Annotated in this window: 99 protein-coding genes and 15 tRNA genes (2 of these 114 running past the window's edge); 71 read left to right on the forward strand and 43 right to left on the reverse strand. The window is 41.2% G+C overall.

Features of this window, described 5'->3' with window-relative positions:
- Positions 1 to 110: the start of an RNase RNM gene (rnm, locus tag AC2IOM_RS12620; protein ID WP_486358569.1), read on the reverse strand. It extends 745 nt beyond the left edge of the window; the window shows 110 of its 855 coding nt (coding positions 1-110); its start codon is at positions 108 to 110; its stop codon lies beyond the left edge, outside the window.
- A gap of 156 nt (positions 111 to 266) precedes the next feature.
- Between rnm and AC2IOM_RS12625 the strand changes: the two genes are divergently transcribed.
- The 9 genes from AC2IOM_RS12625 (at position 267) to AC2IOM_RS12665 (ending at position 9,395) form a co-directional block, all read left to right on the forward strand.
- The gene (locus tag AC2IOM_RS12625) at positions 267 to 1,112 is read left to right on the forward strand and encodes a DMT family transporter (protein WP_486358570.1); all 846 of its coding nucleotides are present in this window, start codon (positions 267 to 269) and stop codon (positions 1,110 to 1,112) included.
- A gap of 393 nt (positions 1,113 to 1,505) precedes the next feature.
- Positions 1,506 to 3,089, forward strand: a complete 1,584-nt coding sequence (locus tag AC2IOM_RS12630) for an anthranilate synthase component 1 (protein WP_486358571.1) — start codon at positions 1,506 to 1,508, stop codon at positions 3,087 to 3,089.
- Positions 3,089 to 3,688, forward strand: coding sequence for an aminodeoxychorismate/anthranilate synthase component II (locus AC2IOM_RS12635; protein WP_274761525.1), 600 nt, complete (start codon positions 3,089 to 3,091; stop codon positions 3,686 to 3,688). Before AC2IOM_RS12630 ends, AC2IOM_RS12635 begins: the two co-directional genes overlap by 1 nt.
- A complete protein-coding gene (trpD, locus tag AC2IOM_RS12640; RefSeq protein WP_486358572.1) occupies positions 3,688 to 4,695 on the forward strand; it encodes an anthranilate phosphoribosyltransferase in 1,008 nt (335 codons plus the stop codon). Before AC2IOM_RS12635 ends, trpD begins: the two co-directional genes overlap by 1 nt.
- Entirely contained in the window at positions 4,688 to 6,049 is a 1,362-nt protein-coding gene (gene trpCF / locus AC2IOM_RS12645; RefSeq protein WP_486358573.1) for a bifunctional indole-3-glycerol-phosphate synthase TrpC/phosphoribosylanthranilate isomerase TrpF, read from the forward strand. Before trpD ends, trpCF begins: the two co-directional genes overlap by 8 nt.
- Before the next feature lies 1 nt (position 6,050).
- Positions 6,051 to 7,241 carry a tryptophan synthase subunit beta gene (gene trpB, locus AC2IOM_RS12650; protein WP_486358574.1) on the forward strand — a complete coding sequence of 397 codons (1,191 nt, stop codon included), beginning with the start codon at positions 6,051 to 6,053 and terminating at the stop codon, positions 7,239 to 7,241.
- Entirely contained in the window at positions 7,238 to 8,044 is an 807-nt protein-coding gene (gene trpA, locus AC2IOM_RS12655) for a tryptophan synthase subunit alpha (protein ID WP_486358575.1), read from the forward strand. Before trpB ends, trpA begins: the two co-directional genes overlap by 4 nt.
- A 114-nt stretch (positions 8,045 to 8,158) precedes the next feature.
- Entirely contained in the window at positions 8,159 to 8,737 is a 579-nt protein-coding gene (locus AC2IOM_RS12660; RefSeq protein ID WP_486358576.1) for an inner membrane-spanning protein YciB, read from the forward strand.
- 418 nt (positions 8,738 to 9,155) lie between these two features.
- On the forward strand, positions 9,156 to 9,395 hold the full coding sequence (locus AC2IOM_RS12665) for a hypothetical protein (RefSeq protein ID WP_100913188.1): 240 nt from the start codon (positions 9,156 to 9,158) through the stop codon (positions 9,393 to 9,395).
- A gap of 227 nt (positions 9,396 to 9,622) precedes the next feature.
- Here the strand turns inward: AC2IOM_RS12665 and AC2IOM_RS12670 are convergent, their stop codons facing one another.
- Both AC2IOM_RS12670 and AC2IOM_RS12675 read right to left on the reverse strand, forming a co-directional pair.
- The gene (locus tag AC2IOM_RS12670; protein ID WP_486358577.1) at positions 9,623 to 10,180 is read right to left on the reverse strand and encodes a hypothetical protein; all 558 of its coding nucleotides are present in this window, start codon (positions 10,178 to 10,180) and stop codon (positions 9,623 to 9,625) included.
- Positions 10,181 to 10,330: 150 nt separating this feature from the next.
- A complete protein-coding gene (locus AC2IOM_RS12675) occupies positions 10,331 to 11,767 on the reverse strand; it encodes a sodium-dependent transporter (protein ID WP_486358578.1) in 1,437 nt (478 codons plus the stop codon).
- Between the two features lie 149 nt (positions 11,768 to 11,916).
- Between AC2IOM_RS12675 and AC2IOM_RS12680 the strand changes: the two genes are divergently transcribed.
- The 5 genes from AC2IOM_RS12680 (at position 11,917) to AC2IOM_RS12700 (ending at position 14,971) form a co-directional block, all read left to right on the forward strand.
- Complete coding sequence (locus tag AC2IOM_RS12680; RefSeq protein WP_054979493.1) at positions 11,917 to 12,216, forward strand: YciI family protein; 300 nt, start codon at positions 11,917 to 11,919, stop codon at positions 12,214 to 12,216.
- A gap of 68 nt (positions 12,217 to 12,284) precedes the next feature.
- Complete coding sequence (locus AC2IOM_RS12685) at positions 12,285 to 12,593, forward strand: PepSY domain-containing protein (RefSeq protein WP_100913182.1); 309 nt, start codon at positions 12,285 to 12,287, stop codon at positions 12,591 to 12,593.
- Between the two features lie 2 nt (positions 12,594 to 12,595).
- On the forward strand, positions 12,596 to 13,270 hold the full coding sequence (locus AC2IOM_RS12690; protein ID WP_010560353.1) for a response regulator transcription factor: 675 nt from the start codon (positions 12,596 to 12,598) through the stop codon (positions 13,268 to 13,270).
- Positions 13,271 to 13,317: 47 nt separating this feature from the next.
- Complete coding sequence (locus AC2IOM_RS12695; protein ID WP_394226505.1) at positions 13,318 to 14,589, forward strand: ATP-binding protein; 1,272 nt, start codon at positions 13,318 to 13,320, stop codon at positions 14,587 to 14,589.
- Complete coding sequence (locus tag AC2IOM_RS12700; protein WP_138628589.1) at positions 14,582 to 14,971, forward strand: hypothetical protein; 390 nt, start codon at positions 14,582 to 14,584, stop codon at positions 14,969 to 14,971. The genes AC2IOM_RS12695 and AC2IOM_RS12700 overlap by 8 nt, the downstream gene beginning before the upstream one ends.
- Before the next feature lie 89 nt (positions 14,972 to 15,060).
- On the opposite strand, the gene AC2IOM_RS12705 is transcribed toward AC2IOM_RS12700, so the two are convergent.
- Entirely contained in the window at positions 15,061 to 15,816 is a 756-nt protein-coding gene (locus AC2IOM_RS12705) for a Nif3-like dinuclear metal center hexameric protein (protein ID WP_486358579.1), read from the reverse strand.
- Positions 15,817 to 15,968: 152 nt separating this feature from the next.
- Between AC2IOM_RS12705 and AC2IOM_RS12710 the strand changes: the two genes are divergently transcribed.
- A complete protein-coding gene (locus AC2IOM_RS12710; protein ID WP_010560357.1) occupies positions 15,969 to 16,361 on the forward strand; it encodes a hypothetical protein in 393 nt (130 codons plus the stop codon).
- 76 nt (positions 16,362 to 16,437) lie between these two features.
- On the opposite strand, the gene AC2IOM_RS12715 is transcribed toward AC2IOM_RS12710, so the two are convergent.
- Genes AC2IOM_RS12715 through AC2IOM_RS12725 form a run of 3 tightly spaced genes read right to left on the reverse strand, consistent with a single transcriptional unit; the run spans position 16,438 to position 18,593 of the window.
- Complete coding sequence (locus AC2IOM_RS12715; RefSeq protein ID WP_486358580.1) at positions 16,438 to 17,415, reverse strand: glutathione S-transferase family protein; 978 nt, start codon at positions 17,413 to 17,415, stop codon at positions 16,438 to 16,440.
- Positions 17,416 to 17,425: 10 nt separating this feature from the next.
- Positions 17,426 to 18,124, reverse strand: a complete 699-nt coding sequence (locus tag AC2IOM_RS12720) for a pirin family protein (RefSeq protein WP_486358581.1) — start codon at positions 18,122 to 18,124, stop codon at positions 17,426 to 17,428.
- Between the two features lie 16 nt (positions 18,125 to 18,140).
- The gene (locus tag AC2IOM_RS12725; protein ID WP_100913177.1) at positions 18,141 to 18,593 is read right to left on the reverse strand and encodes a DoxX family protein; all 453 of its coding nucleotides are present in this window, start codon (positions 18,591 to 18,593) and stop codon (positions 18,141 to 18,143) included.
- 142 nt (positions 18,594 to 18,735) lie between these two features.
- On the opposite strand from AC2IOM_RS12725, the gene AC2IOM_RS12730 reads away from it, so the two are divergent.
- Positions 18,736 to 19,647 carry a LysR family transcriptional regulator gene (locus tag AC2IOM_RS12730; RefSeq protein ID WP_486359564.1) on the forward strand — a complete coding sequence of 304 codons (912 nt, stop codon included), beginning with the start codon at positions 18,736 to 18,738 and terminating at the stop codon, positions 19,645 to 19,647.
- A gap of 141 nt (positions 19,648 to 19,788) precedes the next feature.
- On the opposite strand, the gene AC2IOM_RS12735 is transcribed toward AC2IOM_RS12730, so the two are convergent.
- Entirely contained in the window at positions 19,789 to 20,610 is an 822-nt protein-coding gene (locus tag AC2IOM_RS12735; RefSeq protein ID WP_486358582.1) for a M90 family metallopeptidase, read from the reverse strand.
- Between the two features lie 74 nt (positions 20,611 to 20,684).
- Positions 20,685 to 21,632, reverse strand: a complete 948-nt coding sequence (locus AC2IOM_RS12740) for a TRM11 family SAM-dependent methyltransferase (protein ID WP_486358583.1) — start codon at positions 21,630 to 21,632, stop codon at positions 20,685 to 20,687.
- A gap of 65 nt (positions 21,633 to 21,697) precedes the next feature.
- Between AC2IOM_RS12740 and AC2IOM_RS12745 the strand changes: the two genes are divergently transcribed.
- Positions 21,698 to 24,064, forward strand: coding sequence for a helicase-related protein (locus AC2IOM_RS12745; protein WP_486358584.1), 2,367 nt, complete (start codon positions 21,698 to 21,700; stop codon positions 24,062 to 24,064).
- Positions 24,065 to 24,085: 21 nt separating this feature from the next.
- Here AC2IOM_RS12745 and AC2IOM_RS12750 read toward each other — a convergent pair whose 3' ends face one another.
- From AC2IOM_RS12750 to AC2IOM_RS12760, 3 genes are all read right to left on the reverse strand, one after another.
- Positions 24,086 to 24,733 (reverse strand): CatA-like O-acetyltransferase, encoded by a 648-nt coding sequence (locus tag AC2IOM_RS12750; RefSeq protein ID WP_486358585.1) that lies wholly within the window; start codon positions 24,731 to 24,733, stop codon positions 24,086 to 24,088.
- 106 nt (positions 24,734 to 24,839) lie between these two features.
- Entirely contained in the window at positions 24,840 to 25,880 is a 1,041-nt protein-coding gene (locus AC2IOM_RS12755) for a Leu/Phe/Val dehydrogenase (protein ID WP_010560366.1), read from the reverse strand.
- A gap of 554 nt (positions 25,881 to 26,434) precedes the next feature.
- Positions 26,435 to 27,961, reverse strand: a complete 1,527-nt coding sequence (locus AC2IOM_RS12760; protein WP_105171578.1) for a fumarate hydratase — start codon at positions 27,959 to 27,961, stop codon at positions 26,435 to 26,437.
- Between the two features lie 156 nt (positions 27,962 to 28,117).
- On the opposite strand from AC2IOM_RS12760, the gene pabB reads away from it, so the two are divergent.
- The 3 genes from pabB to AC2IOM_RS12775 all read left to right on the forward strand — a co-directional run bounded on the left by pabB (position 28,118) and on the right by AC2IOM_RS12775 (position 31,538).
- Entirely contained in the window at positions 28,118 to 29,473 is a 1,356-nt protein-coding gene (gene pabB / locus AC2IOM_RS12765) for an aminodeoxychorismate synthase component I (protein ID WP_486358586.1), read from the forward strand.
- Between the two features lie 20 nt (positions 29,474 to 29,493).
- Positions 29,494 to 30,066: an NUDIX hydrolase gene (locus tag AC2IOM_RS12770; RefSeq protein ID WP_010560369.1), complete on the forward strand. Its 573-nt coding sequence runs from the start codon at positions 29,494 to 29,496 to the stop codon at positions 30,064 to 30,066.
- A gap of 95 nt (positions 30,067 to 30,161) precedes the next feature.
- Complete coding sequence (locus AC2IOM_RS12775) at positions 30,162 to 31,538, forward strand: L-serine ammonia-lyase (protein ID WP_010560370.1); 1,377 nt, start codon at positions 30,162 to 30,164, stop codon at positions 31,536 to 31,538.
- Between the two features lie 63 nt (positions 31,539 to 31,601).
- Here AC2IOM_RS12775 and cysB read toward each other — a convergent pair whose 3' ends face one another.
- Complete coding sequence (cysB, locus tag AC2IOM_RS12780; protein WP_100913165.1) at positions 31,602 to 32,579, reverse strand: HTH-type transcriptional regulator CysB; 978 nt, start codon at positions 32,577 to 32,579, stop codon at positions 31,602 to 31,604.
- Positions 32,580 to 32,756: 177 nt separating this feature from the next.
- Between cysB and AC2IOM_RS12785 the strand changes: the two genes are divergently transcribed.
- From AC2IOM_RS12785 to AC2IOM_RS12795, 3 genes are all read left to right on the forward strand, one after another.
- On the forward strand, positions 32,757 to 34,346 hold the full coding sequence (locus AC2IOM_RS12785; RefSeq protein ID WP_486358587.1) for a response regulator: 1,590 nt from the start codon (positions 32,757 to 32,759) through the stop codon (positions 34,344 to 34,346).
- Between the two features lie 2 nt (positions 34,347 to 34,348).
- Positions 34,349 to 35,032: a sensor histidine kinase gene (locus AC2IOM_RS12790; RefSeq protein WP_100913163.1), complete on the forward strand. Its 684-nt coding sequence runs from the start codon at positions 34,349 to 34,351 to the stop codon at positions 35,030 to 35,032.
- 109 nt (positions 35,033 to 35,141) lie between these two features.
- Positions 35,142 to 35,903 (forward strand): hypothetical protein, encoded by a 762-nt coding sequence (locus AC2IOM_RS12795; protein ID WP_100913162.1) that lies wholly within the window; start codon positions 35,142 to 35,144, stop codon positions 35,901 to 35,903.
- A gap of 48 nt (positions 35,904 to 35,951) precedes the next feature.
- Here AC2IOM_RS12795 and AC2IOM_RS12800 read toward each other — a convergent pair whose 3' ends face one another.
- The 3 genes from AC2IOM_RS12800 to AC2IOM_RS12810 all read right to left on the reverse strand — a co-directional run bounded on the left by AC2IOM_RS12800 (position 35,952) and on the right by AC2IOM_RS12810 (position 39,811).
- Positions 35,952 to 36,548 (reverse strand): CBS domain-containing protein, encoded by a 597-nt coding sequence (locus tag AC2IOM_RS12800; RefSeq protein ID WP_100913161.1) that lies wholly within the window; start codon positions 36,546 to 36,548, stop codon positions 35,952 to 35,954.
- Between the two features lie 88 nt (positions 36,549 to 36,636).
- A complete protein-coding gene (locus tag AC2IOM_RS12805; RefSeq protein ID WP_486358588.1) occupies positions 36,637 to 38,886 on the reverse strand; it encodes a response regulator in 2,250 nt (749 codons plus the stop codon).
- 124 nt (positions 38,887 to 39,010) lie between these two features.
- A complete protein-coding gene (locus AC2IOM_RS12810) occupies positions 39,011 to 39,811 on the reverse strand; it encodes a M48 family metallopeptidase (RefSeq protein WP_010560376.1) in 801 nt (266 codons plus the stop codon).
- A 203-nt stretch (positions 39,812 to 40,014) separates the two neighbouring features.
- Here AC2IOM_RS12810 and AC2IOM_RS12815 point away from each other — a divergent pair, with 203 nt between their 5' ends.
- Complete coding sequence (locus AC2IOM_RS12815; protein ID WP_486358589.1) at positions 40,015 to 41,193, forward strand: multidrug effflux MFS transporter; 1,179 nt, start codon at positions 40,015 to 40,017, stop codon at positions 41,191 to 41,193.
- Positions 41,194 to 41,269: 76 nt separating this feature from the next.
- Here AC2IOM_RS12815 and grpE read toward each other — a convergent pair whose 3' ends face one another.
- Both grpE and AC2IOM_RS12825 read right to left on the reverse strand, forming a co-directional pair.
- Positions 41,270 to 41,851 carry a nucleotide exchange factor GrpE gene (gene grpE / locus AC2IOM_RS12820; protein ID WP_010560378.1) on the reverse strand — a complete coding sequence of 194 codons (582 nt, stop codon included), beginning with the start codon at positions 41,849 to 41,851 and terminating at the stop codon, positions 41,270 to 41,272.
- A 56-nt stretch (positions 41,852 to 41,907) separates the two neighbouring features.
- Entirely contained in the window at positions 41,908 to 42,852 is a 945-nt protein-coding gene (locus AC2IOM_RS12825; RefSeq protein WP_105171588.1) for an HrcA family transcriptional regulator, read from the reverse strand.
- 71 nt (positions 42,853 to 42,923) lie between these two features.
- Here AC2IOM_RS12825 and nadK point away from each other — a divergent pair, with 71 nt between their 5' ends.
- The 3 genes from nadK to recN all read left to right on the forward strand — a co-directional run bounded on the left by nadK (position 42,924) and on the right by recN (position 46,360).
- A complete protein-coding gene (nadK, locus tag AC2IOM_RS12830; protein ID WP_010560380.1) occupies positions 42,924 to 43,802 on the forward strand; it encodes an NAD(+) kinase in 879 nt (292 codons plus the stop codon).
- Positions 43,803 to 44,012: 210 nt separating this feature from the next.
- A complete protein-coding gene (locus AC2IOM_RS12835) occupies positions 44,013 to 44,531 on the forward strand; it encodes a hypothetical protein (protein WP_105171589.1) in 519 nt (172 codons plus the stop codon).
- Positions 44,532 to 44,695: 164 nt separating this feature from the next.
- Positions 44,696 to 46,360: a DNA repair protein RecN gene (gene recN, locus AC2IOM_RS12840; RefSeq protein ID WP_486358590.1), complete on the forward strand. Its 1,665-nt coding sequence runs from the start codon at positions 44,696 to 44,698 to the stop codon at positions 46,358 to 46,360.
- Positions 46,361 to 46,457: 97 nt separating this feature from the next.
- Here the strand turns inward: recN and AC2IOM_RS12845 are convergent, their stop codons facing one another.
- The 4 genes from AC2IOM_RS12845 to AC2IOM_RS12860 form a co-directional block, all read right to left on the reverse strand.
- On the reverse strand, positions 46,458 to 47,873 hold the full coding sequence (locus AC2IOM_RS12845; RefSeq protein ID WP_054980965.1) for an FAD-dependent oxidoreductase: 1,416 nt from the start codon (positions 47,871 to 47,873) through the stop codon (positions 46,458 to 46,460).
- Between the two features lie 10 nt (positions 47,874 to 47,883).
- Complete coding sequence (gene gltB / locus AC2IOM_RS12850) at positions 47,884 to 52,341, reverse strand: glutamate synthase large subunit (protein WP_486358591.1); 4,458 nt, start codon at positions 52,339 to 52,341, stop codon at positions 47,884 to 47,886.
- A gap of 479 nt (positions 52,342 to 52,820) precedes the next feature.
- Positions 52,821 to 53,720, reverse strand: a complete 900-nt coding sequence (locus AC2IOM_RS12855; RefSeq protein ID WP_486358592.1) for a substrate-binding periplasmic protein — start codon at positions 53,718 to 53,720, stop codon at positions 52,821 to 52,823.
- Positions 53,721 to 53,796: 76 nt separating this feature from the next.
- Positions 53,797 to 54,129 carry a Grx4 family monothiol glutaredoxin gene (locus AC2IOM_RS12860; RefSeq protein WP_010560386.1) on the reverse strand — a complete coding sequence of 111 codons (333 nt, stop codon included), beginning with the start codon at positions 54,127 to 54,129 and terminating at the stop codon, positions 53,797 to 53,799.
- A 494-nt stretch (positions 54,130 to 54,623) separates the two neighbouring features.
- On the opposite strand from AC2IOM_RS12860, the gene AC2IOM_RS12865 reads away from it, so the two are divergent.
- From AC2IOM_RS12865 to AC2IOM_RS12880, 4 genes are all read left to right on the forward strand, one after another.
- Positions 54,624 to 55,205, forward strand: coding sequence for a Fe-Mn family superoxide dismutase (locus AC2IOM_RS12865; RefSeq protein WP_010560387.1), 582 nt, complete (start codon positions 54,624 to 54,626; stop codon positions 55,203 to 55,205).
- A 223-nt stretch (positions 55,206 to 55,428) separates the two neighbouring features.
- Complete coding sequence (locus tag AC2IOM_RS12870; protein ID WP_010560388.1) at positions 55,429 to 57,351, forward strand: PrkA family serine protein kinase; 1,923 nt, start codon at positions 55,429 to 55,431, stop codon at positions 57,349 to 57,351.
- Between the two features lie 38 nt (positions 57,352 to 57,389).
- Positions 57,390 to 58,670, forward strand: coding sequence for a YeaH/YhbH family protein (locus AC2IOM_RS12875; RefSeq protein WP_100913150.1), 1,281 nt, complete (start codon positions 57,390 to 57,392; stop codon positions 58,668 to 58,670).
- A gap of 16 nt (positions 58,671 to 58,686) precedes the next feature.
- The gene (locus AC2IOM_RS12880; RefSeq protein WP_486358593.1) at positions 58,687 to 60,195 is read left to right on the forward strand and encodes a SpoVR family protein; all 1,509 of its coding nucleotides are present in this window, start codon (positions 58,687 to 58,689) and stop codon (positions 60,193 to 60,195) included.
- A 272-nt stretch (positions 60,196 to 60,467) separates the two neighbouring features.
- Here AC2IOM_RS12880 and AC2IOM_RS12885 read toward each other — a convergent pair whose 3' ends face one another.
- A complete protein-coding gene (locus AC2IOM_RS12885; protein ID WP_486358594.1) occupies positions 60,468 to 63,614 on the reverse strand; it encodes an HD domain-containing phosphohydrolase in 3,147 nt (1,048 codons plus the stop codon).
- Positions 63,615 to 63,697: 83 nt separating this feature from the next.
- A complete protein-coding gene (radD, locus tag AC2IOM_RS12890; RefSeq protein WP_486358595.1) occupies positions 63,698 to 65,431 on the reverse strand; it encodes a DNA repair helicase RadD in 1,734 nt (577 codons plus the stop codon).
- 205 nt (positions 65,432 to 65,636) lie between these two features.
- Here radD and AC2IOM_RS12895 point away from each other — a divergent pair, with 205 nt between their 5' ends.
- The 12 genes from AC2IOM_RS12895 to AC2IOM_RS12950 all read left to right on the forward strand — a co-directional run bounded on the left by AC2IOM_RS12895 (position 65,637) and on the right by AC2IOM_RS12950 (position 69,833).
- On the forward strand, positions 65,637 to 66,251 hold the full coding sequence (locus AC2IOM_RS12895) for a 50S ribosomal protein L25/general stress protein Ctc (RefSeq protein WP_100913146.1): 615 nt from the start codon (positions 65,637 to 65,639) through the stop codon (positions 66,249 to 66,251).
- A 19-nt stretch (positions 66,252 to 66,270) separates the two neighbouring features.
- Positions 66,271 to 66,861, forward strand: a complete 591-nt coding sequence (pth, locus tag AC2IOM_RS12900; protein WP_010560394.1) for an aminoacyl-tRNA hydrolase — start codon at positions 66,271 to 66,273, stop codon at positions 66,859 to 66,861.
- 32 nt (positions 66,862 to 66,893) lie between these two features.
- Positions 66,894 to 67,985, forward strand: a complete 1,092-nt coding sequence (gene ychF, locus AC2IOM_RS12905) for a redox-regulated ATPase YchF (protein WP_010560395.1) — start codon at positions 66,894 to 66,896, stop codon at positions 67,983 to 67,985.
- A gap of 717 nt (positions 67,986 to 68,702) precedes the next feature.
- Positions 68,703 to 68,779, forward strand: a tRNA-Met gene (locus AC2IOM_RS12910).
- A 110-nt stretch (positions 68,780 to 68,889) separates the two neighbouring features.
- A tRNA-Leu gene (locus AC2IOM_RS12915) sits at positions 68,890 to 68,974 on the forward strand.
- A gap of 37 nt (positions 68,975 to 69,011) precedes the next feature.
- Positions 69,012 to 69,086: transfer RNA gene (locus AC2IOM_RS12920), tRNA-Gln, on the forward strand.
- Positions 69,087 to 69,107: 21 nt separating this feature from the next.
- Positions 69,108 to 69,192 (forward strand) — tRNA-Leu (locus AC2IOM_RS12925).
- A 48-nt stretch (positions 69,193 to 69,240) separates the two neighbouring features.
- A tRNA-Gln gene (locus AC2IOM_RS12930) sits at positions 69,241 to 69,315 on the forward strand.
- Positions 69,316 to 69,409: 94 nt separating this feature from the next.
- Positions 69,410 to 69,494, forward strand: a tRNA-Leu gene (locus tag AC2IOM_RS12935).
- Between the two features lie 48 nt (positions 69,495 to 69,542).
- A tRNA-Gln gene (locus AC2IOM_RS12940) sits at positions 69,543 to 69,617 on the forward strand.
- 2 nt (positions 69,618 to 69,619) lie between these two features.
- Positions 69,620 to 69,696: transfer RNA gene (locus tag AC2IOM_RS12945), tRNA-Met, on the forward strand.
- A 52-nt stretch (positions 69,697 to 69,748) separates the two neighbouring features.
- A tRNA-Leu gene (locus tag AC2IOM_RS12950) sits at positions 69,749 to 69,833 on the forward strand.
- Between the two features lie 500 nt (positions 69,834 to 70,333).
- On the opposite strand, the gene AC2IOM_RS12955 is transcribed toward AC2IOM_RS12950, so the two are convergent.
- Entirely contained in the window at positions 70,334 to 71,491 is a 1,158-nt protein-coding gene (locus AC2IOM_RS12955) for an FAD-dependent oxidoreductase (RefSeq protein WP_486358596.1), read from the reverse strand.
- 224 nt (positions 71,492 to 71,715) lie between these two features.
- Between AC2IOM_RS12955 and miaB the strand changes: the two genes are divergently transcribed.
- The 6 genes from miaB to AC2IOM_RS12985 all read left to right on the forward strand — a co-directional run bounded on the left by miaB (position 71,716) and on the right by AC2IOM_RS12985 (position 79,655).
- Entirely contained in the window at positions 71,716 to 73,146 is a 1,431-nt protein-coding gene (gene miaB / locus AC2IOM_RS12960; RefSeq protein WP_010560397.1) for a tRNA (N6-isopentenyl adenosine(37)-C2)-methylthiotransferase MiaB, read from the forward strand.
- A 46-nt stretch (positions 73,147 to 73,192) separates the two neighbouring features.
- Positions 73,193 to 74,248: a PhoH family protein gene (locus tag AC2IOM_RS12965; protein WP_105171599.1), complete on the forward strand. Its 1,056-nt coding sequence runs from the start codon at positions 73,193 to 73,195 to the stop codon at positions 74,246 to 74,248.
- Positions 74,245 to 74,694: an rRNA maturation RNase YbeY gene (gene ybeY, locus AC2IOM_RS12970; protein ID WP_486358597.1), complete on the forward strand. Its 450-nt coding sequence runs from the start codon at positions 74,245 to 74,247 to the stop codon at positions 74,692 to 74,694. Before AC2IOM_RS12965 ends, ybeY begins: the two co-directional genes overlap by 4 nt.
- A 97-nt stretch (positions 74,695 to 74,791) precedes the next feature.
- On the forward strand, positions 74,792 to 75,679 hold the full coding sequence (corC, locus tag AC2IOM_RS12975; protein ID WP_100913141.1) for a CNNM family magnesium/cobalt transport protein CorC: 888 nt from the start codon (positions 74,792 to 74,794) through the stop codon (positions 75,677 to 75,679).
- 29 nt (positions 75,680 to 75,708) lie between these two features.
- The gene (gene lnt / locus AC2IOM_RS12980; RefSeq protein ID WP_486359565.1) at positions 75,709 to 77,223 is read left to right on the forward strand and encodes an apolipoprotein N-acyltransferase; all 1,515 of its coding nucleotides are present in this window, start codon (positions 75,709 to 75,711) and stop codon (positions 77,221 to 77,223) included.
- Positions 77,224 to 77,300: 77 nt separating this feature from the next.
- Positions 77,301 to 79,655: an ATP-binding protein gene (locus AC2IOM_RS12985; protein ID WP_486358598.1), complete on the forward strand. Its 2,355-nt coding sequence runs from the start codon at positions 77,301 to 77,303 to the stop codon at positions 79,653 to 79,655.
- Positions 79,656 to 79,700: 45 nt separating this feature from the next.
- Here the strand turns inward: AC2IOM_RS12985 and AC2IOM_RS12990 are convergent, their stop codons facing one another.
- Entirely contained in the window at positions 79,701 to 82,091 is a 2,391-nt protein-coding gene (locus AC2IOM_RS12990) for a Lon protease family protein (RefSeq protein ID WP_486358599.1), read from the reverse strand.
- Positions 82,092 to 82,182: 91 nt separating this feature from the next.
- Positions 82,183 to 82,659: a zinc ribbon-containing protein gene (locus tag AC2IOM_RS12995; protein ID WP_010560404.1), complete on the reverse strand. Its 477-nt coding sequence runs from the start codon at positions 82,657 to 82,659 to the stop codon at positions 82,183 to 82,185.
- A gap of 238 nt (positions 82,660 to 82,897) precedes the next feature.
- On the opposite strand from AC2IOM_RS12995, the gene leuS reads away from it, so the two are divergent.
- The 13 genes from leuS to lipA all read left to right on the forward strand — a co-directional run bounded on the left by leuS (position 82,898) and on the right by lipA (position 95,509).
- A complete protein-coding gene (gene leuS, locus AC2IOM_RS13000; RefSeq protein ID WP_010560405.1) occupies positions 82,898 to 85,486 on the forward strand; it encodes a leucine--tRNA ligase in 2,589 nt (862 codons plus the stop codon).
- Positions 85,486 to 85,971, forward strand: a complete 486-nt coding sequence (locus tag AC2IOM_RS13005) for an LPS-assembly lipoprotein LptE (protein WP_054978456.1) — start codon at positions 85,486 to 85,488, stop codon at positions 85,969 to 85,971. The genes leuS and AC2IOM_RS13005 overlap by 1 nt, the downstream gene beginning before the upstream one ends.
- Positions 85,971 to 87,026: a DNA polymerase III subunit delta gene (holA, locus tag AC2IOM_RS13010; RefSeq protein WP_486358600.1), complete on the forward strand. Its 1,056-nt coding sequence runs from the start codon at positions 85,971 to 85,973 to the stop codon at positions 87,024 to 87,026. Before AC2IOM_RS13005 ends, holA begins: the two co-directional genes overlap by 1 nt.
- Positions 87,023 to 87,637, forward strand: coding sequence for a nicotinate-nucleotide adenylyltransferase (gene nadD / locus AC2IOM_RS13015; protein ID WP_486358601.1), 615 nt, complete (start codon positions 87,023 to 87,025; stop codon positions 87,635 to 87,637). Before holA ends, nadD begins: the two co-directional genes overlap by 4 nt.
- 62 nt (positions 87,638 to 87,699) lie before the next feature.
- Complete coding sequence (rsfS, locus tag AC2IOM_RS13020; RefSeq protein ID WP_010560409.1) at positions 87,700 to 88,017, forward strand: ribosome silencing factor; 318 nt, start codon at positions 87,700 to 87,702, stop codon at positions 88,015 to 88,017.
- Between the two features lie 4 nt (positions 88,018 to 88,021).
- Positions 88,022 to 88,492, forward strand: coding sequence for a 23S rRNA (pseudouridine(1915)-N(3))-methyltransferase RlmH (rlmH, locus tag AC2IOM_RS13025; protein WP_010560410.1), 471 nt, complete (start codon positions 88,022 to 88,024; stop codon positions 88,490 to 88,492).
- Between the two features lie 16 nt (positions 88,493 to 88,508).
- Positions 88,509 to 90,383, forward strand: a complete 1,875-nt coding sequence (gene mrdA, locus AC2IOM_RS13030) for a penicillin-binding protein 2 (RefSeq protein WP_138634754.1) — start codon at positions 88,509 to 88,511, stop codon at positions 90,381 to 90,383.
- Complete coding sequence (gene rodA, locus AC2IOM_RS13035; RefSeq protein WP_486358602.1) at positions 90,380 to 91,483, forward strand: rod shape-determining protein RodA; 1,104 nt, start codon at positions 90,380 to 90,382, stop codon at positions 91,481 to 91,483. Before mrdA ends, rodA begins: the two co-directional genes overlap by 4 nt.
- Before the next feature lie 4 nt (positions 91,484 to 91,487).
- Entirely contained in the window at positions 91,488 to 92,231 is a 744-nt protein-coding gene (locus tag AC2IOM_RS13040; protein ID WP_486358603.1) for a septal ring lytic transglycosylase RlpA family protein, read from the forward strand.
- Positions 92,232 to 92,290: 59 nt separating this feature from the next.
- Positions 92,291 to 93,442, forward strand: a complete 1,152-nt coding sequence (locus AC2IOM_RS13045; protein ID WP_054978450.1) for a serine hydrolase — start codon at positions 92,291 to 92,293, stop codon at positions 93,440 to 93,442.
- 169 nt (positions 93,443 to 93,611) lie between these two features.
- Positions 93,612 to 93,890 (forward strand): DUF493 family protein YbeD, encoded by a 279-nt coding sequence (ybeD, locus tag AC2IOM_RS13050; protein ID WP_010560415.1) that lies wholly within the window; start codon positions 93,612 to 93,614, stop codon positions 93,888 to 93,890.
- 5 nt (positions 93,891 to 93,895) lie between these two features.
- Positions 93,896 to 94,540: a lipoyl(octanoyl) transferase LipB gene (gene lipB / locus AC2IOM_RS13055; protein WP_486359566.1), complete on the forward strand. Its 645-nt coding sequence runs from the start codon at positions 93,896 to 93,898 to the stop codon at positions 94,538 to 94,540.
- Between the two features lie 3 nt (positions 94,541 to 94,543).
- A complete protein-coding gene (gene lipA, locus AC2IOM_RS13060) occupies positions 94,544 to 95,509 on the forward strand; it encodes a lipoyl synthase (RefSeq protein ID WP_054978448.1) in 966 nt (321 codons plus the stop codon).
- 67 nt (positions 95,510 to 95,576) lie between these two features.
- On the opposite strand, the gene AC2IOM_RS13065 is transcribed toward lipA, so the two are convergent.
- Entirely contained in the window at positions 95,577 to 96,098 is a 522-nt protein-coding gene (locus AC2IOM_RS13065) for a DUF2867 domain-containing protein (RefSeq protein ID WP_486358604.1), read from the reverse strand.
- Positions 96,064 to 96,261, reverse strand: coding sequence for a hypothetical protein (locus AC2IOM_RS13070; RefSeq protein WP_486358605.1), 198 nt, complete (start codon positions 96,259 to 96,261; stop codon positions 96,064 to 96,066). The genes AC2IOM_RS13065 and AC2IOM_RS13070 overlap by 35 nt, the downstream gene beginning before the upstream one ends.
- 121 nt (positions 96,262 to 96,382) lie before the next feature.
- Here AC2IOM_RS13070 and AC2IOM_RS13075 point away from each other — a divergent pair, with 121 nt between their 5' ends.
- Both AC2IOM_RS13075 and AC2IOM_RS13080 read left to right on the forward strand, forming a co-directional pair.
- Entirely contained in the window at positions 96,383 to 96,913 is a 531-nt protein-coding gene (locus AC2IOM_RS13075) for a TetR/AcrR family transcriptional regulator (RefSeq protein WP_486358606.1), read from the forward strand.
- A gap of 156 nt (positions 96,914 to 97,069) precedes the next feature.
- Positions 97,070 to 97,861 carry an META domain-containing protein gene (locus tag AC2IOM_RS13080; RefSeq protein WP_486358607.1) on the forward strand — a complete coding sequence of 264 codons (792 nt, stop codon included), beginning with the start codon at positions 97,070 to 97,072 and terminating at the stop codon, positions 97,859 to 97,861.
- Positions 97,862 to 97,909: 48 nt separating this feature from the next.
- Here the strand turns inward: AC2IOM_RS13080 and AC2IOM_RS13085 are convergent, their stop codons facing one another.
- Positions 97,910 to 98,758: a 23S rRNA (adenine(2030)-N(6))-methyltransferase RlmJ gene (locus AC2IOM_RS13085; RefSeq protein ID WP_486358608.1), complete on the reverse strand. Its 849-nt coding sequence runs from the start codon at positions 98,756 to 98,758 to the stop codon at positions 97,910 to 97,912.
- 181 nt (positions 98,759 to 98,939) lie between these two features.
- Here AC2IOM_RS13085 and AC2IOM_RS13090 point away from each other — a divergent pair, with 181 nt between their 5' ends.
- The 7 genes from AC2IOM_RS13090 to AC2IOM_RS13120 all read left to right on the forward strand — a co-directional run bounded on the left by AC2IOM_RS13090 (position 98,940) and on the right by AC2IOM_RS13120 (position 103,404).
- Positions 98,940 to 99,164, forward strand: coding sequence for a DUF904 domain-containing protein (locus AC2IOM_RS13090; protein WP_486358609.1), 225 nt, complete (start codon positions 98,940 to 98,942; stop codon positions 99,162 to 99,164).
- A 3-nt stretch (positions 99,165 to 99,167) separates the two neighbouring features.
- A complete protein-coding gene (locus AC2IOM_RS13095; RefSeq protein ID WP_010560424.1) occupies positions 99,168 to 99,443 on the forward strand; it encodes a cell division protein ZapA in 276 nt (91 codons plus the stop codon).
- A gap of 79 nt (positions 99,444 to 99,522) precedes the next feature.
- Positions 99,523 to 99,837 (forward strand): hypothetical protein, encoded by a 315-nt coding sequence (locus tag AC2IOM_RS13100; RefSeq protein ID WP_100913123.1) that lies wholly within the window; start codon positions 99,523 to 99,525, stop codon positions 99,835 to 99,837.
- Between the two features lie 95 nt (positions 99,838 to 99,932).
- On the forward strand, positions 99,933 to 101,288 hold the full coding sequence (locus tag AC2IOM_RS13105; protein WP_486358610.1) for a LysM peptidoglycan-binding domain-containing protein: 1,356 nt from the start codon (positions 99,933 to 99,935) through the stop codon (positions 101,286 to 101,288).
- Between the two features lie 60 nt (positions 101,289 to 101,348).
- A complete protein-coding gene (locus AC2IOM_RS13110) occupies positions 101,349 to 101,828 on the forward strand; it encodes an FKBP-type peptidyl-prolyl cis-trans isomerase (RefSeq protein ID WP_010560427.1) in 480 nt (159 codons plus the stop codon).
- Positions 101,829 to 101,831: 3 nt separating this feature from the next.
- Positions 101,832 to 102,557: an SDR family NAD(P)-dependent oxidoreductase gene (locus tag AC2IOM_RS13115; RefSeq protein ID WP_486358611.1), complete on the forward strand. Its 726-nt coding sequence runs from the start codon at positions 101,832 to 101,834 to the stop codon at positions 102,555 to 102,557.
- Positions 102,538 to 103,404, forward strand: coding sequence for an amidohydrolase family protein (locus tag AC2IOM_RS13120; protein WP_486358612.1), 867 nt, complete (start codon positions 102,538 to 102,540; stop codon positions 103,402 to 103,404). The genes AC2IOM_RS13115 and AC2IOM_RS13120 overlap by 20 nt, the downstream gene beginning before the upstream one ends.
- Positions 103,405 to 103,433: 29 nt before the next feature.
- Here AC2IOM_RS13120 and AC2IOM_RS13125 read toward each other — a convergent pair whose 3' ends face one another.
- The 13 genes from AC2IOM_RS13125 to ybgF form a co-directional block, all read right to left on the reverse strand.
- Entirely contained in the window at positions 103,434 to 104,390 is a 957-nt protein-coding gene (locus AC2IOM_RS13125; RefSeq protein WP_486358613.1) for a phosphotransferase, read from the reverse strand.
- Between the two features lie 90 nt (positions 104,391 to 104,480).
- Positions 104,481 to 107,084, reverse strand: a complete 2,604-nt coding sequence (locus AC2IOM_RS13130) for an ExeM/NucH family extracellular endonuclease (protein ID WP_486358614.1) — start codon at positions 107,082 to 107,084, stop codon at positions 104,481 to 104,483.
- A 716-nt stretch (positions 107,085 to 107,800) separates the two neighbouring features.
- Positions 107,801 to 110,167: an ATP-binding protein gene (locus AC2IOM_RS13135; RefSeq protein ID WP_486358615.1), complete on the reverse strand. Its 2,367-nt coding sequence runs from the start codon at positions 110,165 to 110,167 to the stop codon at positions 107,801 to 107,803.
- Entirely contained in the window at positions 110,160 to 110,831 is a 672-nt protein-coding gene (locus tag AC2IOM_RS13140; protein ID WP_486358616.1) for an ABC-three component system middle component 1, read from the reverse strand. The genes AC2IOM_RS13135 and AC2IOM_RS13140 overlap by 8 nt, the downstream gene beginning before the upstream one ends.
- A complete protein-coding gene (locus tag AC2IOM_RS13145) occupies positions 110,824 to 112,140 on the reverse strand; it encodes an ABC-three component system protein (protein WP_486358617.1) in 1,317 nt (438 codons plus the stop codon). Before AC2IOM_RS13145 ends, AC2IOM_RS13140 begins: the two co-directional genes overlap by 8 nt.
- 495 nt (positions 112,141 to 112,635) lie before the next feature.
- A tRNA-Ser gene (locus AC2IOM_RS13150) sits at positions 112,636 to 112,725 on the reverse strand.
- A 103-nt stretch (positions 112,726 to 112,828) separates the two neighbouring features.
- The gene (nadA, locus tag AC2IOM_RS13155) at positions 112,829 to 113,887 is read right to left on the reverse strand and encodes a quinolinate synthase NadA (protein ID WP_486358618.1); all 1,059 of its coding nucleotides are present in this window, start codon (positions 113,885 to 113,887) and stop codon (positions 112,829 to 112,831) included.
- 126 nt (positions 113,888 to 114,013) lie between these two features.
- Positions 114,014 to 114,089: transfer RNA gene (locus AC2IOM_RS13160), tRNA-Lys, on the reverse strand.
- Between the two features lie 39 nt (positions 114,090 to 114,128).
- Positions 114,129 to 114,204, reverse strand: a tRNA-Lys gene (locus AC2IOM_RS13165).
- A gap of 23 nt (positions 114,205 to 114,227) precedes the next feature.
- Positions 114,228 to 114,303: transfer RNA gene (locus AC2IOM_RS13170), tRNA-Lys, on the reverse strand.
- A 23-nt stretch (positions 114,304 to 114,326) separates the two neighbouring features.
- Positions 114,327 to 114,402 (reverse strand) — tRNA-Lys (locus AC2IOM_RS13175).
- A 44-nt stretch (positions 114,403 to 114,446) separates the two neighbouring features.
- Positions 114,447 to 114,522, reverse strand: a tRNA-Lys gene (locus AC2IOM_RS13180).
- Between the two features lie 209 nt (positions 114,523 to 114,731).
- Positions 114,732 to 115,343, reverse strand: partial view of a tol-pal system protein YbgF gene (gene ybgF / locus AC2IOM_RS13185; protein ID WP_100914506.1) — the 3' portion only. It continues 147 nt past the right edge of the window; 612 of the gene's 759 nt are visible here — the last part of the coding sequence; its start codon lies beyond the right edge, outside the window; it ends in the stop codon at positions 114,732 to 114,734.

A 115,343-nucleotide genomic window follows, 5' to 3' on the forward strand; every position in this document is an offset into this window, starting at 1 on the left:
TCCGTAATCGCTAATATATCAACGCCCTTTTCAACGGCGCGTTCAACTAAGTCTTCTGGGGATAGCTTGCCATCAGAAAAATACGTATGGCTGTGTAGGTCAAATTTCATAAATATGGTTTTCGTTTGTACTGCGTGTAATCATACCAAATTAAGTGGCTAATTACTCTTGCTGATTTGTTTGCTTTCATTTGGGAAATTAAAATTTGCCAACAAAGGTCTTTATCTGTTTAAACTCGATTAATAATAAACAGCGCGCTTTACTTTATGAGAATACTGTTAGTAACCCTACTTTCACTTATCGCCTTTGCTGGGAACTCCATTCTTTGCCGTATAGCCCTTGGGCAAGGGCAAATTGACGCAGCAAGCTTCACTTCAATTCGTTTATTCTCAGGTGCGATAACGCTTTTTATTCTTTACGCTTTTTTTCATAAAAATAAACAAACAGCGAGCAAAGGTTCATGGCTTGGCGCCGTTTATTTGTTTATTTACGCCATAACCTTTTCCTATGCCTATATTTCACTTGAAACCGCTATTGGGGCACTTGTGCTCTTTTCATCGGTGCAATTTAGCATGCTTGCTTATACCTTTTTTTCTGGTACCAAAATTTACCCTATCGAATGGTGCGGCGCGCTAATTGCGTTTATTGGTTTTAGCTACTTAGTGCTGCCTGATATTTCATCACCTTCACTGATTGGTTTTGTACTTATGGTGGTTTCGGGTATGGCGTGGGCGGGCTATACCTTAGTTGGCAAAAAATCATCTAACCCCCTTGCCGACACAGCCTTTAATTTTATGCGCACCTTACCTTTTATAACGTTACTCAGCCTGATGACACTCAACTCAACTAATGCCTCAACCACAGGGATTTTAGTCGCTGTGATAGCTGGCAGTGTGACATCAGGTATTGGTTACGCCATTTGGTATGTTGCACTAAAACACTTAACCTCAGTGCAAGCAGCTGTATCGCAGCTCTCGGTACCCATTATTGCCGGTATTGGTGGATTTTTGTTTTTATCCGAACCTATCAGTGAACGACTAGCGATTTCTGGAGCTATTATTCTAATCGGGATTTTGCTGGTTGTACTTGGTAAAAAGCCACTAAAGCCCTGATTTTATAACTGTTTAAACACTGCTTATAACCAATAAACACTAACAAATCCGATTAGTTATAAAAAATGGCGGTTTTGTGTTGACTCATGTATACAATCTGGGGTTTACTATGGCTGAAACTTTTTAGGAATCGTTTAAATGCAATTAGTAACTTCACAAATCAAAACAGTATGGTGGTGGCACTCGTAATCGCGGGTGGGAATAATTGTATCTAAACTATTCTTAAAACCCGCACAATGTGCGGGTTTTTTTATGTCTAATTTGAGGTGAATAATGAGTAATAACAAACAACTAATCCAATGGTGGTGGTTCCAGTAATTAACGCGGGAGGATTTTGTTTGTCTATTATTCAGCCCGCCTTCTAAGCGGGCTTTTTTGTATAAGGAATGAGGCGTGATATTTAGTCATATATCAACCGAGGTCGGTAAAGTTACCAGCATTTCGCTGGCGCGGGACTACATTGAGAGTCCACTGGCACTTTACAGCGCGGTATGTAACAACCCGACTAACTTTAATAGCTTATTGTTAGAATCAGCGGAAATTGATTCAAAAGATAATGTAAAAAGTTTAATTTTAGCCGATGCTGCTATTCGTATTGAATGTAATGGTGACACGGTAACGTTTGATGCAAAAAGCAATAACGGCAAACAACTACTACCCCATTTAGCTGGCTTTTTTAAAGAGCACCAGGTTGAACTTGTAAACTCAAGGCTTAGCATTGTGTTTGAACGCGATACCAGTTTGATGGATGAAGCTAGTCGCTTAGTGGCAGACAATGCATTTACCGCATTAAGACAATGTATCAATAATATTGAAAGCACAACAGAGTCTCATTTTGCAGTATTTTTAGGCGGCACCTTTGCCTACGATATGGTTGCCAACTTTGAGTTACTGCCAGACGTACCAAACGGTGATAACACAACTCCTGATTTTGTTTTTTATCTTGCAGAAACACTGATTGTTATTGACCATCAAGCAAATACCACAGAACTTATTGGCAATGTATTTAGCGGCCCCGACGCACACGCCAACTGTTTTGAAGTAGGCCAAAAGCTTGAAGCACTTAATAAGCTGTGTGACGATTTACCAACTTACAATGCCCCAACCTTTCCAGGCGCTGTAAGCGAAAGTGTAGATATTGACGACACCACCTTTTGTCAGCAAGTCGAAACCCTTAAAAAGCACATTGTTGATGGCGACATTTTCCAAGTAGTGCCATCTCGCTGTTTTTCATTACCATGTGCTGACTCGCTTGCAGCATATCATCAACTTAAAACACAAAACCCAAGCCCTTACATGTTTTACATGAAAGACGAAAACTTTGTGTTATTTGGTGCATCACCAGAATCTGCGCTTAAATATTGCCAAAGCACAAATCAAGTAGAGGTGTACCCAATTGCCGGTACGCGTGCCCGTGGTAAAAATGCCGATGGCAGCATTAACTTTGACCTTGATAGCAAAATTGAACTAGATCTGCGCGATGATAAAAAAGAGCGCGCTGAGCACATTATGCTAGTTGATTTAGCGCGTAACGACATTGCCCGTATTTCAACGCCAGGTTCGCGCTATGTAAAAGAGTTATTAAAAGTTGACCGCTATTCACAAGTAATGCATTTAGTGTCGCGCGTGGTAGGTCAATTAAAACCTGAGCTGGATGCACTGCATGCCTACCAAGCGTGTATGAATATGGGCACTTTGGTTGGCTCACCAAAAGTTAAAGCGGCCGAGCTGGTGCGTATTACCGAAGGTAAACGCCGTGGCAGCTACGGTGGTGCTGTGGGTTATTTAACTGGTGATGGTGCAATGGACAGCTGCATTGTTATTCGTAGTGCCTTTGTTAAAGATAATATGGCTTACGTGCAAGCAGGTGCAGGCGTCGTATATGACTCAGTGCCGCAACTAGAAGCAAACGAAACTCGCCAAAAAGCACAAGCGGTTATTCGTGCAATTAAGTCTATCTACCAAGGAGAAGCCTAATGGCGCAGGCAAAAATTTATTTTATCGATAATTTTGATTCGTTTAGCTACAACTTGGTGGATGAATTTGAGCAATTAGGCTTTGAACTGGTGGTTTATCGTAATCATGTTCCGGCTGACACCATTTTAAGCAAAATGGCAGAGGAAACTTGCCCTGTAACGTTAGTGCTTTCACCTGGCCCTGGCACGCCAAAACAAGCGGGCAATTTAATTGAGCTAATCAATAAAGCGAAAGGCCACTACCCTATGCTGGGTATTTGTTTAGGCCACCAAGCAATTGTGGAGTGTTACGGTGGTGTGGTTGGTCACGCAGGTGAAACAGTGCATGGCAAATCATCGCTTATTGAACTTAAAGAGCACGCAGTATTTAGTGGCTTACATTCGCAAATACCAGTGGCGCGTTACCATTCACTCATGGCAACCGAAGTACCAGATAGCCTTGATGTCATTGCCAGCTACGACACAATTCCTATGGCAATTATTCAAGAGCAAGATAAAGTAATTGGGTTTCAGTTTCATCCAGAATCAATTTTAACGCCAAATGGCTCACAGCTGTTAAAGCAAAGCCTAGCGTATTTAGCCAATGTGGAGGGCGCATAATGCAACCACTTGTTAATCTCTTAATCGAACAACAAGATTTAACGTTTGAGCAAAGCAGCGAGTTTTTTAATCTTGTAATGACAGGCCAAGTAAGCGAAATCGAGCTTGCAGCAGCGTTAACTGCGCTTAAAATTAAAGGCGAAACCGACAACGAAATTGCAGGTGCTGCAAAAGCCATGCGCGATAATGCAGTGACATTTACTAACCCAAGTGCCATTAGCTTTGATTCATGTGGCACCGGTGGTGATGGCGCCAATTCAATTAACGTATCAACTACTGCTGCCATTGTTGCCGCGAGCATGGGCGTTAATATGGTAAAACACGGCAACCGCAGTGTTTCAAGTAAATCTGGCTCGTCTGATTTACTCAATGCCCTTGGTATCAATATTAATATGAGTGTGGCACAAGCAGAAAACTGCCTCGCAAAAACTCATTTTACCTTTTTATTTGCACCGCTTTACCATGCTGGTGTGAAATATGCGATGCCAGTGCGTACCGCACTTAAAACACGCACCTTATTTAATATTTTAGGGCCTTTAGCAAACCCTGCAAAACCAAGCCATCAGCTGCTTGGTGTTTATACCCCTGAATTACTTCGCCCAATGGCGCAAACGCTTAAACTACTTGGCTGTGAGCGTGTTATGGTAGTCCACGGCGCAGGTACCGATGAAATTGCCCTGCACGGTGAAACACAGGTTGCCGAGCTAAAAGACGGTGAAATTACAGAGTACACTCTACAACCGCAAGATTTTGGCCTTGATAACTATGCCCTTTCTGATATTGAAGGTGGCGAGCCTGAATATAACGCAGCGGCAAGCCTTGCGATTTTAAAAGGTGAAGGCAAGCCTGCACACAATGCAGCGATTGCCGCGAATGTTGCAGCCGTGCTGGTAATGCAAGGCGACTACAGCAACTTCAAAGACGCAACACAGGCGGTACAAAACCACTTGGCAAGTGGCGCAGCATTTTCACACTTATCACGCATTATCGAGGTGTCTCATGGCTAATGTATTAGAAAAAATTGTTGCCGATAAACGAATTGAGCTTGAATCGCGTAAAGCCAATAGGCCACTTGAAAGCTTTATTGATGAGGTGGTACCAACCGAGCGCGATTTTTACGGTGAGCTGGCAAAACCCGGCACTAACTTTATTTTAGAGTGTAAAAAAGCCTCGCCATCCAAAGGGCTTATTCGCGATGATTTTAATCTTGATGAAATTACCGGTGCTTACAAGCATTACGCTGCGTGCATTAGTGTACTGACTGACGAGAAATACTTTCAAGGCAGTTTTGATTACTTAACTAAAGTACGTTCATTGGTGAATCAACCGCTTATTTGTAAAGATTTCTTCATCGATGAATATCAAGTGTATTTAGCACGCCTGCACGGTGGAGATGCAATTTTACTGATGCTAAGTGTGCTTAATGATGATGAATACGCCGCGCTTGCAAAGGTGGCAAAATCGCTCAATATGGCAATTTTGACCGAAGTGAGTAACGAAGAAGAAGTACACCGCGCATTAGCACTCGACGCTGAGATTATTGGTATTAATAACCGTAATCTGCGTGATTTAAGTACCGACCTTGCCACTACAGAAACCCTTCGTGCGTTAATCCCTGCAAGGAAAGTGGTTATTTCAGAATCGGGCATTTACACTCACGCTGATGTAAAACGCTTAAAATCACTGTGTAACGGCTTTTTAGTTGGCAGCTCACTGATGGCTGAAAGCAATCTTGATTTAGCGTGTCGTAAGCTGATTTTAGGTGAAAATAAGATTTGCGGCTTAACGCGCTCGCAAGATGCGATTGCCGCATATAATGCCGGCGCCGTATTTGGTGGCCTAATTTTTTATGCCAAATCGCCACGGTACGTTGATATTGACTGCGCAAAACCAATTGCCGATAGCTGCGATTTAGGCTTTGTTGGCGTATTTGTAAACGAAACAATTGACACCATCGTACATATTGCCGTTGAGCTAAAACTGGTTGCAGTACAGTTACATGGCGATGAAGACGAAGTGTACATTACTGCGCTTAAAAAGGCGCTGCCAGCAGGCGTGCAAGTATGGAAAGCCGTTGCGGTAAGCGATGTGATTGAACATAAGAGCCAAGGGGCTGACCGCTATTTATTTGATACCAAAGTGGGCAATCAAAGCGGTGGTACGGGGCAAACCTTTAATTGGGATGTGCTGATTAACGAGCGCAACTACATGCTTGCAGGCGGTTTAAATAACGACAATATTCAAGACGCCCTTGCAACCCAAGCCATTGGCCTTGACTTAAATTCGGGCATTGAAACAAGCCCAGGTAAAAAATGTCATCAACAAATTAATTCTGTGTTTTCTAAGATAAAGGAATCTTGAGGTGGAAAATAAAAACCCAGCCTATTTCGGCGATTTTGGCGGCATGTACGTACCAGAACTTCTGGTACCCGCCTTAAAACAACTTGAAAGTGAATTTAATAAAGCAAAGAACGACCCAAGCTTTCATGCAGAGTTTGAAAAGCTGCTTAATGAATATGCCGGTCGTCCTACGCCATTGACGCTTACACGCAACTTAGTGAAAAACCCTAAGGTAAAACTTTACCTAAAACGTGAAGATTTATTGCACGGTGGCGCACATAAAACCAACCAAGTGTTAGGTCAGGCATTACTAACAAAACGTATGGGCAAAAAAGAAGTCATTGCTGAAACCGGAGCTGGTCAGCACGGTGTAGCAACCGCCCTAGCCTGCGCATTACTTGGCTTAAAATGCCGGGTTTATATGGGTGCAAAAGACGTAGAGCGTCAACAACCAAACGTATTTAGAATGAAATTAATGGGCGCAGAAGTGATTCCTGTTACAGCAGGCTCTGGCACATTAAAAGATGCGGTTAACGAAGCAATGCGTGACTGGTCAGCAAACTACGATACAGCACACTACTTACTTGGTACAGCAGCAGGCCCGCACCCATTCCCAACTCTTGTTCGCGACTTCCAAAAAATGATTGGTGAAGAAGCAAAACAACAAGTACTTGATACAGAAGGCCGCCTACCAGATTACGTGGTTGCGTGTGTTGGTGGTGGCTCTAATGCGATTGGTATGTTTAATGACTTCATTAAAGAAGAAAGTGTAAAGTTAGTTGGTGTAGAGCCGGCAGGTAAAGGCCTTGATACAGAAGAGCACGGTGCAGCAATTTGTAAAGGCACTAAAGGCATTTTACACGGTGCATACACCTTTATTATGCAAGACAACAATGGCCAAATCGAAGAGTCTTACTCTGTATCTGCAGGTCTTGATTACCCTGCGGTTGGCCCTCAGCATGCATACCTAGCTGAAACAGGTCGTGCACAATACGTTGGCATCACCGATGATGAAGCGTTAGAAGCATTCCAGCTACTTGCGAAAAACGAAGGGATTATTCCAGCGCTTGAATCAAGCCATGCCCTTGCTTACGCATTAAAGCTGGCTGAAGAGCAAAGTGAAGAAACCATTATTGTAGTGAATTTAAGTGGCCGTGGTGACAAAGATTTAGCACACGTGCATACGGTGTTAAATCAAGGAGGCAAACTATGAGCCGCTATCAACAAGCATTTCACGCATTAAATGAAGTTAACCAAGGTGCGTTTGTGCCATTCGTTACCATTGGCGACCCAAACAAAGAGTTAAGCTTTGAGATTATTAAACGCCTAATTGACGGTGGTGCTGATGCGCTCGAGCTAGGTATTGCATTCTCAGATCCAATCGCTGATGGTCCAGTGATTCAGGCGGCAAATATTCGCGCCCTTGAAAATCACATCACTACGGCTGAGAGCTTTGAAATCATTCGCAAAGTACGTGAGTACAACGCAGATATTCCAATTGGTTTACTGCTTTACTCAAACCTGGTGTTAGCACAAGGCATTGATAAATTTTATCGCACAGCAAAAGAAGTGGGCGTAGATTCAATTTTAGTTGCTGATGTGCCGCTGCATGAGTCAAAAATGTTTAGACAAGCGGCTATGCAAGCAGAGATAGAACCTATTTTTATTGCTACGCCAAATGCCGATGACGATACACTTCGCCAATGCGCATCTTACGGCCGTGGTTATACTTATTTGCTATCGCGCGCAGGTGTTACGGGTACCGAAACCAAAGCGCAAATGCCAGCAGATTCAATGATCAAAAAGTTATTAAACTTTAACGCAGCACCTGCGCTTCTGGGTTTTGGTATTTCAACACCTGAAGATGTAAAAGCAGCAATTGCCTCAGGTGCTGCAGGTGCCATTTCAGGCTCTGCTGTGGTTAAGATCATCGAGAATAATCTTGAATCACCTGAAACTATGCTAAGCGAGCTTGAAAGCTTTGTACGCAATATGAAAGCTGCAACGCAAAAATAATTGTATATAAACAATACAAAGGGCGCCAAGCGCCCTTTTTTTAAACCCAAACTCTGGTGTTTCATATTAACTCTGGTGTAAGGTAAATATTCAGCATAATTTAAGAGGTAAACAATGCTCGCATTATTTGAATATGCTCCCCTGATCTTATTTTTCATTCTTTATAAAACCATGGATATTTTTTGGGCAACGTCGGTACTTATTGGTGCGTCAGTTCTGCAAATAGCCTACTACTTCTTTATCGAGAAAAAAGTCGCTACCAAACATTGGGTACTCTTTGCTTTAGCGGTTGGTCTTGGCTCACTCACTATTCTTTTCCAAGATGAGCAGTTTATTAAATGGAAAGCAACCGTGGTTTATGCGGGCTTTGCCACCATTTTATTAGCATCACGTTATTTCTTTAACAAGAACCTAATGGCTAAAATGTTAGGCTCAATTTTGGCTTCAACTAATGATACAGGCCAGAAAATTGAAGTACCCGAGCCACTTTGGGACAAAATAAACTTATTTTGGAGCGCGTTTTTATACCTAATCGCAGCTGTAAATATTTATGTTGCCTATGCATTTTCACTGGATTTTTGGGTTAACTTCAAAGTGTTCGGTATTACCGCCGCCACCTTCGTTGCGCTAATTGTAACTATCGTTATGCTTTATCAATATTTGCCTGACGATGAAGAACAAAAAAGCGAATAACGGTAACAAGCCTTAACGTGATTTAAATATAAAAAGGAGCGATAGCCGCTCCTTTTTTAATGAACCCTGTGTTCGCTTAGCTAAGCAGTCAAAACGTGCGCGCTTGACCCTTCTTGATACACTCTCCCTCGCTCTTTTAATTTTATGGCGAAATACTCACAATTTACTTACCTATATTGTTGCGCAGACAAAGATTAATTGACGCCGTAGCCCCATATCTGACACACTGCAAAACCACAAATATAACTCTTTGAACTTTGATAATTAGGAAAATTTATTAAATCGATCTAGTATTAAATTGAACATTTAATGACCTGTTGCGTTTTTCTCAAGGAGCTATATCGAGATAAACAGGCCGAAGAAAACTAAAATCCAGCCACTTAAAGTGGTTACAACAATAATATTAGTCGAGGCTTAAATGGAAACAGATAACCAACAAGAACCAGAATACGAAATCAAAAACGAGAACCTATTTAAAACGCTGCTGTGTTTACCGATTGGTATTGGCTTTGCCGTATTTATGATGAGTGCATTTAATAATTCTGGCTTCAATGTAGGCACCTTCTTACTTTTTGTACTCACCATGTACTTCACCCTAAGCGGCATCGCCTATGCCGCTTTTTACACCAATGAAAAGTTTGATTGCACACCGCATTAAACGACTATAACTTTCTACAATATATTTAAAGGGCGCTTATAAGCGCCTTTTTTATAGCGAAAAAATTTCCCCAATCGACTATCCGTACATAACTAGTTTATTTATATTGCTATCTGATTCAAAATGAATTTTTACAAAACGAAATCAAAAGTTTAGAGCAGCTTTATATAGCTAAATACTTCTAACCTAACTCACTACTAAAACTGGTACAAATTCAGTAAACGCCCCTACAACATCCTTACTTTCGGATCTCGTACATTCAAACGATAGGTACGCTTCACTTCTTGCATATTCTCAACATAACTTATTGCTAAGTAACAACGTGTGCCTGAATGAAGTTTGATTTGTGTGGGTAGCGTAAAGCTAAAATTAAGCAAGGTGGTATCACCGTCAAAATCAAATGTTAATGGCAAAGTATCTGACCAAATTTCATTTAAAGCGCTTTCATAACCAGGCGCGAGTATTTGAAGTGTCGCTTGATTAAACTTCTTATAATGCGGCTGATTAATGACTATTTGCCCTTTTGTTTCAACGCCTAACATCACAATCTTACTATCGAGCATTAAAGGTGCTTTACCCAACACCAAAAAGCGATTATTTGCTGCTTGTGAAGCAATTAGAAAGCCAACAATACATAGCCCCACAATCACAATAAGCAGCCAATTGAGTGTATTGTTTAATGTAAATGCAAAAAGACAACCAGTAATTAAAACCACAGAAAGTGTGTAAGCAATAAACTTAAATTGCGCGCTGCGCTTACTTTGTTCACTATTTATTTTGACCATCTTCCAACCTAGTTTAACCATTTAATTCTATTAACTATTCTACCTTTTAAGATTATTAAAGTTCGCCCTTCCATCACCTTATTTTTCCATTAAACACAAAAAAGCGGAGCAATTGCTCCGCTTTTAAATTAAGTCTTTATTTTAATCGTATTAGAAGCCTAATAAATTGTATGCAAAGAACTTATTAGCAACTGTATTAATAAAAATCAGCGCCAAAATAAATGGAATAAAGGTTGATAGAGAGAAGTTTACATACTTCTCGGTAAAGCTACCCGCGTACTCAGGCGCGCCTTGGCTAAGCTCTTCTGTTAGCTTCGCTTTCTTCCAACGGTACATTACGAATAAACACACCATTAAGCCATTTAGCGGCAAGATGGTGTCGTAAAACACATCGTATATAAAATCAAACAGGCTCTTTTTAGTTGCAGGATCGTGATCACCATAGTTAAACAGAGTGCTTAACCACTCGCTCATACCAAACGACATGGTACATAAAATGGTTAAAATACCCATGCTACCTGCAAGTAATAGCAATGCTTTAAAACGCGAAACGCCCTTTTCCTCAATTAAGGTCGCTGTTGGTACTTCAATAATTGACACAAGTGATGTAATTGCTGCAAAAAATACCAGTAAGAAGAAGATTACTGCAATCGCGCTTGCGCCTACGTAGCCGATATCTTGCTGCATCGCGAGGAAGATTTTTGGTAAATAAACAAAAATCATCGAAACTGATGAGTCAGATAACTCCGCAGGGTTGGTATTAGGGTTAAAGCTGAAAATCGCTGGCAGAACCATTAAACCCGCAATAAATGCGACCAATGAGTCAGTTACTGCAACCATTTTTGCACTGCCTACAATATTTTCCTTCTTAGAAATATATGAGGCATAAGTCATTAAAATACCCATACCGAGCGACAGAGAGAAAAACGCTTGCGACAGTGCACCATTTAAAACGCTAGCATTCACTTTGCTAAAATCAGGCACAACGTAATAACGAAGGCCTGCAATCGCATTATCTAATGTCAGTACGTAAGCAACAAGGCCAACTAGTAGCACAAATAGCGCTGGCATAAGCAGTTTTGCTGCTTTTTCAATACCCTGCTTTACACCGCCAAGTAGAATTAGATTAACCAGCACACCAACGCCCACCATGTAATAAAACACACTGGTTTGGTTTATAAACTGACCAAAATTGCTGGGATTGGCAAGTGCATCTAAGTTGCCAATGGCTGCCTGAACAAGGTAACCAAAAATCCACACAGTGATCACCATGTAAAACACGCCAATCATAAATGGCGTAAGTACCGCTAAAAATCCAGGATATCGCCACTTACTGCTGTTACCCGATAATTTATTATACGCGCCAAGTGGGTCTTTTTGCGCGCTACGACCCATCGCCATTTCGGCCATCATTACTGGTAAGCAAACAAAAATTACAAACAATGCATAAACAACTAAAAATGCACCACCGCCATTTTTGGTTGCCGATACAGGGAAACCAACGAGGTTTCCAATGCCTACTGCACTGCCTGCAGCGGCCAAAATAAATCCGAGTTTGGAGCTAAAATGCTCTCGCGATGCACTCATGCTGAACCTTAGTATTATTGTTTTCAACCTTGGATGCTATCAGTGTTAAACCTACTGTTTCAAGTTTTCGCGAAAAATGATTTTTAGTTTTATCCTTTCTGTTGATAGAATTATTTTTATATTCAATAAAATAATCAAACAGGTGCTGTATGTGGTACATGATTTATTCAATAGATGTTGAAAACAGCTTAGCGATGCGAAAAGAAGCGCGTCCTGCTCACTTAGCACGCTTAGAAGCGTTAAAAGCAGAAGAACGTTTGTTATCTGCTGGGCCACTACCAGCAATCGACAGCGACGATCCAGGCGAAGCGGGATTCACTGGTTCATTAGTGATTGCTAAATTCGATTCGTTAGAAGATGCGCGCAGCTGGGCTGCAAACGATCCCTACATCGAAGCGGGTATTTACAAAGAATCAATTGTTAAACCGTTTAAACTAGTTTTACCGTAACTGATTCAGAGTAAGTTCAGTGAACTTTTTGTACATTTAACTTACTCCATAACGTGGCGAGCTAACGTATGAAATATTTGATTAGTCTGATCAGTTGCTTAGTGCTATTTAATGCCAATGCAAGTAATGAAAATGACTCAAACGTCAAAACATCTTCACAAAATGCGGCAGCGAATAAAGCGCTTAAAAATGTTAACACTCTGGGTTTAACTAAGCGCAGAGCGGCGAAAAAAGTGTCGCAATCCTACCCTGGTAAGATTTTAAGCGTAAAAGAGAACACCCATTACTACAAAGTAAGAATGTTACAACCAAAAGGTAAGGTTGTTGATTTTAAAGTAAATAAATCAAATGGCCAGGTTAAAAAAGGAAAGCAATAACAATGCGCATTCTAATAATAGAAGACGATCTGCAACTTGCAGATAATCTAAAACATGCACTTGAAAAAGCCCGTTACAGCGTTGATATGTGTCACGATGGCGAAGCTGGTTTATTTCACCTAACTGAATACCCGTTAGATTTAGCCGTTGTTGATTTAGGCCTACCTAAAATGGATGGCATTGACGTGATCAGCAATGCGCGAAAGCAAGGCATTGATATTCCGATTTTAATCTTAACTGCCCGCGATCGCTGGCAAGATAAAGTTGAAGGGTTAGATGCCGGTGCTGATGACTACTTAACCAAGCCATTTCATAACGAAGAATTAATTGCCCGTTGTAATGCGCTTATTAGACGCAGCGCCGGTAAAGCAGACCCAACAATTACTGCGGGTCCAATTCGCATTCATACCCGCTCTCAACAAGTATGGGTTAACGACAATGAATTAATGCTCACCGCATACGAGTACAAAGTACTTGAGTACTTAATGGTTAACCCAGAAAAGGTCGTGTCTAAATCGGAGCTAACAGAGCACATTTATGACCAAGACTTCGATTTAGACTCAAACGTAATTGAAGTATTTGTATTACGCCTGCGTAAAAAGCTCGACCCAGACGGTTCAATCGCACCAATTGAAACACTCCGTGGCCGCGGCTACCGTTTAAGCGGCAAACTGTGATCCACCGTATATCGTTAAAAATTAGACAAGGATTTATCCTTGTCTTTTTGCTTTTAGTACTTATGCCTGCCATGTTCTTTTCAATTGGTAAGGCACTTTACGCAAGCTTAGTCGACAACACCGAACGCACACTCGAAGCGCATTTGTACTCACTGATGGCAAAAGTGGAAATTGAGCAAGGCGAACTGGCGCCGATTACCCTAATAGCTCCTGAACTCACTCGTCCCGTTTCCGATACCTTTGCCTATATTTATCTTAACAAAGAAATTGCTTGGCAATCTGAATCAACGCTCGGCTATCAATATATTCCAAAACACGCAGCAACCGCGCCCGGTATTATGGACTTCTCGAAAATTGAAGAGCTTGATAAGTACTTTCGACAACTTAGCTTTGTGTTTTACATGGATGCCGATGGCATTGAGTATCAAGTAACCGTATTGGTATTAAAAGACGAAGAAGCCATTTTATCGCAAATGCAAGACTTCCAAGAAACCTTGAGGCACTGGCTGATTATTATCGCCATAGTGATGGGTTTACTGATTATGCTGGGCTTTTTATGGAGTAGTCACCCACTTAAACGCCTTGATAAAGAAATTGTCGCAATCGAAAGTGGCAATGCCGACCAAATTACTGGCGAATACCCAGAAGAGCTAGAAAAAATTCAGCAAGATCTTAATTTATTATTGGCTACGCAACAAAGGCAAAAAGATAAATATCGCGCATCATTAAGCGACCTTGCCCATGCTTTAAAAACCCCGTTGGCTGTTTTAAAATCAAGTGATCTAGCCAGTAATGGCGATAGTCAAGAACAGCTCGACCGCATTAGCAACATGATTGAACACCAGCTTAAAAAAGCGGCCTCGGGCGGTACTGATACATGGAAAAAACAAACTAAAGTTAAGCCAATACTCGATTCAATTATCAATGCAATGGGTAAAGTGTATCGCGACAAAGGCATTCAATTTATTCAAGCGGTTGATGAAAAAAGTACCTTTTTAGGTGATAAAACTGATTTAATGGAATTGTTAGGCAATATACTCGACAATGCCTGCAAAGCATGTGACGCTTTAATTGAAATAAAAGTGAAGCAGTTAGGACAACAACTCATTATCGAAGTTGGTGATGATGGTCCGGGCGTACCCGCAGATAAAATAGAAGAACTTACAATTCGCGGAAAACGCTTAGATACCTACGAACACGGCCACGGTGTTGGCATGGCGATTGTAGGCGACCTGATGGACGCCTATAACGGCAAAATGACCATTGCCACAAGCCAGCTCGGTGGTGCCCTATTTACCTTGGTTTTTAATTATGAATAAATACACTCTTTTTTACACCGTGTTAATGCTGCTGAGCATTAATGCATTTGCTCAAAACGATGAGAAGCCCTGTAGCAAAGGCAAAGTAGTATTGCAGCTACAATGCTTAGATCAAGCCATTATTGACCACAAACGTACACGCCAAACTTGGCTCACCAAATTAGAAAAAGAAGTGGAAATAAAGCAAAATAACACGGGCAATACCCAATTATTTTTAAGTTTTCAACGCAGTAAAAACAGTTTTGATAGCTATATTTCCGATAACTGCCAATGGCGTTATCTCAATGAGCTACCTAACTCTCAACAAGCCGCATTAAAATATAAGCGATGCGAACTCGCTGTGATTGACCAGCAAATTACCATTTTAAAAGGTGGTTACTAACCCATACACTGCATTCTCAGTAGTACATGGGGATCAGTAAATAGATCCAAATAAAAAAGCAGCGTAATCGCTGCTTTTTTATTTGTTGTTTAGACTGGATTATCTATATCAATAAACTCAACGTCTAGCCCAAATTGCTCAGCTAAATATTTACCCACGGCTTTTACACCATAGCGCTCAGTGGCATGATGCCCCGCAGCAAAAAAGTCGATATTTTGCTCGCGCGCACTGTGAATAGTTTGCTCTGACGCTTCACCGGTAAGGTAGGCATCGATACCTTGGCTTGCGGCTAAATCAATATAGCCTTGACCGCCGCCCGTGCACCAAGCAATGGTTTCTATTTTTTTGCCGCGCACACTTTCAACTAACGGTTTGCGATTAAGTACATGTTCTATTTTATCAGCAAACTCTTCGGCACTCAGTGGTGTTTTTAAGCGCCCTTTCACTGCAATGCTTGGCTCACTGAATGGATCAAGCCCTGCTTCGTACTCAATATCTAATAGTTCTGCCAATTTGGCGTTATTGCCAAGGGTTGGATGCACATCAATTGGCAAATGATAACCAATTAAACTGATATCATTTTTAATTAACGCGCCAATGCGACGTTTTTTCATACCCGTAATTGGATACGCTTCGCCTTTCCAAAAATAGCCGTGGTGCACTAAAATGGCATCGGCATTTTTTTCAATCGCCGCATCTATCAGCGCTTGGCTTGCCGTTACACCCGTTATAATTTTATTAACGGTGTCTTTTCCTTCGACCTGAAGGCCGTTTGGACTAAAGTCTTTAACCTTATGGGGGGCGAGTAAACTATCTAATTCTTGGAGCAATTTAGAAAGTTGCATTATGCTTACCTATAAGTTGTTTTTGATCATTGAATTGTCCTTAACCTACCGTCAAAAATAAAGAAAATTCTCAAAAAATTGAAAAATGACGTGAAACTAGGTATAAATGTATTTTTAACAGTAATCTTCGTATCAAATAAACGGGATATACGATGAGTAAACTCGATAAAACTGAAGTGCTAGCTGCGTTTGAAAAAGCGTATGAAGCAGCAAATGGTAAAAAACCTGAGATCACAGCTAAAAGTGGTTGGTACAGTGTAGATGGCGGTAAAAACGTTCGCCTTGCTGATTTAGTAACGCTTGCAGAGGAACTTTCATCTGGCTCTGCTCCTGCAGCAAAAGAAGAAGCACCAGCTAAGCCTGCTGCTAAAAAAGCACCGGCTAAGAAAGCAGCTACTAAAAAAGCAGCGCCAGTAACTGCAACTAAAGAAAAAGAATACACAGTTACTAAGCCAAACCCAGAAGGCTTTACTGCTGAAGAGTTCTGGATTAAAGAACTTGCTGAGCGTGAGCACGACACACGTCTTCCGCGCGGTGTTGTTTAATAACAAATTCGTTATTAATTAAAAAAGGCAGCTTTCGCTGCCTTTTTTATTGCCTGAAATTTAATAATATTACTTTTTAAAATGACGAACGATTATGCGCGCTGCTGTAATCCACTTTTGGCCCAACGGGTACCACTTGCGTAGGGTTAATCATGGTATGGCTAAAGTAATAATGGCGTTTAATATGATAAAAATCGACCGTTTCAGCCACGCCCGTCACTTGATAAAGCTCGCGAATATAATTTGCAATATTCGGATACGACTCAAGCTGACGTTGATTACATTTAAAGTGTGAAAAATAAACCGCATCAAATCGAATTAAGGTCGTGAACAAACGCCAGTCTGCCTCGGTAATTTGTGTACCCACCAAGTAGCGCTGTTTAGCCAAAATAGCTTCAACTTTATCAAGGGCATTAAAAAGCGCATTATACGCCCCTTCATATGCGTCTTGTGTGGTAGCAAAACCCGCTTTGTATACCCCGTTATTAATATTGTGATAAACAAATTCGTTAATTTCATCAATTTCAGCACGTAAATGTTCAGGGTAATAGTCATGCTCGTTGCCTGTTAAATGATTAAAGGCGGTATTAAACATGCGAATAATCTCTGACGACTCGTTGCTGACGATACAGTTTTGTTTTTTATCCCACAGCACTGGAACGGTAACACGGCCGCTGTAGTTTGCGTTATTACGCGTATATATTTGATGCATATAATCAAAATCAAATAATGCATCGCCCGTGCTGTGCTGTATTTTATCAAATGTCCAACCATGCTCTAACATGTCTGGGCTTACAACTGATACAGAAATATGCTGCTCAAGCCCTTTTAATGCGCGAAAAATAAGGGTGCGGTGAGCCCACGGGCACGCCAGTGATACATATAAATGGTATCGGCCAGATTCTGCTGCAAACCCACTCGTACCTGAAGGACCCGCTTCACCGTCTTTTGTTACCCAATTACGTAACTGTGCAGCTTCACGTTCAAACTTACCTTTACTGTTTTTGGTGTCGTACCACTTATCGTGCCATTTACCTTCAACTAATAATCCCATGATCTGCTCCTTAAACCTTTGGTAATTCAAAAATAATTAATGTCGCTGGGGTGTTAGATACGTTTTCAAATACTAATTCAGTTTCACCTAACACTTTTGCACCATCACCACTTTCAATTTGAATAGCATTCACTAGACTGCTGCCTGAAACTTGATGTACATACACAGGTGCATTATTTGATTCAAATAGATACTGCTGTTTTGGCTCAAGGATCAGTTGATGTAGCCTTGCATCCTGTTTTATCGCAAGCGTGCCATTTTCGCCATTTGGCGTCACAATCGGCGTTAAACCAACGTCTTTACCAAAATCTTTTTGTTGATAACCCGGTTTGTCGCCAAAGCGATTCGGCTCAATCCAGATTTGTAAAAATCTAAGCTCTTCTTCATTTGATGCATTGTATTCACTGTGAAAAATACCTTTGCCTGCCGACATTAACTGAAATTCACCCGCAGGAAGCGTTTTGATATTGCCCGCACTATCTTTATGTTCAATGGTGCCTGACAATACATAGCTAATAATTTCCATATCGCGGTGGCCATGGGTATCAAACCCAGCGCCCGGTGCCACAACATCATCATTAATAACACGAAGGGCTGAAAAGCCCATGTGTTTTGGGTCGTAGTAATTTGCAAAAGAGAAAGTATGTTTGCTCTTAAGCCAGCCATAGTCAGCGCCGCCGCGCTCATTTGCTTTTCTAAGTGTGATCATCGTACTTTCCCCCTAATTAAGCGTGTTGTGTTAATTTAGATGAAATAAGCGCATCCAGTGAGGCTTTACCCGCACCCGAGAACACCAAAGAAATACTTGCCGCCAATAATGCTAAGCCAAACTCATAGCCATTGTTAGACATAAACAATCCGTTTTCAAAGTGCACAGTAAAGATTGCAACAATCATAGTGCCTGCAAGTGCCAATGCCGCTGGGCGAGTTAATAAGCCAAGTAAAATAAATAAACCGCCAAAAAACTCTGCACTGCCTGCCATTAGCGCCATTAAATAGCCCGGTGCTAAACCAATAGATTCCATCCATGCACCCGTGCCCTCAAGGCCATAACCACCAAACCAAGCAAATAATTTTTGCGCGCCATGAGCCATAAAAATAATGCCGATAGGTAATCTTAACGCCAGTGCTGCGTAACCTGCTTGGCTTGATGTAAGTGTTGTTAATAGTGTTTTCATAATTTATTCCTCAAAAATTTTAAACTTATCTAATTTGTTAAAGCATCTGCTTAACTGATGAAATTAAGTATAAGCATGCTAAACTCAATAAAAAATCGGAACATTTTGAACCCTTAGTTCAAATTTTTTGAATAAAAGAATTATGTATCAAGCCATCACTATTGACGCCTTAAAAGCACTCGATGCCATCGATAAAAAAGGCAGTTTTGCCGCCGCAGCCGAGTCACTTTATAAAGTGCCTTCGGCGCTAAGCTATACCATCAAAAAACTTGAAGAAGACATTGGCACGCCACTGTTTGACCGTTCAAAGCAACGTGCAGTGCTTACCCCTGCGGGTAAGTTAGTGTTAGAACATGGCAGGCAAATTTTGCATTCCACCAGCAAAATGCTCGATGCTGTAAGCCAATTAGAATCGGGCTGGGAAAAACGGCTGCGCATCGCCCGTGATACCGTGATCCCAGAAGACGTCATTTTTGAGCTATTAAAAGAGTTCACCAAACGGCCTGAGCAAGTTGATATTCAACTAAGCGTAGAGGCTTTAGGTGGCGGCTGGGATGCCTTACATAGTAAGCGTGCCGATATTGTTATTGGTGCAACAGGCGAATTGCCAAAAGGCGTGTATCGCACCCACAAAATCGCAGAATTAAGCTTTATCTTTGCTGTGGCAGCATCGCACCCTTTGGCAAAGGTTACTACGCCACTGGACGACGATGATTTAAAACACTACCCCGCGATTGTGGTATCAGACACTTCCACTTTGCTGCCAGAGCGAAGTACCGGGCTATTTAGTGCCAAACAAGTAATCAATGTTAATTCTATGCAGGCAAAACTCGCAGCCCAACTTGCCGGCATTGGAGTGGGATTTTTGCCAAGTCATATTGCTAAACCATATCTTGCAAACGGCGAGCTAGTGCAAAAAGAGTGCACCATTCCAAGACCAAAACAAGACTTATACATTGCGTGGCATAAAGATAATCAAGGCAAAGCCTTTCAATGGTTTATTGAACGGCTATGCCAAGCTAACTGGCAGATTGATACCAATTGCATTAATTAGCTGGTCATTTATTGCGACAGAGAAATGGCTCAGAAACAAGGCTTATAATTCGACATGTAGTTGTTCTACTTAAGAATTTTAAAACGCAGTTTATGGGTCATTTAACTCGCTAGAATGATCAAAGGATTAATAAAATTGGTATTAGTTCCAGCGCCTTGGATCAAAGCCAAAATAGTTCAGTAATAGATCAAAAATGACCGGATCATATGCTTTTAATTCGCTGGGTTTTTCAATAAAGGTTTCGGTGATAACCGCAAAGAACTCCGCTTCATTGGTGGCACCGTAACTATGAATAACGTGTGGCATGCCATACGCCACATGTGCTTTTAACACATTGTAGGCGCGGGAAAATTCGCGTCCCCAACTTTCATAGGTGAGTTTGTCTTTTAACAGCGGCGTACCTGTTGTTGCACCAGTTTCTTGATCGAGTTGATGGGCAAACTCATGAAATACTAAGTTGTGGCCATCGTTTGGTAAACGGTTACCGTTAAGTACATCATGCCATGAAAGCACTAAAGTACCGCCCGGCCACGACTCCCCTTGCCTAACCGTTTGGTGAAAACTAACAAGGCCTGCGCCATCTCGGCTTTCTGAATTTGCATAATAGGCGCTTGGGTAAAGCAAAATTTGCTTCACATTTTTATAAAGAGGCCACGGTTTATTTAGCACCAAGACACAGGCATCGGCCGCCACAATCAACTTCATTGCGTGGTTTACCACTAGGCGATCGCGCCCTAAAAAGTCTTTGGTCGCTAAAAACCAGATGATGTGTTTTTCTAATCGAGCGCGCTCGCTATCTGTCATTCGGCGATAAATCGGCATGTACTTGAGTAATACATTGCGATCGCTGTCGCTTAATGTGCGATCTTTTAGTTTATGTTCCCAGTAAATATTGCGTAGCGCATCAAAATGCCAATACGCAGCGATAAATACCAAGGTTAATATTATTAATATGAAGTCCATGCTTCAGCCCTTTTCTACTTCTTAAGTAGTTATTGGGTGAAGCATGGCGTTGTTCAAGGTAGGGAATATATTTTTTAGTTCTTTCTTAAAACAACAACGTCACGGAAAATTGATTCGCTCATGCGGTGTGGCGCTTCAAACTCAAGCGCGCTAAGCCCTGCCGCTTCAAAAACCGCAATCAGCTCTTTGCGTTTTGGAATGTACTTATTAAACGCAATAACGCAAATACCATCTTTGTGCAGTAAATCGGCCCATTGCGGTGCACATTCTTCTAACACAGCAATCGGGTTACGGGTTTTTTCAGTCGTAAAATGCTGCACACCGTAAGGAATATCACTAATGATTAAATGCTGCTTTTCACGCTTTAATAAATCACACGCGGTCGTCGCATTGCCATTAATAATACGGGTATTAACGCCCTCGGCGGTGAAATCAATAAACTTACCCTTGTTTTGTTTATTGGCTTTACCAATAAAACCTTCTTTTAGCTCATGCTTTTGGCGGTGCAGCTTAGTCCATTTTTTGGCAAAGGTTCTAAAGTCCAAAACGGCATTCGGGTCTTGCTCAATGCCTTTTGATTTAATGCCATAACGCATTGCCCACATTAAAGTGGTACCGCGCCCGCACATAGGGTCGAGCAATTTAATCTTGCTGATGTCTTTTTCTTTACAGAAACTTAAACCCACATTGAGCAACAACTGGGTTAAAATTTCATTAGTTTTGCCTTTGTACTTGCTACCAAAGACAAAATCACTGTGTAAGTTAAAATCAGTATTTAGCGATAACGGCGTTAATGTGCCCGAATCATGACTAAAAATACCTTGTACAAACGATAAACGAGCTAACGCCTCAAGTTTTTGCTCTGGCAATTGAGTTTGTAAAAATTGCATGCCGCCAATCTCGTTTAGTGTAAGGTCATACTCGCCAATACACTGTTTAAACTCTTTTTGTGCAATATCGATGGTTTCGTTAAAATAAGCACCGTTTGCAACAGGTGAAATCAAAATCGCAATGTCTTTCAAAACATTATCCTAATAGACAAATAATACCGTCAATTATATCGCGACTCGGACAAAGAAATAAACGCATGCTACCAATCAACCAGATTAAAACCGATTTTTTAGCCTATATTGGCAACAACAATAGCCATCAACCGATTATTGTGAGCGCCAACACGGGTACGGGTAAATCAACCCAATTGCCACAGTGGTGCACACACACTGGCAAAGTATTGGTCATTGAGCCAAGGCGTATTGCATGTACTAGCCTTGCCGAGCGCGTAGCAAACGAAATGCAAACGCCCCTTGGCGAAAAGGTGGGTTATGCCATTCGCTTTGAAATACAAGCAAACGACGACAGCGAAATAGTGTTTGTTACTCCGGGTGTGGCACTGCGCTGGTTAAATGAAGGGTTATTAAACGATTTCAATACCATTATGCTCGATGAGTTTCATGAGCGCCGCTGGGATACCGATTTACTGCTGGCTTTACTGCTTGAGCATAATAAAACCAGCAATCATCCCTATCAGCTGGTGATCACCTCTGCCACATTAAACGCTGAGCAACTCATTAACTATTGTGAGGGCGTACATTTACATGCCGAAGGTAAAGTGTTCCCAGTAGATGAGCATTACCTTGCCCCGGCCATGCGTGATATGCCGCACAAAGATAACCTCACTGAGCGCATGGCATTTGCCGCTGAAAAAGCGTATCAACTTGGCAGCCAAGATGTATTGGCATTTTTACCCGGCAAAGGGGAAATTCAACTTTGTGCCAACTATTTGCGCGCACGAATGAGCGACCAGTTCGATATAATCACCTTGCATGGTGCAAGCCCCATCAGCGAGCAAAAACGCGCATTACAACAAGGGGATAAACGCCGCCTTATTTTAGCGACTAATGTGGCTGAAACATCTTTAACCATTCCCGGTGTTGATGTAGTGATTGATTCGGGGCTTGAGCGCCGCACGCATATTCGTAACGGCCAAAGTGTGTTGGATTTAACTGCAATTGCCAATGACTCCAAACTACAACGCCGCGGCCGCGCTGGGCGCATAAAACAAGGTGTTTACTTAGCCCTGTTTGGTCGACATGCACCGCTTGAAGCCCATACACCACCAGAGATCCAACGTGAAAACTTAACGGATATGATGTTGGCTGCCGCGGCAAATAATAATGCTCTTGGCAATTTACGCTTTATCAACCCACTATCACAACAAGCCCATGATTTAGCGTTTTCAACGCTTAAATCCATCAATGCCATTAGCGATGCGGGTATTGCAACTGACTATGGTAAAGCTCTTGCGCCACTGCCCATTGACGTTTCGCTTTCCCATTTAGTGGCAAGCATGCCGAATAACCGCCTAAAGCAGGCAATGGCCGACCTTGCAGGTGCCCTAAGCTTGCCAGCCAAACTGTACACTCTAGATAAGAATGCAGAAAAGTTCCTGCAATTAGAAAATGACTTTCCGAACCTGTGTGACTTTAGCTTGCTCATTGGCTTAGTGCGCGGCCAGTTTTTAGAGTATATCAGCGCAGAAGAAAGCGCCCTTGTTGAAGCAAAGCAATTTGCCAGCCAGCTGCGCAGCCATTTTGACTTACCCGAACTCAGTAAATACGCCAGTTACAACATCACTGAATTGCAACACGCCATTGCCGCCTTACTGCCTAGCTGTGTATATATAAAAAAGCTAAATCGCCGTGGCAGTTACAACAATGGTCAACAAGAAGTGGTGATAGCCAAAGACAGCTACTTAAGTAACGAACCCGACGCCCTACTGGTACTTAAAACCTACAGCCTTGCTGGACGTGCAGTAAAAGACCGAAAAACACTGGCAACCAAAGTAAGTCCCATCAGCAGCAGCGTTATTATTGATAATGACTTAGGTGAGGCAAAGCTATGTTCCTCTGAGATTACTGAGCAAAATGAACTGCTTGGCAACTACCACTACCACTACGCAGGCACCCCATTAAAAACGTTTAGCGCCTTAATTAAAAGCCATGAATTTATAGCCGCCACCGTTAACCTAATTGAAACTGGCGCACTTTGTGAGTCGCTTTTTGAAAAATTAACACAGGAATACCAGCAACTTTGTCTTTACCAAAATGTGCATAGCACCGAATGGCAATTATTAACACCACACGAACATATCGCACGAGTATTAAGTGATTTAGAAATAAGCTCGCTTGATGAGCTGGCACTTCTTGATAACAGTGACTTTGCCTATGGCTTAGTTGATGACTACACATGGCAGCAATTTTGTGAGCTGTACCCGCTAACAGTGGTGTTGCCACAGCAACAACTTAGGGTCGAATACTTTATTAGCGCAAAACGCGTGGTGCTTCATTACATTAGTGGCAAACGGGTTGAAGCACCTAAAAAGTGGGAGCTACCCAATTTTAATGGCGCAAAAATACAATATCGCCGCGCCAGTAAATTGGTGGATATTAAATAACTGGGTTATGATTAACTAAATTCACCTTAAGCTTTTAGCAAGTGCTGCCATTTCTTGCTGTAGTACATTAACAAACTGCGCAACATGAAAGCCGTCCATTAAGCCGTGGTGCACATCAATATTGAGTGGCATGGTACCAAGCTGTTTATCAAATTTACCAAACACAAATTTGGGAATGCCATTTTGCTCACCAAACGGTGTCGCATGGGAAAAGCCGGTAAAATCAAGCCAAGGTAACACCGACACATGAATACAGTTAAGGCGCCCTTCTATTGAGTTAAATTGCTCTGAAAAAAATGGCTGACTTATTGCAGTTTCGAATGCAATTTTGCCTTTTTTACTAAAGTCAGCAAAGTCCTCGGCATAAGGTAAGTACGAAATTTTAAAGAGGTTTTGCTCATCTAATTGCACCGCGTTGATTTCAATTTTATCGCACAACCATACTTGGTTGTTATCAATACGATGACAAACGGGTTGATAGCTATTGTTGGCACGCAGTAAGGCGTAAAGGCAAGCTAAATAGAAAGACTCGCCACTTTGCTTACATGCAGCGAACAATTCACCCGCATCTATACGCACACAGACCGAAAAATACGGGTTTGCTAAGTCTTTAAAAAATGAAAAGTGTTCGGCGCGTTGCCAAGTAGAAAGGTCGATTTGAGTTGCCATAACCATAAAATAAAAATGCCCGCAATTGCGGGCACCTTACCGAGCATAGCATGAACTTTCAAGCTCATTCTTTTACTCGTGTTTTTACAAGCAAAAAACGGGTAAATTACAAACCGTTTTCGATGATTTCTTGTGCTAGTTCGTCTGCAATAATGTGCGTTGACTTTTGCTCATCTTCCGAACGTTTGAAGATTTCGCTTAGTGTATCGAAAATACCTTCAACATGCTTAGTTGCAGCTTCTGCACTATAACCTTCTGGCGCTGTTTCGTAGTAAACGTTGATGATACCACCTGCGTTAATTACGTAATCTGGCGCGTATAAAATGCCTTTTTCACGAATGATTTCACCGTGACGAGGCTCTGCTAGCTGGTTATTCGCACACCCTGCGATAATGCCTGCTTTAATGCGAGGAATCGTCTCATCATTGATTGTTGCACCAAGTGCACATGGCGCGTATACATCAACATCTAGGTCGTAGATTTCGTCAATGTTAACCGCAGTTGCGTTAAAGTCGTTAACTACACGGCTAACACGCTCTTCGTTGATATCTGTTACAAACAGCTCAGCACCTGCTTCGTGTAGGTATTTACATAGTGTGTAAGAAACCGCGCCAAGACCTTGTACAGACACTTTTACGCCCGCTAAGTCTTGATGACCGTGCTTGTGCTGGTAAGCCGCTTTAATACCTAAGAACGTGCCTAGTGCTGTAAATGGTGATGGGTTACCGCTTTTACCTTCAAGGCCAAGTACATAGTTTGTTTCAGTATTCATCACTGCAACGTCATCACAGGTGATGTTTACGTCTTCTGCTGAGTAGTAGCTACCGCCTAAACGCTCTAAATGGCGACCAAATGCTTTAAATAGTGCATCTGATTTGATTTCTTTTGCGTTACCGATGATTACCGATTTACCGCCACCAAACGGTAAGCGCGCAACTGCATTCTTATATGTCATGCCTTTTGATAAACGCAGTACATCGTATACTGCATCTTCGTCACTTGCGTAATCCCATAAACGACAACCACCCACTGCTGGGCCCAATTTAGTGCTGTGTACAGCAATAATTGCTTTTAAGCCAGTTTCTTTGTCTGCACAAAAAACAACGTTTTCGTGGTTATCAAATTCAGTACGATTAAAAACAGTCACACGACTCTCCAACTTGTAAATGTTTAACGCGTATAATAACTATGGCGTTAAATGAACGGGTTATTCTTGGTTTGCACCGACTCTAACATTATCTTTTCATCAAGACTACAATTTTAGATGAACAACCCAGTTAAACTTACAATTAAACATATTCAATTCCACTTAAGTTTCATTTGATAATAAACAATGCAATTACAGCGCTATTCCAAGCAAAATATCGCAAAGATCCGCTAATATTTAAATTGTAGATTGACGTTTACGTAAGCGATAAGTCAACAAGATTGGAGAGCGTAAAGAAGAAGTTACAGCTTTTAGGGTTCAGGGTTCAGGGTTCAGGGTTCAGGGTTCAGGGTTCAGGGTTCAGGGTTCAGGGTTCAGGGTTCAGGGTTCAGGGTTCAGGGTTCAGGGTTCAGGGTTCATAGCTTAATCAATGCGCGAATACAGCTCAAGCATAATTTCCAATCGTTTTTTGTCAGTTAAATTCTTGAATGTGGCAATAAAAAAGAGCGCATAAGCGCCCTTTTACTTTGTTAAACTTTTTACTCAACCAAAAATTATTTTAGTTTTGCGTCTAGCTCTTCAATTTTTGCTTTCCAGATTGCTGGGCCTGCACTGTGCGCGTTGTTACCTTCGCTATCTACCGCAACAGTTACTGGCATATCTTCTACTTCAAATTCGTAGATTGCTTCCATACCTAAGTCTTCAAACGCAACCACTTTTGCTTTCTTAATTGCTTTTGATACTAAGTAAGCTGCACCGCCCACTGCCATTAGGTAGATAGACTTGTTGTTTTTGATTGATTCAACTGTTGCAGGGCCGCGCTCTGCTTTACCAATCATGCCAACAATGCCAGTATTCTCAAGCATTAAGTCAGTAAATTTATCCATACGGGTTGCTGTTGTTGGGCCCGCTGGACCTACTGCTTCGTCGCCAACTGCATCTACAGGGCCTACGTAGTAGATAAATTTATTCGTGAAATCAACACCTTCAGGTAAACCTTCACCTGAATTAATCATGTCTTGTAAACGCTTATGCGCAGCATCACGACCAGTTAAGATTTTACCGCTTAACAGTACTGTTTCGCCCATTTTCCAATCGGCTGTGTCTTCTTTTGTTAAAGTATCAAGGTTAACACGGCGTGTATCTTCACCTACTTCAAATGTTACTTCTGGCCAATCTTCTAGCTTAGGCGCTTTAAGATCAGCAGGGCCTGAACCATCTAATGTGAAGTGAACGTGACGCGTTGCCGCACAGTTAGGGATCATCACTACTGGCTTAGATGCCGCGTGTGTTGGTGCTGTTTTGATTTTAATATCAACAACGGTAGTTAAACCACCAAGGCCTTGTGCGCCAATACCGGTTTTATTTGCGCGCTCAAAAATCTCTAAACGTAGCTTTTCTTCCGCTGTTTCTGCACCGCGCTCCATTAACTCATGAATGTCTACCGGATCCATCAGTGATTCTTTGGCAAGTACTGCTGCTTTTTCAGCTGTACCACCAATACCGATACCTAACATGCCAGGTGGACACCAGCCCGCCCCCATAGTTGGTAGCGTTTTTTCAACCCAAGCTGCTACATCATCTGATGGATTAAGCATAACCATTTTAGTTTTGTTTTCAGAGCCGCCGCCCTTAGCAGCAATCATTACTTCAACTTCAGCGCCTGGCACCATGTCGATATGCACAACTGACGGCGTGTTATCTTTGGTGTTTTTACGGCTGCCTGCTGGGTCTGCAACAATAGATGCACGCAGTGGGTTATCTGGATTAAGGTATGCGCGGCGTGTGCCTTCATCAACCATTTGCTGAACCGTCATATCGGTTTTATCCCATTTAACGTCCATACCCACTTTAACGAAACACGTCACAATACCCGTATCTTGACACAGTGGGCGCTTACCTTCTGCCGACATACGTGAGTTAATTAAGATTTGTGCAATCGCATCTTTAGCCGCTTTGCTTTCTTCTTTTTGGTACGCTTTATCAAGCGCTTGTACGAAATCTAGTGGGTGATAAAACGAAATGTATTGCAATGCATCTTCGATGCTGTCAATAAAGTCTTGCTGACGGATAGTGCTCATTATGTATCCTTATTATATGCCGTGACGGTGGCAAATGTTTACAGTGTGAATAGTGTCAAACACAGCTTACTCATGCAATCTGTGCAGTAATTCGTTAAACTATGCATGTATAATAACCTCCCAACTCGTTTGCGACCAGTCTGGTAGTTAAAGTTAATGATAAATGAACAATTAATATGCAAAAAATTAGACTTAGCGCTAACTAGCGAGCACGTTTTTAGTTTTTTTGCAGATTTGCAGTATGCCATTTTCCTCGATTCGGCAAACCCAGCACACCCTAATAACCGTTTCGACATTATTGTGATTGACCCAATTTCACTGATTGAAGTAAAAAATAATGTGACTTTTGTTGATAATAACCAAGCTGAGTGTGATGGCTTTAGTGCAATACACCACGCAATAAGCCCATTTGTAAAAGACAAAGCCCCATTTGATTTACCGTTTTCTGGCGGCGCTTTAGGTTTATTCAGTTACGATTTAGGGCGCTCAATCGAAGTGATGCCTGAAATTGCGAAAAACGATATCGATTTAGGCCAAATGCTGGTGGGTATTTACCCCGATGCCCTGATATTTGATCATCACGAAAACCAATGGTTTTATATCGCGCAGCCATGTTGTGATAGCGAAACACGGCTTAATAATTACCTTTCACCGCTTACAGGCGCTGAAAGCGAGCGCATGCCATTTGCCTTAACAACTAAATGGCAATCAAACCTGAGTAAAGAAGGTTATGGTGAGCGCTTTAATAAAGTGCAAGAATACTTAAAAAGCGGCGATTGCTACCAAATCAATTTGGCACAGCGCTTTGATGCACGTTTTACTGGCAACCCTTGGCTTGCCTATTGTAAGTTGCGAAGTGCAAACCAAGCGCCATTTTCGGCTTATATTAATACTGGTGAGCAACAAATACTCTCACTTTCACCTGAGCGTTTTATTCAGGTAAAAGAACGTCAGGTTGAAACCAAGCCAATTAAAGGCACCGTGCCGCGCAGTCAAGATGCAAACATTGATGACGCCAATAAAGCACGCCTTGCAAATTCAACCAAAGATCGCGCTGAAAACGTGATGATTGTTGATTTACTGAGAAACGATTTAGGCAAAGTAGCTAAACCTGGCACCGTTGAAGTACCTAAGCTCTTTGATATTGAAAGCTTCAATGCAGTGCATCATTTGGTATCAACGGTTACATCTACCCTTGCCGACGGTTACAACGCGATTGATCAATTAAAAGCAGCGTTTCCCGGTGGCTCGATTACTGGCGCGCCAAAAATCAGGGCAATGGAAATTATTGAAGAGTTAGAACCTCACCGCCGCTCAATCTATTGTGGCTCAATTGGCTATATTTCAGCCTGTGGCACCATGGACACCAGCATAACCATTCGCACCCTGGTTTGTGAGAAAGGTAAAATATACTGTTGGGCTGGCGGTGGTATTGTGGCCGACTCAACTCTTGAGTCTGAGCTGCAAGAAACATACGATAAGGTGAATCGTATTTTACCTGTACTTGAATAAATGCTCGCTTAGGACGTGTTATGCAGTTAAGTGAATTTCTAGCCCGTTTTCATATTCAGCAGCCAAGCAATGACGTTGGCTTTCCAATACAAATGCGCAATATTGCTAAGCAAAGCGCTGTATTGGTGCCGCTGGTTAATGTAAGCGGTGAAATTCATCTGTTGCTGTGTAAACGTCCTGACTATTTAAAGCATCACCCAGGGCAAATTTGCTTTCCCGGTGGTAAATTTGAAGATTCTGACGCTAACTTACTTGCCACAGCACTGCGCGAAACCTTTGAGGAAATCGGCATTGAGGTGGACGATAACCATGTAATTGGTGATATGGACAGTTATTGGACGCTCACCGGATTTGAAATAAAGCCCTATATTGCCCTACTTCCCGAAAAACCCAATTTGGTACTAGCAACCAATGAAGTCGCCAGTGCATTTTATCTGCCGCTGTCACAGCTTATAGATCAAAAAAATTGGCAAGATATTCAATTCACACGTCAGTTTTCTGCCTATACTCTAACTGGGTTTCAAACTGAATACGGCTTGCTTTGGGGTGCCACCGCGCAAATCATTCGCAATTTGATTAAACATCTAAATTAAGCACATAAGCATTAATCATACTAATTAAAGTTAACATGATTATAAATTAGAGTTATGATATCCGGCCGTTCAAAGATTAAGTAAGAGATATTCGTATGATAAGTGCATTCGATATGTTTAGTATCGGCATTGGTCCTTCCTCATCACATACTGTGGGCCCGATGCGCGCTTCAAGACTGTTTGTAAAGTCATTACAAGAGCAAGCGTTATTAGAGCAAGTAACCAGTGTTCGCTGTGAATTGTTTGGCTCACTCGGACAAACGGGTATTGGTCATGGTTCGGGTAAAGCGGTTATTTTAGGCCTTGCTGGTTACGATCCAGAAACCATTGATGCCGATCTGGTACCAAGCATTTTAGATAAAATCGAAAAAGAAGAAACTATCTATCTTGATCAAAGCCATGCTGCGGCATTTCCAAAAAAAGATGCCATTGTATTCCACCGTCGTAAGACCTTGCCAAAGCATTCAAATGCAATGGAACTACAAGCATTTAACGGCGAACAATGTGTCTTCCGTGAGATTTTTTATTCTATCGGTGGCGGCTTTATTGTTCGCGACGAAGATTTCGAAAAAGAAAAGCAAGCTGCACTAACAATTCGCGAAGAAAACCCTGCACCATACCCATTTGATACTGGCGCAGAGTTAATGGCGCAGTGTAAAGAGCACGGTTTAAGTGTGCCAGCACTGATGATGGCAAACGAAAAAACCCTTAAAACAGAAAGCGAAATCACTGACGAGCTATACAATATTTGGCTGGTGATGAAAGCGTGCGTTGAGCGCGGTATGCGCACTGAAGGTATTTTACCGGGCGGTTTAAAAGTAAAACGTCGTGCACCGAGCCTACACCGTCAACTGAACATTGAAACACATAACGATCCGCTACGTGCAATGGAATGGGTTGATTTATTTGCCCTTGCGGTAAATGAAGAGAATGCTGCTGGCGGTCGTGTTGTTACCGCGCCGACAAACGGTGCAGCAGGCATACTTCCAGCGGTGCTAATGTACTACCACACATTCATTAAAGAAGTAGATAAAGACATTGCAACGCGTTACCTGCTAACCGCTGCTGCGATTGGTATTCTTTACAAAAAGAACGCATCAATTTCAGGTGCAGAAGTAGGCTGCCAAGGTGAAGTGGGCGTTGCTTGCTCAATGGCAGCGGGCGCACTCACTGAAATTTTAGGCGGCAATGTTGAGAAAGTTGAAAATGCCGCAGAAATTGGTATGGAACATAACTTAGGGTTAACTTGCGACCCTGTTGGTGGCCTTGTACAAGTACCGTGTATTGAACGAAATGCAATGGGTGCAGTAAAAGCAATTAACGCATCACGCCTTGCAATGCGTGGCTCAGGTGAGCAAAAAGTATCGCTTGATAAAGTAATTAAAACCATGTGGGACACAGGTAATGATATGAAAACCAAGTACAAAGAGACGGCTCGAGGCGGACTCGCTGTAAATATCATTGAGTGTTAATCACAGTTAACAGATACAAAAAACGCCACATTATGTGGCGTTTTTTTTGAGTCAAAATTCGCCTTAACGAACCGGTAACTCAATATCCTTAAATAGATGGTCGACATCATCTTGATTGCGTAACATGCACGCACGCTCAACAATGGTTTTATCCAAGTGTGGCGCAAAACGCTCAATGAAATCGTACATGTAACTGCGTAGGAAAGTACCTTTTCTGAAACCAATTTTGGTGGTACTTGCTTCAAACAAGTGACTTGCATCAATTACCACGAGATCTTTATCGTTCATTTCATCAATGGCCATTGATGCCACAACACCTACACCCAAGCCTAAGCGCACGTAAGTTTTAATTACGTCAGCGTCGGTTGCGGTGAACACGATTTGCGGCTCTAAGCCATGCTTAGTAAAGGCTTTATCAAGTTCTGATCGCCCAGTAAAACCAAACACATAAGTGATTAATGGGAACGCAGCAACATCTTGAATCGTGAGATTATTTGCTTTAGCAGCAAGTGGGTGATCTTTTGCTACTACAATACTGCGATTCCAGTGATAACACGGCAACATAATTAAATCGGTGTACAGGTGCAGCGCTTCTGTTGCTATTGCAAAATCTGCGTCACCACGCGCGGCAGCATCAGAGATTTGCTGCGGTGTACCTTGATGCATATGCAGTGATACTTTCGGGTATTTGTTCATAAACCCTTGAATGACGTTTGGCAAAGCGTAACGTGCTTGGGTATGCGTAGTGGCGATATTTAACTTACCTTGATCTGGTAAGGTATGCTCGTTGGCAACCGCTTTAATACTTTCAACTTTCGCCAAAATCTCACGCGAGATATTGATAATGTCTTTGCCCGCCGGCGTAACATGCGTTAAATGTTTACCGCTACGACCGAAGATTTGCACACCTAGCTCATCTTCGAGCATACGCACTTGTTTAGAAATACCAGGTTGCGAGGTATATAAGTTTTCAGCGGTGGCTGAAACATTAAGATTGTGATTGAGTACTTCAACAATGTACTTTAGCTGCTGTAATTTCATAGCGAGTATTTTGTATTTATTATTACCTTTATTTATATACTTTTGTATCTTTTATGCCAAGCATAAATTCAAAACTTACGTATTTATTCCATTTTTAACTACAAACTACCTTAGTATTTTGTAAAAGTCAGAAAAAAGCGTCTAAATTATTAGTATCAAAAATAATTTTCGGTTTTTATGGTTAATCCTCTTCAACGATACAAATCTATCTCGGTGCTTATTTTGGATGATTTTTCCGAATTCCGCCTATCACTAAAACAAATGGTAGAAAGTTTTGGTGTTCACCATGTGGATGTGTGTACCAATGCCGAAGATGCCCTATCCTGCTACAGTGAACATCAACATGATATTTTGCTAGTCGATTACAACTTAGGTGATGGCTTAAATGGGTTGCAGCTGCTTGCCGAGCTTAATCATCGTAACTTACTAAAATATGGCACAAACTATGTACTGATCACAGGTGAAACCGCTTCAGATTTAGTGATGGGGGCGCTTGAATACCGTCCCGACGATTATCTTGCAAAACCCTTTACTAAAACAACCCTGAAATCTCGTTTAGATAAGCTTGTTGAGAAAAGTCTCGCATTTAAGCCTATTTATACGGCATTAAATCAAGATAAGCCAAAAACAGCCCTTGAGCTTTGTGACCAGCTAATGGCAAAAAACAAGCGCGTCGGTATCGAATGTTTGCGTCTTAAAGCTGAAATTTATTTAAAACAACTTAAATATGTGCAAGCGCTCAGCATTTATAATTCAATTTTGCATAAGCGTGAGCTTAGTTGGGCACAAATGGGCGCAGCGATTTGTCATTTGGCGCTATCGCAAAGCGATCAAGCATTAAGTCTGTGCAAACTGATTGCCACTAAAAATCCACAAGCCGTTGAAGCATACGATCTTGCCTGTGAGTGCTTTATTCAACAGCACGACTTCGAAGCGGCATATGCTATTACACAAAAAGCCATTGCCGCATCGCCCAACTCAATTGTTAGGCAGCGCCAGTTAGCCTTGTTAGCAACCCGCTACAATGAGCTAGAAATTGCCTTTAACGCTTACAAACGCGTTATGCAATTAGCCAAGTATTCATGCTTAGCGCAACTCGATGACTATATAAATCAGTTATGTGTTTGCACCCAGATACAATTAACGGATCAAACACACTTTGCACGACGTGCAAAAAAAGAGTACCCCGCAATTTATCGTACAATTACAAAGCTCTACCCCAGTGTGCAAAGTCAATTAGCAATTGAAGTGCATCAAGTATTTGTTGAGTACTTAGTTACTAAAGACGGCGCAAAAGGTGAAAAACTCATTTTAGTGGTAGATAAAATTGTTGATTACCCAGACGCGCTCAATTCTGCATTTATTAACCTGCTCGAATTCATTATGAAACACGCCGATATTGAAGTGGTAACCGCCAAGCTCGACCCAATTGTTACACGCGGTAAAGCGAAGATTATTTCTCACGAAGACCACGAAAAATCAGAGAACTTTAATCAACAAGGTATGGTGAAATACAAAGAGAAAGCATTTGAAAGCGCTCAAGGCGCATTTGCAACTGCCCTAGCCAATGCCCCTAATAACCCAAATATTGCATTAAACCTGTTACAAGCGGCGTATCAATTGCATAAACAAAATCAAAAGTTCACATTAACAAAGCGTCAATTTGCTTTGTCACTGAATGCGTTAAAAACGTTAGCGCCTCACGACCATCGTCACAAGCAAAGTCAAAGTCTGTTAAACTTTGCTAAAGCTAAATTAACGGGATAATTATGGACCATAATAAGCTCGACTTTTCCGTTGTCCTTGGCGCAAGCATGCACGATATGAAAAACTCTTTGTGTATGCTGCTTCAATCGATGGAAACAATTAGTCAAAGTATTGAGCAAACGCCACAAGCACAATCTGAATTCGCCAAGATTCATTACGAAGTTGCCCGCGTCAATTCCAACTTATTGCAAGTACTTGCCCTTTATCGCGAACACAACGCACAACTGCCGCTCAATATCGAAGAGCATTTTTTAGATGATTTAGTAGACGAACTGCTTGCTAAAAATGAGCTCTATATCACCAACAAAAATATCGATGTCAGTTGTGATATTGAACAAGATCTGGCGTGGTTTTTTGATGCTGACCTAATTGCCAACTTACTTAATGACATTCTTATTAACGCACTCAAATACACAGCATCGAAAATTCTCATTAGCGCACATCAACAAAACGATAAGCTGATTATTGAAATTCACGATAATGGCGAAGGCTACCCTGAAAGCATGCTAGAGAAAGCCAATAATGAAATGTCTGCCGCCCTTATTAGCCAAGGGCGTACTGGGCTGGGTATCTATTTCGCCAATTTAATTGCATCTGCACATGTAAATAAAGAAACCAAGGGACATATCGCGCTTGCCAATGACGGGCGATTAGGTGGCAGCAAATTTACCCTTGTTTTGCCGTAAAAAAAGCTGGTAATAAAGTGCTATTATTAGAACTTTCCTTTTAACAACACTACACTAAGTAATTAGAATTAGTTAAGATTAGGGCAATTATAAGAATGAGAAAAACTCCATGGTAGTTTATATTATCATCACGCTAATAGTGGCACTAATTGTTATTGGCGTTTGGGTCAACGCGGTACAGCAGCATAAAGAAAAACAAAATGCTGAGCGACGTCAGGAGCTTACAAAGCAGAAAAAGATCATTGAAGAGACTGAAGAAGTGTTAATGAATTCTGCTAATATTCCAATGTCGAAAGCGCTCTTTTCCGTACTATATCGACGCATTTACAGTGCATTAGCAGTAATGGCTGAACTCTCTCCCAATTCTAAAGAAATCAGAAACCGATTAACGGAAGCAAAAGAGCGTATCGAAAATTCGTCAAGCCAAGACTCATCAGCAGAACGCATTGCACTACCTGATAATGAAAAACAAGTCATTGCATTATTGCAAGGGGTTAAAAAGCTACGCAGCATAGTTCGCTCTGAGCATTCAAAAGGCAAGATTGATACACAAGTGTTCTTAAACGAAGACAAACGTTTAGAAAAAATGCAATTACAAGTAAATATCGACAGCCAATTAAAACGCGGCAAAGCAGCGCGCAGTGCTAATATGCTTGGCTCTGCACGCCAGTATTTTGAAAAAGCGCTTGCGGTAATTAATTCGCTCAACTTTTCAGACGAGTATGTTGCGTCACGCAAACAAGAAATAGAAGATATGCTTGAAGAAATAATGAGCGAGTTAAAAGCAACCAACGCAAGTGATGCAAAGAAAAAGCTTGATAACGAAAAAGATGACTTAGATGAGCTCTTTGCACCGAAGAAAAAGTGGTAAGTTAATTCATTTCATATAAAAAAGGGCGTACATTGCGCCCTTTTTATATTATGTAGTTTTATTTTTCTCTAGTTGCGCAAACACCACATCGAAAATTTCTTTAAAGGTGTGTGCCTTCTCATTAATATTAATTGGGATATGTAATGCCCTTGCGATATCACTCGCAGAAATAAGCCCGCGTAAAGTATGCTCTTTATCGATCAATAATACGTGCTGCTGACCTAGATTTTTTAGCGTTGCCAATACATCACCAATGGTGTAATTATTAATTTTTGCAAAATCAATTGCGCGCATTTCATCTTTCTTTAGCATTAAGTTCTCAACTGATAAGTCACCTCGAGAGACATTTCTAAGCTGCGCAATATGCAGTACTTTATACGATGACAAATCACTCGAACTTATCACCCCCATAAAGTTCTCATCGTGATCGATTACGATTTTTGAGCGCACATGACCCATTTTCATCATGTATAGCGCTTGATCAACTAAAACGTCTTTTTCGATAAGTTGCGGCCGTTTTTGACTAAAGTCAGTAACAATATGAGAGGCGTTACTTGAAATATCGAGGGCTTGATTACCACATAGATTAGAAATCGACTGCACATTATTTAAAGGGATTGTCTCAATCACCCTAAAGTTTGCCATAAATCCTCCTCATAAATGAGAAAAAGAATGCGAAGTGTCACGCGACACTTCAATTGAAGCAGTTACTTTTAACTATGGTGAACAGTGGCTAATTTTTCAAATTATTGAACGCTTTATGTTCTTCGATGTGTAGTTTAAATTGCGACAATACATCCAACAGCTCAACAGGTAAAAACGGTTTAAACAGCACTTCATCAATACCGAACGTTTTACAATAGTTGTACTCATCTTCACGATCACTCGACGTAACCGCAATTATCGGTACGCCTATTTTATCGCTAGACTCTTGCATACGTATTGTTTGAGCAGCTTCATAGCCACTCATTTTCGGCATAGCACAGTCCATTAAAATAATATCGATTTCATACTGATGCTGCTGCCACAGTGCCACCGCCTCTTCACCATCAGCTGCGACAATCACATTATCGCCACGGTTCATTAATATTGCGCTAAGAACGCGTTGGCTAATCGGTGCGTCATCAGCTATTAACACGGTTAACGGCACGGTTTCTTGTGGTGTAACCACATCGTTACTCTGCTTAATATTATTGACCAAGGCCGATTTAATATCACTTGGGTGCTTTGGTAGTTGCCATACTTGGTTATAGCCAATGTTCGTCACTCTGCTTACATCAACATCCGCAATTTCATCACCAAATACGATTAAATTTGCTGGTCGGTTGAATCTGTGACGGTTAATTTTTTCATAAAAACTAACTAGTTGATTTTCAAGCTCATTGTGTGACAACAATACAAAATCGAATCCAGCAAACTGTAAGTCATCCCCCAGCATATAATTAAGCGCAAGTTCAGCGTCTTGAACATGGGTGACTTGCATCTGCCACTGTGCAAACAGTTCACTTAAATAACGCGCTAAAAACAACTTACTGTCTAAAATTAGGACACGTTTATTGGCAAGTAACCCCTCATCATCAAGGTGATTTTCAATTAATGTACTGGTTGGCAGTGCTAAGGTAAATCTAACATCTGTGCCAAGCCCTGCTTTTGAGTTAACCGTAAATGTGCCACCCATTAGCGTTACTAAGTTTTGGGCGATTGTTAGGCCGAGCGCATTTAAGGAATTGCCCTTGTTAGCTTTTAATTTCGGATTATTTAACTGCGCTAGCACTGTTTCATCAATGCCTTGACCGTTGTCACGTACACTAATTGTAAGTTCAGACAAGCCCGTCGTTACTTCAGCGTCAACATTAATCGAAACATCGCCACGATCAGAATATTTAATTGCCTTGTTTACGAGATTACAAATAACTTGCTTTAAGCGCACCGAGTCACCGACTAAATAGCTATTAATAGCGGGGTCGACATAGGTGACTAAGCGTAGATTTTTCTCTTTTGCTCTCAACTCACATTCTTGGAAAATCTCACGAATTAATGCGTGAATATCGAAAATATGCTGGTCGAGTGCGAGTTGGCTATGCTCAATTTTGGAATAATCTAAAATACCATTTAGCAGCTCAAGCATATTAAACGCGCTTTTTTGAATTACACTAACGTAGCTGTGTTGGCGGTGATCAAGCTTGGTTTCTGACAACAAATGCGCCATACCCAAAAGCCCATTCATTGGCGTTTTTACTTCCATACTGATATTAGCAAGATATTCACCTTTGAGTTTATTAGCATTCTGCTCTGCTTGCTTTTGCTTTTTAAGATCGCCAAATGATTTAGACAACGCTGCCATCATGGCGTTAAATTCTACAACAAGACGATTAATTTCATCATCGCGCGCTTGTTTTCGGTCAAGTTTGAATTCTTCCGGTGCCGACATATTCACGTGGCTCATCGAATACGCTAAATGATTTAAATGACGGGTTACTAATAAATGCACTAAGGTGAAAATAATCATAGATACAATAAAGGTTTTTGCACCTTGAGTAAGCAAAGTTACCACAACTTTGTCAGTGAGATAGCCATACACCCCCGACATATCCATTACTACAATCAGTTCGCCCAAATGGTATTTAGTGCGATTAAATCGGTAATCAATGGCCCAAGATTTACTTTTAGCGTATTTGGTTTGCGTTTTATTAACGGTAAGACGGTTGGCATTATCTTGCCAAATCGTTACTGACGATACGTTAGGAAGTTCACTAATGCCCTGTAATAGTAATTCAAGCTGTTTCTCATCTTCTGCCCAAAGCGCATTGGTAACCGAAGGTAAATGGCTTTTTTCAATTTGCTGGAAACCTTGATCGATCACGCTGAGATCGCGCTTGTAGTCCATCCATAAAATGGCGCTGGTGATCATTAACGTTAACAGAGAGCTGGTGAGTAAAATACCAACAAGCAGTTGTTTTGCTAGGGGGTTTTTCAGTTTCAACGGACTACATTAAATTATAATTATTCTTATTTATAAATGTAGACCAAGCTGACGTTTTTTTAAACTTTTAATTTGAATTTCTAATTGAGTAAAAATCAATTTACTCAATTAGAAAAAAGCTGCGTTATTCGCAGTGAGGGCGTTTATTTTGTGCTTTTGCTTGATTGTGTAAAGCCATCGCATCTGGCATCCAACTACGCAAATCACTAATACGGGTATCTGATGATGGGTGTGTTGATAAAAATTCCGGTGGTGCACCGTTATTATTTGCCGCCATATTACGCCATAATTCAACTGACTGCTTTGGATTAAAACCCGCTTTTGCCATCAAGTCTAAGCCAATTTTATCGGCTTCGCTTTCATGCATACGACTAAACGGCATCATGCCTAAGTACTCAGCACCTACACCTAAAGCCATCATAGTTTCATTGTGTAAACGGTTTCCTTGCGAACGACTATACGCGTCTGCAACTTGCAATGTTGCCTGTTTAATACCGGCTGCAGTCATACGTTCATTTGAATGCTCGGCAATTACGTGCCCAACTTCGTGGCCAAGTACTGTTGCTAATTGGTCTTGCCCTTGTGCTACTTTTAATAGCCCCGTATGCACACCTATTTTACCGCCAGGAAGCGCAAATGCGTTTGCAGATGGTTCTTCAAATACCACCACTTCCCATTGTTGATTCGCGTATTTTGCAGGAAGCACTGAAATAACGTTATCAGCAACGCATTGCACATAACGATTGATTTTGGCATCGGTATTAATTGGTTGCTGCTTTTTCATTTGAACAAAGCTTTGTTTGCCAAGCTGGTTCATTTCCGCTTCAGAATACATGGCAATTTGTGTGCGCCCTGTTGGACTCGATTTACACCCAACCAGCGTGGCAGCCACTGAAAGTGAGAGCAATACATGAGATAATTTCATTACGTTTTCCCTAATGTCGTTTAGCGCTGTTTAACAAATATTGATTTTGCAATATTTACCATCACAAAGCCCTGAATTGGTAAGGTAATTTATTTTTAACAATAAACCTTCAATTTAGCAAAGCGCTTAATCGGATCTGTTGTATCAAATCAAGTATTTTACACGTAAAATAGGGTTCCCCGATACCCTGAATAAGTATTTCTGTGACTGAAAAAACGTTATCTAAATCCATCTTACCCCTGCTATCGGCGCTCGTCGCAACAACGCCATTAGCAATTGACCTGTACTTACCTGCTTTTGTTGCAATATCAAGCTACTTCAACACCGATATGGCGCAAGTCCAACTCTCTTTAAGTAGTTATTTAGCCGGCTATGCCATAGGCATGATGTTATTTGGGCCGCTAATAGATCAAAAAGGCAGGCGTTTGTTCGCGCTCTTTGGCTTGCTAGGCTTTGGCTTATGCTCTTTTTTACTTACCGTAACACAGTCTATTGATACCTTTATTGTTTTACGCTTTGCACAAGCATTTTTTGGCTCTGCTGTCACCGTCGTCGTACCTGGTATTATTCGCTATATGTATCAAGAAAATACTGCGAAAGGCATGTCTTACGTGTCGATGATTATGATGTTAGCTCCCCTGCTCGCACCAAGTATCGGCAGTGTGTTAATGATCACTTGGCATTGGCACGCGATATTTTATGCATTGACGATTTATGCTAGCGTGCTCTTTGTATTAGCTTATTTTTATTTGCGAGAAGTGCCTATTCACCCGAGTAAAATTAAAGGTTTGGCGCTATTTTTTTCAAACTATCGTATTGTGCTTACAAACAAAAAAGCACGATTTGATATTGTTATTTCCATGCTCGCCTCGTTCGCGTTCTTTTGCTTTTTAACTAAAGTATCAGCAATTTATATGGCACACTTTAAGGTGAGTGAAACCCTATTTGGGGTGTTATTTGCATTTAATGTATTGGCGTTAATGTTAGGTAACTTTATTAATACCCGGTTAGTGCCTAAATTTGGCTCGCGTAAAATGCTCAATATTGGCTTAGCCATTAGCTTTATTGCGGTAACGTGCCTTATTTTAGTCAGTATATTAACGCACAATGTGTATTTGGTTGCTGCTTTTATTGCGCCACTGATGATGAGTTTAGGCATTATGGCAACCAACGCCGACGCGCTGATTTTAATCAATTTCAAGAAGAAGTCTGGAACAGCTACCGCTGTGATAGGTACTTTACGCTTTGGCAGTGGCGCCTTTGCTGGCCCAATTTTAGCGTTTATTCCATTACCCCCAAGCATCGGGTTTGCGGTTGCTATGGCAATGGCAGTAAGCGGTATTTTAATCTGCCAATTAAAACAGTTAAAGTTTGGCCATTAGCACATTGTATTTGCCACAACAGGCACAAAAAAAGCTGTAACCAAGGTTACAGCTTTTTTGCATTCTTAATGCGCTATTATTCAGCAGCTTTAGACACCATTACCATTGCTGGACGAAGTAAACGACCATTTAATAGGTAACCTTTTTGCATTACTGCAATAACAGTGTTTGGTGCAACATCAGCAGATGGCTGAATTGACATTGCTTGGTGGAATTCAGGGTTAAACGTTTCGCCTTGTGGCGCAACCACTTCAACACCAAACTTTGCTACGGCATCAACAAAGCTTTTTGCCGTCATCTCAACACCTTCGATAACCGGCTTAATATGTTCGTTTTCTTTGTCAGCAAACTCAATCGCGCGCTCTAAGTTATCAAGCACAGGTAGTAGTTCATTGGCGAATTTTTCAAGGGCAAACTTGTGCGCTTTCTCAACATCTTGCGCTGTACGACGACGCATGTTTTCAACTTCTGCGGCAGCGCGTACTACACTGTCTTTTTGCTCTTCAATTGTTTGCTTCGCTGCTTCAAGCTCTGCATTTAATACTGCAATTTCCGCTTCTGCGCTTAGCTCTTCACCACCTTGTAGCTCTTCTGCTACTTGGTCAAGGGTTTCCTGTACTTCTGCTTCTTGCTCTGGCTGATTATTTTGCTCAGACATTGATACTCTCCGAAATCTTACAACTGATGCTAATTATGGGGATTGATAACCGCCTTTCAAGAGCTAATAGCGCAATTAATCGATATTTCGTTGATAATTGCTTCAATTTTCGCCGACTTTGGACAGAGCACACATAAACGGCCTTGGTATATCTCTTGTGAAAAGTACGGCACGCTCAGTAATAAATAGTCTTCCAACGCACCAAACGGCAAGTTATCGTGGTACATAACCGACATGCCCATTTTCATCGCTAACTTTTGTTCTACATAATCTAAAAATGGCGCGCCAATTTGATTTAACTGCTCGCTAGACAGTGCACCAAATAAATAGTGGCTGCCAATAACAATGCTACTATCTACATGCAGTTTTTCAGCGAGCGCTTTAATCCACATACCCAGTGAACCATGACAAAACATTGGTGCACTTTGGCGCATCGCCGCCATGCGGCGTAACCCTTCGGCCAAGTTATGCCCTGCGAAAACAGTATTTAACCACGCATTAAATTGATTGCGTAATGCATCGTTTGCTTCGCGAGGCTTAGTAATCTGAATGTTTTGGCTATTACCGTCCCTGTCGAATAGTAAAATAAGCCAGTTTTCAAAACTAAAATCGAGCACTTCTGCACGATAAATATGTTGCTGCATCGCCTCTGGCAAACTCACCAACACACACAGTTTATATTGTTGACTTAAGCGATGAGAAAACTCGGTAAGGCTTTGCGCACTCGGTTGCCAATAGTCTGCAATATCAGAAAGTTGAAAAAATTCATCAAACCAATAGCTAAAACCTAGCTCTGTAGGTACACGTCCCGAGGAGGTGTGAGGCGCATACAATAGCCCCGACTTTTCCATACGCGCCATTGCATTACGTACTGTCGCACTGCAAATATTAATTTGTTTCTGCTTTACCACATGGCTTGATGCAACTGGCGTACCTTCACCATTGCAATATAAGTCCATAACGGCAGAAAAAATGAGTTGATCACGGGCGCTTAATTTCATGATTATTATTTATGGCCTGATGATTAAAAATCAAGATATACTGTAGGCAAGACTTTATCAGTGACGATTTTATGGCACAAGTATTTAATAACATAGGATTGATTGGCAAACCGAACCATGAAGGCGCGGCTGTAACACTTGCCAAACTGCATACCTTTTTAACGGCTCTCGGTTATCAAGTTTACGTTGAAAGCCGTGTCGCTGAACCCATTGTTGATGAAGAATATTCAGCGTCGTTAGTTGAAATTGGCCGCAACTGTGATTTAGCGATTGTGGTTGGTGGTGACGGTAACATGCTAGGCGCTGCTCGCGTGTTGGCTCGCTTTGATATTGCGGTTATCGGCGTAAATAGAGGTAATCTCGGTTTTCTGACCGACCTTGATCCCGATAATTTTGAGCGTGAGCTTGAGCAAGTACTGGCTGGTAAATTTAGTGAAGAAAAACGCTTCTTGCTGGAAGTGGAAATCTATCGCCATGAAGTGCTAAAAAGCTCAAATACGGCGGTTAACGAAGCCGTGCTGCATGCCAATAAAGTTGCACACATGATTGAGTTTGAAGCCTTTATTGATAGAGAGTTTGTATTTTCGCAAAAATCTGACGGCCTGATTGTGTCAACGCCAACAGGCTCTACAGCCTATAGTCTTTCTGGCGGCGGACCCATTTTAAACCCAAAACTCAACGCCATTTCATTGGTGCCTATGTTTCCGCACACACTAACAAGCCGCCCTCTCGTAGTGGATGCAAATAGTGAAGTGAAACTGGCATTGAGCCCTGCGAATGATGTGGACTTACAAGTGAGTTGTGATAGCCATGTTGTGTTAGCGGTATTGCCAGGTGATGAAATTGTAATCAAACGAAGTGAGCAACAGTTGCGCATGGTGCATCCAAGCAAATATTCGTATTACAATGTACTGCGCCAAAAGTTAAACTGGGGCAGCCGTTTATATTAATCAACCTGAAATCAACATAACAAATTAAGCTCTAGCGGACACTAAGGCATTACATCGTTAAATGTGCGTACACTAGCCCTATTTTATCGCACAAATTTGTCTTGTACTTGGAAAACCGATAAAACTAGAACTCACAAAAACATTATTGCTAAGTGTGTTACGCAATTTACTTAGCCAGATTCAGAGTAATCAATTGAAAGGAAAGAAAAAGTGGGGTTTGTAGTATTTTTAACCACCGTTTTATTAATTGTACTGTTAACGACATTTTTAGTCATAGATAACAATCGAAAAAAAGCATTAGCACTTGAAAAACAACAACAAAGCGAACGTATCGACGTTGTTAGCTCTCGTTACAGCAAAATAGTGCAAAGCTATGGCAAATCACGCATTGTAAAACCAAAAGACATTAGTGGGTTATCGCAAATCAACAACAATTATTTTGTAATGCAACGTAAAACTGATGAAACCATTACCCACTATGAACAAGTAATCGGTAACCTAACTGACTTACTCGAAAATGAGCTGCTAAAGTTTGAATCGGCAGACGATAAACTAACATTAAGTAAACAAATTTATGCCTTTGTTGAACAATTACCGACATCTGGCCACCAATTCAACAGTGATTTTTATTGGCATCAATTACCTTCATTAAGCCAGCAAGTGATAACGCCAACACTTGCATCTACCGATGAACACGTTGAGCCGGAACTTCACGAAGAAAACGTTTAATTTGATCTGCGCTAAAGGCTAAATACAAGCCATTAGCGCAATCCCTTTTCAATACATCTACTCACTCCTTTTTTCTTGTGCAACAAAATATCTTCATTTTTAACTTGCCTATTTTTTATTTACTGTATAAATTACCAGTTAATGTACTGTATGGATAATCAGTTATGTTAGCATCATTACAAGTAACAAATTTTGCAATTGTTGAACACCTTGATATTGAATGGCATCAAGGTATGACAACTATCACAGGTGAAACTGGCGCAGGTAAATCAATCGCTATTGATGCCCTATCGCTATGTTTAGGCGAACGTGCCGAAGCCAGCATGGTGCGTGAAAGCGCCGATAAAGCCCAAGTTTCGGCGGTATTTGATATTCAGAACTTACCTGCTGCGCAACACTTTATTAGTGAACATGAATTAGGTGATAGTAGCGAATGCATTATTCGCCGTGTAGTCTCGGCAAACGGCCGCAGTAAAGCATATATAAATGGCGTAATGGTGCCTGCAGGCCAGTTAAAGTCTCTCGGCAGCCTGCTTATTTCAATTCACGGCCAACACGCGCACCAACAGCTCAATAAAGCCGGTTATCAGTTGTCGGTAGTCGATAGCTTTGCGGGACACGTTGATCTTGTGAACGACGTTAAAACGGCATACAACGCACTGCAATCACTTGAAAAAGAAAAGGCGACGCTAAGTCAGTCACTACAACAAGCAGCAGCCGAAAAGCAATTGCTCGAGTATCAAGTGGCTGAGTTAGATGAGTTTTCTCTTGAGCACGGTGAGTTTGAAGAAATTGAACAGCAACATAAGCTGCTAAGTAACGCAAATTCGTTGCTTGAAGGTACACAAAAAGAGCTGCAAATTATTTATCAACAAGATAATTATAATGCGTACTCTATGGTGCAATCGAGCGCAAACCAAATTGCTGAGTTAGCAAGTTTAGATAAAAAATTGGCACCAATCGCCGACTTGTTATTTGAAGCAGGCATCAGTTTAGAAGAAGCTGCGCGCGAGCTTAGCCATTATCAAGACAGCATAGAGATGGACCCTGCGCAGTTATCAGAACTCGATGATCGTATCGCACGCGCACTTGATTTGGCAAGAAAACACGATATTTCACCTGAAGCAATCCCAGATTTACACGCTGAACTAAAGCAAAGTCTTGCCAACATTGAACAAAGTGACGAACGTCTCGCCGCACTAGAAAGCGAAATCGCCGAAGCGAAAGCACATTATGTGACTGTCGCAACACGCCTTTCGCAAAGCCGAAAAGTCGCAGCAGATGAACTATCAAAGCAAGTTACTGAATCACTAGTGATGTTATCAATGGAAAACGCAAAGTTTGCCATTGTGGTTGAGCAACAAGAGATAACCAGTAGCAAAGGCCTAGACAGCATAGATTTTCAAGTAGCTGCTAACACAGGCCAACGTTTACAACCGCTTGTGAAAGTAGCCTCGGGTGGTGAGCTATCACGTATTAGTCTTGCCATTGAAGTTATCATTGCAGATAAAATGACTACGCCAACCTTAATTTTTGATGAAGTCGATGTGGGTATTTCTGGCCCGACTGCATCAGCAGTTGGCAAATTATTACGCCAATTAGGCAACAGTACACAGGTAATTTGTGTAACCCACTTACCGCAAGTAGCATCAAGTGGCCATAATCAATTTTTTGTCAGTAAAAGCGATGATGGCACCCACACGCATACCCATATGTCGGTACTCGATAACTCGGGACGAATTGATGAAATTGCACGTTTATTAGGTGGCACGAATATTAGTGAAATTACCCGTACTAATGCCTCAGAATTACTGTCGCAATATCATTAAGCAAAAAAACATAAACACAAAAAAGGTGGGCATTTGCCCACCTTTTTTAATGCTATAAGCTGCCGTAAATGTTTAACCACATTCAGGCTATACAGCACTAAACTTCGAGATAATCCATAATGCCTTCTGCTGCGTTGCGGCCCTCATAAATAGCGGTAACCACTAAATCAGAACCCCTTACTGCATCGCCACCAGCAAAGATTTTAGGGTTAGATGTTTGATGCGTATATGCGCCTTGCTCAGGTGCCACAATACGGCCCCATTTATCAAGCTCTACATCAAACTCACTTAACCACGGCATTGCATGAGGCTGAAAACCAAACGCCATAATCACCGCATCGGCTGGCACAACATGCTCAGAACCTGCTACTTCCTCTGCACGACGGCGGCCATTTTCATCGGCCTCGCCAAGCTGCGTTTTAACCATTTTTACGCCAGTTACTTTGCCGCTGTCATTAAGTACAACCCCTTTTGGTTGTACATTAAACATAAACTCAACGCCCTCTTCTTTGGCATTTTTTACTTCACGTACTGAGCCTGGCATATTGGCTTCATCACGACGATAAGCACACACAACGCTACTGGCATTTTGACGAATTGAGGTACGCACACAGTCCATTGCTGTATCACCACCACCTAACACAACGACGCGTTTGCCTTGCATATTGATGTAAGATTCTGGTGTTTCGTCGTAACCCATTTGAAAATTGGTATTGGCAATTAAAAATGGCAATGCATCAAACACACCATCAGCATCTTCGTTTTCAAGACCTGCACGCATATTTTGATAAGTGCCCACTGCTAAAAATACCGCGTCGTATTCATCAATAATGGTTTGTAGTGCAATGTCTTTACCGACCTCGGTATTTAACACAAATTCAACGCCCATCCCCGTGAAAATTTCACGACGGTTTTCCATTACCGATTTTTCTAATTTAAACGATGGGATACCGAAGGTCAGTAAACCACCAATTTCAGGATGACGGTCAAACACCACCGGTTTTACACCATTACGCGCTAGAATATCAGCGCAACCTAAGCCTGCTGGCCCCGCACCGATAATAGCAACTTTCTTATCGCTCCAAACCACGTGCGACATATCTGGCTTCCAGCCCATCGCAAAGGCCGTATCAGAAATATATTTTTCGATATTACCTATGGTGACCGCACCGAACTCCTCGTTGAGTGTACATGCACCTTCACATAATCGGTCTTGTGGGCATACGCGTCCACATACTTCGGGTAAACTATTAGTTCGATGCGACAATTCAGCCGCTTCGATAACTTTGCCGGCTTTGATCAGTTTTAACCATTGCGGAATGTAGTTGTGTACAGGACACTTCCATTCACAATATGGATTACCACAGTCAAGGCAACGATCGGCTTGCGAATCAACTTGTTTCGCAGAAAACGGTTCGTAGATTTCAACAAACTGTTTTTTACGTGACGAAATAGGCTTTTTGCGCGGGTCGACACGCTGCACATCGATAAATTGATATACGTTTTGTGACATGGTACTTCTCCTATTGCGCCTGTATTCTTAATTCAGCACTTGAACGTGCTCTATGACCAAGCAAACCTTTCACATCACTCGATTTAGGCTTAACCAATCTAAATTGCGCAATGTATGACTCAAAATCAGCAAGAATTTGCTCTGCGCGATTTGATTGTGTTGCTTCTAAATGCTCGCCAATTAAGCCGCGTAAATGTTCGTGATGAATATTTAAATCTGCAAGCTCTACTAACTCAACCAGCTCTGTATTGATGCGTTTATCAAAGTCGCCTTTTTCATCAAGTACGTAAGCAAAACCACCTGTCATACCCGCGCCAAAGTTAATGCCAGTATCGCCTAGCACGCACACAATACCGCCAGTCATATATTCACAGCCGTTATCACCGAGTCCCTCGACTACTGCAATAGCACCCGAGTTACGTACCGCAAAGCGCTCACCCGCTCTGCCTGCAGCAAATAATTTACCGCCAGTTGCACCATACAAACAGGTATTACCTGCAATTGTTGCATGATGTGATTTAAACGATGAACCAAGCGGCGGACGTACGGTAATTTTACCGCCAGCCATGCCTTTACCGACATAATCGTTAGCATCACCAGTTACATGTAGTTCAAGACCGCCCGCATTCCAAACTCCCAGTGATTGGCCTGCAGTACCTTGCAATTCGATAATAATCGGATCGGCCGCTAACCCCTGATTTCCGTGAAGATCAGCAATATAGCCAGATAACAACGCACCAACTGAACGATCGGTATTTTGAATAGGCGCTCGCAATTTAATAGACGTTTTGCTCTCAATTGCCTCTTTTGCTTGAGCCAACAAACTTTCATTGAGTTTGCCTTCGTAGTGCGATGTATTTGGCGCACTGCAATATAAGGTTTCACCACTCTTATTATTTGGCTTTGCAATAACAGGCGATAAATCAAGCTTGCTTTGTTTTGCTGTTGTGCCTTCAAGCACTTCAAGCAGATCAGTTCGGCCAATTAAATCGACTAATTTAGTTACCCCTAAGCTCGCCATAATTTCGCGCGCTTCTTCTGCAATAAACTTAAAGTAGTTCATCGCCATTTCTGGTAAACCGTGATAATGCTTCGCACGCAGTGTTTCGTCTTGCGTTGCAACACCTGTTGCACAGTTATTTAAATGACAAATTCGCAGGTATTTACAGCCAAGAGCAACCATAGGACCGGTGCCAAAACCAAAGCTTTCTGCACCTAAAATAGCCGCTTTAATAATATCTAAACCTGTTTTTAAACCACCATCGGTTTGCAAACGAATACGGTGACGTAAACCATTTTCAACCAGCGCCTGTTGCGTTTCTGCAAGGCCTAGCTCCCAAGGACAACCCGCATATTTAACAGAGGTTAATGGTGAAGCGCCCGTACCACCATCGTAACCGGCGATGGTAATAAGGTCGGCATAAGCTTTAGCAACACCAGTAGCAATTGTGCCTACGCCCGGTTCAGATACTAGCTTCACTGAAATCATGGCATCTGGGTTTACTTGCTTTAAGTCAAAAATAAGCTGAGCTAAATCTTCGATTGAATAAATATCATGATGCGGTGGTGGCGAAATTAATGTTACGCCAGGTACTGAATAGCGCAGCTTAGCAATGTACGGTGTCACCTTTTCACCCGGTAACTGCCCGCCTTCACCAGGTTTTGCACCCTGAGCCACTTTTATCTGAATAACATCCGCATTTTTTAGATAGTGCGGCGTTACACCAAATCGACCCGATGCAACTTGCTTAATGCGCGAGTTCTTCTCGGTGCCGTAGCGAGCGACATCTTCACCGCCTTCACCTGAATTTGAACAGCCACCTAAGCGGTTCATGGCAATCGCTAGCGCTTCATGTGCTTCAGGCGATAACGCACCAATACTCATTGCCGCTGAGTCAAAGCGCTTATAAAGTTCAGTTGCATCTTCCACTTCACTCACATCAATAGCCGTTTGCCCTGTTTTCAGTTTTAACAGGTCACGAATATTAGTGACTGGACGAGTGTTTACTAAATCCGCATATTTTTGATAATCCTGATAATTACCTGAGCGCACGGCTACTTGTAATGTTTGGATCACATCGGGGTTGTACGCGTGATACTCGCCGTTATGCACATATTTTAATAAACCACCGTGGTCGAGCGGCTTGCGCTTGATCCATGCTTTACGCGATAAATTAATAAGATCTTGGTGGAAGTCGTTAAAGTCTGCACCTTGAATACGCGAAACAACACCTGAGAAACACAAGTCTACAACTTCATCGCTTAACCCTACTGCTTCAAAAAGCATTGAACAACGGTAGCTAGCAACGGTACTAATGCCCATTTTAGACATTATTTTGTAGAGACCTTTATTAATTGCATTCCGATACGCCAAGGTCACATCGCGATACGATTTTTCGATGATGCCGGTATCTACCATTTGTGTTAGCGTTTCATATGCTAAATATGGGTAGATAGCGGTAGCGCCAAAGCCGAGCAATACCGCAAATTGATGTGGGTCACGACAGCTTGCTGTTTCAATAATAATGTTAGTATCACAGCGTAAGTTCTTACTCACTAAACGACGTTGCACCGCACCCACCGCCATCGCAGCAGGAATTGGTAAGGTGTCAGGCGTTAAACCCTTATCGCTTAATACAATCAATACCGTACCTTGACGCGCTAACGCTTCCGCTTGGTCACATACGTTTTCAATTGCCGATAACAATGAGCCATCTTTATCATAGTTAATCGACAATGAGGCAAATGAATAATGCGCCTGATCTGCAGAGAGTAACTGGCTCATATCAGAGTAAGTCAATACTGGCGATGAAAACTGCAAGCGTTTTGCGTGGCCTGTTGTTTCATTAAATACGTTTTGTTCACGACCAATACAGGTAGCCAGTGACATAACATGATTTTCACGCAATGGGTCGATTGGCGGGTTTGTCACCTGCGCAAACTTTTGACGGAAATAGTCATACACTAAACGTGATTGTGACGACAGCACGGCAAATGGCGTGTCATCGCCCATTGACCCCGTTGCTTCTTGGCCTGAGTTACCCATTGGGCGAATAACTTGGTCAAGTTCTTCATTACTGTAAGCAAACTGCTTGTGGTAAATCGCCAGCATATCATCGTCGTATTCACGTTGACCGATAAGGTCTTGCTCGTCAATTTCCTCTAATGGTACTAAACGTTTCACGTTATCAGTTAACCACTGCTTATAGGTATGACGCTTTTTCAAATCTTCGTCGATTTCGCACGATTGCCATACTTTGCCATGCAATGTATCAATAACAAGCAATTCACCCGGCCCAACACGGCCTTTTTCTTTAACCTCGTCAGCAGAGTAATCCCAAATACCAACTTCTGACGCTAAAGTAATATGATTGTCTTTAGTAATTACATAACGCGCAGGACGTAACCCGTTTCGGTCTAAGTTACACGCTGCAAATCGGCCATCCGACATTACTAACCCTGCAGGACCATCCCAAGGCTCCATGTGCATTGAGTTAAAATCATAAAAAGCACGTAAGTCTTCATCCATCGCTCGGTTTTTCTGCCATGCAGGTGGCACTAGCATGCGCATCGCTCGGAAAATATCCATACCACCCGCTAAGAATAGCTCTAGCATATTATCTAAGCTTGAGCTATCTGAGCCCGATTCATTTACAAAAGGTGCCGCGCTTTGTAAGTCAGGCAGTAATGGTGACGAAAACTTATATGCGCGCGCTCTTGCCCACTGGCGGTTACCTTCGATAGTATTAATTTCGCCGTTGTGTGCAAGGTATCTAAATGGTTGTGCCAACGGCCAGCGCGGTTGCGTATTGGTAGAAAAACGTTGGTGGAAAACGCAGATAGCAGATTCCATACGCATATCGGCTAGATCAAGGTAGAAATTCGGCAAATCTGCCGGCATCATTAAGCCTTTATACACCGATACTAAGCCCGATAGGCTCGCAATATAAAAATGATCATCGTTAATTTGTTTTTCTATGCGACGTCGTGCGATATACAAACGGCGTTCTAAATCTTTTGGACGCCAGCCTTCTGGCGCTGAAATAAAGACCTGTTGAAAATTCGGTAATTGTTCTAGCGCAATAGGTCCTAGACTTGCTGGATTAACGGGCACATCGCGCCAACCAACCAGTTTTAGCGTTTCTTTTTCTAGTTCTTCACTAATAATCTGTTTGTTGTGCTCAGCGATAACCGGATCAGGACTTAGGAATAACATACCAACAGCGTAGTTTTTACCTAAGTGCCAATCGTTTTCAGCGGCAACAGCACGGAAGAAACCGTCTGGTTTTTGCAATAACAACCCACAGCCATCGCCGGTTTTACCATCTGCTGCAATACCACCGCGGTGTTGCATTCGATCTAACCCAGTGATCGCTGTGCGAACTAATTTGTGACTCGGCTGACCTTCAATGTGCGCGATAAGGCCAAAACCGCAATTATCTTTTTCTAATCTCGAGTCATATAACATGTTGGACTCCTCCCTTGCTACAGCTCAAGTGAACAAAACAGTTGTGATTGACGGAAGTATTGGCATAACCGTATCGAAGTTTTATGACAGTTCGATAAGTAATAGCGATTTTGTTAACGCGAAACAAAGGTTGCTAATGTTGGTATGTGCCGTGTGTTCACTTGCGCGATTCTCAAAATTAACCAAGATATTGCTTAGAGTCAACCAAATTGTGAATACATATTCAGGTTATTGAATATTTTTCACTTATACATAAATTCAACAAATCTGCCGATAAAAGCCTCTAAACTGGGGTTATCTTGGTTATAGGATCTTATTGACACCGGTATCACATTAACACCATGTAAATAAAAACAACTCTCAACTGTAGTTTACGTAAACGTAAACTATTCATGATTTTGAATATTTATTCATGGTAATACCAATTAACCGAAAAACCACTTTTTAAACTTGAATTATCTTGTACATCAGGCAGGACGCTAGTTTGCGGGCGAACACTTTCCAGCGTTTTGTTGAATGGTTTTAATCGTTCCGGCTTGCTCAAACTCTGATAGCTTGGCATTAATTTTAACTTGCAGCGATTGCCACATTGCGTTGCGTTTACTTATAGCATAGTAAAAATCATTATATTGAAAGGCGGGTTCAATGAATTTAATTTGATTTTTGTCACCTTGCTCGTCGTGACTTAATAGGTAATCGATCACATTGGGATCAGCAACAATGTAATCTACCCGACTCGCCAATAAGAGTTTTAGGTTTTGTTGATCATCACGCGCTTGAATTGCATTAAAAAAGCCAAGATCAAGGTGCTTATCAAACTCAGGGGTATTTTGATACCCTCTTACAACGCCAATTCGTGCCCCTTGGATCGACTGAAAAGTGCCATTGTACTTTGCTTTATAATTTTCACGGCTCATTAGCCCAATTAAGCCGCCTGCGTAAGGAGTCGATAAGGCTAAATTGTTGCGTCTAAAGCTATTAGCTATTACATCACTGGGGGCGGTCACTTCTATAAAGTATTCTGGAAACAAAATATCAGCCTGCCCTAATTCAGCCATGCGTACCGAGCGAGCCCAAGGAAAAAACTCGACACTAATTCCAAACCCAAGTTCATTAAATAGCGCTGCGGTAAGTGTAAATACCCAACCTTTGTCACATAAATTACGGTCAACGTATGGCGGCCAATCAAGTGTTACTAAACTTAATTGCTGTGGTAATTCACGGGCTATTTCAAAACGGTTGGCAGAGGGCTGATTAACGGTGATCGTTTTAGTTTGTTGCTGATGTTGATATGAAAGATCAAATGATTTTGCAACGCTCTCTAAACTCAATAAAAACAGCGTAACAACTAGAAGAATAAAATAAGGTTGAAAAGTCATACTAAGCTTAAAACATCATACTAATGATTTAAGCTTAGCAAAAATACCACAAAATCAATTACTACTTAACGTAATATTATTCTGCTTCTTTATTTTTAGCGGCTACTTCAGTGATTAAAGGTTGTAGTTCACCGCGTTGGAACATTTCAACAATAATGTCACAACCACCAATTAGCTCACCTTCAACCCATAACTGTGGGAACGTAGGCCAGTTTGCATAAGCTGGTAACTCTGCACGGATATCAGGGTTTTGAAGAATATCAACGTACGCAAATTGCTCACCACATGCCATTAACGCTTGTGACGCTTGAGATGAAAAACCACAGCTCGGTAATTTTGGAGAGCCCTTCATATAAAGTAGAATTGAGTTTTCTGCGATCTGTTGCTTAATCTTGTCTAACGTTTCCATTTACTACCTCGACACCTTTTGGCGTAATTTATCTTTGTTTAGCAATTCAACCGAGTGATTTACTCGCCTTATTTGGCACACTAGCGCAGTTTCATTGTCGATTATTACTCTTTTTCAACATGCCAATAGGCCTATTCGCATCTATTGGCAGGCATTTGACCATGCACATCTCACACACTAAATTATCAATTACATCGGTTAAAACGAGCCGATAATCGCGCGTTAGGCCTTAGCTCAAATACCTAGCTGAAAAAATATCAACAAAGTTAAATGCACCCTATCACAATAGGTGAATTTTCTTTAAGTTAATACTATGCTAGACGCGTTGAATAACAGTTAAAATGTAACTAACTGTTTATAATATAACCGCAAATTATTTCTAGCATTGCTGTTTATAAAAACTTGAGTAAAATACTCGGGTATAGTTTAACACTTATATCGGACATCTTCATATAAAATGTTGTCCGCTTTTTTAACGCCAACGGAGAAATAAAATGGCTTTTGAACTACCGTCACTACCATATGCAATCGATGCGCTTGAGCCGCATATCTCAAAAGAAACACTAGAGTTCCACCACGGTAAGCACCACAACACATACGTTGTAAAACTAAATGGTCTAGTAGAAGGCACTGACTTCGAAGGCAAAACTCTTGAAGAAGTAGTATGTAGCTCTGAAGGTGGTGTATTCAACAACGCAGCACAAATCTGGAACCACACATTCTACTGGAACAGCCTTTCACCAAACGGTGGTGGCGAGCCAACAGGTAAAGTTGCTGAGCTAATCAACGCAAAATGGGGTTCTTTCGCTGAATTCCAAGCTGCTTTCAACGACAAAGCTGTTAACAACTTTGGTTCAAGCTGGACATGGTTAGTACAACTAGCTGACGGCAGCCTAGACATCGTTAACACGTCAAATGCAGCTACACCACTAACTGAAGCGGGTGTTACGCCAATCATCACTGTTGACCTTTGGGAACACGCTTACTACATCGATTACCGTAACGTGCGTCCTGAATACCTAAACGGTTTCTGGGCACTAGTTAACTGGGAATTTGCAAACGCAAACCTAGCTTAATTCCTATTTTTGTCAGTAAAACGCATGCGTTTTACTGACATTTCCCAGCACTTTTCATAATTCCTCACCGACTATTGCATAATATTCAACGCTCTGAAATATAGTAAAGTTTTTTCTTTAAATATCTTTTATTTATCTCGCACAATCAAAAATCCCGTCTAACCTTATAAATAGTGGCTAGTTTTATTGCTGTTGCAAAATTTCCGGTATTTAGGAGGTCTATATGACAATTTTTGATCATTTCCAATCTCGTTACGAAGCAGCAAAAGAAGAAGAATTTACTATTGCTGAGTTTCTCGAGATCTGTAAAGAAGATAAATCCGCCTATGCCAGCTCAGCAGAGCGGTTATTAATGGCGATTGGTCAGCCTGAAATGGTGGATACATCACAAGATCCAACACTCAGTCGTATTTTTTCTAACCGTGTTATTCCGCGCTACCCTGCCTTTAAAGAATTTTATGGCATGGAAGATAGCATCGAACAAATCGTTGCCTACTTAAAGCATGCAGCGCAAGGGCTTGAAGAATGCAAACAGGTACTTTATTTACTTGGCCCTGTAGGTGGTGGTAAGTCGTCGCTTGCTGAAAAGCTAAAGTACCTAATGCAAAAAGTACCTATTTATTGCCTTAAAGATTCCCCTGTAAATGATCACCCCCTTTGCTTATTCGACCCAGTAGAAGACGGCGATATCCTCGAAAAAGAATATGGTATTAGCAATCGATACATAAAAACAATTATGTCACCGTGGGCCACTAAGCGCCTGCACGAATTCAACGGTGATATTACGAAATTTAAAGTAGTAAAGCGTTACCCATCTATTCTAGACCAAGTTGCTATCGCGAAAACTGAGCCTGGCGATGAGAATAACCAAGACATCAGCGCGCTTGTAGGTAAAGTGGACATTCGTAAGCTTGAACATTTTGCGCAAAGCGATGCCGATGCATACGCCTATTCCGGTGCACTTTGCCATGCTAACCAAGGTTTAATGGAATTTGTTGAAATGTTTAAAGCACCAATTAAAGTGCTTCACCCATTATTAACCGCAACCCAAGAGGGTAACTACAACGGTACCGAAGGTCTCTCTGCTCTGCCCTTCAATGGTATGATTTTGGCTCACTCTAATGAATCAGAATGGCAAACGTTTAAAGGCAATAAAAACAACGAAGCGTTTTTAGACCGTGTTTACATTGTGAAAGTACCTTATTGCCTGCGTGTCTCTGAAGAAATGAAAATTTACGAGAAACTACTACAACACTCAGAACTAAACGAAGCGCCATGTGCCCCAGGTACACTAGAAACGCTAGCGCAGTTTTCAGTGTTATCACGAATTAAAGAACCTGAAAATTCAAGTCTTTATTCAAAAATGCGCGTGTACGATGGCGAGAGCTTAAAAGACACCGACCCGAAGGCTAAATCGTTCCAAGAATACAAAGATTACGCCGGTGTTGACGAAGGCATGAACGGCCTATCAACACGTTTCGCGTTTAAGATTTTATCGCGTGTTTTCAACTTTGACCACACTGAGGTGGCAGCCAACCCGGTTCATTTATTCTATGTGCTAGAGCAACAAATTGAGCGCGAGCAATTCCAACAAGAAACCCAAGAGCGCTACCTTGAGTTCTTAAAGGGTTTCTTAATTCCGAAATATGTAGAGTTTATCGGAAAGGAAATTCAAACCGCTTATTTGGAATCCTACTCTGAATATGGCCAAAATATTTTCGACCGTTATGTAACCTATGCCGATTTCTGGATCCAAGATCAGGAGTTCCGCGACCCAGATACAGGCCAATTATTTGATAGAGCTGCACTCAATGCAGAACTAGAGAAAATTGAAAAGCCAGCGGGAATTTCTAATCCAAAAGATTTCCGCAACGAGATCGTAAACTTTGTTTTAAGAGCGCGTGCTAACAACAATGGTAAAAACCCTGTTTGGACGAGCTATGAAAAATTAAGAACGGTCATCGAAAAGAAAATGTTCTCAAATACCGAAGATCTGCTGCCTGTTATTTCATTCAATGCAAAAACCAGCGCCGAAGATCAACAAAAGCACGAGGACTTTGTTAACCGCATGGTTGAAAAAGGCTATACAGCTAAACAAGTTCGTTTGCTCAGTGAATGGTATTTACGAGTTCGTAAGTCACAGTAAGTTAGTAGTAATTGTAAAGAAGACCTACGGAGGCGTATATGGCACATTTTATTGACCGACGCTTAAACGGGAAAAACAAAAATACGGTTAACCGCCAACGTTTTATTAAGCGTTACAAACGCCAAATTAAAGAGGCGGTTTCCGATGCGATTGCCAAACGCAGCGTAACTGACGTGGAAACAGGCGAAAGTATTTCGATTCCAAGTCGTGATATGCAAGAGCCTATTTTCCATCAAGGTAAAGGTGGCAAACGCGATATGGTGCATCCAGGCAATGACCAATTCAGTCAAGGGGACAGAATAAAACGCCCCCTTGGCGGACAAGGTCAAGGTGGTGGCGAAGGTGATGCCAGTGACTCTGGAGAAGGCCAAGATGATTTTGTTTTTTCCATTTCAAAAGATGAATACTTAGACTTGCTGTTTGAAGATCTTGCACTGCCAAATTTGAAACAGAATCAACTCAACAAGTTAGTTCAAATGAAAACCCATCGTGCTGGTTACAGTAACGATGGAGTGCCTTCAAATATTGATATTGTTCGTTCATTGCAAGGCTCAGTCGCAAGACGCATTGCCATGACCGCAGGCAAAAAACGTCAATTAGCTGAACTTGAGCAAAAACTTGCTGAGCTTACAAAAAACAAAAAGGACAACCAAAGCGAAATTGCCCTGCTTGAAAAAGAAATAGAGCAACTTAAAAATAAAATTGCCACAGTACCGTTTATTGATACCTTTGATTTACGTTTTAGAAACTATGAGAAGCGCCCTGAGCCAAGTTCTAAAGCTGTGATGTTTTGCTTAATGGATGTGTCGGGCTCGATGGATCAAGCAACCAAAGAAACCGCAAAACGGTTTTATATTTTGCTTTATTTATTTTTAACTCGTACCTACAAGGACATCGAAGTTGTTTACATTCGTCACCATACCCAAGCGAAAGAAGTCGATGAACACGAGTTTTTCTATTCGCAAGAAACCGGCGGCACAATCGTATCAAGCGCATTAAAGCTCATGGACGAAATAATCAAAGAGCGCTATGACTCTGAGCAGTGGAATATTTATGCTGCGCAAGCATCTGATGGTGATAACTGGGCTGATGATTCGCCACAATGCAGTGATTGGCTTACAAATAAAATTCTGCCTGTTACGCGCTATTACGCTTATATCGAAATCACCACACGAGCACATCAAAGCCTATGGCGTGAATATCAAGTGCTCGCCGATACCCATGAAAACTTCGCCATTCAACACATTAAATCTGTGGAAGACATTTACCCTATATTCAGAGAGCTATTTAAAAAAGATACCACCGCAGATGTAGCTTAATTTTCAAGGACTAGTTATGAGTAAAAAAGTACTAAGCGATGGTCCTGATTGGACATTCGATTTACTCGGAGAATACCAAACCGAGATTGCTAGGGTTGCTGAGATTTACCGCCTCGATACTTACCCTAATCAGATTGAAGTAATTACTGCAGAGCAAATGATGGATGCCTACTCCAGTGTTGGCATGCCTATTGGATATAATCATTGGTCTTTTGGCAAAAAATTTATTCAAACAGAGCAAAACTACAAACGTGGTGCAATGGGGCTTGCATACGAAATTGTAATCAATTCAGATCCGTGCATTGCATACTTGATGGAAGAAAACACCATGCCAATGCAAGCTCTGGTTATGGCACACGCGTGTTATGGGCATAATTCATTTTTTAAAGGTAATTACCTTTTTAAAACCTGGACCGATGCAAGCTCTATAATTGATTATTTACTGTTTGCTAAAAATTATATCGCCGAATGTGAACAAAAGTACGGCGTTGAAGAAGTCGAAAAACTACTCGACTCGTGCCATGCATTAATGAATTATGGTGTAGACCGCTACAAACGACCTCAACAAATATCCCTTTTTGAAGAACAAAAAAGGCAGAAAGAACGCGAAGATTACTTACAATCTCAAGTTAATGAATTGTGGAAAACCATTCCCTCACAACAAAACGAAGCTGAAACACAAGCCGCACGCTTTCCCAGTGAGCCACAAGAGAATATTCTTTATTTTATTGAAAAACGAGCACCATTACTCGAAATATGGCAACGCGAAATAATCCGTATTGTGCGCAAAATTTCGCAATATTTTTACCCACAAAAGCAAACTCAAGTAATGAATGAAGGTTGGGCAACATTTTGGCACTACACCTTACTTAATCACTTGTACGATGAAGGAAAGTTAAGTGACGCCTTTATGTTAGAAGTGCTGCAATCCCATACTAATGTTGTGTATCAGCCGCCTTATAACTCGCCCTACTATTCTGGCATTAACCCCTATGCCCTCGGTTTTAATATGATGGTGGATATTCGTCGTATATGCGAAAACCCAACAGATGAAGACAAACGGTGGTTTCCTGAAATCGCTGGCAGTAACTGGCTCGATACTTTGCATTTTGCGATGGAAAATTTCAAAGATGAAAGCTTTATCAGTCAGTTTTTATCGCCTAAGTTAATGCGTGACTTTAAGTTTTTTTCTATCTTAGATAACGAGAAAGAAAGCCATTTAGAAGTCAGTGCAATTCACAATGAATCGGGCTACCACGCCATTCGTCAGGCACTCTCTGAGCAATATAACCTAAGTAATTTAGAACCCAACATTCAGGTGTTCAATGTTAATGTTCGAGGCGACCGTGCGCTTACACTGCGTTATACGCCACATAACGATATACCGCTTGCGAGCACTAAAGACCAAGTGATTAAACATTTATATCGTTTATGGGGGTTTGACGTTATTTTAGAGCAAGAAGATGCAAACGGTGAAATAACAGAAATTGCCCGTTGTCCGCTCTCAACTGCGGATAGTATTTAAAGCGACTGTGTGAGCAAGCAAACCACTCTTACAACCTAAATTAGGCAAAATCAAACCAAATTAGGTTATGTCTCAAGAAATTAAAAAAGGCTTTTAACAAGCCTTTTTTAATTTCTTATAACCATGCTATTTCAGTTGTTGATATAGCTAAACACACCAAAAGCCAAGCGAAAAATTCGACCCTGAGTTATCTAATTTTCAACTCTCAACACATTTAATAATGCATTTGCTGCGTTAACATACTCACGCAGTTATAAAACCTATATCATAGGCTATAAGTATTTAGTTAAATCAATCTCATCAATTTGTTCTTTTGGCATGTACTTTTGTGCATATTGCTTATACACGCCAGAGCGTAAAAAGAGCTTAAACACTTCAATATCAACATGCTGATCGAGTGACATTTTATGCAAAATATCAATCGCCACACTAAGGGGTTTTGCCTTTTTATAAGGTCTATCTGATGCGGTAAGTGCTTCAAATATATCTGCAAGTACCAAAATACGCTCGGGAATTGATAAATCATCCCCTGTTAACTTGCGTGGATACCCCGTTCCTTTGAGTGTTTCATGGTGAGTTGAGGCATAACGTGGCACATTCGATAATTCACATGGGAAAGGCAGTGAATCAAGCATTTTAATTGTGCCGATAATGTGCTCGTTAATAATAAAACGATCTTCCGCAGTCAGTGTGCCACGACCAATTTTAAGGTTATACAACTCGCCTAAATTCGCTTTATACTCAGGCACTTCAATATTGATACCTAAATGAGGCGCATACTCAACCGCCTGCTCTCGTTTGATGATGTGATCTTCTTTATCAGCTAATAATTGCTCGGTTATCGGCAATACTTCATCAGGTTGATCATTTTTTAACTCTTCAAGCGGTGATAATCCTTTTTTATCACTAAAATGGCGCAGCCATGTACGTTTTGCTATTTCTTCTAAGCGCATTATTTTGTCTTCTTCCATAAATTCGCCACCTTGGTTAATTTTGGCAACAAATTCGTACTCTTCATAAAGCGCCTGCTGAGTAGCATTTAGCTCAAGTTGTAATTCGCTTTCGCACTCTGGCTGTTGCTGCAACTGCTTATAAAAACTAATTTCTGCATCGCGTAATAAGACTTCAAAGCGCATTCTTATCTCGTGAATACGGTTATAAATACACTCTAACTTAGTACCTTTATCAACAATGTGCTCTGGCGTAATTATTTTGCCGCAATCATGTAACCATGCAGCTAATTTGAACTCTCGTTTTTTATCATCGGTATCCAGTTTAAATGCTTTAAAATGAGGTTCGTCGCAATCACTCGCATGATCCACAAGCATAAGGCCTAGTTCTGGTACACGGTTGCAGTGGCCGGCTGTGTAAGGTGATTTATCATCGATTGCTTGCGCTATTAATTTTACAAAAGAATCGAGCAATTCTGCTTGTTTTGCTTCATGTTCTTGGATAGATTCGGCCATTTGATTGAGCGACTCAAACACATCGTCAATTTCTTTAATAAAGCTATGCTCAACGTCGATTGCGTTATATTTTCGTTGTTTTATTTTTGTATTCTCAGCGCTTAAACGGCGCATTGCAGCGACAATGGGACTCGCAACAAAATAGGTTAACGGCATTAACAAACACAAAATAATGGTTGTCACTATTATTGATTTAGTGACATAGCTTAGCCCCTCTGAATACGCGAGCTTAGTGGGGATCAGCAAGGCTAAGTAATTTTGTTCTTCTGTACCAAGCGTTGTAGGTGCGATAAAAAGTAAATAGTCGGTATTTTCAATTTCGATAACTTGTAAGCGATTGTGGTTAGCATTGTCTTTTGACAGCGTAATTAGTTGCTTATAAGGCACAACCGTTGAGGCATCCACGGCCTTTGCGCTTCGATCAAACGTTAGCCACTGCTCAGATAAATAAGCAAGTTCCTGTTGCGTTATATTTTCAAGTGCAAAGTTTAGCAGTTCAATAATTTTGTTGTCTTTTGCCACCATACGAAGGTGTGTATCAAAACTTAATAAGCTCGCATCAATATTTGTATGAAATTGCAGCCCGTCAATAAAAAACATCTTCGCCGTATAAGCTAGTATCAACTGACTATCAATTGCGGCATCTACTGTGCCATTTTTAACTGCTAACAATGCCATTTGTAAGTCGGCTACTTCAACAACGGTGATTTCTGGGTAACTGTGCTTTATTGCTGCAACCAGTGACCAGCCTTCAGGAATGGCTAATCGTTTATTATTAAGATCAGAAAGAGATGAAATTGTATTGTTTTCGGGTAAGGTTGCGAGTGTCAGTGGCAAATTAAGCAAAGGTTTAGAGTATACGCCCCATTGTTTATTACTCAATGTTTGATGCACTGGCTGCAACACATCAATTTTGCCGTTTTGATACAAAGAAACTAACTCAGACCACGTATAACCATTGATAAAATTAATCTCTAAGTTAAGTTTTTGCCCGAGTAAAGAGATTAATGTTGGTGTATACCCTTTCGGCATACCTGAAATGGAAAAGTCGACCGGCGCCCAATTTATTTCATTACTTACACTAAGAGAGCCAATTTCCTTTACTAATGCTTGCTGCTCGCTAGAAAGCGTTAACGGCTCAACATTAAGCGCTGCGTTATCTTTGCCATTTAAATTGCTGAGCAGTAACTCACCCTGACTATCATAAATATACGCTTCTATACTGTCTGAGTTGCGATTATGCTCAAAGCTGCCATTAAGCTGCTTAGCGATTGTTTGCAATGTTAAGTCAACGGCCACAACATGGTTGGTGCCATGAACAATCTTCGAATAGGTTTGGCCAGAAGCCTGTAAATGATGAAATAGATAAGGTGGGGATTTTACAACACGTTTTGTATTGGCGTTAATAAACCAATGCCTGCTACTTGCATCGTAATCACTGTCTTCAATTTTGCTGTGTCTTACCTGCAATTTATCGTTAAGGTACTCAGTTTTTCTAACTCTTTGCTCGCCATCGGTATAAATATGTATTTTAACAAACCGATCTTCCATTGCGGCATCGAGCTGCTTCCGGACTTTTTGGTTAGTCTCAAGATTAATCAACTCATAAAAATCGCCATTATCAAACCCATAGTAAATAGCGTAAAAATCATTATGGTCAATAAGTAAATCGGTGAGAATTTGGTCTGCTTTGCCAACAAGCGTATGACCTTCAATTAACGATGAATATTTAGCGAGTAATGATGCGGTATTTTTCGCAGTATCATCCATTTTTGATACTGATAACTCAACTTGCTTGGCTACTTGTTCAGCAAACTGCTGACTGGCGCTTACCGTAATTTGTTTAGAAAAGTAGTATTGTAAGCCAATAGCAACGCATGCAGTAATTACAGCGATTAATAAACAAATAAACGCGAGCGTTACGCGAAAGGTAATTCTAGTACTTGAAAACATCGTCCCTGCCTGTTTTTTTCTTAGAGTTTAGTTCTATTTTTGAACAAGCGCCAAATACTTATTGTTTGTTTTATATAAATTTTTTATCTTAACTCATGAGCTTTTCTAAATTGCCCTTGGTAGTCAAAAATTCGCTCTACCACTTTATGTTTACCTTTGTCTCGTTTTGCAACCACAAAGTCCGGCACCTTTAGCAATGATTGATGAGTAACGACTGAGTTAGGGTTAGAAAAATCAATTTTACTGGTAACACCCACGCGCAAAAACTGCCGTTTAAAATAAAACGACGCTTTGTCTGACGATAAGCTAAAGTATTCGCTCACGTCTGCTCCATCTTCATCATGATAAGTCACTTTCAGTCGCTGATTATGTGCTTCTAACTGCATGCCACTGACGCGCAATACCAATGCATTTTTTAAATTAAGCGCATCACGTAACTTATCATCAGGATCAACAATAGGTTGATGGCACTGATGACACTGCCTCGCGGCAATATCATTTTGTGCGCCACACTGCTCACATTCTTTATAGCGAAAGCGAAAATCACACTGCTCGCTATACCCCTCGTCTTCTAAGATCCCCTGACAACGACGACCAAAATGCTCTATGACTTTGCCATCCCTATCGGTTTTACCCCAAAAGGTGTTAGCAAAACCACAACCGGGGCACAGCACCTGCACAGGTTCACTGTCGCTATTAGGCTTAACGCTGCCTACCTCGGGGTGAAATAAATCAAAGCCATTAGCGGCATAATCAATGACCAAGCATTCGGTTTTACCTTCAGCAAGGCGTAAACCCCGCCCCACAATTTGTTGATACAAGCTAACCGACTCGGTTGGCCTTAAAATAGCGATAAAATCCACATGCGGTGCATCAAATCCTGTAGTGAGCACTGATACATTCACCAAATATTTAATGTCTTTTGCTTTAAATCGGCGAATAATTGCATCGCGTTCAGCGTTATGGGTATCACCAATCACCAGCGCACTTTGCGTTTTTGGTAAATATTCAATGATCTCTTGTGCGTGTTGAATGGTTGAAGCAAAAATCATCACCCCCTGACATGAGTCAGATAGCTCAAGCACCTGATTAATAATCGCTTTAGTTGCACGCTGATTTTCTTGCAGCAGTTGGTTGAGATCACGTTCGCTAAAACGCCCAAACGCATCTTTACTGAGTGAATCAAAGTCATAGTGCGTGATTGCGGCGTTGATTAATTTTGGTGGCGTAAGGTATTGATGCTTAATCATATACCTTAATGGCAGTTCATAAATGCAATGTTCAAACGGGGCATTTTCATCTCCCCTTACAAAGCCGTGGTAATGAAAGCGATAAATAAAACCAAGTCCTAAACGATAAGGTGTGGCGGTTAAACCCAGCACTTTTAACTCAGAGTTCTTCCCTTTTATATGGCTAATCAACTTTTGATATTGTGAATTATCATCGCCAGAGACGCGGTGGCATTCATCGATAATCACCAATGAATACTCGTCATTTAGTGCATCAAGGTTTTGCCCAAGTGACTGAACGCTGGCAAAGGTAACCTGGTGTGCGAGCGACTTTTGTTTAAGCCCTGCCGAATAAATGCTCGCTTTTAAGCCAAAACTTTCATATTTTTCATGGTTTTGCTCCACAAGCTCTTTAACATGTGTCACCACCAATATTTTTTTACGTGCAAGACGCGCGAGTTCGGCAATTACTAAACTCTTCCCTGACCCTGTGGGTAATACAATAACCGCTGAGTGATTGCTTTTGCGAAAGTGAGCTAAGGTTTTTTCAACCGCTTCTTGCTGATAAGGTCTTAATTGATAGGCCACGTGATACTTGCTTTGATTATCGAGTTAATCTAATTATGCCATTAGGTTTTGCAATCATGAAACCAGCATTTCACCCTTCGCTTTTTAAAAGTACAATAATGGTTTCTTTTATTAGGTTGCAGTGTTACTATAGCGCGCCTTTTTTAGGTGAGAGCTTTGGTCGCGAAGCTTTCAACATACTTTAATTAAAATATTGGAGACATTCATGTCTAACGAATTATACACATTAGATGCAGAAGTACGTTCTGACTTAGGTACTGGTGCGAGCCGCCGCCTACGCCGTGCTGACAAAGTTCCTGCTGTTCTTTACGGTGCAGAAAAAGAAGCTGTATCTCTTACTTTAGCTCACAACAAAGTGATCAAAGCGCAAGAAGATGAAGGTTTCTACAGCCACATCCTTACTTTAAACATTGGCGGTGAAAAAGTTGAAGCTATCCTTAAAGATATCCAACGTCACCCGTTCAAGCCTAAAGTTATGCACTTAGATTTCCAACGCGTTGACGCTGCTCACAAGATCCACACTAAGGTTCCTGTACACTTCCTTAACGAAGAAGCTGCAACTAAAGGCGGTAACACTGTTGCTCACCACGTAACAGAAATCGACGTTACATGTCTTCCAGCACAACTTCCTGAGTTCATCGAAGTTGACGTAGCTGCTATCGAAGTTGGTGCAACTGTACACCTTTCTGATATCGCTCTTCCAGCTGGCGTTGTTTCAGTTGAGCTTGCTAAAGGTGCAGATCACGACCAAGCAGTTGTGACTTTAAACGCTCCTAAAGGCGCTGCTTCTGAAGAAGCTTCAGAAGAAGCTGCAGAATAATTATTAAGGTGTTAGCACCTTGAATAATATTCAAATGCTTGTGGGCCTGGCTAATCCAGGCCCCGAATACGCAAAAACCCGTCATAATGCTGGTGCATGGTTCATCGAAGAACTTGCCAAACGTTACAACTGCATTCTCAAACACGATTCTAAACATCACGGCCTAGTTGGCAAAGTGATTATCCAAAATCAAGAATTCAAATTATTGATCCCCACTACTTTTATGAACTTAAGTGGTAAAGCGGTCAGTAGTTTAGCCAATTTTTACAAAATTCCTGTCGAAAATATTTTAGTCGCACACGATGAAATGGACCTTGAGCCTGGTATTGCCAAAATTAAAAAAGGCGGTGGACACGGCGGCCATAACGGACTAAAAGACATCATTAGTAAAATGGCAAACCAAAAAGAATTTATGCGTTTGCGAATTGGTATTGGTCACCCAGGTCATAAAGACAAAGTCACTGGCTGGGTACTAGGAAAAGCACCTGCCGCAGATCAAGCTTTAATTGATGATGTGGTGGATGAGGCAGTTCGCTGCATGGAAATACTAGCAAAAGACGGTGTGTTAAAAGCACAAAACAGATTACATACATTTAAACCAGTCGCTTAAGACTGGTTTAACTTAGTTTAAGGTTTATTATTATGGGTTTTAAATGTGGCATCGTTGGTCTACCAAATGTAGGTAAATCAACACTATTTAATGCACTTACGCAGGCTGGTATCGAAGCTGCAAACTTTCCATTTTGTACCATCGAACCAAATACAGGCGTTGTTGCGGTTCCAGATGCACGCCTAGATCAACTAGCTGCTATCGTAAATCCACAAAAAGTACTAGCAACAACAATGGAATTTGTTGATATTGCAGGTCTTGTAAAAGGTGCGTCAAAAGGTGAAGGTTTAGGTAACCAATTCCTTGCAAATATTCGCGAGACTGATGCAATTGGTCACGTTGTACGTTGTTTTGAAAATGAAAACATTGTACACGTTGCAGGTCAAATTGACCCTGCAGACGATATTGACGTTATCAACACTGAATTAGTACTTGCTGATATGGAAGCAGCTGATCGTGCAGTGCAACGTAACGCTAAAAAAGCAAAAGGCGGCGACAAAGACGCGAAATTCGAACTCGTTGTGCTTGAAAAAGTGAAAGCGCACCTTGATGAAGGCCTTACACTTCGTTCATTAGAGCTCGAAAAAGAAGAAAAAGCAGCAATCCAGTACATCAACTTCTTAACTATTAAGCCGACAATGTACATAGCCAACGTAAATGACGATGGTTTTGAAAACAACCCATTCTTAGATAAAGTGCGTGAGATTGCAGCACAAGAAAATGCGGTAGTTGTACCTGTATGTGCTGAAATCGAAGCTGAGTTATCAGAATTAGACGACGAAGACAAAAAAGAGTTTATGGATGACTTAGGCTTAGAAGAGCCAGGTTTAAACCGTGTAATTCGCGCGGGCTACGAATTACTTAACTTACAAACCTACTTCACTGCTGGTGTTAAAGAAGTACGTGCATGGACTATTCCTGTCGGTGCAACGGCGCCGCAAGCTGCAGGTAAAATCCACACTGACTTTGAACGCGGCTTTATTCGTGCTCAAACTATCGGCTTTGATGACTACATTGAGTTCAAAGGCGAATCAGGTGCTAAAGAAGCAGGTAAAATGCGTCAAGAAGGTAAAGATTACATTGTTAAAGATGGCGATGTAATGAACTTCTTATTTAACGTATAAGAAAATAGTGTTTAAAAAGGCTCGCATCTGCGGGCCTTTTTTCTTTCTACTGGCCCATGCTAGGGCGGCAAGACAGCTTTAATACTAAATTCAAATATTCACCCATCAACTAAGCGTGCTTATCTGAAGCAAATCCCAATTTATCCATTTCACAAATCCAGCTTAATTTGTGCAACTCAATTTCAGGTGTGTACTCAAAATAGTAAAGCACCTCAACTTAGAAAACCGGTTTTTACTGCAATCAAGGGTTTTGCTCAATGTAAGGCTCATTTTCGTGAAGCAAAAGTGCGCCTCTATTACAGATAAACCTATAGTAAAATTGCGCGATAACAATGCTATAAAGACATTCGTTATCCAGATTTGCAATCACTGGCAACCTTACGCTTGAAAATAATGCCACTTTGATATTTAGATATGCTTAAAAGTTAATCTAGCAATATTTCTTAGCGTTGCTATTTTCACTTCTTAACACAATAAAATACACAGCATCCACAAGTAAAAATGAATGAAGACTTTTAAATATTTAAATTCCAACAGTACGCTTTGTATAATATTTAACTTAAACAACCTTCTGTTTTGCGGTTTTTTGTTCAGTTCGAATAAAAAAAACGCAAACAACTCGGAATATTCATTTTTTTGAAAAAAAGGTGTTGACGGATTTGGGGGTAATCAGCATAATACGCCCCGCATCAGCGATGATGACAACGAACAAAACATGGCTACGTAGCTCAGCTGGTTAGAGCACATCACTCATAATGATGGGGTCCCCTGTTCAAATCAGGGCGTAGCCACCATGTTTTAAAACATGCTACCATAGTTTTGTTTAAGTATGCGAAAGTTGCGGGATTACCCAACGTTTTGAATTAAACGCTGGATTTAGGTTCCAATAATACTCGAGCAATATGCGGGAGTGGCGGAATTGGTAGACGCGCTGGATTTAGGTTCCAGTATCTTCGGATGTGAGAGTTCAAGTCTCTCCTTCCGCACCATGTTCTGATAGGAACTAAAACTATCTACTACCATTGCTGGAGTATCGCCAAGCGGTAAGGCAGCGGGTTTTGATCCCGCCATTCCCAGGTTCAAATCCTGGTACTCCAGCCATCTCTTCTAGAGATACCCTGTGCGGGAGTGGCGGAATTGGTAGACGCGCTGGATTTAGGTTCCAGTATCTTAGGATGTGAGAGTTCAAGTCTCTCCTTCCGCACCATGTTCTCGATAAGAACTAAACTAATCGCTTTCTCGAAAGAGTAATCGTTGGAGTATCGCCAAGCGGTAAGGCAGCGGGTTTTGATCCCGCCATTCCCAGGTTCAAATCCTGGTACTCCAGCCAACTCTTCTTAGAGATACCCTATGCGAAAGTGATGGAATTGGCAGATGTTTTGAAATAGACGCTGGATTTAGTTCCAAATATACTTAAGCAATATGCGGGAGTGGCGGAATTGGTAGACGCGCTGGATTTAGGTTCCAGTATCTTCGGATGTGAGAGTTCAAGTCTCTCCTTCCGCACCATGTTCTCGATAAGAACTAAACTAATCACTTACTCGAAAGAGTATTCGTTGGAGTATCGCCAAGCGGTAAGGCAGCGGGTTTTGATCCCGCCATTCCCAGGTTCAAATCCTGGTACTCCAGCCATTGGCTACGTAGCTCAGCTGGTTAGAGCACATCACTCATAATGATGGGGTCCCCTGTTCAAATCAGGGCGTAGCCACCATGTTTTTAAACATGACTACCAAAACAGTTTAACTGTTGAAAAATACCCATGTGCGGGAGTGGCGGAATTGGTAGACGCGCTGGATTTAGGTTCCAGTATCTTCGGATGTGAGAGTTCAAGTCTCTCCTTCCGCACCATTTTTCAATTATACCTCCTCTGTTATCTCTGTTATCTCTGTTATCTCTGTTATCTCTGTTATCTCTGTTATCTCTGTTATCTCTGTTATCAAAAGCTAACGCTATTCTGTTAACTGTCTAGTCTTAACAATCAACATTTACTTCCACCCCATAACGACTCGGTTTTAATTAAATTAAAAACGTTATGCAAAATACCTATTCTTTTGAGATTATGATCATACGTAGCGTTAGATGAATGAAATTTGGGGTAAGCGGGGCTTATCTAAACAGGCATTTTATCGCAAGCGAAAATCTAACGGTATTCAGTCAAATAGTGTTTTCAGCGTGGTTAGGGAGATGTTCATAACCATAACGAATGTTACTCTTGAGAGCGTAACAAATAATACGCCAAGCTAAGTGTAACTAAAACGTTTAATTAGATTTCGTCGAAAGAGAATTGACTTGCTAGTGTCTCTAGAGGACTCATCGAGCCTTAAAAACAAAAAGCATAAAAAAGGCCATTATAAATAATGGCCTACTGCGTATTTTAGCATCTGACTTTTTATCGGACTGACTTTATTGAGTCCAGCAATAGCGCCTTGTCGCAGTAACTTTAACGGTGTTAATTCATTAGAAAATGCAAAATAACACGCATCCATCATGCTCATCATAGCAAGATTAGGTAAGCGTCGTTTTTTCTCATAATCTTTTAACGCACTCAATACATCAGCTTCTTTTGATAAACTGCTAGCTAATTGTGCCACATCTTTAAAACCTAGATTTACGCCCTGCCCTGCAAGCGGGTTAATTGCATGTGCTGCATCGCCGACTAATACACATCGTCCTTTGCTGTAATTGTTTGCATGTTGACGTGTTAACGGGAACACCGCTGTATTTAGAATCTCAAAATCCCCCGGTAACTCAGGGTAATGCGTCAAAATCGCGCTTTTAAGTGACGCTTTACTGCCAGTCACGAGCTTATTTAGTGTATCTTCATGGTTATACCAAATTAAATTCGCATAAGGTGCCTGCATCGGCAAAAATGCAACAGGACCCGTTGGTTGGAACTCTTGCCATGTAATGTCTTGCTCTGGTGCATCTAGCTCTATTAACACACCCATGCATGCTTGTTGGTATTGCCAACCGGTGGTGCCAATCCCCAACAGCTCTCGTGTTTTAGAGCGTGCACCGTCAGCAACAATCACTAAATCAGCGTCTATTTTCTGTGATGAAAAACACACACTCACGGTGTTACTATGTTCGAGTATTCCCTCTAACGGGCCTAAATCACTTTTTACTGAAATCGCTAAGTCAGCAAACGCACGCCAGATACTCGCCTGAATAATGCTATTTTCAATAATGTGTCCAAGATGAGTCTCGCCAATTTCCTCATTGGAAAATACCAAAGGTGCTTGGTGGTGATCTTGTACACTTAAACGATTATATTGCACGTTGCGCGCGGCCTTAACATATTGCCATGCGCCTAAGTCTTGCAACAGATTTTCAGAGAAAAGATTAAGTGCAGACACGCGAATATCAATTTGTTCATCTTCGAGTGTTTTTACGGCATCTATTGGTTTATTTTCCACTAACGTTATGGTGTGACCTTGTTTTGCAAGCGCCACTGCGGCCGCTGCGCCCACCATGCCGCCGCCAACAATACAAATAGATAAACTCATAAGACATAATCCTTCAGATTGATATGCCGACTATTCTAACGTAAGCCTCTAACAAAAGTTTGATTTTGATTCATATTTTTTAAGAAAAATCGCGTTAAATTTAACTCATAAATTGTTTTTCTAAATAAGCACTGATGATTTTGCAAACATATTTGAATCCACCTACGCTTAAGGATAAAATACGCGTCCTTTAAGCTGTAAGTAATTTGTTGAGGCACGAAAACATGGGTAAAAAGCTGCATATCAAAACATGGGGCTGTCAAATGAACGAGTACGACTCGCAAAAAATGGCAGACCTATTAGATGCTAGCAATGGTTATGAATTAACTGAAGAAGCAGAAAATGCAGATGTTATTCTTCTAAATACGTGTTCGATTCGTGAAAAAGCACAAGAAAAAGTATTTCACCAGTTGGGCCGTTGGAAACTGTTAAAAGATGACAACCCTGATCTTGTGATTGGTGTAGGTGGTTGCGTAGCATCACAAGAAGGCGACACAATTCGCCAACGTGCACCTTTCGTAGACATTGTTTTTGGTCCACAAACATTGCACCGTCTTCCTGAAATGATCAAACAAGTGCAAGAAGAAAGCGGCTCTGTAATTGATATTTCATTCCCTGAAATCGAAAAGTTCGACCGTTTGCCTGAGCCAAAAGCTGAAGGCCCAAGCGCGTTCGTATCGATTATGGAAGGTTGTTCTAAGTACTGTACGTTCTGCGTTGTACCATACACGCGTGGTGAAGAAGTAAGCCGCCCACTTGATGACGTATTACTTGAAGTTGCACAACTAGCCGAGCAAGGCGTACGTGAAGTAAACCTACTAGGTCAAAACGTAAATGCATATCGTGGTGAAACGCACGATGGTGAAATTTGTTATTTCTCAGATTTACTGCGCTATGTAGCGGCAATTGATGGTATCGACCGTATTCGTTATACCACATCACACCCAGTAGAATTCACACCTGATATCATTGAAGCCTATGCTGATGTGCCAGAGCTTGTTGACCACTTACACTTACCTGTACAAAGTGGCTCTGACCGAGTTCTTGCATTAATGAAGCGCGGTCATACGGCGCTTGAATACAAATCAACCATTCGTAAGTTACGTAAGATCCGCCCTAACCTAAGTATGAGCTCTGACTTTATTATTGGTTTCCCAGGCGAGTCGAAAGCAGATTTTGAAGCGACGATGAACCTTATCAATGATATTGGTTTTGATATGAGCTTTAGCTTTATCTACAGTGCACGCCCTGGTACGCCAGCCGCTGATTTACCTGATGATGTACCAGAATCTGAAAAGAAAGAGCGTTTATACATTTTACAAAACCGTATTACGCAAATGGCGCAAGATATCAGCCGTAAAATGTTTGCTACTGAGCAACGTATTTTAGTTGAAGGCCCATCGAAAAAGAATCCAATGGAACTTCGTGGTCGTACTGAGAACAACCGCGTAGTTAACTTCGAAGGCCCGCATTCCGTAATTGGTCAGTTTGTTGATGTAAAAATTACCGAAGCCTTACCAAATTCACTGCGTGGTGAGTTAATTCGCACTGAAGCTGAAATGGACCTACGTAAAGACGTAGCGCCAAGCGATATTTTAGGTAAAGCACAAAGCCAAGAAGCGAATGAGCTGGGTGTAGCAACATTTACACCCTAAATGTTAATTTGGTGTGGCTGAGGCCACACCAATCAAGGAACCCATTTTGAGTAACCAGTTAAAAACGTTAGAAACTTACCTCGAACCCTCAGACAATAAACGTCTAGCATCTCTTTGTGGTCCATTCGACGAAAATATAAAACAAATCGAACGTCGACTTGGTGTGGAAATCGCCCATCGTGAAAACCACTTTAAAATCACCGGCAACGCACATAATGTAATTGCAGCAACTGAGATTATTAAAAATCTCTACATCGAAACACAACCGGTTAAAGGTATCAGCAAAGATATCGAACCTGATTTGGTGCATTTAACGATTCAAGAAACCACGGTACTCGAGCAAGACGATGACTTATATCGTGACGAACTTGTTATCAAAACCCGTCGCGGCGTTGTAAAGCCTCGTAACCCAAATCAAGCAACCTATATTAAAAACGTATTGTTGCATGATATTGCCTTTGGTATTGGTCCTGCAGGTACAGGTAAAACCTATTTGGCGGTGGCTGCGGCAGTAGACGCTCTTGAACGTCAAGAAATTCGCCGTATTTTGCTTACTCGTCCTGCGGTAGAAGCTGGTGAAAAACTGGGCTTTTTACCGGGTGATTTAAGTCAAAAAGTCGACCCATACCTACGCCCACTTTATGATGCACTTTTTGAAATGTTAGGCTTTGAGCGAGTTGAGCGTTTAATTGAAAAGAATGTGATTGAAGTTGCCCCGCTTGCCTACATGCGTGGTCGCACCTTAAACGACGCCTTTATTATTTTAGATGAAAGCCAAAACACTACCGTTGAACAAATGAAAATGTTCTTAACGCGTATTGGTTTTAACTCAAAAGCAGTGATTACTGGCGACATTACGCAGGTCGATTTACCGCGCGGTGCACGCTCAGGGCTTCGTCACGCCATTGAAGTATTAAGCGATGTAGAAGCGATTAGCTTTAACTTCTTTAAGTCACACGATGTTGTGCGTCACCCTGTTGTTGCAGCGGTTGTTGAAGCGTACGAAAAACACGATGAAGTTGAACGCTTAAAGAAAATCGAAAAGAAAAAGCAGCAAGAGCTTGATAAAGCTAACGCGCAAAATGAGTCAGACGCAACATGATAGAACTGGATTTACAAATCGCCCATGAATGTGACAACTTGCCATCATTCGAGCAATTTGAACTTTGGGCAAATAAAGCGCTGGCAAATTTAAAGCCCAACGCCGAATTAACCATTCGCATTAGTGACGCAAACGAAAGTCAACAACTTAACCACGAATATCGCGGTAAAGATAAGCCAACAAACGTGCTGAGCTTTCCGTTTGAAGCACCACCAGGTATTGAGCTGCCGTTAATTGGTGACTTAATTATTTGCCCTGAAGTTGTGTTACAAGAATCTATCGAGCAAGAAAAGGCATTTCATGACCATTTTGCGCATATGGTAGTACATGGCTGCTTGCATTTAATGGGCTATGACCATATAGATAGCGAAGAAGCATTAGAGATGGAATCGTTAGAAAAACAGTTACTTGCTGATTTAAACATCGACGATCCCTATCGCGACTAATTTTGTTTTTGAAATTCAAACTAAATTTGGTATAACAGGCTTGGATTAGCCAATAATTAATCCTTAATTTTATTTAAATGGAGCTAATAAAGCGCTTATGAGCGACGAAAATTCGCAATCTAGTCAGGGTTCTTCTGGTAAAACTTGGTTAGACAAAATCACCCAAATGTTACAAGGGGAACCCCAGAATAAAGAGCAGTTAGTCGAAGTTATTATCGACGCTGAAGAAAGAGATCTTATTGACCCAGAAACCAAAGATATGATGAAAGGTGTTTTGGGCGTATCGGAACTGAAAGTTCGCGATATTATGATCCCTCGCTCGCAAATGATTACACTGGATGTAGAACAAACAATTGCCGAATTGTTGCCAGTTATGGTTGAATCATCGCACTCACGCTTTCCTGTGGTATGCGAAGATAAAGATCATGTAGAAGGCATCTTACTCGCTAAAGATTTATTGCCGCTTATTTTAAAAAATCAAGAAGAGCACCCACCACTTCGCGATTACTTGCGCCCAGCTGTTGTTGTGCCAGAAAGTAAACGTGTAGACACCCTACTCAACGAGTTTCGTCAACAGCGCTATCATATGGCGATTGTAATTGATGAATACGGTGGTGTTTCTGGACTTGTTACCATCGAAGATATTCTTGAAATCATCGTTGGTGAAATTGAAGATGAGCACGACGAAGAAGAAGAAACACAAGATATTCGTCAAGTTGCAAAGCATGTATATTTAGTACAAGCGCTTACGCCACTTGAAGATTTTAATCAGCACTTTTCGACGTATTTCGATACCGATGAAGCCGGCACCATAGGTGGTATTATTCTACATGCCTTTGGTCATATGCCATCTCGTGGTGAAACCATTGAAATTGACGGAATTCAATTTAAAATCACCAACGCAGATAGCCGCCGTATTCTTCAAGTACAGGTTACATTGCCAAAAAGTGATGATACCAACGAAGACGAATCAACAGATAATTAAACGTGATCTCATCATCAATGAAAGACAAAATGCTGGCGCTTATCGCCGGCATTTTAATGGTATTTAGTTACTCACCGTTTAACCTTTGGCCAATCGCGCCCTTCGCTATTGCCACTCTTTTTTACCTTAATCGTAATGTCAGCGCTAAAACGGCTGCTAGCCATGGTTTTATCTTTGGCCTAGGTTGGTTTGGTGCGGGCATAAGTTGGGTACATGTATCCATTGCAGAGTTTGGTGGCTTGCCGCTAATTGCATCACTCTTATTGATGTTGATATTGGTTTCGTACCTTTCGCTATACCCAACCCTAGCCTGCTGGCTTAGCCATAAATTCAGTAACAAAAACACCTTATCTATAACGTATTTGGCGCTTTTTATTCCGTTATTTATCTTGATGGAATACTTACGCGGTACGCTACTTACAGGCTTTCCATGGTTAAGCTTTGGCTATACGCTAACAGACAGTCCACTTAATAACCTTGCCCCTTGGATAGGTGAAACAGGGTTAACTGCGGTGAGTTTATTACTGGGTTTTGCTATTTACGCACTGAGCCAACGCAGTTTTAAGCCAGCGGTTGTGATTTCATCCTTGCTTTTATTGGCACTCGGTTTAGCGAATTTTTCACCTTCTGTAAGCTACCGAGACAAATCGATTGATGTCGTACTGGTGCAAGGCAATATCAAACAAGAGTTACGCTTCGCGCCTGAAAACTTCTGGCCAACCATGGCGAAATATCAAGATATGACTCGTCCAAATTGGCAGGCTGATCTAATCGTCTGGCCCGAGGCTGCTATTCCTGAGATTGAAGTACTAGTAGACGATTACCTTGGTAATCTTGATAAAGCAGCGGCATTTAATAATACCGCGCTTATTACCGGCATTATTGATTATCAGCTCGGTACAAAAACGGTTTATAACAATTTAATTGTAGTAGGCAAAAAGCATGCTGATGACCAACAGGGCCATTACCGTTATTTGCATCACAATCGCTATAACAAACACCAATTACTTCCCATTGGTGAGTTTGTACCGTTTGAAGAAATATTAAGACCGATTGCACCGCTGTTTGACCTTGACCATTCTTCATTCACTAGAGGCGAAGCGAAACAAGCTAATTTAATTGCTAATGGTTATCACGTATTACCGGCGATTTGTTATGAAATTGCATTTAGTAGCTTAGTACGTGGTAACTATCAGCAAAATTCTGATATTTTATTTACGGTAAGTAATGATGCATGGTTTGGTAATTCTCACGGCCCTCACCAGCATATGCAAATTGCACGCATGCGTGCCCTTGAATTGGGTATGCCCTTGGTTCGTGTCACCAATAACGGCGTGAGCGGCGTGTACGACCCAATCGCCAAACACGGACAATATTTACCCCAATTTGAAGCGGCGTTAGAGCGTTTTTCCCTGCCACTCACCACTGGTAAAACATTTTACAGCCAGTATGGCGACCGTGCGTTATACATCGCTCTACTGCTTTGTTTTATTGCAAGTTTAATTACCCAACGGCAAAAAAAAAGAGCATGCCATAATCGATGACGACGTTATTGTGTTATCACGCGATGACGTCTAAATTTAATGTGTTACCTTTTTTGTCAGATACTTAAGGCACACATTTGCTTAAACAGCCCAATTCGCCATTGCGCTTTAGTAAAACTATCGTCATTACGATTTTACTGAGCGCATTTATTCATCTGTTAACCTTTGCTCTAGCAAAGACCACCTTGTCTCAATGGCGTTGGCAACATATTCCATTTCACAGCGCAGTGGAAGTAATCGGTGGCGTTATTGCGCTATTAGTGTGTTTTCTATTAATCAATTTGGAACAAAGTAAACGCGGTACTAGCTTTAATTTAGTTATCGCTGCGGCGATTGGCGCGATGGGTGTCTTCGATATTGCCCATGCTTTAGTCAAACCTGGAAACTTATTTGTTTGGTTACATTCGTTAGCCACATTTTTTGGCGGGCTACTCTTTGCATTAGTATTGCTTAAGCCGAAATTTACAAATGCCATCAGCACACGTTTTGTCTTTGTGGTTTTGCTGTTAAGCCTCATTATTTCCACAGTTTCGATTATCTTTCCTCAGCAAGTACCGATTATGGTGCAGCAAATGCGCTTCACCTCTTTAGCCACTTTTATGAACATGTTTGGTGGCATTGCCTTGTTATTCGCCGCAATCAAGCTTTTCTTTGTCTATATGCAATTTAAGAAAAGTGACGACTTACTGTTTATTTTGCACTGCTCAATGTTTGGCTTTGCCGCTATCATGTTTCAGCAATCGTTCTTATGGGATGTTTCATGGTGGGGATGGCACTTACTGAGGCTATTAGCGTATGGCGTGGCATTATGGTTTGCCCTGCAAAACGAGCGATACTTGTTTCTTCAGTTGCAAAGCTCTAACGAGTCGTTATTACAGCAAGAGAAAGCCACACAAGCATCTCTCGACAGCGCAAAAAAACGTATCGCAATCACCGAACAACAGCAAGCCGCGGTACTTGCTAGCCTCTCAGATGCAATTATCGTTATTAACCAAAAAGGCCATATTAAACTCTTCTCAACAAGTGCCGAATCTATGTTTGGTTGGCAATTACGTGATGTGCTTGGCAAAAACGTTACCTTGCTAATGAATAGCGCGTTTGCAGAAAAGCACGACGAGTTTGTTGCCAACTATCGCGTTAAACAATCCCCCTCTGCTATTGGTAAAAACCGTGATTTAATTGCAAAACGTAAAAATGGCGATGAGTTTCCCATTGAATTAACAATTAGCCACCTTTTACTCGACGAAGAACACCACTTTGTAGGCGTAATACGCGATATTACTGAGCGCAAAGAGCAAGAGCGTTTAATAAAGCACGCGAAAGAAGTCGCCGAAAGTGCCAACAATGCGAAAAGTGCCTTTTTGGCCAACACCAGCCATGAAATACGCACACCAATGAACGGTGTGTACGGTAATTTACAACTGTTACATGAATTGCAACTCAATAAAGTAGCAAACGGCTATGTCAAAGATGCGCTCGATTCAACAAAAGCATTAATGACGGTGGTAAACGATATTCTTGATTTTTCGAAAATTGAAGCCGGTAAACTATCGTTAGAGCGCACACCATTTAAACTTAGTGAACTACTCGCTAATTTACATGCAGATTTGGTCCAAACTGCGCTGACAAAAAACATCGCGTTTAATATTTTGAATCAGGTAGAGCATGACCTATGGATTGGCGACCCAACACGTATTAAACAAGTGCTACTGAATATCTGCTCTAATGCGATTAAATTTACCCAACAAGGCAGCGTTACTCTGTCTATTTTGCCAAATGCCAATAAACCATGTATCACATTTTTAGTTAATGACACTGGCATTGGTATGAGTGAAAAAAGCATTGATAAACTGTACCTGCGTTTTGAACAAGCTGACGATTCCATTACCCGTAAGTATGGTGGCACAGGCCTTGGTATGCCAATCGCACAATCGTTAATAAAACTAATGAGTGGCAGCATAAGTGTTACAAGTGAATTAAATAAAGGCACAAACTTTACCATTGATATTCCACTGACAAAGGCCAAAGAGCACGCACAAAATCAACACGCGCAAGCCGAAGAAATTATCAACCTTAGTGAAAAGCGCTTATTGCTAGTTGAAGACAATCCAATTAACCAAGTATTAGTTAAGGCAATGTTACAGCCAACCCAAGCGCAACTAACAATAGTGAACAATGGTTTGCAAGCATTAGAAACTGTGAGCGAATCATTTGATTTAATTTTAATGGATATGCAAATGCCGGTTATGGATGGCAAAACCGCAACCACCAAAATCAGAGAAAATGATACTAGCACACCAATCATCGCGCTCACCGCGAATATTATGCAGTCGGATATTCAAAGCTATCGCGAGATTGGATGTAATGACTGGATTGGAAAACCAATAGAAAAAACCCTTTTATTAGACAAGTTACAGCAGTATTTAAAATAAAAAAGCAGCGATTACGCTGCTTTTATCGGTTTAGTAGCTAGGAGTTTATTCTTCAACACCGCCATTAATCACTTCGGCAAAATGGCTTAAGCGACGTAGCGCTAAGTCGTGAATGGTATCCTTACCATAAGTGCCTTTGGCAGAGAGTTCGCCAGCTTGTTTACCCAGTAAGATTTCAAACGCCTGATCAACTGTACTCACCGCATAAATACTAAACAGCCCTTTTTCAACAGCCTCCAGCACTTGTGCATTAAGCACTAAATTATGCACATTAGATTGCGGCACAATCACGCCCTGTGCACCATTTAAACCGCGCATCTGACAGAGCTTAAAGAAGCCTTCAATTTTTTCATTCACGCCGCCAATTGCCTGCACTTCACCGTGCTGGTTAATTGAGCCAGTGAGTGCAATACCTTGATTAATCGGTAAACGCGTGATGGCTGAAACCAATGCGCACAACTCAGCAAGTGATGCACTATCACCATCAATCGAACCATAACTTTGTTCAATGGCAATGTTCGCGCTCAAGGTCAGGGCAAAATCTTGCGCATATTTATTACCTAAGTAACCCGTCAGTAACATTACGCCTTTACTGTGAATCGATTTACCGAGATCAGCTTCACGCTCGATATCAACAATGCCATCACTGCCTGCGTAAACAGTCGCGGTAATGCGCGCTGGTGTACCGAAGCTGGTATCTCCAATATGCAGAACAGTTAAGCCATTAACGCAGCCCACTTGCGTACCTTCAGTTTGTATAAGCACATGACCTTCTTTAATTTCAGTCATAAAAGATTCGCTTATTTGCCCAGTACGATATTGTTTACCAGCAAGCGCTTCGTCTATATGTGCTGCTTCAATTGTGGTTTCACCATCTTGCCGTGCAAAAAACGCGGCTTCGTTGGTTAATTCAATCACATCGGCAAAGCGCGCTGAAAGCTTGCGTTGGTGTTCAGCTTGGCGGTGACTAAAACGCAGAAGCGCCGCAAACGCATGGGCCGAAAGTGACATTTTTAGTGTTTCTGTCGCATATTTTTGAACCCGACTGATCAGTTGGAACTGATATTTATCGGTCGCCGGAATATGGTAATCAAAATCGGCGAGCACACGAAAAAGTTCATTGAACTCATCATCATACTCTTGCATTACGTAATACAAATCACGTGAACCAAGCAAAATTATTTTTACATCTAGCGGAATAAGCTGTGGTTTTAACGTGAAGCTTGCACCCACACTTGAATCTTGAGCAGCAAGATCTGTTTTAATTTGCTTACTCTTTAAACTTAATTTTAGCGCGTCCCAAACTTGGCTATTAGCCATCAGTTTTTCCGCATCCATCACTAAATAACCACCATTAGCACGATGTAGTGCACCCGATTGAATCGAGCGGAAACTGGTCACAATGGAACCTGATTGCGAGGTGTATTCTACTTTGCCAAAAATATTGCCAAACGTTGGATTTGGCTCATAGACAACAGGTGCACCCTCTTCTTTGTGGCTCACTAAAATGTTTGGCGCAATGTATTCCGTTAGCATTGCACGCTTATCTAAGTCTTCTTTATTATTTTCGTCGCTCTCTTCAGCCAGCCACTCTAATACCGCGTCTATTAACTCAGCTTTAAGGTCTTTTAGATACTTCACAATGCCTAAATGGCTGGTGTATTTGTGCTCTAAATCTTTTAGCAGCGGTTTTATTGCGGTTTCTACCGTTTTTTGCTTTAGTTCGCGTAGTTTTTCCGATGATTCACGTTTCCATCTTGGCAATTCAATTAGCGCTTCATTAAGTGCATTTTCTAAGCGAGATATTACATCGTAAAAATACTGCTTTTGCTCGTCATCTAGGCTTGAAAACTCAGCGTCATCTAACTGTTTACCATCAATCACCGGGGCAAAGCTGATCACGCCCGACTCTTCAAATAGCGCCACGTTATGTTGGTTAGCAATTTTTTCTACGATCTCGAGCGCTTCATCGTATTTCTCGTTGAAACTACTATCAATTGCTTTCTTTTGACGTTGATAATTAGGGTTATCAAATGCGGCTGGAAAGGTATCTAAAATCTCATCAATAAATGAATCGATATCATCACTAAATAGTTTACCTTCGCCTGCAGCCATAAAAATAGCACTTGGCTGACGGTGTTCGTCAAAGTTGTTTAAATAAAGCCAATCCGGTGGGGTTTGTTTGGTGCGACTTTGCGCAGCTAGTTTTTCTTGCACCATGGTAAAACGACCTAGAGCCGGTTCACCCATCACGTAAATATTGTAACCTGGCAGCTCCATTCCTAGCGCAAAATCAATGGCACTTTGTGCACGCTTTTGTCCAATAATTGTGTATTCATCAGGATATGCTTGCGCCATGCAAGTTTCTATTGCGTGCAATTCTATTTGCGGTGCAAGTACATCAACACCAAGTTTATTCTGTTCGCCAATTTTCATAATACTACCGTCCTTATTAGCGCTTGCTCGCTATAGCTTTTGTGTGAGTCTACTTAAGTCCTTAAAAAATAACATCAGAAAGTTAAAATATTTATGGCGCGCTGGCGATACGATGAAACTCAATAGCATCACACTCAATACACGCGCTTAATTGGCTGGGATGCGTGATGTGTTTCACTTCACCACAGGCTTTACATTGAAACTCACCAAACGATACCCACTCGCCTTGTTTGTAAACACCGTTGTGCTCAAAGTCATCAAGTAATAGTGACCATTCTAATTGCGTTTTATCAACTAAATGTGACAACGCTAACCACCACTCTTCATTAAATTCTTCATTTGCGAAGTCATTGTCTTTTTGCGCCTTTCTGAGCCGGTTAAACTCCTCAATATCGCGTTTTACGTAATAACTGTAATCTTCTATTTGCTCTTTTGAATATTTGCCAAGGGCTGCCAGCTCTTTTTGAAAGTCATAGAAGGCTTTTTGCAAGCTTTTAAGCTCATGATCGTTTACATCCTGTAACCACTGTTGAAAGCGCTTTAAATAATTGTCGTAACTGTCTTTCATTTTATTCCTCCTTTTGCTGTTTCTATAAGTATAGTAGCGATATAAAAAATATCTTGTATCAAACAGTTAACTGCTTATTAAAACAACAATCAAGTAGCAAAATCAAACGGCGTTTGAGGTGCGATTAAAGACACAAAAAACTTACTTTTAATGCACAGCTAAGGGTGTATTAGCGCCGCAATTTACGCTATGCTAAGCGCCAATTTTTATTTATTTTGCAAGTAGTTTGGAAATTAGAATGCAAGAGCAATACAGCCCGCAGGATATCGAACAAAAAGTTCAAAAATATTGGGATGAAAATCAAACATTTAAAGTAACTGAGCAAGAAGGTAAAGAAAAGTTTTACTGTCTCTCAATGTTCCCTTACCCAAGTGGTCGCCTGCACATGGGTCACGTACGTAACTACACCATTGGTGATGTAGTATCACGTTTCCAACGCTTGCAAGGCAAAAACGTAATGCAACCTATGGGTTGGGATGCATTTGGTCTACCTGCTGAAAACGCCGCAATTAAAAACAACACGGCACCTGCAAAATGGACGTACGAAAACATTGACTACATGCGCAACCAGTTAAAGCAACTTGGTTTTGGTTACGACTGGGATCGTGAAATCGCGACCTGTCACCCTGAGTACTACAAGTGGGAACAATGGTTCTTCACAAAACTGTACGAAAAAGGCCTTGTATACAAAAAAATGTCAACGGTTAACTGGGATCCAGTAGACCAAACCGTACTTGCAAACGAACAAGTTATTGACGGTCGTGGTTGGCGTTCAGGTGCTGTTGTAGAGCAAAAAGAAATTCCGCAGTGGTTTATTAAAATTACTGACTATGCGCAAGAGCTACTTGACGACTTAGACAAACTTGAGCACTGGCCTGAGCAAGTTAAAACCATGCAGCGCAACTGGATTGGTCGCTCTGAAGGGTTAGAAATCGACTTTAAACGTGCTGATAACGGTGAAACATTCACTGTGTACACAACGCGTCCAGATACCTTTATGGGCGTAACCTATGTTGGTGTTGCAGCCGGTCACCCAATTGCACAAGAAGCTGCTAAAAATAATCCAGCGGTTGCTGCCTTCGTTGAAGAATGTAAAAACACCAAAGTTGCTGAAGCTGATATGGCAACAATGGAGAAAAAAGGCATCGACACCGGCTTTAAAGCAATTCACCCATTAACTGGCGAAGAAGTACCGGTTTGGGCTGCTAACTTTGTACTAATGGACTACGGCTCAGGTGCAGTAATGGCAGTACCAGGTCACGACCAACGTGACTTTGAATTTGCTACTGCCTACGGCCTTGAAATCAAGCAAGTTATTGCACCTGTTGAAGGATCTGAACTCACAGCAGATATCGCCAATGAAGCATTCACTGAAAAAGGCGTGTTAATTAACTCTGGCGAATTTGATGGCCTTGAGTTTGAAGCAGCATTTAATGCGATTGCCGATAAACTTGAAGGTATCGGCGCAGGTAAGCGTAAAGTAAACTTCCGTCTTCGTGACTGGGGTGTAAGCCGTCAGCGTTACTGGGGTTCACCAATCCCAATGTTAAACAAAGAAGACGGCTCTGAGCTTGCGGCTACAGAAGACATGCTGCCAGTACGCCTGCCGGAAGATGTGGTAATGAATGGTGTTACATCACCAATCAAAGCTGACCCTGAATGGGCTAAAGCAACTGTTAACGGCGAACAAGTATTCCACGAAACTGATACATTCGATACCTTTATGGAATCGTCTTGGTACTACGCACGCTACTGTAGCCCGCGCTACGATGAAGGCATGTTAGAGCCAGGTGCTGCTAACTACTGGCTTCCTGTAAACCAGTATATCGGTGGTATTGAGCACGCTATTTTGCATTTACTTTATGCGCGTTTCTTCCACAAGCTATTACGTGATTTTGGCCTAGTAAATTCAGATGAGCCGTTCGAACGTTTATTATGTCAGGGCATGGTATTAGCAGAAACCTTCTTCCGTAAAGACGAGAAAGGCGGCGACGTTTGGATTGCACCAAGCGACGTTGAGAGCGAAAAAGACGACAAAGGTCGCGTTGTAAAAGCGTGGCACAAAGACGACGGCCAACCAGTTGAATCTGCTGGTATGAGCAAAATGTCTAAATCGAAAAATAACGGTATTGACCCACAAACGGTTATTAACCAATACGGCGCCGATACAGTGCGTTTATTTATGATGTTTACCGCGCCACCAGAGCAAACGTTAGAATGGTCTGATTCAGGTGTAGAAGGTGCACATCGTTTTATTAAACGTGTCTGGAAATACGCAACTGAAGTAATGGCAAATGAGCGTACAACCCTTGATAGTGCTTCGCTTTCAAACGAGCAAAAAGTGCTTCGTCGTGAATTACATAAAGCAATTGCGAAAGTGTCTGATGACTTAGATCGTCGTCAAACATTTAACACAGCGATTGCCGCGGTTATGGAGTTACTTAACAAGCTTGTTAAAGCGCCATTAAACGATAGCAACGATATCGCGATTGGTTATGAAGCGCTTGAAGCATTAATCGTGATGCTTTCACCTATCACACCGCACGTGTGTCATGAATTATGGCTAAACCTTGGCAAGCAAGGTGAGGTCGTTGATGCACCATGGCCTGTAGTTGATCAATCAGCGATGGTTGAAGACGAAAAGCTAGTTGTAGTGCAGGTAAACGGTAAAGTACGCGGTAAAATTACCGTTGCTGCTGACGCAGACCAAGACGCGGTTGAAAAAGCAGCGTTTGCGGAACCTAATGTGACTAAATTCACAGACGGTTTAACTATTCGCAAGGTTATCTTTATTAAAGGTAAATTGCTAAACGTGGTTGCAAACTAATGTTTGCACCACGCTTTTTACAAAACACAGCATTATTGCTGTGTTTTGTGCTTTTAGTTGGCTGCGGTTTTAAATTGCGTACCGCATCAGTATTACCTGACGATCTGCAAAACTTAGTGGTCACGGCGACAAACCCGGACTCTCAGCTTTTTACCGAGCTACAAAACAGTTTAGCGCTGAGCAATATTAATACTGATTCAAAGCACGCTACCGCTGAGTTAAAGCTACTAAAAGACTCTCTTAACCGTCGTACACTAAGTTTATTCCCAAACGGCCAAGTAGCCGAGCATGAACTTATTTACACTGTCAGTTACCAACTTATTCGTGACAAGCAAAAGCCAATTACCAATAGCTTTGAGCTTACCCGTAATTATCAAGACGACCCTGATAACGCGCTAGCTAAATCGCGAGAAATGGAATTGATCCTGTCAGAGTTGCGCCAACAAGCAAGTAACTTGATTATTCGTCAGTTAGGCCAATATTAATGCGTATTTATCCGAACCAATTAGTTGCTCAGTTAAAACAAGGCTTAGTGCCTTTTTACTTACTTTTTGGTGAAGAAGCATTTTTATTAAACCAAGCTGCAAACCAAGTTAAATCAATTGCAAAAGCACAAGGATTTGATGAGGTCATTCGCTTTGCCGCTTCTCCCCAGTTTGACTGGCAAGAAATTGTGCAAGAATATGCAAGCTTGTCACTCTTTGCTAATCGCAAAATTATCGAATTAGAACTTGGTGACAGTAAGCCCAATGCTGCAGCCAGCAAGTTATTACAATCGCTTGCGCAAAACCCAAACCCCGATTGCATTCTCGTTATCAAAGGCGAAAAAGTAGGTAACGACATTCAGCGTGGCGCATGGTTTAAGGCATTGGATAAACACGGGTTATTTGTGCCGTGTTACCCGCTTCAAGGAAAGCAGCTGTTTGCGTGGCTTGAACAGCAGTGCCAAAGTTTGAATTTGCGATTATCTGCTGATGCTAAAACCTTATTAGTTGACTACAACCAAGATAATTTGTTCGCAATATCCCAAGAACTTGAAAAGCTCTCTTTACTCAATATTTCCGGTGAAATTAACGCCCAAACCTTAGCACCAACGCTAGTCAATCAGTCGCGTTTAGACGTATTTGACTTAAGCGACGCCCTATTAAAAGGCGACAGTGTTCAGATCAGCAAAGTAATGCTTAAGCTAAAACAAGAAAACGTCGAACCAACCATTATTTTATGGGCACTGGTACGCGAGTTTGAAAGCTTACAAGCAATGCAACAAGCAATAGCAAACGGCGAATCATTCAATGCAATTTTCAGCCAATTTAAGGTGTGGAAAAATAAGCAAGCCATTACAGAGCAAGCATTAAGGCGTTTAACACACGTTGAACTGAGCGCGCTCGGTGATGTACTTGCCGAATTTGATTTAGCCTACAAACAACACCAACATATTGATGCCTACCAACACTTGCTGCATATTGCCCTAATGTTTGTTGGTCCTCTGCCCTTTTCTGTACCGTTTAACGCAAAAGTAGAACAATACGCCAACCTATGATTGTTATTTTAGGTGGCACATTTGACCCAATACACACAGGGCACCTTGCATTAGCGAAACAAGCGGATCAAATACTGGCGCCAAGCAAAGTACTGTTTATGCCGTGCAAGCAACCTGTACATAAAGCCACATCGGGCATTACAAGCACGCACCGCATTAATATGATTAAACTCGCAATTAAAGATGAGGCCAACTTTGCGATTGATTTGCGTGAAATAAACCGCGAAACACCAAGTTATGCGCTAGAAAGCCTAATGAGCTTCAGACAAGAATTCCCGCTAGTGCCTTTATTTTTTATTATCGGCATGGATTCACTCAACACCTTGCATAAATGGCATAAATGGCAAGACTGTATCAGCAATAGCAACTTTTTAGTTTTTCAACGACCTGGCGAAACATTTCAGCCAAACCCTCAAGTTGCGCCGTTTATTAGTGGCGATATTAACGATGCAATAAAAGACTTACCGCTTGCCGGTCATATCTTTCTTGCACAGCACCAGCAAGTAGCCATTTCATCCTCGGCACTGCGTACAAATCTTACCCAATACAAAAATGATTTCCTGCCAGAAGCGGTTTCTGACTATATAAAACAGCATCGTCTCTACCAATAAACCCTCTGCACGTGTTAAAATTTAACAATTAAGCCAAATAAACCAATTACTAGGAAATACTTTTGGATCCTCGCGAGTTATTAGACTTTGTAATCGACAAAGCAGACGACATCAAAGCCGTTGATATCACCACGTTAGATATGACAGATAAATCATCAATTACCGACTATATGGTTGTGTGCTCAGGCACTTCAAAACGCCATGTACAGTCAATTGCCAACAACGTTGCGCTTGAAGCAAAAGCACAAGGTATTGAAATCATCGGTACCGAAGGCCAACAAGAAGGCGAATGGGTATTACTTGATTTAGGTGATGTAGTACTTCATGTAATGCAAGAAAGTGCACGTGAATTCTACCAGTTAGAAAAACTTTGGAGCTAATTCTGTGCGTATTCAGCTAATTGCTGTTGGTACGAAAATGCCAGCGTGGGTAGAAACCGGCTTTCAAGAGTATCAGCGCCGGTTTCCGCGCGATATGAGCTTAGAGCTTATTGAGATTCCCGCTGGTAAACGCGGTAAAAATGCCGATATCAAGCGTATTTTACAGCAAGAAGGTGAAAAAACCTTAGCGGCAATTCCTAAAGGGAACAAAATCGTTACTTTAGAGGTCACAGGTAAAGCACTCGATACCCACCAACTTGCCAAGGAAATGAGTAAATGGCAACTTGATGGACGCGATATCAGCTTACTAATTGGCGGCCCTGAAGGTTTGGCACCTGAATGTATTGCCGCTTCTGAGCAAAAATGGTCATTGTCTAATTTGACCTTGCCGCACCCACTGGTAAGAATAATCGTCGCAGAAAGCTTGTATCGTGCATGGAGTTTGAATAACAATCACCCTTATCACCGAGAATAAGAATAAAAACAATTAGATGCTAAAACAACGCGCTACTATCAGGGATCACTCAGCGGAGGCTAATTTAGTCGCCCGCCGCGCGTTTGTGGCGTTTGTGTTTGTCATGATTGTTATTGGCATCTTGTTTGTTAACGTGTTTAATTTACAAGTTAATCAACACCAAAGTTACCAAACTCGCTCCAACGAAAACCGCATTAAAGTCATTCCAATTGCGCCAAACCGTGGCCTGATATACGACCGTAACGGTGTTCTACTCGCGGAAAACCGCCCTGTTTATAATCTTGAAGTAATCCCAGAGGAATCTGACGACCTAGAAAAAAGTTTAAGCGAAGTCTCAGCTCTATTTGATATTAGCCAAGAGCAGCAACAAGAGTTTCTTAAAAACAGTAAACGCAAACGTCGTTTTAAAAGCCAAATTTTAAAGTCGCGCCTAACCCCAGAACAAGTTGCATTGTTTTCTGTTAACCAACACAAATACCCAGGCTTTAGCGTTGAAGCACGCTTGGCGCGTCATTACCCTTATGGCGATGCCCTAACCCATGCCATTGGTTATGTTGCCAAGATGAATAAAACCGAGCACTTTGAGCTTGAGATGGAAGGCCGCGACGTAAACTATCGGGCAACTCGTGATATCGGTAAGTTAGGCATCGAAAAATATTACGAAGAAATATTACATGGCACAGTCGGTAGCGAAGAAGTTGAAATAAATAACCGCGGGCGAATTTTACGCACGCTAAAATCCACCGCTCCGGAACCTGGCAAAGATCTCATTCTGACACTGGATATTGGCTTACAGCAAATAGCACAAGCGGCGCTTGATGGCATGCGTGGTGCGGTTGTGGTAATGGATGCCCGTGACGGCGGTATTTTAGCCTTTTATTCAAACCCAAGTTACGATCCTAATTTATTTGTTCACGGCATTAGTAGCAAAGATTACAAAGCTCTGCTCAACCCCGATAGACCTCTTGTTAACCGTGTAACCAAAGGGGTTTATCCACCAGCATCAACAATTAAACCACACCTTGCAATGTTGGCCCTTGATGAAGACGTTGTTACTGAAACAACCGAATTATACGACCCAGGTTTTTTTAAATTACCGAAAGCGGATCACCGTTGGCGTGACTGGAAACCTTGGGGGCATGGCAAAGTCGATGTATATCGAGCAATCGAAGAAAGTTGCGATACCTACTTTTATGAAGTGGGTTACCGCTTAGGCATCGATAAAATTAGCGAGTTTATGTATCAATTTGGTTTTGGTCAGCGCACAGGCATTGACATTCACGAAGAAAAAACAGCCAACTTGCCGTCGCGTGAATGGAAAGAAGTCACATACAAGTTACCTTGGTACCCAGGCGACACACCAAATATTTCAATTGGTCAGGGCTATTGGACCGCAACGCCAATGCAAATAGCCAACTCCATGACTATCATGGTGAACAAGGGTCTGCGTTATCAGCCGCATTTAGTGTCAGCAACTAAATTGAGCGACCAAGTACAAATTATTGCCCGTGATGAAAAGCCCCCCGTGCAACTTAAAAATGACGAAAATTGGGATATTGCACTACGTGCGATGTACAACACAGTACATAAAAAAACGGGCACGGCGCATAAAGCCTTTATTGGTGCACAATACACGGCAGGTGGAAAAACCGGTACTGCGCAAGTAAAAAGTATCGCCCAAGGTGAGCGTTACAACGCAGAAAAACTAGACGAGCGCCATCGCGATAACGCAATGTATATTGGTTTTGCCCCTTATGAAAAGCCTGAGATTGTAATAGCTGTTGCCGTTGAAAATACCGGTGGCGGCGCAACCGTTGGGGCACCGATTGCGCGTACATTAATGGACTATTACTTTTCGAATAAACCAGAATCTTTGGTAGGTAAACCGTGAAGGCGCTCAATCACAATAAAACGATTTGGGATAGATTACACTTAGACTGGCCATTACTTGTGGCAATTTTAGCCTTAATGAGCGGCAGTTTAGTGGTAGTTTACAGTGCCGGCGGTCAGAATATTGATTTAGTATTTCGTCAAGCAACCCGTATTGGACTTGGCCTATTTGTTATGTTCGCCCTTGCCCAAGTATCACCCACAAATATGCGGCGCTGGGCATTGCCCATCTACGTGGTTGGTGTTGCCCTGCTGGTTGCCGTCATGTTTTTTGGTGTATCAAGTAAAGGCGCACAGCGCTGGCTCAATGTGGGTATTCGCTTTCAACCCTCTGAGATTATGAAACTCGCCATGCCGATAATGGTTGCTTGGTATATTAGCCGTTATCATTTGCCACCGAAATATCGTCATTTAGCAATTGGCTTGTTAATTGTTGCTATTCCAACACGTTTAATCATGAAGCAACCCGATTTAGGCACATCAATTCTGATTGCCAGTTCTGGTTTATTTGTGTTGTTTTTTGCTGGCCTTCATTGGCGACTAATTCTTGGTGCTTTAGCCATTGCACCGGCCGCAATTTATGGTTTTTGGCATTATGGCATGCACGAATATCAAAAGACTCGCGTACTAACCATGCTCGACCCTGAGAGCGACCCTCTCGGTGCGGGATATCATATTATCCAGTCAAAAATAGCCATTGGCTCGGGCGGTGTTGAAGGTAAAGGTTGGACGCATGGCACGCAGTCTCAATTAGAATTTTTGCCTGAGCGTCACACCGATTTTATATTCTCGGTACTTAGCGAAGAATTTGGCTTAATTGGTGTCACAGTTTTACTTAGCTTGTATTTATTTATTATTGCTCGTGGTTTATTTATTGCTGTCAGTGCACAAGATGCATTCGGCAAATTGTTAGCAGCGAGTATTACCCTGACCTTCTTTGTTTATGTTTTTGTAAACATTGGTATGGTTTCAGGATTATTACCTGTAGTAGGGGTTCCCCTTCCCCTTATCAGCTATGGCGGTACGTCCATGGTAACCCTGCTTGCGGGGTTCGGTATTATTATGTCTATTGCAACCCATAAGCGCATTTTGGTGAAATAACACAATGAAACACCTACTACTTTTAACAATTCTAATTTCTATAACCGCATGTGCGCCGTCTGGTCGCTACAGTATGCGTCATGATGCGGCGCCACTACGCGCGCCATTGCCAGAAGAAATGCAAGATGTTGCCGTAACATCTGAAAAAAAGAGCATTTCTGCAAGCAGACCTTATGAAGTGCACGGCAAGCGTTATCAGCCATTGCACAGTGAAGTAGGCTTCAGCCAAACGGGAGTAGCCTCTTGGTATGGGCGAAAATTCCATGGCTATGCCACATCTAATGGTGAGCCTTACGATATGTTCGCCATGACCGCAGCACATAAAACCTTACCGTTACCCAGTTTCGTGCGTGTTACCAACTTAGAAAATGGTAATACTGCAGTGGTACGTGTTAACGACCGCGGGCCATTTCACGATGATCGTATTATCGATTTATCGTACGCCGCCGCATATAAACTAGGCTACCATCGCAAAGGTACCGCAAAAGTAAAAATAGAAGCCCTAGTTCCGGAAACTAATCATCACAAAGCCTATATTCAAATTGCCGCAGCGCAAAGTATCGAGCATTTAGGCGTGCTTGCTAAAGCGTTAACGGCAGAACATCAGGTAGACAGTAAAATTGTGAAAAAAGATGGAATTTATCGCTTACGCCTTGGTCCAATCGACAATGCGCAAGTTGCGAAAGAATTACTCGATAAAATTAAGGCAAACAGCCATGAAAACGCATTCATGCTTTACAGTGACTGATTGCTTTAGGATAATTAACGCAAAATACCCAAAACTAATACAATTGACCCAAAGAGCCAATGAATCGAATTAAAAAAACAGTTATTGCTGCCATTGCAGCAGCGTCGTGCTTTTCACTGCAAGCACAAATCATCCCCGCGCCTCCTCAAATCAATGCCAAGGGCTATTTTTTAGTTGACTTTACAACAGGTAAAGTAATTGCCGAAGGTGAAGCTGATACTAAGCTAGCACCGGCAAGTTTAACCAAAATGATGACCAGCTATGTGATTGGTCTTGAGGTAGAAAGCGGTAATATTTCACTTGATGATCAAGTTACCATCAGTGAAAGAGCGTGGGCAAAAAACTTCCCTGACTCATCAAAAATGTTTATCGAAGTAGGTAAACAAGTATCGGTAGAAGACCTAAACCGCGGCATTATTGTTCAATCAGGTAATGATGCGTGTGTAGCAATGGCAGAACACATTGCAGGTAGTGAGCCAGCATTTGCTGATTTAATGAATGCCCATGCACAAAAATTAGGTATGAGTAATACGCACTTTATCAACAGCCACGGGTTAGATACTACAGAGCACTATACTACGCCACGTGATATGGCAACCTTAGGTGTTGCACTCATTCGTGACGTACCAGCTGAGTACTCGCTATACTCAGAGAAGTCGTTCACGTATAACGGCATTAAGCAGTATAACCGTAACTCACTGTTGTGGGATGAAAACCTAAACGTTGATGGTATTAAAACAGGCCACACCAGTGAAGCTGGCTACAGCCTTGTAACCTCAGCTAAAAAAGGCAATATGCGTCTAGTATCAGTTGTAATGGGTACTAAGAGCGAGCGTTCACGTGCAACAGAAAGCCGTAAATTACTTAACTACGGTTTCCGCTTTTTCGAAACAGTGACGCCATATAAAGCCGGTGACAGCTTTGCTGAGCAGCGTATTTGGATGGGTCACAAAGAAACGGTATCGCTAGGTATTTTAGAAGATACACCGATCACCATTCCTCGTGGTCAAATGAAAAACCTAAAAGCGAATTTCGAGCTAGACCAAACACTTGAAGCACCAATTGAAAAAGGTGTAAAAGTGGGTACTTTGTTCTTACAACTAGACGGTGAAGATATTGCACAATATCCACTAGTAACGTTGGAAGAAATTAACGAAGGTAGCTTCTTTAGCAAAATCTACGATTACATTCGTCTACAAATTAACAACTAATCTGTTAATTAATAAAAAAAGCGCCATTTGGCGCTTTTTTTATTTGTAAATTGCCAAAGACAGATAAACATTATTAATAAGCGTTTTTTTGAATTTATGATAGACTAGCGGGCATTTTCTTAGGGCCAGCTAAATGGTCGTAATAACCCTATAATTACTGAGGTGAAATGTGGTTAATCCGGTTAAAAATACTAAATTTGACGAGTTTTTAGAGTTCCCTTGTCCTTTTACTTTTAAAGTAATGGGCCTTGCAAATGTTGACTTAACCTCGCAAGTATTAACTGTGATGCAAAAGTTAGCGCCTGGCGACTACGCACCAAAAACCAAAGCTAGCAGCAAAGGTAATTATGAGTCTGTAAGTTTAGTTGCAACAGTCACCAGCAAAGAACATATCGAAACAATTTATACTGAGCTTGGCTCAATCGCAGACGTACGTTACGTACTGTAAGGTCTATTAGTATGCCTAAATTGATCGTTCGACAGCTTAATCGCCAAGATTACGAGCCGGTATGGCAGGCAATGCAGGACTATACCGATACGCGCGACGAAAATGCCGCTGATGAAATTTGGTTGGTAGAACACAACCCTGTGTTTACCCAAGGTCAAGCAGGCAAAGAAGAACACTTATTAATGACCGGTGATATCCCGGTAGTTAAAGTTGATCGTGGCGGCCAAGTAACTTATCACGGTCCAGGCCAACAAGTACTGTATGTACTGTTTAATTTACGTCGTCTCAAAATTGGTGTGCGCGAATTGGTTACCTGGCTTGAAGAAACGGTGATCGATACCCTAAATGATTTCGGTATCAAGGCGTACGCCAAAGCCGATGCACCGGGCGTATATGTCGACGAAAAGAAAATAGCCTCTTTGGGTCTTCGCGTTCGTCGCGGCTGTTCTTTTCACGGTCTTGCGTTAAATATCGATATGGATATGGAACCGTTTTTACGCATTAATCCATGTGGTTATGCCGGAATGGAAATGCTACAAACCAAACAAATTAATGGCCCACAAACGCTAGAAGAAGCGTCAAGCGGGCTGGTAAAGCACCTAGTTAAAAAATTAGGTACCACTGAATATGAGCAAGTAGTAGGTTTTTAATCAATGAGTAAACCTGTAAAAATGCAACCGGGCGTAAAGCTTCGTGATGCGGAAAAAATGGCACTAATCCCCGTCAAGGTTATGCCAACTGAAAAAGAAGAAATGCTGCGCAAGCCAGAATGGCTAAAAATCCGTTTACCTAAATCAAGTGAGCGTATTGACGGCATTAAAAGCGCAATGCGTAAGCATGGTTTGCACTCAGTGTGTGAAGAAGCATCTTGTCCAAACTTGTCTGAGTGTTTTAACCACGGCACAGCAACCTTTATGATTTTAGGTGCAATTTGTACCCGTCGTTGCCCGTTCTGTGATGTTGCCCACGGTCGACCGCTGAAGCCTGATGCACAAGAGCCAGAAAAGCTTGCCTTAACGATTAAAGATATGAAGCTAAGTTACGTTGTAATTACGTCTGTTGACCGTGATGACTTACGTGACGGTGGTGCACAGCACTTTGCCGACTGTATTCGCGAAATTCGCAAACACAATCCAGGTATTACGATTGAAATTTTAGTACCTGACTTCCGTGGTCGTATGGATAAAGCCCTTGAGATTTTAACCGAAACGCCACCTGATGTGTTTAACCACAACTTAGAAACGGCGCCGCGCCTTTATAAGCTTGCGCGTCCAGGTGCTGACTACAAATGGTCACTTGAATTACTGCGTCGCTTTAAAGAAGCTCACCCGAACGTTAAAACAAAATCAGGTTTAATGGTTGGCTTAGGCGAAGAAATTAGCGAAATTGAAGAAGTGTTGCGCGATTTACGTGAACACAATGTAGATATGCTTACTGTGGGTCAGTATCTACAGCCTTCTAAGCACCATTTACCAGTTAAGCGCTACGTGCCGCCTGTCGAATTTGATGCATTAAAAGACTATGCTGATGAAATTGGCTTCAGTCATGCAGCTTGTGGTCCGTTTGTACGCTCTAGTTACCACGCTGATTTACAAGCAGCAGGTAAAGAGGTTAAGTAACGAAAGCGTAAGCTAAATTACTTAAATAGATTACAAATAAAAGCCAGCACATGCTGGCTTTTATGTTTTATATTCGATTCATTTTTAATGCGTAACGAATGCAAAATGGCGCAATAAATCGATGAAATGGCTTAATGATTGCCATATACACTCGCCCTTTTAACGTTCTTAACTCCACCTCTGTCGCAACAATAAATTGACTTTGCGACACCCGTTTTACCGTTAGCCAAATTGCCATATTGGGCTCCTCACTGGTACTGACAACTTGCTCATCGCTTACCAATTGATAACGCAAAAACCCAGCGCTCTCGCCTGTTTTCATCGAGGTCAAACTACTTCCCATATTAATATCTGTTGCCAAAAAGCCACACAGTGAGACGACTTTGTTACGCAGTGTCAAAAGGCCTTTCACCCACTGTGGCAACTCAGCAAAAATAGCAAAATAAACCTGCTGTGCAGTTAAGTCAGCCTTGTTTGCAGTAAACATAAATGCGTCTTTGTAACACGCCCCGCAGCCTTTGCTAATAACACTTGGAAATTGAATTGCCGTAACTTTATTTTTTACCGAGCTGCTTTTGTAAAAACGCATCTTTAAACGCCTTTTTTCCATCTTTAAGGCCTAAAATAAGTAGCAACAGCACTACTCCACCAGGCACTAAAACAGCCATAAGCAGCGGACCAACAACATAGCTATAACAAAAGATAAACGGCAGAAAAATAACCGAGCCAAGTAATCGTTTTAAATGTTCCATACTCACTCCTAAAATAAATTGAGCGCGCTCATTTTATTATTGAGCGCGCTCAAAAATCAACACAATTTTTATTGCGTTAATTTATAAAGCTGGTGTAATAGCACATGTACTGGAGGAAAACGTGTCAAAAAAAGAACAAACAAAACAACTTATTCTTACAACTGCATGGCTGCTTTTTAAAGAAAATGGATACCAAAATACCAGCACGCGCGATATTGCTATGGCGTCTGGTGTTGCCAACGGCACAGTATTTAGTCATTTCAAAAGTAAAATAGACATATTAAAAGCGGGATTTTCAGACCAATTAGATGAAGTGCTGTTAAACGCCAGCAAAAAAGATAAAAGCCATACTGCAATTGAACGCATGTCGCACTATGCTAAAGCGCTCTACCCGTTTTACTTATCTCAGCGTGAGTTTAGTCGAGAGTTACTTGGCACGATCATGTGGCAACACAGTGAACTTACCCCTCAGTTAGCACGATTTAAACACCAGCTAATACACGATAACAGCGCAAATGCACATCATGCTGATGTGATCATTGATCTTTATTTTATGACCTTGCTATACGGGCTAAATCACCCTGAAATAAATGAAAATGAATTAGTTGCACAACTTGAAAATAAGCTGAGTTTGCTCAATGTACCGAACTAACATTCAGGTCAACTAAAATAAATTAAGCTAGGTAGCATTAAGCATAAGTTAATAATAACGCTTTAAAATACGCGGTGTTGAACTTGCAAAGAGCAAAGCTCAACACGCACTTGTGTAAGTCCACTTAATTTCGTTAAACAAGATAAAGGAACTACTATGAATCGCTTTGCTAAACCTTTGTTTTTATGTTCACTTATTGCCACCAGCACAATTACATTAACCGCGTGTCAATCTGCCCCTGAAGTACAGCAATCAACAATGCGCACCTTAAATACTGAAGTATTTTATTTAGACCGCAGCATGTTGCCGCCTAATGCCGAGTTAACAGTAACGCTTGAAGACGTATCAAAAATGGACGTTGCCGCGACCGTGATCAGTAGTAAATTAACCACGCTCGATACTGCGCCACCTTATCGCGTTGCACTAACTTATGATGAAGCACTCATTAAAGACAACATGCGCTACAACGTGCGCGCACAGATCCGTAAAGACGGCAAGTTATTGTATACCACGACACAATCAAATAACCCGTTTGTAAATAACAGCGATCCGCTACGACTAAAAGTGACTAAAATCGCCCCAACAATCAAACCAGATGTGCCGCTGACAAATACTTATTGGAAAGCCACCATGTTACAAGATGCTCAAGTGAATACACCTGAAGGTGCACGAGAAGTCTTTGTGCAGTTAAAAGCCGATGGTAACGCGCGTGGATTTGCTGGCTGCAATAACTTTATGGGTGGCTATTTAGCAAAAGAGTTTGGCCTGCGCTTTAAAGGCATGGCCAGTACCATGATGATGTGCCAAGGTACGGCGAAAACCCTTGAAAGTGCAATGCATCAAGTATTGCAAGATACGTTTGAATACAAAATAAAGGGTGAGTCATTAACCTTATTTAACGAGAAAAAAGAAAAAATTGCTCAGTTTAGTGCCGTATATTTTAACTAACTAAACCTTGCTTAATGCATAAAAAAAGCCGCATTTTGCGGCTTTTTTTTATTCTTCAACGAGTTGTTCGCTACGGTAAAAACCACCGTCATCCGATAACAAGGCAACAAGTTCTGGTAAACATGCGTCCATGGTTTTTTTCAATGTCCATGGTGGGTTTATCACAATCATGCCTGAGGCCGTCATACCTAATTCATCACTATCTGCGCTCGTCGCAAGCTCAAATAACTGAATATTGCGAATACCCGATGCAATAAGCCCCTGCTCCATTTTTTCAATGCGCTCGCGTGTTACTACAGGATACCAAATCATAATCGTGCCACTGTTAAATCTCGCGTTGGCTTTTTTAACGGTTTTAACAACTTGCTCGTAATCCGACTTTATTTCGTAAGGAGGGTCTATTAATGCGCAACCACGTTTTGCTTGCGGTGGTAGTAAACCTAATAGTCCTGCAAATCCGTTTTCTTTACGAACATAGGTTTGCTTGCGACGCGTGCTAAGCTCAGCCATATTGTTTTTTAAGCTTTCGCTATCTTGCGGGTGCAATTCGAATAACCAGCGTTTGTCGCTATCACGTAACAAGCTGTCAGCAACAAGTGGCGAACCGGGATAGAACTCAAGTTCCCCTTTATTAAACTGTTTTACACGCTCAACATAATTTGCAATTGCTTGGTTGTCACCTTTGTATTGCCATAACTTAGCAATACCATCTAAATACTCTTGCGTTTTTTGGGCGTCTGCATTGGCTAAACGATAAATGCCAACACCTGAGTGGGTATCAATGTATTCAAGTGGCTTATCTTTTTGCGTAAGATAAGTAAGCGTTTCAATTAATACTAAATGTTTAATAACATCAGCAGGGTTACCTGCATGAAAAGAGTGACGATAGCTAAGCATATACAGCCCTAAACGTAAATTTGCTGCATTATAACTCTTTTACACATGTTTTACGGGTAGATTTTGCGCAGTTAAACGATTTTAGCTAAATTTCCTTGAACTTAGCCTTGCTATCGCCATCCAATACCCATATTTACATATTACTGTCACATTTATTCATTATTATTTAAGGCGTGCCATTATGAGCGACAATTTATACTCTACGCTACATTCGTTAGTTGACCAATTAATCTCCCAAAACCAAACCCTAAAAGAAGAAAAGCAAGCGCTTGAAGCTGCGTTAGCCAAAGCAAAAGACGAGCTTGAAACATCGCAGCTTGAATTAATGGAGCTTGAAGAATCAAGCAGCTCACAAGCAGCGTCTTTAAACGAACTTGTTACTAAGCTTTCGCAAGCGGCAAGTTAATTTATGGCGCAAGGTGATAATCAGGGCCTCGCAATAACCTTACTTGGCAAGCAACATATGATTGCTTGCCCAAAAGGCAAAGAAGATGAGCTGCTTGCTGCAGCCAACCGTTTAAACGATGAGTTAAACGAATTTAAACAGCGTGCACACACCAAAAGCGATGATAAAGTATTGCTGATGGTCGCTTTGAATCTTTGTCACCAATTACTCAGTGCTGACGCGCAACATACCAAGCAAATGAACCAACTGATTGTTAAGTTGTTGTCAGCAGTCGAATAATATATCTCAGATTGTTCTGGAAATTATTTTACTATTGCGATATTAATGTCACACCTTTAACCGCTAAAAACCGTTGGCCATGCAAAAATCTCAACTATTTGGCATCAAACTACTCGTTATTAGTTTAGTATTTTTTGTCATTTTAATTGTAGATGCAGTGGTTATTTGCCAGCTTTTAAATACGCAAAACTCGGTAACTGTGTTACAAGTTCAATTGTGGGGAAGCTGTTTGGTAGCAGGTGGTATTGTGAGTGGCATTTCGCTTTTACAGCTCAAAAAAATCAGCGCAATGCGTGCATCAAGCTATTTAATTATGGCCTTGATTTTTATAGCCTTACCCTTTATTTTTGCGACAAGCCCTTATTCTGTAACAAGTTTTTTTAACTTCTTTTAAATCTTACAGTTATCAATTTTTTGCTTTTTTGTCATTTCTGATACTTTTTTCTTGTCTACACTTAAACCAAGTTTTCCTGAAAAGGCATGCTGGTTATGTATCGCTCACCCGAGTTAAAAGGTCTATTGCTATCGCTGTTACTTGCATTAGTAGCACCAACTGTATCTGCCGTGAGCGACAAATCGAATATTTGGCAACTTATTGCTGAAAATAGACAGCTAGCAAACCTCTCACACCCACGAATAGACGATAAATTACACTGGTATTCGCAACAATCGTTTTATGCCAGCAATATTTCATTGCGTGCAAAGCCATACTTACCCTACATAGTTGCAGAGCTTAAAAAACGTAATATGCCGATAGAATTAGCCCTACTGCCCATTGTTGAAAGTGATTTTCGTATGACTAAATCACAAAAAGGCGCGGCGGGAATTTGGCAGCTTATGCCACTGATTGCACGGCATTATAATGTGCCAATTAACGGATATTACGATGGCCGCTTTGACTTAGCGCTTTCAACCCATGCTGCGCTAAGTTATTTGAACGAACTATACGTGACTTTTAACAAAAACTGGTTGTTAGCAATCGCGGCCTATAACTGCGGTGAGGGTAAAGTAAAAGAGGCGATACGTATAAATAAACATAACGCTAAACCAGTAGATTTTTGGCATTTGCCATTACCGCAAGAAACCAAAGATTATGTACCTAAATTATTAGCGGTTAATAAACTGATTGCGAACAATCCGTCGTTTTTTCCACCTGTGGAAAGCACATCCCCTACTCGTATCATCGATGTAGAGCAGCCCTTTTCCATTATTGTAATTGCAGAACTACTCCAAGTGCCAAGCGCGGAAATATTAAAACTAAATCGCGCCTATATCGCCGACAAAAGTGCACCAAATGGCCCCTTTCACTTACTGCTACCAAAAAAGCTCGGCATCACACTAGAACAAGTATTGTTGTTTAGCCGCTATGGTAAAGATAAAGGATACACAGTTAAAAAAGGGGACTCTTTATACCGCCTAGCAAACCTCACGAACACATCAATTTCAAAGTTAAAAGCGCTTAATCGTTTAACTACAGATGTATTGTATATCGGGCAGCGTTTAATCTTACCCGCCAGCAGTAAAAGCATGCCGAGTTTAGTGCGTGAATATGCCATTAGCCGCTACATCAAACGGGCAAAACCGGAAATCGAAAGATTAGAAGTATCTTACCAGGTTAAACCGAGCGATTCCCTTTGGCACATTGCCACTTTGTTTGATGTTACCATCAAGCAACTGCGCGATTGGAATGCATTGCCGCGAAAAGGCATTATAAAACCAGGGCAAGAATTAAAAATTGTTATTACGCAAGCTAAAGCGGCGCCGCAAAACATCCTTACATCTGGCGATATCACCGAGCAACTGCCCTACTTTTCAATTAGCCAAACTGCGACATTAAACAATTGATTTTCGCGTCTTAATCTGAATTCATATATACTGCGAAAAATTGTTAAATTTAGGATTATTATGCAAATCGCAAAAGACGCCGTTGTTGAATTTCATTACACCGTTTTTGAAGGTGACACTCAGTTAGAATCAAGCAAAGATGGCTCTCCACTAGCTTACCTTCATGGCCATGAAGGCATGTTACCAGGTTTAGAAAATGCGCTTGATGGCAAAGCAGCTGATGAGAAATTTAGCGTTGAGCTTGAAGCTAAAGACGCGTACGGCCCACGCCACGATAATGCAGTTCAGCGTATTCCTTTAAAGCACTTACAAGGTGCTAAAGTATGGAAGCCAGGCATGACTGCCGTTGTGCATACCGATCAAGGTCAACGCCAAGTGACAATCATTAAAGTTGGTCGCTTTAACGCTGATTGTGATTTAAACCACCCATTTGCCGGTAAAGATTTAACCTTTAATATCGAAGTTGTATCAGTACGCGAAGCAACAAGCGAAGAGTTATCGCACGGCCATGTGCATGGCGCTGGCGGTTGCGGCCACTAAATTATGAGTAAGGTAGCAGTAGTTACTGGCGGTAGTAAAGGCATTGGCCTTGCTACCGTTTCGCGATTAATTGACGATGGTTATACCGTATACAACCTGGATATTAGCCATTCAGAAGTCGGGCATTTTATCGACTGCGATGTGAGCAATGTTGATGCGGTTGCCAACGTGATTGCAAATTTAGGGCAACAACATCAATCAATTGATGTGGTTGTATCTAATGCAGGTCGCCACCTTTCAGCTAACATCGAAAACACATCTGAACAGATGCTAGACGAGCTATTTTCGTTGAATGTGAAAGGCGCGTTTAGCCTAATTAAGCATGCGCTACCTTTTATGAAACAAAACGGCGGCGCAATTGTGCTAGTAGCGTCTGATCAAGCGCTTATTGGTAAGCGAAACTCCTTCGCATATAACTTATCTAAAGCGGCACTTGCCTCAATGGCACGTACCACCGCGTTAGACTATGCCGAATATAACATTCGTGCCAACGCTGTTTGTCCAGGTACCATTGAAACACCGCTTTATCATGCAGCTATCGATAGTTACTGTGAAAAAAGCGGCGCTAACAAGGCCGAAGTACACGCTGAAGAAGAAGCACTACAACCGCTTAACCGTTTAGGTCAGGCGAATGAGGTAGCAGATTACATTGGCTTTTTGGTAAGTGATAAAGCGACATTTATCACCGGTAGCTTGCAGGTTATTGACGGTGGATACACAGCGCAATAACGCTATATTCGACCCTCACCTTCATCTTTTTGATTTAGATGAAGGTGATTATTTTTGGCTCAAAAATGCACTGCCCCCTTGGCCAAAAATTAGTTTAATTCAACGCAATTTCACACCAGCCGATTTAAAACTACCGGTACATTTTCAGCTTGACAGCTATGCGCATATTGAAGCGGGTTTTAATAATACTCACCCCGCGGCCGAAATCGCCTTTTTAGAACAAAAATACAAACGCGCGCATTGTGCGATAAGTTATGCGCAAATTGACCAAGACCCACATACTTTTAAAGAGCAAATTCAGGACTTTTCACGCTATGCTACTTTTGTTGGCATTCGAGATATTAGTGAAGGTGCGGATGCCGAGCGATTATTAAAGCCAGAAGTCGTAAGCAATTTTGCGCTGCTTGAAAGCCATCAGTTAATCTTTGAGGCGCAGTTTGAACTTCACCAACACCCTATCACAAAGCGCTTATGTGATTTAGCAAAAGCATGCCCCACTTTAAATATTGTGTTAAATCACGCAGGTCTGGTTACAGCTGAATCGTTTGATGATTGGCACACAGCAATCAAAAAACTGGCACGCTTTGATAATATCGCGATAAAGTATTCTGGGTTTGAAATGATAGACTTGCCATTAAACGATCCATTCAGAAAAACGGTGTTGACCACACTAGTTACACATTTTGGCGAAAACCGCGTTATGTTTGCCAGTAACTTTCCAATTTGTTTAATGACATCAAGTTATGCCTCGCTTTGGCAACAATATTACGACCTGTGCCCTGATACAGCACTGTGGCAAAAGCTCAGTTTTGCTAATGCGAAGCGAATTTATCAGATACAGAAATAGCGATAGCTCGCCAGCTCTCAGGTTAATTATTACGAGATATTTGCTAAAGCCTTATTAGCGTTATGCCACGCATATTCATGTAATTTCCAATGTTTTGGTGACCAGCCCTCTAAAAAGCGCACAAAGTCCGCCCACGCAACGCTATAAAGTGCTAACCAGCACGATAAAATTTGCGTACCGCCCGACTTAGCAAACACATCACAATACTTTAAAAACGCCGTTTGATAATAATTCAGTAACTCATGCTCAACAGCATATAATTGCTCACTGGTAAATGCACTACTGAGTAACAGCATTACGTCTTGTATACCAATGCCTTTACCAACATACTGAAAGTCATACCCTGCAACGGTATTTTGCGACATCATAAAGTTAGCAATTTTAGCATCGCCATGAATAAGTGTTTGATACGGACAGCTCCGCAATTGATGATCTAACTCTGGCGCTGCCGCTTTTAACGCTGTGTGCGACATTGCATTTAACTCATCCGGACGCGTCGCAAGATGCCAATAACCGCCTTGCTGCCATAGCTTGTTGTCACTGACATTAAGATTTTGCGCATGAAAACACGCCAACCAATCAAGAATTTCTTTAACCGCTGAGATATCATCTTCGGCTATGGCTTCAAACCCCGCAGATGCTAAATCACTAAGCAGTAAATACTGTGTATTATCAGCTTCCAGTAACCCTAAAAATTGTGGCGTAACAACATCTAGTTTGTTGCTGTAGTGGCGATAAAAATATTGTTCATTGCGATAAGAACTTAGCTTTCGAGCAGATGCAAAGTCACTATTCCAGCCCTTCGGGTGGTGTATTTCAGTTGGTTTGCAAATGGATTTTACTACCACTGATTCATCATTTTGTGCAAACGAAATACGATGCAGTGCACCAAAGCCACTCCAAACTGTTTTGAAGGTATCTACTTGGCGAATATTTGACTTGCCAAGAGTTTGGCATATTTGCAGTTGAATGGTGTCATTTAGCATAGTGGAACCGATATTATCAAATCGCGTACACGCTACCATATTGCAAAAAAAAGAGCAGCAAATGCCGCTCTTTTGTTCAACGAGTAACAATTAGAAATTTTGCTTAGTTGCTTTGTAGCGCAGTGTCACATTTGCATACGGTAAAATACCACGCAGACGGAAATACCACTTACCCTCTTCAGGTTTGTCTAGCGTACATGTTTCGTTGCTGCCCCATAAATATGGACGACAATCATATTTAAAGAAGTTAGGCTGTTTACCGTGGCGCACATATAAATCTGCTTCACCATCGCCTTCAATTGACACTTCTAACGTATCAAAACCCGCTGGCAGTTCAATAGTACGGTGATCCCACCAGAACCAACCAGATAGGTTTTCAAATGTACCTTCAATAACTGTTGGCGCTGGGCGTGTATCAAAGTCAATTACGATTGGGTCGTGATCAGATGCACGATAAGCGTGATCAGCATATAAACTTGCTAGGTGCTTATCTGATTTGTATTCCATGTTGTAGTCAAGTGAAACTGGCTCGTCAGCATTAATATGCCAATCTTGAATACCAACTACTTTGTCATACATGCTGCTTGATGCAAATGCGTGATCTAAACTACCAATGCGACCTTGATATACATACGAGTAATCACGTGTATGACCAAAGCGTTGCTTTTTAATGTTTACAAAACCATTGTTAACAAATGCATAGATTGGGTCCTCTTCACCATACGCGTTCATATCGCCAAGAATTACCATATCTTCATCAGCTACAGTAGTTGGGTTAGTCGCTAACCACTCATTCAGTTTATTAACTGCGTTAACGCGAGTTTGGTTCCAACAACCTTGACCATCTTTTTGGTCTGCATCTAAACCTTCCGCTTTACTACAGCTACCCTTTGAACGTAAGTGAGTAACCACTACAGAGAAGTTCTCTTTGGTTAGCTTATCAGTAAAGGTTTGCATTACTGGTGGACGGTTTCCGTAATCAAACGGAACTGCTTCAGTGAACGCAGCTGTGCCTATTTCTGCCACTTTATTACTACGATAAATAATCGCCGACATAATTGCGTCGCCACCGACCTGTTCCGTGTTTAAATTAACAAAAGCATAGGTATCATTTGCTTGAGCGGCATTTAAAGACGCAACTAAATCAGCAATTGCACTTAAATCAGAAAAACCATCGTTTTCCATTTCAAGTAAACCAATCACATCTGCATTTAGTGCTAAGATTGCGCTCACTGTTTTTGCTTTTTGACGTTCAAATTCTTCTGCAGTGTCTGCACCACGAGGCGTTGGGAAACCACCGCCTTGGCCGTCACCATTGAAGTAATTAAGTACGTTAAAGCTCGCAATTCGTAAATTACTGTTTTCAACAGCGTCTGGCGCTTCGCTACGCTCATTTTCAGGGATAAAGTTTGGTGTTGTTGTTGGGTGAATACGGTACTGGCTATAGCCATAGCCAAGCACACCAGTAAGGCCATTTACTTTATCGCCTAAACGCAATGTATTGTATGCATCAAGTTCTGGCGTTGGGTATGGGATCACCTCAGGGTTTTGCGCGCTTGAACCATCATCTAATGTAATAGATTTAAGCTTGTTTTCAGCCTCTACTGCATTTGCAGCATCACCAGGCAGTGCAACTTGTGTGCTTTGAAATAAACGTTCTGTGCCAAGTTTTAACTCGCCATAGCGTGAAAGACCATAAGTGTCATTTACAACTAGTTCATTAGATACACTTACAAGCATACCTTCATACGCTTCTAAGCCACCTTCAGCTGGTAGTGTTATTTCTGTGGCGCTGTAACTTTCTGTACCACACACTTTAAGATCACCAACATAAGCAAGTTGAGTTTGCCCATATTTTTCTTCTACTTTTGCACGTAGTTTTACAACATCACCTTGTGCTACTTCAGTTTTGTTGTAATAAACAAAAATACCTTCTGATGTGGTTAAGTCACTATCTTGGTCAAATGACTCTTCTTGTAAGAAAAAGCCTTTTAACTGATCGTCACCTTGCAGGCTTACAGTAACAACTGCTTGCACTTCAACTGTTTCGCCTACAAGCGAGCTCGCATCACCATTCCCTTGAATAGAACTAATAAGAGTTGCATCACCACCGCATTCAACTGGGTCCGGCTCTTCTGTTTGCTGGTTGTGGCTACCCACATTTGAAAAATCATCTTTTGGCAATGCCATCCATTCAAGTTCGCCATCAAACGCTGCAAATGCATCTGTACGGCCAGATTTCACAGATTCTAATCTAACTAACGAACGGTCTTGAGTGCGTACATCGCCGCTTACCCAAGCTGAGCCTGGATCGACACCAATTTGGCCTAAGCTATCAACCACAGTGTCGCTGTTAGTTAATGTAACCGCGTCATCACCGTTAAACCAACTGCCATCAGTATCAAGCTGCGCTTTTGCTTTTAACGCTTCCGCTGCACGTGAGTGTGCAACAACATAAGTAGTGTTAGGTGCAAGCTCACCAGCAAGCGTAATCGTACGGCCAATTTCCGTCTTACCATTGAAATAAAAATTTAGTGCGTAAGTTGATAAATCAACTGCGGTATCGCCTGCATTATAAACTTCAACCGCTTTATTGTAGCTACCGCCTTCAACGTATTCCGAAATGATCACATTCGCATTGGCACTGGCTGTTGCCAAGGCAATTGCGCTTGCCAAAAGTGTTTTCTTTAACATTAGTATTGTTCCCGATTTTGTTTTACCCGACTAAGGAACATCGTATGCTAGGCATATAAAGTGACAAATCAATTACAAAATAGTGTTTATTTACAGTGATTTACGATTAATTTAACATTTTTGAAACATTTGAAAAGGAAAGGACGAATGTCCGGTGTTTTAGCTATTTTTAGGAATAAGAAAAGAATATCAATTCCCAAATGGAATTAGTGTTACTTATTTTTAATTCCATTCGGACATATGACCTTGCTGCTACCAATGAAAAATTCACGGCGACACTATTAGCCGTTTTATTGTATTTAGTTCGCAAGAGATTAATAACAAGAAGCAGACTTTGCACCGCACCTTTTGTATAAACAAGCTAAATAAACCAAAAACGCCTTTTACCTTTTCGCAAAATAAAATCACATATCGTTGTGACCTAAACCACTAAAGCCCGCTATGTAAAACCAAACTCACTAGCGTGACTCATTTTCTTAAGAGCTTGATAGCACACGCTCTAAAAAAGCCTTTCGGTAAACTGCAGGCATAAAAAAACGCCTGAGCATAAACTCAAGCGTTTTCTTTGAATTAAAACGGGTAAAATTGGATGAAAATGCTCTCTGTCAACCACCTGCTTATGACGGTATTAGTTTACTTTTTAAAAGCTAATAAACAAACTTACCTCTTCAGATTTTAAAATATTCTACTTCTCGAAAAATCTAATTGTTAAAAAATCAATTTATCATCAGGCTTTCTTCTAACTCTTTTTTGGATATCTCATTAAAGTTGATTCGTTTGTGCTCTAACCCCGCCTTTTTGAATTTGTAGCGAAAGTAACTAGATGTATGATCTTCATGGGTTGAAATAAATATCTGACGGTCATTAAATTGATGTCTAAGCAAGTCTATGAAGCCTGCAACATTGATTTCATCCATTGTCTGTACAGGATCATCGATTAGTAACAGTTTGTTCTTAGCGTATTTATGGTTTAAGGCCATCGTAAATGCTATCACTAGAGAAGATAATTGACCTGAACTCATCGAAAAAATTACATCGTGAGTAGATTCAGGTGTATCTTTAAATGTCACAGACTTACCGTCAGTTTCAATAAAAATCCCTAAACCATTATGGAAGTTTTGCAATAAGCGGCCAGAATAGATATGAAATAAGATTTCAATCGATTTACTAATTGAACTAATATATTGATTTACGTTTTCATTGTATAAATCTAGTAGCTTTTTAAGCCAGTTCGATAGTTGTTTTGCATTATCATATTTCGACTTTTCTTTTTCAAAATTTTTCTTTTTAAGTTGAACATCTTTAATTTGAGCTTCTGCGTATTTATATTTTAAAAATACAATCTTATCCTTAATACTATTGACTTCTACCTTTGCTAATTCGCTTAAACTGCTTTTAAATATAACGTTAAATAAGTCTTCAAGCTCTGGCGTTATTGATTCGTTGTCAAATGGTTTAAATTTACTTTCAATTTCTTTATTAAGCTCATCTATTTTTAAAGGTTCTTCCATGCTGAAGGTCTTTGCATAGTAATCAGTCAGATCGATATTAGATTCACTGTATTCTTTCTTAAGACTATTGAGCCTATCAATATGAGCACCTGTTAATTGAGAAATGCCCTTTTTAAAATCAATTGATAGAGCCTCATTTTCAATTATCTCACTACACTTGCTCTTCAGTTTGCTCAAGAATAATTGATCGAAAGTCTTAAGTGCTAACTGAATCGATTGACCGTTACTATCTAATAGTGACTCAAGTAGTTTCTTTTGATTTTCAAAGTGCTCATACAGTGTTTTTTTGTCTTCCCAATCGAAACCACAAGTTGGGCAAATACCGCTAACAGATTCTTTTTCATTGTTTAAGTGATTTTCATAATCTTCTAAAAACTGATTTCTACTTGATATTACTTTGTTGAGATTCGCACTCAATTTTCCAGAAGTCCCTATTTGCTCCCTTATATCCTTGGCTTTAGCCTTAATTTCTTTGAAGTCAAAGGCTTGAGACAGGTAAACTTCAAGAGGTTCACTAGGGATTTTATTGTTTTCAATTACAAAATGTACACCTTTATTTATGCTTTCCAGATATAATTTGGCATCTTCATATAAGTCTATTTGGCTCTTATATTCAGAAATGTTTTCTAAATTTTTTCCGTATCGCAAAAGAATTTGAGCGACTTTATCTTTGTAAAAGAGTTTTTGTTTAATTTTATTATTGTATTCACGCGAAGATAATTGCTGTTGAATACCTTTTAACTGAATAAGTTTATTCAAGTCACCTTCGTCGCCGAGCCAGTCAGTATAACTTCCAGGACTAAAAACAATGTCACTTTTATCCCAAATCTGCTCCGAACATTCTATCAATCTGACATAAGGTGTTTTTACAATGTCTTTCGAAGTTAACTCTTTTTCTAAGGCAACAATTTCTTTCCTTAGCGACTCTAAAGCTTCTTTCTTTTTAGGGGTTTGTAATGGTTGAATTATGCTCCGAATAGCTTCGATTTTGTATATTTTCTCTCTATACTCAGAAACATCGAATAAATGGTCAATTTTTTCTTGTTTATCGGTAGATTTAGTTTTTAAAAGTGCTGTATTTTCCTCTTGTTCAATGTAATGAAATAGGCTGTAGTTCCGCTTATAGCTATCGCCAAGCAATCTGGTTAAGACTTTTGACTCGTCCCTTATAAGTATTTCTTCATCATTTTTAAAAACCCTAAACTCGAAGATAGCGTCTTCCATGCTTTTTAAGCGCATAAGAGTTGAACAATTTGCCGTTCGTTCTAACGTAACAACATCTCCAGAGTCTATCTCAACTGTAATTTTAACTGACAATACCTCTTGAGGCTCAGCACGGTTATACATAAGCGGGAATTTTTTTTCTTTTCTCCTACCGTGGACCGTTTTATCTTCTATATCGATGTACCGTTGAACCTTACCAAGAAATGCTAACTCTAAAGCGTCATAAAATGAGGTTTTCCCAAAACCATTTGGGCCATCTAGAAGAGATAGATTTTTAGAGTTTATATCTAAAGAGAAGTTTTTAAATATTTTAAAGTTTTTTACTTCTATCTTTTTTAACTCAAACATTACTTTGTCCTTCCATTGACTTCTCAATATAGCGAACTAAATCTTCTGGCTCCATCTGTAGCTTTTCTTGACTCATTTGATCAATTAATTCGTCTAACAAGGATAACTTTTGAAGTTTTGAAATTTTTTCTTTGTGTGTTTCATACAACTCAGAAAGATCGCCAGCAGTTCCTTTTACAACAGGCATAAATGTTAACTTTATCACTAGCCGATATAATAACGATTGCCATAATCCTTGATTTAATTTGTACTCAGCGAAAACACTAGAATCAATCAAATCTTTAGTTAGAACCTGGTCTAAATCACTGGCTTTCAGATACTCGTTAAAAGATTCAAACTCCTCGTTTGTATAATAAAAAACATGCTTTTTAAAAAAATATAAATCCTCTTCAAGATGGTGTAGTCTAGTTGTAATATTTGGGTTAATGGTGCCTACTTCCCATAAACAAAGCAGGTTAATATTCTTATCCAAACTAGCGTCATTACATATAGCTTTACATTTACTTAATAGATCAGATTGGCTTTCGTAGTTAAAATCTTCTGGAGCCCCTTGCACCAACAACCAGTAATCTTCCATTTTTGTCGATTTATATAAATTAATTGAATCACTGCCAATAGGCTGATAATCATAGAACTCAAAAATTTCTCTAATAATATTAATCATTTAATTCTTCCATAGCGTCATCCAGCGATATCAAAGACACTTTCTTTACTTCGTTAATTTTGTTGTGCCTATGGGGGTCTTGCTCATCGTTTTCCTGAAACGAGCCTATTGCCGATGAGACAAAAATAGACTCATTTGTTATTCCTTGATTAACAAGCTTTCCAGCTTCGTATAATACGTCTATTTCACTACTTAAAGACGTTTGGACAATCTTTTGGCACAACATTCGCTCATTTCTTTTGTGTGTATCTATTGCTGTTGGATAGTATAAAATGCTGTCCTTGTTCCAATAAAAGATCGGTAATGACAAGCTTTGGCTATTGATTTGTGATTCAATTAAATTTTTAAAAACTTGTAATAATCCATTTTTAAAATCTTCTCTATCAAATGTACTATCTATTAAATCAGGGATGGTATTAAAAGATGCTTCGCGATGAGGCATGATAGACTGTACAAACTTTTTTAACTCACTAACATCTAGGGTGTTTATGATTGCGAGATAACCATTTAATATATCGAGCTTTTCATCATCTTCTGTAAACTCTCCCAGCTCCACTTGCTCCAAGCAAAATTCATGAAAATACTCTCCCGCTTTTTTGATCAAAATACCATGAAAATAGTCTTCACTATCCACGTTATTAAAATCAGTCACGGTGATTGCTTCAAAAAAGATATTTAAGGGAATACTAGACAGTTGAGCTATATGCCTATCCGTTACACCAGGCTTATTACATTCAATTATTTTATGATGCACACAAATAATGTGTTTGATTACAAGGTCTTCTAGGTGTTGCCTTGTTTTATTAAGATATTCTTCATCAGTGTGTTTAAAATCTGGTTGGCCTAGAGCTTGATAGGTTCTTTTTAATTGTTCATTGTTCCAATTATCAACGCAATCTAATTGACATGAGCTATGGTTAGCTCCCTGTTCATCTCTGTAGCTATAAAACTGAACAGGATTAAAAGTGGCGGCGAAATTATCAGGAATATCTTCAATGTTTACTGCAACATGAAAATAGACTCCAATTCCAGGGTGATTTGAAGAATCTGTTTGCTGTTTCACAACAGCAGCACGGTAGGCTGCGAACCTTTGATCTTTTTTTGCTTTAACTTGATGCATTGAACGGTAACTACCATCTGCATTTTTTATAGCAAAATCATCTAGGCTTTCAATTTCAAGGCTAAACTCCCTTGCTTGTGTACCTAAATTCTCAAAGAGCTTTAAGCAGTGCATTAAAGCAATCTTTCCTTGATAAATGTAGCCACTACAGGACGATATAGCTGTATGTGGTGGGACTGTTACGGCCATTTAATCTCCTTATTTTAATTTCCCTTAGATTTAATCATCTTGAGCTTAACTGTACTACGATTCAACTTAGTACAACCAGTCCTAAATCAAATTTTATCGTCTTTTTTGTAAATTACTTCAATTAGTTACGGTGATCTGCTTTAATCAAATAGGGGATTTCGATAATGAAATATAATTCAATTAGTTAAGTGTTAAGTGACAAAACGAACAAAAATTACATGTAGAGTTTAAACAATAAATCGCAATATGAGTAACTGAACAAGATAACTCAGTAATACAGGACACAACATCTTTGGGTATTACAGCCAATTTACTTTATAACTAGAAAGCCAAAGTTGAAGCTCAGAAGGTTGGATCTAATTTAAAGACAAATGTGCGAGCAGTTCGGTGAAGGCTTTGTAAGGAAAATAAAGCGCTAAGATGGAGAGTGCTTATAAACTGCAGGCATAAAAAAACGCCTGAGTATAAACTCAAGCGTTTTCTTTAAATCTAGAATGGCGGAGAGGGAGGGATTCGAACCCTCGATAGGGGTTAACCTATACACGAGTTCCAGTCGTGCGCCTTCAGCCACTCAGCCACCTCTCCGCATTACACTGCCTTGCAATGTGTGGCGTATCTTATGCAAAGCCTTGATTGTAAGCAAGTACTTTTTAGAACACTGATTATGAGCGGCTAAAATTACAACACATTAAGTATTGTTTGTCGTTGTCAACTTTAACGATGCCGAAAAATCTAGCATGCGATTAAGCGAACGTAACGCCCCCTCACGAAGCTCCATATCAACAAACACTTCTTTACCGCTTGCATCAAGTAATGCTTCTTCAATCGCTTTTAGGCCATTCATCGCCATCCAAGGACAGTGTGCACAGCTACGACATGTTGCACCTTCACCTTGAGTTGGTGCTTCAAAAAATTCTTTTTCAGGGCACAGTTGCTGCATTTTATAAAAAATGCCGCGATCCGTTGCCACGATGAACTTCTGGTTGTCCATCTCTTGTGCTGCTTTAATTAACTGGCTCGTTGACCCTACCGCATCAGCTAAATCAACAATTTCAGCAGGTGACTCTGGGTGCACTAATACCGCTGCATCAGGGTGCAGGGCTTTCATATCTTTTAGCGCTTTTGTTTTGAATTCATCGTGAACGATACATGCGCCATTCCACATGATCATATCTGCGCCAGTTTGCTTTTGAATATACGAGCCTAAGTGTTTATCAGGGCCCCAAATAATCTTGTCGCCTTGCTCGTCAAGGTGTTCAACAATTTCAAGTGCACAGCTTGAGGTAACAATCCAATCTGCACGAGCTTTAACTGCCGTTGAAGTATTTGCATACACCACCACTTTGCGATCTGGGTGCTGATCGCAAAACGCTGAGAACTCATCAATTGGACAACCAACATCCAGTGAACACGTTGCTTCTAGCGTTGGCATCACAACTGTTTTTTCTGGCGTTAAGATTTTGGCTGTCTCGCCCATAAAGCGCACACCTGCAACCACAATAGTTTTTGCTGGGTGTTTACTACCAAAACGCGCCATTTCTAACGAGTCTGCTACACAACCACCGGTTTCTTCAGCCAGGGCTTGAATTTCAGGATCGGTGTAATAGTGTGCCACTAATACCGCATCTTTCTCTTTTAGAAGTGATTTAATACGTTCTTTATACGCCTGCTTTTCATCGTTTGATAAAGGGGCTGGCTTGGGAGGAAAAATATAATCCTCAGGCATAATTTGTTCAGCTAAGCTCATATTCTCGACCGTAAACTGCTACAGGAAATTGGCGCGAATTATACTGAAAATGGCAACTGAATGACAGTTTTGTGATTGATAAAATAACGCGATGGATATAATTAAGAAATATAAATAAGATATGAATGGTGGGTCATGATGGACTCGAACCATCGACCAATGGATTAAAAGTCCACTGCTCTACCAACTGAGCTAATGACCCGCTCATAGAATGCGTATTGCATATAGAAAGGTCTTTGAATGGTGGGTCATGATGGACTCGAACCATCGACCAATGGATTAAAAGTCCACTGCTCTACCAACTGAGCTAATGACCCGCTCAAAGAGAAGGCTTAGAAAATGGTGGGTCATGATGGACTCGAACCATCGACCAATGGATTAAAAGTCCACTGCTCTACCAACTGAGCTAATGACCCGCTCTAAGCAAGTGCATTTCGAATGGTGGGTCATGATGGACTCGAACCATCGACCAATGGATTAAAAGTCCACTGCTCTACCAACTGAGCTAATGACCCGCTCAATTCCCGTGAGGGAAATACTCGAAGTGCAAAAATCTGAATGGTGGGTCATGATGGACTCGAACCATCGACCAATGGATTAAAAGTCCACTGCTCTACCAACTGAGCTAATGACCCAATCAGATTTTTTGCGCAGCGTTTTTGTCTTTCGTAACAAGCGGCTGCGGGCGCTTATAATACTTATTTAAAAAATGAGTGCAACCTAAAATTACGGTTTTTTTAAGTTTTATGACTCAGTTGGCTAATTTTATACCAACAAATTAAGATTAGCCTAAAAAGTGATAATGTTTTCACTTTTCGTTTACAAATAAGTGGTGTTGCGAGTCTTAATTAAGACTCGCTAATTTTTCAACAGCCAGCTTCGCAGGGGTTGAATCAGGGTATTGTGCCACTAAATCATTTAAGATTTTTTTCGCACGTACCGTTTCACCTTCTTTTAAATAGGTGTTTGCAAGTTTAAGCATGGCATCTGAACGCTTATTTGAGTCAGGGAAACCATTCACTAAACTTTCAAAGTGCGTCAGTGCACCTTTGCTGTCATTTTTAATTGTCAGTAACTGACCTAACCAATAATGTGCATTAGGCACATAAACTGAATCAGGATAGTTTGTTAAAAATGCTTTGAACTCAGGGATCGCATCATCATAGCGTTTATCTTGCATAATGAGTTGTACAGCGCGATCGTAAGCATCATTCTCAGACAAGTTACTGCTCATTGTGCCAGAGCTAACATCTGAAGTAGTGTCTGCTACTTGTGTCGGTGCGCTATAACTCGATACACGCGTTTCAATTTCTTGGTACAGCTCACGCTGACGTTGCAACACTTTTTCCAATTGGTAGCCTTGCTCTTCGGTAACACCGCGTAGCTGGCTTACTTCATCTTGTAATGATTCCAATTGCTGCTGCAATTGAAGAAATTGTACGTTTCGATTTGCAAC

This window comes from Pseudoalteromonas sp. NS-SX12, from assembly GCF_057367955.1.

What these genes read in the sequence shown, in the direction of transcription:
- mrdA (WP_138634754.1), top strand. Translation starts at nt 88,509, where the DNA reads ATGCTAAAACAACGCGCTACTATCAGGGATCACTCAGCGGAGGCTAAT.
- AC2IOM_RS12790 (WP_100913163.1), top strand. Translation starts at nt 34,349, where the DNA reads ATGGACCATAATAAGCTCGACTTTTCCGTTGTCCTTGGCGCAAGCATG.
- AC2IOM_RS12635 (WP_274761525.1), top strand. Translation starts at nt 3,089, where the DNA reads ATGGCGCAGGCAAAAATTTATTTTATCGATAATTTTGATTCGTTTAGC.
- AC2IOM_RS12685 (WP_100913182.1), top strand. Translation starts at nt 12,285, where the DNA reads ATGAAATATTTGATTAGTCTGATCAGTTGCTTAGTGCTATTTAATGCC.
- AC2IOM_RS12700 (WP_138628589.1), top strand. Translation starts at nt 14,582, where the DNA reads ATGAATAAATACACTCTTTTTTACACCGTGTTAATGCTGCTGAGCATT.
- pabB (WP_486358586.1), top strand. Translation starts at nt 28,118, where the DNA reads ATGATAAATGAACAATTAATATGCAAAAAATTAGACTTAGCGCTAACT.
- AC2IOM_RS12690 (WP_010560353.1), top strand. Translation starts at nt 12,596, where the DNA reads ATGCGCATTCTAATAATAGAAGACGATCTGCAACTTGCAGATAATCTA.
- AC2IOM_RS12895 (WP_100913146.1), top strand. Translation starts at nt 65,637, where the DNA reads ATGTCTAACGAATTATACACATTAGATGCAGAAGTACGTTCTGACTTA.
- AC2IOM_RS12730 (WP_486359564.1), top strand. Translation starts at nt 18,736, where the DNA reads ATGTATCAAGCCATCACTATTGACGCCTTAAAAGCACTCGATGCCATC.
- AC2IOM_RS12785 (WP_486358587.1), top strand. Translation starts at nt 32,757, where the DNA reads ATGGTTAATCCTCTTCAACGATACAAATCTATCTCGGTGCTTATTTTG.
- AC2IOM_RS13125 (WP_486358613.1), bottom strand. Translation starts at nt 104,390, where the DNA reads ATGCTAAATGACACCATTCAACTGCAAATATGCCAAACTCTTGGCAAG.
- AC2IOM_RS12715 (WP_486358580.1), bottom strand. Translation starts at nt 17,415, where the DNA reads ATGGGATTATTAGTTGAAGGTAAATGGCACGATAAGTGGTACGACACC.
- AC2IOM_RS13085 (WP_486358608.1), bottom strand. Translation starts at nt 98,758, where the DNA reads ATGCTTAGCTATCGTCACTCTTTTCATGCAGGTAACCCTGCTGATGTT.
- trpD (WP_486358572.1), top strand. Translation starts at nt 3,688, where the DNA reads ATGCAACCACTTGTTAATCTCTTAATCGAACAACAAGATTTAACGTTT.
- AC2IOM_RS12770 (WP_010560369.1), top strand. Translation starts at nt 29,494, where the DNA reads ATGCAGTTAAGTGAATTTCTAGCCCGTTTTCATATTCAGCAGCCAAGC.
- AC2IOM_RS12675 (WP_486358578.1), bottom strand. Translation starts at nt 11,767, where the DNA reads ATGAGTGCATCGCGAGAGCATTTTAGCTCCAAACTCGGATTTATTTTG.
- AC2IOM_RS12775 (WP_010560370.1), top strand. Translation starts at nt 30,162, where the DNA reads ATGATAAGTGCATTCGATATGTTTAGTATCGGCATTGGTCCTTCCTCA.
- AC2IOM_RS12875 (WP_100913150.1), top strand. Translation starts at nt 57,390, where the DNA reads ATGGCACATTTTATTGACCGACGCTTAAACGGGAAAAACAAAAATACG.
- trpCF (WP_486358573.1), top strand. Translation starts at nt 4,688, where the DNA reads ATGGCTAATGTATTAGAAAAAATTGTTGCCGATAAACGAATTGAGCTT.
- AC2IOM_RS13070 (WP_486358605.1), bottom strand. Translation starts at nt 96,261, where the DNA reads ATGGAACATTTAAAACGATTACTTGGCTCGGTTATTTTTCTGCCGTTT.
- AC2IOM_RS12955 (WP_486358596.1), bottom strand. Translation starts at nt 71,491, where the DNA reads ATGAGTTTATCTATTTGTATTGTTGGCGGCGGCATGGTGGGCGCAGCG.
- AC2IOM_RS12720 (WP_486358581.1), bottom strand. Translation starts at nt 18,124, where the DNA reads ATGATCACACTTAGAAAAGCAAATGAGCGCGGCGGCGCTGACTATGGC.
- gltB (WP_486358591.1), bottom strand. Translation starts at nt 52,341, where the DNA reads ATGTTATATGACTCGAGATTAGAAAAAGATAATTGCGGTTTTGGCCTT.
- AC2IOM_RS12710 (WP_010560357.1), top strand. Translation starts at nt 15,969, where the DNA reads ATGAGTAAACTCGATAAAACTGAAGTGCTAGCTGCGTTTGAAAAAGCG.
- AC2IOM_RS13140 (WP_486358616.1), bottom strand. Translation starts at nt 110,831, where the DNA reads ATGATTAATATTATTAGAGAAATTTTTGAGTTCTATGATTATCAGCCT.
- AC2IOM_RS12860 (WP_010560386.1), bottom strand. Translation starts at nt 54,129, where the DNA reads ATGGAAACGTTAGACAAGATTAAGCAACAGATCGCAGAAAACTCAATT.
- AC2IOM_RS12625 (WP_486358570.1), top strand. Translation starts at nt 267, where the DNA reads ATGAGAATACTGTTAGTAACCCTACTTTCACTTATCGCCTTTGCTGGG.
- AC2IOM_RS13110 (WP_010560427.1), top strand. Translation starts at nt 101,349, where the DNA reads ATGCAAATCGCAAAAGACGCCGTTGTTGAATTTCATTACACCGTTTTT.
- ychF (WP_010560395.1), top strand. Translation starts at nt 66,894, where the DNA reads ATGGGTTTTAAATGTGGCATCGTTGGTCTACCAAATGTAGGTAAATCA.
- AC2IOM_RS13090 (WP_486358609.1), top strand. Translation starts at nt 98,940, where the DNA reads ATGAGCGACAATTTATACTCTACGCTACATTCGTTAGTTGACCAATTA.
- AC2IOM_RS12795 (WP_100913162.1), top strand. Translation starts at nt 35,142, where the DNA reads ATGGTAGTTTATATTATCATCACGCTAATAGTGGCACTAATTGTTATT.
- AC2IOM_RS12665 (WP_100913188.1), top strand. Translation starts at nt 9,156, where the DNA reads ATGGAAACAGATAACCAACAAGAACCAGAATACGAAATCAAAAACGAG.
- AC2IOM_RS13045 (WP_054978450.1), top strand. Translation starts at nt 92,291, where the DNA reads ATGAATCGAATTAAAAAAACAGTTATTGCTGCCATTGCAGCAGCGTCG.
- AC2IOM_RS13095 (WP_010560424.1), top strand. Translation starts at nt 99,168, where the DNA reads ATGGCGCAAGGTGATAATCAGGGCCTCGCAATAACCTTACTTGGCAAG.
- AC2IOM_RS12705 (WP_486358579.1), bottom strand. Translation starts at nt 15,816, where the DNA reads ATGCAACTTTCTAAATTGCTCCAAGAATTAGATAGTTTACTCGCCCCC.
- nadD (WP_486358601.1), top strand. Translation starts at nt 87,023, where the DNA reads ATGATTGTTATTTTAGGTGGCACATTTGACCCAATACACACAGGGCAC.
- miaB (WP_010560397.1), top strand. Translation starts at nt 71,716, where the DNA reads ATGGGTAAAAAGCTGCATATCAAAACATGGGGCTGTCAAATGAACGAG.
- AC2IOM_RS12735 (WP_486358582.1), bottom strand. Translation starts at nt 20,610, where the DNA reads ATGGACTTCATATTAATAATATTAACCTTGGTATTTATCGCTGCGTAT.
- AC2IOM_RS12870 (WP_010560388.1), top strand. Translation starts at nt 55,429, where the DNA reads ATGACAATTTTTGATCATTTCCAATCTCGTTACGAAGCAGCAAAAGAA.
- AC2IOM_RS12670 (WP_486358577.1), bottom strand. Translation starts at nt 10,180, where the DNA reads ATGGTCAAAATAAATAGTGAACAAAGTAAGCGCAGCGCGCAATTTAAG.
- AC2IOM_RS12760 (WP_105171578.1), bottom strand. Translation starts at nt 27,961, where the DNA reads ATGAGCACTATCCGTCAGCAAGACTTTATTGACAGCATCGAAGATGCA.
- AC2IOM_RS12825 (WP_105171588.1), bottom strand. Translation starts at nt 42,852, where the DNA reads ATGAAATTAAGCGCCCGTGATCAACTCATTTTTTCTGCCGTTATGGAC.
- corC (WP_100913141.1), top strand. Translation starts at nt 74,792, where the DNA reads ATGAGCGACGAAAATTCGCAATCTAGTCAGGGTTCTTCTGGTAAAACT.
- AC2IOM_RS13065 (WP_486358604.1), bottom strand. Translation starts at nt 96,098, where the DNA reads ATGCGTTTTTACAAAAGCAGCTCGGTAAAAAATAAAGTTACGGCAATT.
- AC2IOM_RS12885 (WP_486358594.1), bottom strand. Translation starts at nt 63,614, where the DNA reads ATGTTTTCAAGTACTAGAATTACCTTTCGCGTAACGCTCGCGTTTATT.
- leuS (WP_010560405.1), top strand. Translation starts at nt 82,898, where the DNA reads ATGCAAGAGCAATACAGCCCGCAGGATATCGAACAAAAAGTTCAAAAA.
- AC2IOM_RS13105 (WP_486358610.1), top strand. Translation starts at nt 99,933, where the DNA reads ATGTATCGCTCACCCGAGTTAAAAGGTCTATTGCTATCGCTGTTACTT.
- AC2IOM_RS13005 (WP_054978456.1), top strand. Translation starts at nt 85,486, where the DNA reads ATGTTTGCACCACGCTTTTTACAAAACACAGCATTATTGCTGTGTTTT.
- recN (WP_486358590.1), top strand. Translation starts at nt 44,696, where the DNA reads ATGTTAGCATCATTACAAGTAACAAATTTTGCAATTGTTGAACACCTT.
- lipA (WP_054978448.1), top strand. Translation starts at nt 94,544, where the DNA reads ATGAGTAAACCTGTAAAAATGCAACCGGGCGTAAAGCTTCGTGATGCG.
- AC2IOM_RS13080 (WP_486358607.1), top strand. Translation starts at nt 97,070, where the DNA reads ATGAATCGCTTTGCTAAACCTTTGTTTTTATGTTCACTTATTGCCACC.
- AC2IOM_RS12725 (WP_100913177.1), bottom strand. Translation starts at nt 18,593, where the DNA reads ATGAAAACACTATTAACAACACTTACATCAAGCCAAGCAGGTTACGCA.
- AC2IOM_RS13145 (WP_486358617.1), bottom strand. Translation starts at nt 112,140, where the DNA reads ATGGCCGTAACAGTCCCACCACATACAGCTATATCGTCCTGTAGTGGC.
- nadK (WP_010560380.1), top strand. Translation starts at nt 42,924, where the DNA reads ATGGCACAAGTATTTAATAACATAGGATTGATTGGCAAACCGAACCAT.
- AC2IOM_RS13135 (WP_486358615.1), bottom strand. Translation starts at nt 110,167, where the DNA reads ATGTTTGAGTTAAAAAAGATAGAAGTAAAAAACTTTAAAATATTTAAA.
- AC2IOM_RS13100 (WP_100913123.1), top strand. Translation starts at nt 99,523, where the DNA reads ATGCAAAAATCTCAACTATTTGGCATCAAACTACTCGTTATTAGTTTA.
- AC2IOM_RS12800 (WP_100913161.1), bottom strand. Translation starts at nt 36,548, where the DNA reads ATGGCAAACTTTAGGGTGATTGAGACAATCCCTTTAAATAATGTGCAG.
- AC2IOM_RS12865 (WP_010560387.1), top strand. Translation starts at nt 54,624, where the DNA reads ATGGCTTTTGAACTACCGTCACTACCATATGCAATCGATGCGCTTGAG.
- AC2IOM_RS12750 (WP_486358585.1), bottom strand. Translation starts at nt 24,733, where the DNA reads ATGGCAACTCAAATCGACCTTTCTACTTGGCAACGCGCCGAACACTTT.
- nadA (WP_486358618.1), bottom strand. Translation starts at nt 113,887, where the DNA reads ATGAGCTTAGCTGAACAAATTATGCCTGAGGATTATATTTTTCCTCCC.
- AC2IOM_RS12810 (WP_010560376.1), bottom strand. Translation starts at nt 39,811, where the DNA reads ATGAAATTATCTCATGTATTGCTCTCACTTTCAGTGGCTGCCACGCTG.
- trpA (WP_486358575.1), top strand. Translation starts at nt 7,238, where the DNA reads ATGAGCCGCTATCAACAAGCATTTCACGCATTAAATGAAGTTAACCAA.
- lnt (WP_486359565.1), top strand. Translation starts at nt 75,709, where the DNA reads ATGCTGGCGCTTATCGCCGGCATTTTAATGGTATTTAGTTACTCACCG.
- AC2IOM_RS12845 (WP_054980965.1), bottom strand. Translation starts at nt 47,873, where the DNA reads ATGTCACAAAACGTATATCAATTTATCGATGTGCAGCGTGTCGACCCG.
- AC2IOM_RS12995 (WP_010560404.1), bottom strand. Translation starts at nt 82,659, where the DNA reads ATGAAAGACAGTTACGACAATTATTTAAAGCGCTTTCAACAGTGGTTA.
- AC2IOM_RS12990 (WP_486358599.1), bottom strand. Translation starts at nt 82,091, where the DNA reads ATGAAAATTGGCGAACAGAATAAACTTGGTGTTGATGTACTTGCACCG.
- AC2IOM_RS13115 (WP_486358611.1), top strand. Translation starts at nt 101,832, where the DNA reads ATGAGTAAGGTAGCAGTAGTTACTGGCGGTAGTAAAGGCATTGGCCTT.
- AC2IOM_RS12880 (WP_486358593.1), top strand. Translation starts at nt 58,687, where the DNA reads ATGAGTAAAAAAGTACTAAGCGATGGTCCTGATTGGACATTCGATTTA.
- cysB (WP_100913165.1), bottom strand. Translation starts at nt 32,579, where the DNA reads ATGAAATTACAGCAGCTAAAGTACATTGTTGAAGTACTCAATCACAAT.
- AC2IOM_RS12660 (WP_486358576.1), top strand. Translation starts at nt 8,159, where the DNA reads ATGCTCGCATTATTTGAATATGCTCCCCTGATCTTATTTTTCATTCTT.
- holA (WP_486358600.1), top strand. Translation starts at nt 85,971, where the DNA reads ATGCGTATTTATCCGAACCAATTAGTTGCTCAGTTAAAACAAGGCTTA.
- AC2IOM_RS12855 (WP_486358592.1), bottom strand. Translation starts at nt 53,720, where the DNA reads ATGACTTTTCAACCTTATTTTATTCTTCTAGTTGTTACGCTGTTTTTA.
- AC2IOM_RS13130 (WP_486358614.1), bottom strand. Translation starts at nt 107,084, where the DNA reads ATGTTAAAGAAAACACTTTTGGCAAGCGCAATTGCCTTGGCAACAGCC.
- AC2IOM_RS12680 (WP_054979493.1), top strand. Translation starts at nt 11,917, where the DNA reads ATGTGGTACATGATTTATTCAATAGATGTTGAAAACAGCTTAGCGATG.
- AC2IOM_RS13040 (WP_486358603.1), top strand. Translation starts at nt 91,488, where the DNA reads ATGAAACACCTACTACTTTTAACAATTCTAATTTCTATAACCGCATGT.
- AC2IOM_RS12745 (WP_486358584.1), top strand. Translation starts at nt 21,698, where the DNA reads ATGCTACCAATCAACCAGATTAAAACCGATTTTTTAGCCTATATTGGC.
- ybeY (WP_486358597.1), top strand. Translation starts at nt 74,245, where the DNA reads ATGATAGAACTGGATTTACAAATCGCCCATGAATGTGACAACTTGCCA.
- grpE (WP_010560378.1), bottom strand. Translation starts at nt 41,851, where the DNA reads ATGTCTGAGCAAAATAATCAGCCAGAGCAAGAAGCAGAAGTACAGGAA.